The sequence below is a fragment of the Lysobacter niastensis genome (genome assembly GCF_015453285.1).
Classification (GTDB): domain Bacteria; phylum Pseudomonadota; class Gammaproteobacteria; order Xanthomonadales; family Xanthomonadaceae; genus Lysobacter_J; species Lysobacter_J niastensis.
Genome location: NZ_JADLZT010000004.1, coordinates 54,671 through 170,013, shown reverse-complemented (window position 1 = coordinate 170,013; position 115,343 = coordinate 54,671). Strand labels below are relative to the sequence as shown.

General features: G+C 65.0%; 99 protein-coding genes and 1 riboswitch (2 of these 100 running past the window's edge). Of the genes, 24 read left to right on the top strand and 75 right to left on the bottom strand.

All coding sequences use genetic code 11. The annotated features are described in order from the left end of the window. Window positions 1-378 carry the 5' portion of a M48 metallopeptidase family protein gene (locus tag IU514_RS08320; RefSeq protein WP_194930635.1) on the bottom strand. Its footprint begins 120 nt before the window's first position, so the window shows 378 of its 498 coding nt (coding positions 1-378); the start codon lies at window positions 376-378; its stop codon lies off the left edge, out of view. 75 nt (window positions 379-453) lie between these two features. On the opposite strand from IU514_RS08320, the gene IU514_RS08315 reads away from it, so the two are divergent. Then, window positions 454-1,008: a DUF2058 domain-containing protein gene (locus IU514_RS08315; protein WP_194930634.1), complete on the top strand. Its 555-nt coding sequence runs from the start codon at window positions 454-456 to the stop codon at window positions 1,006-1,008. 81 nt (window positions 1,009-1,089) lie between these two features. Here IU514_RS08315 and IU514_RS08310 read toward each other — a convergent pair whose 3' ends face one another. Together IU514_RS08310 and IU514_RS08305 are read right to left on the bottom strand one after the other, a co-directional pair. Further along, window positions 1,090-2,457 (bottom strand): DUF1214 domain-containing protein, encoded by a 1,368-nt coding sequence (locus IU514_RS08310; RefSeq protein ID WP_228760580.1) that lies wholly within the window; start codon window positions 2,455-2,457, stop codon window positions 1,090-1,092. Window positions 2,458-2,578: 121 nt separating this feature from the next. Beyond that, the gene (locus IU514_RS08305; RefSeq protein ID WP_194930633.1) at window positions 2,579-3,064 is read right to left on the bottom strand and encodes a VOC family protein; all 486 of its coding nucleotides are present in this window, start codon (window positions 3,062-3,064) and stop codon (window positions 2,579-2,581) included. Window positions 3,065-3,249: 185 nt separating this feature from the next. Between IU514_RS08305 and IU514_RS08300 the strand changes: the two genes are divergently transcribed. After that, entirely contained in the window at window positions 3,250-3,870 is a 621-nt protein-coding gene (locus tag IU514_RS08300; RefSeq protein ID WP_194930632.1) for a pentapeptide repeat-containing protein, read from the top strand. Between the two features lie 140 nt (window positions 3,871-4,010). Here IU514_RS08300 and IU514_RS08295 read toward each other — a convergent pair whose 3' ends face one another. Next, a complete protein-coding gene (locus IU514_RS08295; protein ID WP_194930631.1) occupies window positions 4,011-4,433 on the bottom strand; it encodes an MAPEG family protein in 423 nt (140 codons plus the stop codon). A gap of 181 nt (window positions 4,434-4,614) precedes the next feature. On the opposite strand from IU514_RS08295, the gene IU514_RS08290 reads away from it, so the two are divergent. From IU514_RS08290 to IU514_RS08275, 4 genes are all read left to right on the top strand, one after another. Further along, window positions 4,615-5,643 (top strand): AraC family transcriptional regulator, encoded by a 1,029-nt coding sequence (locus tag IU514_RS08290; protein WP_194930630.1) that lies wholly within the window; start codon window positions 4,615-4,617, stop codon window positions 5,641-5,643. 188 nt (window positions 5,644-5,831) lie between these two features. Beyond that, a complete protein-coding gene (locus tag IU514_RS08285) occupies window positions 5,832-6,791 on the top strand; it encodes a hypothetical protein (RefSeq protein WP_228760579.1) in 960 nt (319 codons plus the stop codon). A gap of 169 nt (window positions 6,792-6,960) precedes the next feature. Next, entirely contained in the window at window positions 6,961-7,392 is a 432-nt protein-coding gene (locus tag IU514_RS08280) for a nuclear transport factor 2 family protein (protein WP_194930824.1), read from the top strand. Between the two features lie 229 nt (window positions 7,393-7,621). Continuing rightward, window positions 7,622-8,176: a hypothetical protein gene (locus tag IU514_RS08275; RefSeq protein ID WP_194930629.1), complete on the top strand. Its 555-nt coding sequence runs from the start codon at window positions 7,622-7,624 to the stop codon at window positions 8,174-8,176. Between the two features lie 169 nt (window positions 8,177-8,345). Here the strand turns inward: IU514_RS08275 and IU514_RS08270 are convergent, their stop codons facing one another. The 5 genes from IU514_RS08270 to IU514_RS08250 all read right to left on the bottom strand — a co-directional run bounded on the left by IU514_RS08270 (window position 8,346) and on the right by IU514_RS08250 (window position 14,157). Then, entirely contained in the window at window positions 8,346-9,449 is a 1,104-nt protein-coding gene (locus tag IU514_RS08270; RefSeq protein WP_194930628.1) for a hypothetical protein, read from the bottom strand. Window positions 9,450-9,461: 12 nt separating this feature from the next. Continuing rightward, complete coding sequence (locus IU514_RS08265) at window positions 9,462-10,043, bottom strand: lipid-binding SYLF domain-containing protein (protein WP_228760578.1); 582 nt, start codon at window positions 10,041-10,043, stop codon at window positions 9,462-9,464. 293 nt (window positions 10,044-10,336) lie between these two features. After that, entirely contained in the window at window positions 10,337-11,347 is a 1,011-nt protein-coding gene (locus IU514_RS08260; RefSeq protein WP_194930627.1) for a HupE/UreJ family protein, read from the bottom strand. Then, window positions 11,344-12,222: a peptidyl-prolyl cis-trans isomerase gene (locus IU514_RS08255; protein WP_194930626.1), complete on the bottom strand. Its 879-nt coding sequence runs from the start codon at window positions 12,220-12,222 to the stop codon at window positions 11,344-11,346. Before IU514_RS08255 ends, IU514_RS08260 begins: the two co-directional genes overlap by 4 nt. A 12-nt stretch (window positions 12,223-12,234) precedes the next feature. Beyond that, the gene (locus IU514_RS08250; protein ID WP_194930625.1) at window positions 12,235-14,157 is read right to left on the bottom strand and encodes a DUF3604 domain-containing protein; all 1,923 of its coding nucleotides are present in this window, start codon (window positions 14,155-14,157) and stop codon (window positions 12,235-12,237) included. Between the two features lie 644 nt (window positions 14,158-14,801). On the opposite strand from IU514_RS08250, the gene IU514_RS08245 reads away from it, so the two are divergent. Then, complete coding sequence (locus tag IU514_RS08245; protein ID WP_194930624.1) at window positions 14,802-16,001, top strand: patatin-like phospholipase family protein; 1,200 nt, start codon at window positions 14,802-14,804, stop codon at window positions 15,999-16,001. Window positions 16,002-16,176: 175 nt separating this feature from the next. On the opposite strand, the gene IU514_RS08240 is transcribed toward IU514_RS08245, so the two are convergent. After that, window positions 16,177-16,611, bottom strand: coding sequence for a GNAT family N-acetyltransferase (locus IU514_RS08240; RefSeq protein ID WP_194930623.1), 435 nt, complete (start codon window positions 16,609-16,611; stop codon window positions 16,177-16,179). 404 nt (window positions 16,612-17,015) lie between these two features. After that, window positions 17,016-17,741, bottom strand: coding sequence for a membrane protein YczE (gene yczE / locus IU514_RS08235; RefSeq protein ID WP_228760577.1), 726 nt, complete (start codon window positions 17,739-17,741; stop codon window positions 17,016-17,018). Between yczE and yczR the strand changes: the two genes are divergently transcribed. After that, complete coding sequence (yczR, locus tag IU514_RS08230) at window positions 17,740-19,191, top strand: MocR-like transcription factor YczR (protein ID WP_194930622.1); 1,452 nt, start codon at window positions 17,740-17,742, stop codon at window positions 19,189-19,191. The two genes, yczE and yczR, sit on opposite strands and share 2 nt — an antisense overlap. 164 nt (window positions 19,192-19,355) lie before the next feature. Here yczR and IU514_RS08225 read toward each other — a convergent pair whose 3' ends face one another. The 4 genes from IU514_RS08225 to IU514_RS08210 all read right to left on the bottom strand — a co-directional run bounded on the left by IU514_RS08225 (window position 19,356) and on the right by IU514_RS08210 (window position 22,920). Then, window positions 19,356-19,853: a hypothetical protein gene (locus IU514_RS08225; RefSeq protein ID WP_194930621.1), complete on the bottom strand. Its 498-nt coding sequence runs from the start codon at window positions 19,851-19,853 to the stop codon at window positions 19,356-19,358. A 104-nt stretch (window positions 19,854-19,957) separates the two neighbouring features. Next, entirely contained in the window at window positions 19,958-21,709 is a 1,752-nt protein-coding gene (locus IU514_RS08220) for a tetratricopeptide repeat protein (RefSeq protein ID WP_194930620.1), read from the bottom strand. Between the two features lie 415 nt (window positions 21,710-22,124). Further along, on the bottom strand, window positions 22,125-22,628 hold the full coding sequence (locus tag IU514_RS08215; RefSeq protein WP_228760576.1) for a nuclear transport factor 2 family protein: 504 nt from the start codon (window positions 22,626-22,628) through the stop codon (window positions 22,125-22,127). A gap of 73 nt (window positions 22,629-22,701) precedes the next feature. Further along, entirely contained in the window at window positions 22,702-22,920 is a 219-nt protein-coding gene (locus tag IU514_RS08210; protein ID WP_194930619.1) for a hypothetical protein, read from the bottom strand. 273 nt (window positions 22,921-23,193) lie between these two features. Between IU514_RS08210 and IU514_RS08205 the strand changes: the two genes are divergently transcribed. Further along, window positions 23,194-23,775, top strand: a complete 582-nt coding sequence (locus IU514_RS08205; protein ID WP_228760575.1) for an ester cyclase — start codon at window positions 23,194-23,196, stop codon at window positions 23,773-23,775. Between the two features lie 66 nt (window positions 23,776-23,841). On the opposite strand, the gene IU514_RS08200 is transcribed toward IU514_RS08205, so the two are convergent. The 9 genes from IU514_RS08200 to IU514_RS08160 form a co-directional block, all read right to left on the bottom strand. Further along, window positions 23,842-24,141 (bottom strand): hypothetical protein, encoded by a 300-nt coding sequence (locus tag IU514_RS08200; RefSeq protein WP_194930617.1) that lies wholly within the window; start codon window positions 24,139-24,141, stop codon window positions 23,842-23,844. A gap of 323 nt (window positions 24,142-24,464) precedes the next feature. Next, window positions 24,465-24,686: a hypothetical protein gene (locus tag IU514_RS08195; RefSeq protein WP_194930616.1), complete on the bottom strand. Its 222-nt coding sequence runs from the start codon at window positions 24,684-24,686 to the stop codon at window positions 24,465-24,467. Continuing rightward, the gene (locus tag IU514_RS08190; RefSeq protein WP_194930615.1) at window positions 24,683-25,108 is read right to left on the bottom strand and encodes a VOC family protein; all 426 of its coding nucleotides are present in this window, start codon (window positions 25,106-25,108) and stop codon (window positions 24,683-24,685) included. The genes IU514_RS08195 and IU514_RS08190 overlap by 4 nt, the downstream gene beginning before the upstream one ends. A 20-nt stretch (window positions 25,109-25,128) precedes the next feature. Then, window positions 25,129-25,581: a helix-turn-helix domain-containing protein gene (locus tag IU514_RS08185; protein ID WP_194930614.1), complete on the bottom strand. Its 453-nt coding sequence runs from the start codon at window positions 25,579-25,581 to the stop codon at window positions 25,129-25,131. A 74-nt stretch (window positions 25,582-25,655) separates the two neighbouring features. Then, on the bottom strand, window positions 25,656-26,009 hold the full coding sequence (locus IU514_RS08180) for a DUF3147 family protein (protein WP_194930613.1): 354 nt from the start codon (window positions 26,007-26,009) through the stop codon (window positions 25,656-25,658). Window positions 26,010-26,080: 71 nt separating this feature from the next. Further along, window positions 26,081-26,905, bottom strand: coding sequence for a S1 family peptidase (locus IU514_RS08175; protein ID WP_194930612.1), 825 nt, complete (start codon window positions 26,903-26,905; stop codon window positions 26,081-26,083). Between the two features lie 416 nt (window positions 26,906-27,321). Further along, window positions 27,322-27,735, bottom strand: coding sequence for a hypothetical protein (locus IU514_RS08170; protein WP_194930611.1), 414 nt, complete (start codon window positions 27,733-27,735; stop codon window positions 27,322-27,324). A gap of 70 nt (window positions 27,736-27,805) precedes the next feature. Further along, window positions 27,806-28,078 (bottom strand): hypothetical protein, encoded by a 273-nt coding sequence (locus IU514_RS08165; protein WP_194930610.1) that lies wholly within the window; start codon window positions 28,076-28,078, stop codon window positions 27,806-27,808. An 89-nt stretch (window positions 28,079-28,167) separates the two neighbouring features. Beyond that, a complete protein-coding gene (locus IU514_RS08160; protein ID WP_194930609.1) occupies window positions 28,168-28,371 on the bottom strand; it encodes a hypothetical protein in 204 nt (67 codons plus the stop codon). A gap of 319 nt (window positions 28,372-28,690) precedes the next feature. Between IU514_RS08160 and IU514_RS08155 the strand changes: the two genes are divergently transcribed. Next, complete coding sequence (locus IU514_RS08155) at window positions 28,691-29,842, top strand: FAD-dependent oxidoreductase (protein WP_194930608.1); 1,152 nt, start codon at window positions 28,691-28,693, stop codon at window positions 29,840-29,842. 176 nt (window positions 29,843-30,018) lie between these two features. After that, window positions 30,019-30,174, top strand: coding sequence for a hypothetical protein (locus IU514_RS08150; protein ID WP_194930607.1), 156 nt, complete (start codon window positions 30,019-30,021; stop codon window positions 30,172-30,174). Between the two features lie 149 nt (window positions 30,175-30,323). Here IU514_RS08150 and IU514_RS08145 read toward each other — a convergent pair whose 3' ends face one another. The 12 genes from IU514_RS08145 to IU514_RS08090 form a co-directional block, all read right to left on the bottom strand. Beyond that, on the bottom strand, window positions 30,324-35,438 hold the full coding sequence (locus tag IU514_RS08145) for an OmpA family protein (RefSeq protein WP_194930606.1): 5,115 nt from the start codon (window positions 35,436-35,438) through the stop codon (window positions 30,324-30,326). A gap of 20 nt (window positions 35,439-35,458) precedes the next feature. After that, a complete protein-coding gene (locus IU514_RS08140; protein WP_194930605.1) occupies window positions 35,459-42,925 on the bottom strand; it encodes an isopeptide-forming domain-containing fimbrial protein in 7,467 nt (2,488 codons plus the stop codon). A 76-nt stretch (window positions 42,926-43,001) separates the two neighbouring features. Beyond that, window positions 43,002-43,091: riboswitch (cyclic di-GMP riboswitch) on the bottom strand. A gap of 59 nt (window positions 43,092-43,150) precedes the next feature. Further along, window positions 43,151-44,548 (bottom strand): AgmX/PglI C-terminal domain-containing protein, encoded by a 1,398-nt coding sequence (locus IU514_RS19140; protein ID WP_194930604.1) that lies wholly within the window; start codon window positions 44,546-44,548, stop codon window positions 43,151-43,153. A gap of 10 nt (window positions 44,549-44,558) precedes the next feature. After that, the gene (locus IU514_RS08130) at window positions 44,559-45,044 is read right to left on the bottom strand and encodes an ExbD/TolR family protein (RefSeq protein WP_194930603.1); all 486 of its coding nucleotides are present in this window, start codon (window positions 45,042-45,044) and stop codon (window positions 44,559-44,561) included. Further along, entirely contained in the window at window positions 45,041-45,547 is a 507-nt protein-coding gene (locus tag IU514_RS08125) for an ExbD/TolR family protein (RefSeq protein ID WP_194930602.1), read from the bottom strand. Before IU514_RS08125 ends, IU514_RS08130 begins: the two co-directional genes overlap by 4 nt. A gap of 22 nt (window positions 45,548-45,569) precedes the next feature. Then, window positions 45,570-46,196: a MotA/TolQ/ExbB proton channel family protein gene (locus IU514_RS08120; RefSeq protein ID WP_228760574.1), complete on the bottom strand. Its 627-nt coding sequence runs from the start codon at window positions 46,194-46,196 to the stop codon at window positions 45,570-45,572. A 106-nt stretch (window positions 46,197-46,302) separates the two neighbouring features. Continuing rightward, window positions 46,303-46,647 (bottom strand): hypothetical protein, encoded by a 345-nt coding sequence (locus tag IU514_RS08115; RefSeq protein WP_194930600.1) that lies wholly within the window; start codon window positions 46,645-46,647, stop codon window positions 46,303-46,305. Beyond that, complete coding sequence (locus IU514_RS08110) at window positions 46,647-47,294, bottom strand: tetratricopeptide repeat protein (protein WP_194930599.1); 648 nt, start codon at window positions 47,292-47,294, stop codon at window positions 46,647-46,649. Before IU514_RS08110 ends, IU514_RS08115 begins: the two co-directional genes overlap by 1 nt. After that, window positions 47,278-50,436, bottom strand: a complete 3,159-nt coding sequence (locus IU514_RS08105; RefSeq protein WP_194930598.1) for a tetratricopeptide repeat protein — start codon at window positions 50,434-50,436, stop codon at window positions 47,278-47,280. Before IU514_RS08105 ends, IU514_RS08110 begins: the two co-directional genes overlap by 17 nt. Next, on the bottom strand, window positions 50,433-52,361 hold the full coding sequence (locus IU514_RS08100; RefSeq protein ID WP_194930597.1) for a tetratricopeptide repeat protein: 1,929 nt from the start codon (window positions 52,359-52,361) through the stop codon (window positions 50,433-50,435). Before IU514_RS08100 ends, IU514_RS08105 begins: the two co-directional genes overlap by 4 nt. Before the next feature lie 5 nt (window positions 52,362-52,366). After that, complete coding sequence (locus IU514_RS08095; RefSeq protein ID WP_194930596.1) at window positions 52,367-52,882, bottom strand: hypothetical protein; 516 nt, start codon at window positions 52,880-52,882, stop codon at window positions 52,367-52,369. A 574-nt stretch (window positions 52,883-53,456) separates the two neighbouring features. Then, window positions 53,457-54,287, bottom strand: a complete 831-nt coding sequence (locus IU514_RS08090) for a helix-turn-helix domain-containing protein (RefSeq protein WP_194930595.1) — start codon at window positions 54,285-54,287, stop codon at window positions 53,457-53,459. A 122-nt stretch (window positions 54,288-54,409) separates the two neighbouring features. On the opposite strand from IU514_RS08090, the gene IU514_RS08085 reads away from it, so the two are divergent. After that, entirely contained in the window at window positions 54,410-55,390 is a 981-nt protein-coding gene (locus IU514_RS08085) for an alpha/beta fold hydrolase (RefSeq protein ID WP_194930594.1), read from the top strand. 169 nt (window positions 55,391-55,559) lie between these two features. Beyond that, window positions 55,560-57,086, top strand: a complete 1,527-nt coding sequence (locus IU514_RS08080) for a DUF1254 domain-containing protein (protein ID WP_194930593.1) — start codon at window positions 55,560-55,562, stop codon at window positions 57,084-57,086. 66 nt (window positions 57,087-57,152) lie between these two features. Here IU514_RS08080 and IU514_RS08075 read toward each other — a convergent pair whose 3' ends face one another. The 10 genes from IU514_RS08075 to IU514_RS08030 all read right to left on the bottom strand — a co-directional run bounded on the left by IU514_RS08075 (window position 57,153) and on the right by IU514_RS08030 (window position 69,077). Then, entirely contained in the window at window positions 57,153-57,512 is a 360-nt protein-coding gene (locus IU514_RS08075; protein WP_194930592.1) for an RcnB family protein, read from the bottom strand. Window positions 57,513-57,705: 193 nt separating this feature from the next. After that, window positions 57,706-57,927: a hypothetical protein gene (locus IU514_RS08070; RefSeq protein ID WP_194930591.1), complete on the bottom strand. Its 222-nt coding sequence runs from the start codon at window positions 57,925-57,927 to the stop codon at window positions 57,706-57,708. Window positions 57,928-58,048: 121 nt separating this feature from the next. Next, complete coding sequence (locus IU514_RS08065) at window positions 58,049-59,662, bottom strand: serine hydrolase (RefSeq protein ID WP_228760573.1); 1,614 nt, start codon at window positions 59,660-59,662, stop codon at window positions 58,049-58,051. A gap of 2 nt (window positions 59,663-59,664) precedes the next feature. Further along, window positions 59,665-60,810, bottom strand: a complete 1,146-nt coding sequence (locus IU514_RS08060; protein WP_194930590.1) for a YkvI family membrane protein — start codon at window positions 60,808-60,810, stop codon at window positions 59,665-59,667. Beyond that, window positions 60,807-61,823 (bottom strand): N-acetyltransferase DgcN family protein, encoded by a 1,017-nt coding sequence (locus IU514_RS08055; protein WP_194930589.1) that lies wholly within the window; start codon window positions 61,821-61,823, stop codon window positions 60,807-60,809. Before IU514_RS08055 ends, IU514_RS08060 begins: the two co-directional genes overlap by 4 nt. A 77-nt stretch (window positions 61,824-61,900) precedes the next feature. Further along, window positions 61,901-64,255, bottom strand: a complete 2,355-nt coding sequence (locus IU514_RS08050) for a TonB-dependent receptor (protein ID WP_194930588.1) — start codon at window positions 64,253-64,255, stop codon at window positions 61,901-61,903. 40 nt (window positions 64,256-64,295) lie between these two features. Then, the gene (locus tag IU514_RS08045; RefSeq protein WP_194930587.1) at window positions 64,296-64,580 is read right to left on the bottom strand and encodes a hypothetical protein; all 285 of its coding nucleotides are present in this window, start codon (window positions 64,578-64,580) and stop codon (window positions 64,296-64,298) included. A gap of 57 nt (window positions 64,581-64,637) precedes the next feature. After that, on the bottom strand, window positions 64,638-65,966 hold the full coding sequence (locus IU514_RS08040; protein WP_324187800.1) for a peptide MFS transporter: 1,329 nt from the start codon (window positions 65,964-65,966) through the stop codon (window positions 64,638-64,640). Beyond that, complete coding sequence (locus IU514_RS08035) at window positions 65,963-66,979, bottom strand: dipeptide epimerase (protein ID WP_324187799.1); 1,017 nt, start codon at window positions 66,977-66,979, stop codon at window positions 65,963-65,965. Before IU514_RS08035 ends, IU514_RS08040 begins: the two co-directional genes overlap by 4 nt. A 55-nt stretch (window positions 66,980-67,034) precedes the next feature. Beyond that, window positions 67,035-69,077, bottom strand: a complete 2,043-nt coding sequence (locus tag IU514_RS08030; protein ID WP_228760572.1) for a serine hydrolase domain-containing protein — start codon at window positions 69,075-69,077, stop codon at window positions 67,035-67,037. A 203-nt stretch (window positions 69,078-69,280) separates the two neighbouring features. On the opposite strand from IU514_RS08030, the gene IU514_RS08025 reads away from it, so the two are divergent. Continuing rightward, window positions 69,281-69,985, top strand: a complete 705-nt coding sequence (locus IU514_RS08025; RefSeq protein WP_194930585.1) for a helix-turn-helix domain-containing protein — start codon at window positions 69,281-69,283, stop codon at window positions 69,983-69,985. A gap of 151 nt (window positions 69,986-70,136) precedes the next feature. Here the strand turns inward: IU514_RS08025 and IU514_RS08020 are convergent, their stop codons facing one another. The 26 genes from IU514_RS08020 to IU514_RS07895 form a co-directional block, all read right to left on the bottom strand. After that, on the bottom strand, window positions 70,137-70,535 hold the full coding sequence (locus IU514_RS08020) for a nuclear transport factor 2 family protein (protein ID WP_194930817.1): 399 nt from the start codon (window positions 70,533-70,535) through the stop codon (window positions 70,137-70,139). 120 nt (window positions 70,536-70,655) lie between these two features. Beyond that, window positions 70,656-71,183, bottom strand: coding sequence for a GNAT family N-acetyltransferase (locus tag IU514_RS08015; RefSeq protein ID WP_194930584.1), 528 nt, complete (start codon window positions 71,181-71,183; stop codon window positions 70,656-70,658). 76 nt (window positions 71,184-71,259) lie between these two features. Next, on the bottom strand, window positions 71,260-71,583 hold the full coding sequence (locus IU514_RS08010) for a hypothetical protein (RefSeq protein WP_194930583.1): 324 nt from the start codon (window positions 71,581-71,583) through the stop codon (window positions 71,260-71,262). Between the two features lie 64 nt (window positions 71,584-71,647). Then, on the bottom strand, window positions 71,648-72,073 hold the full coding sequence (locus IU514_RS08005) for a hypothetical protein (RefSeq protein ID WP_194930582.1): 426 nt from the start codon (window positions 72,071-72,073) through the stop codon (window positions 71,648-71,650). A gap of 372 nt (window positions 72,074-72,445) precedes the next feature. After that, complete coding sequence (locus IU514_RS08000; protein WP_194930581.1) at window positions 72,446-72,802, bottom strand: hypothetical protein; 357 nt, start codon at window positions 72,800-72,802, stop codon at window positions 72,446-72,448. Window positions 72,803-72,906: 104 nt separating this feature from the next. After that, a complete protein-coding gene (locus tag IU514_RS07995) occupies window positions 72,907-73,248 on the bottom strand; it encodes a YciI family protein (RefSeq protein WP_194930580.1) in 342 nt (113 codons plus the stop codon). Window positions 73,249-73,664: 416 nt separating this feature from the next. Further along, window positions 73,665-74,012 (bottom strand): hypothetical protein, encoded by a 348-nt coding sequence (locus IU514_RS07990; RefSeq protein ID WP_194930579.1) that lies wholly within the window; start codon window positions 74,010-74,012, stop codon window positions 73,665-73,667. A 57-nt stretch (window positions 74,013-74,069) separates the two neighbouring features. Then, window positions 74,070-74,621 (bottom strand): hypothetical protein, encoded by a 552-nt coding sequence (locus IU514_RS07985; RefSeq protein ID WP_194930578.1) that lies wholly within the window; start codon window positions 74,619-74,621, stop codon window positions 74,070-74,072. Window positions 74,622-74,678: 57 nt separating this feature from the next. After that, on the bottom strand, window positions 74,679-74,903 hold the full coding sequence (locus IU514_RS07980) for a hypothetical protein (RefSeq protein ID WP_194930577.1): 225 nt from the start codon (window positions 74,901-74,903) through the stop codon (window positions 74,679-74,681). Between the two features lie 64 nt (window positions 74,904-74,967). Further along, the gene (locus IU514_RS07975) at window positions 74,968-75,252 is read right to left on the bottom strand and encodes a hypothetical protein (RefSeq protein WP_194930576.1); all 285 of its coding nucleotides are present in this window, start codon (window positions 75,250-75,252) and stop codon (window positions 74,968-74,970) included. Between the two features lie 837 nt (window positions 75,253-76,089). After that, a complete protein-coding gene (locus tag IU514_RS07970; RefSeq protein WP_194930575.1) occupies window positions 76,090-76,734 on the bottom strand; it encodes a hypothetical protein in 645 nt (214 codons plus the stop codon). 61 nt (window positions 76,735-76,795) lie between these two features. After that, window positions 76,796-77,194, bottom strand: a complete 399-nt coding sequence (locus IU514_RS07965) for a hypothetical protein (protein ID WP_194930574.1) — start codon at window positions 77,192-77,194, stop codon at window positions 76,796-76,798. 909 nt (window positions 77,195-78,103) lie between these two features. After that, window positions 78,104-78,469, bottom strand: coding sequence for a DUF7668 domain-containing protein (locus tag IU514_RS07960; protein WP_194930573.1), 366 nt, complete (start codon window positions 78,467-78,469; stop codon window positions 78,104-78,106). A 535-nt stretch (window positions 78,470-79,004) separates the two neighbouring features. After that, a complete protein-coding gene (locus IU514_RS07955) occupies window positions 79,005-79,391 on the bottom strand; it encodes a hypothetical protein (RefSeq protein ID WP_194930572.1) in 387 nt (128 codons plus the stop codon). 1,290 nt (window positions 79,392-80,681) lie between these two features. Beyond that, window positions 80,682-81,185, bottom strand: coding sequence for an FKBP-type peptidyl-prolyl cis-trans isomerase (locus tag IU514_RS07950; protein ID WP_194930571.1), 504 nt, complete (start codon window positions 81,183-81,185; stop codon window positions 80,682-80,684). A gap of 79 nt (window positions 81,186-81,264) precedes the next feature. After that, the gene (locus IU514_RS07945; RefSeq protein WP_194930570.1) at window positions 81,265-81,654 is read right to left on the bottom strand and encodes a hypothetical protein; all 390 of its coding nucleotides are present in this window, start codon (window positions 81,652-81,654) and stop codon (window positions 81,265-81,267) included. Window positions 81,655-82,540: 886 nt separating this feature from the next. Beyond that, window positions 82,541-84,826, bottom strand: a complete 2,286-nt coding sequence (locus tag IU514_RS07940) for an Ig-like domain-containing protein (RefSeq protein ID WP_194930569.1) — start codon at window positions 84,824-84,826, stop codon at window positions 82,541-82,543. Further along, window positions 84,817-87,339 (bottom strand): Ig-like domain-containing protein, encoded by a 2,523-nt coding sequence (locus tag IU514_RS07935; RefSeq protein WP_194930568.1) that lies wholly within the window; start codon window positions 87,337-87,339, stop codon window positions 84,817-84,819. Before IU514_RS07935 ends, IU514_RS07940 begins: the two co-directional genes overlap by 10 nt. Window positions 87,340-88,183: 844 nt before the next feature. Then, window positions 88,184-89,668 carry an NAD-dependent succinate-semialdehyde dehydrogenase gene (locus IU514_RS07930; RefSeq protein ID WP_194930567.1) on the bottom strand — a complete coding sequence of 495 codons (1,485 nt, stop codon included), beginning with the start codon at window positions 89,666-89,668 and terminating at the stop codon, window positions 88,184-88,186. A gap of 2 nt (window positions 89,669-89,670) precedes the next feature. Continuing rightward, the gene (locus IU514_RS07925; protein WP_194930566.1) at window positions 89,671-90,627 is read right to left on the bottom strand and encodes an extracellular catalytic domain type 1 short-chain-length polyhydroxyalkanoate depolymerase; all 957 of its coding nucleotides are present in this window, start codon (window positions 90,625-90,627) and stop codon (window positions 89,671-89,673) included. Between the two features lie 30 nt (window positions 90,628-90,657). Then, a complete protein-coding gene (locus tag IU514_RS07920) occupies window positions 90,658-91,623 on the bottom strand; it encodes an extracellular catalytic domain type 1 short-chain-length polyhydroxyalkanoate depolymerase (RefSeq protein ID WP_194930565.1) in 966 nt (321 codons plus the stop codon). Between the two features lie 74 nt (window positions 91,624-91,697). After that, window positions 91,698-93,092, bottom strand: coding sequence for a dihydrolipoyl dehydrogenase (lpdA, locus tag IU514_RS07915; protein ID WP_194930564.1), 1,395 nt, complete (start codon window positions 93,090-93,092; stop codon window positions 91,698-91,700). A 4-nt stretch (window positions 93,093-93,096) separates the two neighbouring features. After that, entirely contained in the window at window positions 93,097-94,320 is a 1,224-nt protein-coding gene (locus tag IU514_RS07910) for a pyruvate dehydrogenase complex dihydrolipoamide acetyltransferase (RefSeq protein ID WP_194930563.1), read from the bottom strand. 30 nt (window positions 94,321-94,350) lie between these two features. Continuing rightward, window positions 94,351-96,543 carry an alpha-ketoacid dehydrogenase subunit alpha/beta gene (locus IU514_RS07905; protein ID WP_194930562.1) on the bottom strand — a complete coding sequence of 731 codons (2,193 nt, stop codon included), beginning with the start codon at window positions 96,541-96,543 and terminating at the stop codon, window positions 94,351-94,353. 55 nt (window positions 96,544-96,598) lie between these two features. Beyond that, window positions 96,599-98,026 carry a spinster family MFS transporter gene (locus IU514_RS07900; protein ID WP_194930561.1) on the bottom strand — a complete coding sequence of 476 codons (1,428 nt, stop codon included), beginning with the start codon at window positions 98,024-98,026 and terminating at the stop codon, window positions 96,599-96,601. 34 nt (window positions 98,027-98,060) lie between these two features. Then, window positions 98,061-101,057, bottom strand: coding sequence for a TonB-dependent receptor domain-containing protein (locus tag IU514_RS07895; RefSeq protein WP_194930560.1), 2,997 nt, complete (start codon window positions 101,055-101,057; stop codon window positions 98,061-98,063). 223 nt (window positions 101,058-101,280) lie between these two features. Here IU514_RS07895 and IU514_RS07890 point away from each other — a divergent pair, with 223 nt between their 5' ends. Genes IU514_RS07890 through IU514_RS07880 form a run of 3 tightly spaced genes read left to right on the top strand, consistent with a single transcriptional unit; the run spans window position 101,281 to window position 103,749 of the window. Continuing rightward, window positions 101,281-101,841, top strand: coding sequence for a VOC family protein (locus IU514_RS07890; protein WP_194930559.1), 561 nt, complete (start codon window positions 101,281-101,283; stop codon window positions 101,839-101,841). A gap of 46 nt (window positions 101,842-101,887) precedes the next feature. Next, window positions 101,888-102,622, top strand: coding sequence for a GntR family transcriptional regulator (locus tag IU514_RS07885; protein WP_324187798.1), 735 nt, complete (start codon window positions 101,888-101,890; stop codon window positions 102,620-102,622). Continuing rightward, window positions 102,619-103,749 (top strand): serine hydrolase domain-containing protein, encoded by a 1,131-nt coding sequence (locus IU514_RS07880; protein ID WP_194930557.1) that lies wholly within the window; start codon window positions 102,619-102,621, stop codon window positions 103,747-103,749. Before IU514_RS07885 ends, IU514_RS07880 begins: the two co-directional genes overlap by 4 nt. A gap of 120 nt (window positions 103,750-103,869) precedes the next feature. Here IU514_RS07880 and glmS read toward each other — a convergent pair whose 3' ends face one another. Continuing rightward, window positions 103,870-105,702 carry a glutamine--fructose-6-phosphate transaminase (isomerizing) gene (glmS, locus tag IU514_RS07875; protein WP_194930556.1) on the bottom strand — a complete coding sequence of 611 codons (1,833 nt, stop codon included), beginning with the start codon at window positions 105,700-105,702 and terminating at the stop codon, window positions 103,870-103,872. 194 nt (window positions 105,703-105,896) lie between these two features. On the opposite strand from glmS, the gene IU514_RS07870 reads away from it, so the two are divergent. The 6 genes from IU514_RS07870 (at window position 105,897) to IU514_RS07845 (ending at window position 113,269) form a co-directional block, all read left to right on the top strand. After that, window positions 105,897-107,186: an efflux RND transporter periplasmic adaptor subunit gene (locus tag IU514_RS07870; protein WP_194930555.1), complete on the top strand. Its 1,290-nt coding sequence runs from the start codon at window positions 105,897-105,899 to the stop codon at window positions 107,184-107,186. Between the two features lie 25 nt (window positions 107,187-107,211). After that, complete coding sequence (locus IU514_RS07865) at window positions 107,212-107,937, top strand: ABC transporter ATP-binding protein (RefSeq protein ID WP_194930554.1); 726 nt, start codon at window positions 107,212-107,214, stop codon at window positions 107,935-107,937. 10 nt (window positions 107,938-107,947) lie between these two features. Further along, window positions 107,948-109,270 (top strand): ABC transporter permease, encoded by a 1,323-nt coding sequence (locus tag IU514_RS07860; protein ID WP_194930553.1) that lies wholly within the window; start codon window positions 107,948-107,950, stop codon window positions 109,268-109,270. Window positions 109,271-109,282: 12 nt separating this feature from the next. After that, window positions 109,283-110,518, top strand: coding sequence for an ABC transporter permease (locus IU514_RS07855; RefSeq protein WP_194930552.1), 1,236 nt, complete (start codon window positions 109,283-109,285; stop codon window positions 110,516-110,518). 88 nt (window positions 110,519-110,606) lie between these two features. Then, window positions 110,607-111,947 (top strand): sigma-54-dependent transcriptional regulator, encoded by a 1,341-nt coding sequence (locus IU514_RS07850; RefSeq protein WP_194930551.1) that lies wholly within the window; start codon window positions 110,607-110,609, stop codon window positions 111,945-111,947. A gap of 5 nt (window positions 111,948-111,952) precedes the next feature. Then, window positions 111,953-113,269 carry a sensor histidine kinase gene (locus IU514_RS07845; protein ID WP_194930550.1) on the top strand — a complete coding sequence of 439 codons (1,317 nt, stop codon included), beginning with the start codon at window positions 111,953-111,955 and terminating at the stop codon, window positions 113,267-113,269. A 118-nt stretch (window positions 113,270-113,387) separates the two neighbouring features. On the opposite strand, the gene glmU is transcribed toward IU514_RS07845, so the two are convergent. Further along, window positions 113,388-114,755, bottom strand: coding sequence for a bifunctional UDP-N-acetylglucosamine diphosphorylase/glucosamine-1-phosphate N-acetyltransferase GlmU (glmU, locus tag IU514_RS07840; protein ID WP_194930549.1), 1,368 nt, complete (start codon window positions 114,753-114,755; stop codon window positions 113,388-113,390). Between the two features lie 112 nt (window positions 114,756-114,867). Between glmU and IU514_RS07835 the strand changes: the two genes are divergently transcribed. Beyond that, complete coding sequence (locus IU514_RS07835) at window positions 114,868-115,254, top strand: GtrA family protein (RefSeq protein ID WP_194930548.1); 387 nt, start codon at window positions 114,868-114,870, stop codon at window positions 115,252-115,254. A gap of 84 nt (window positions 115,255-115,338) precedes the next feature. Here the strand turns inward: IU514_RS07835 and IU514_RS07830 are convergent, their stop codons facing one another. Continuing rightward, window positions 115,339-115,343, bottom strand: partial view of a F0F1 ATP synthase subunit epsilon gene (locus IU514_RS07830; RefSeq protein ID WP_194930547.1) — the final stretch only. The gene runs 421 nt beyond the window's last position; the window shows 5 of its 426 coding nt (coding positions 422-426); its start codon lies beyond the right edge, outside the window — the gene reads right to left on this strand; it ends in the stop codon at window positions 115,339-115,341.

Sequence of the window (115,343 nt, the reverse complement as noted above, 5' to 3'; positions counted from 1 at the left end):
CAGGTGCGCCAGTTCATGCACCACTATCATCCTCAGGAACTCGGCGGGCGCATCGCGGAAGACGGTGGCGATGCGAATCTCGCGACTGGCCTTGAGCCTGCCGCCGTGTACCCGCGAGATGGCGGTGTGGGTACCGAGCGCATGCTTCATCACCTGCAGCTTGCTGTCGTAGATCACCTTGCCCAGCGGCACTGCCTTCCGCATGTGCCGGTCCTTGAGCGCCTGGACGTAGTCGTACAGCTGGCCGTCGCTGCGCACCGCATGGGGCTGGCCGTACTTCTCGGCCAGCATCGCGCCCAGCCGCCCCTGCCCGATCAACTCGCGCACCCGCGCCTGCAGGTGCGGTGGGTAGCCGGCAAGGTACTTCAAAGCTTCCATCGGCGCGGGGTGTGAAGGCGGGAGACAGGGACGGCGGGTATCATGGACCTGAACTCCACAGCAAGAAACTGCAACATGGCGAAGGGGAATCCGCTTCAGGAACAGCTGCTCAAGGCGGGCCTGGTCAAGAAGTCCAAGGTGGCCGAGGTGGCGCGCGAGCAGAACAAGGCCCGGCATGCCAAGGGGCCGTCCGAGCCCACCGACATCCAGCTGGAAGCGGAACGCGCACGGGCCGAGAAGGCCGAGCGTGACCGCGCACTCGCCGCTGAGCGCAAGGCTCAGGCACGCATCACCGAGCTTCGCGCCCAGGCGCGGCAGATCATCGAGGACAGGAAGGTTCCGCGCACCGGTGAAAGCGAGTACCGCTTCACCGCAGACGGCGCCATCCGCACCCTGCTCGTCAACCAGGACCTGCGGAAGAAGTTGTCCTCCGGCGTGCTGGTGATCGTCCGTCTGGACGACCGCTACGAGCTGTTGCCGCGCGTGGCCGCCGACAAGGTGCGGGAGCGCGACGCCGGCATGATCGTGCTCGATCACGGCCAGGAAGCAGGCACCGAGCCCAGCGCCGCAAGCTCCGAGGATGATGCGTACTACGCGCAGTTCCAGGTGCCTGACGACCTGGTCTGGTGATGGCGCGGGCCAGACACGTTCCTGGCCCGACGTCGATCACGGCAACGGCATCACGACGCTCAAAGGCGCGCTGCCAGGCGACTAGCCTTGTTTGGCAATGGGCGCGGGGAACCACTTGCCCGACAGCACCGCCTCATCCGGCCCATACATGCGGAAGGTGAGGTGGTAGTTCTTGCCCTTGGGTGTCGGCAGCCAGTTGCCGTCCGGCGCGTCCTTGGGCTTGTCCGGCGCCAGGTACAACGTGAGCGAGCCGTCCGGCCCATAGGTCAGCTTCGACTGCTTGTTGAGCAGGAAGCGGTTCTTCGGATTGGGGATGACCTGGAACTTCTCGCCATCCACGGCGATCACCGACCAGAAGTACTTCACGTGGTCCGCGGGCAGGTCGCCCTTGGTGAAATGCAGCGCGTAGGTGTTGCCGCCATCCAGCGGCGTACCGGTGCCGTCGGTGTTGGTCTTGAAGTAGACCACTTCCTTCTGGTTGTTGGCCCAGATGCCGCCGTAGTCGACCAGGGTTCGGGCCATGTAGTCCTTACCGTAGTTGCCCGCCACATCCGGGCGCGCCCAACCGTCACGAATCTTGCCGAGACTCTCAAAGGCCTTCTGCATCGCCGGCTGTGACTGCTCGTGGATGACCTTGTCCACGCGCTCGCGCTCGGCAGGATCCTGGATGGCCTGCGCAACCGCGCGCACCTTGGCCTGCAGTGCATCCATACCGGGATTGATGTCCGGCTCGGCCAATGCCGCCTCCACCGTGGCCGCATCGAAGGCTTCCACGCCGGGAAGCTTGTCGTTGGAGAAGTCGGGCGTCTTGGGAATGGTGGCGATGGCGGGGGTTCCGCTGGCCCGAACCTTGATCTGGTGTTGCAGCGCAGTGGCCTGTTTCGGGTTGGCACCCAACTCGACTCGCGCCAGTACGCGCGAGGTCTTGCTGGGCAAGTCGATGCGCCGCGCGTCGGCCGGCACCTGCACATTGGCGCCCTTCAGGCACACCCAGAAGTCGCCGGCAGGACGGTCGGCGTAGCTTCGCTCATTGATGTTGGCGATGGTCTCGCCCCATCCGTTGAGGAACTGCACGGTGTAGTAGCGGCCTTCGATCTTCGGCACGCTGAAGATGGTGCAACTGTTCTCGTCGACCGCAACCCAGGCTTCGCTATAGGCCACGTCCAGGTTTGGATTGGCCCAGGCCACGCCCCCGACGTCGCGGTGACTGATTTCGTTCCACTTGAAGCCTTCCTTGCCGAAATCCAGTTGCTCCTGGCGCAACACCAGCAGGCGCCCGAGCAGGTACAGGTAGGCTTCGGTGACGTCCTGGTCGGACACGGTGGCGCTTGCGGCTGCAGCAGGAGCGGATGCGCGTGTGTCCGCGGGCGGCTCTGCGGGCTTCTGGCACCCGGCGAGGACCATTCCGACGACACCCAGCCCCATGACGATTCGAACGGTCGATTTCATGGCGCGCTCCCTACCAGGCGTCAAGAAATGGAACGTTCAGCCCGCGGGTGTAGAAGGCGCGTGAAGCATGAGGTCGACTCTTCAGCACGTAGGCGCGCCATGGGCGTTTGCGCCGGCAAGATCAGGGTTTTACACCCTCGACCGCCTTGTCGAGAGCCGCAATGTCGATCTTCCTCATTTCCATCATCGCCTTGAATGCGCGCTCCGAGGTTTCGCCTCCCTGCGTGATCAGCTCGGTGAGGCGCCTCGGAGTGATCTGCCAGGACAAGCCGAAGCGATCCTTGCACCAGCCACACATGCTCTCCTCGCCACCGCTTTCCGTGATGGCTTTCCAGTACCGATCGGTTTCCGCCTGATCGTCCGTCGCGACCTGGAAGCTCACCGCCTCGTCGAACTTGAACTCCGGTCCTCCGTTCAGCAGCAGGAACGGCATGTCGAAGATCGTCATCTCGACAGTGAGGACGTTGCCTTTCTTTCCCGAGGGGTAGTCAGCGGGTGCACGCATGACCGCACCGACACGGCTTCCCGGGAATGTTTCAGCGTAGAAGCGGGACGCCTCCTCGGCGTTTCCGTCGAACCAAAGGCAGGGCTGGAGCTTCGCGGTCATGGTCGGCCTCCCGGTGCAGCGGATGAACGTACCCCGGCCGTGTCGACGTCGGCGTGAAAGCCAGAACGTGCTAACGCTCGCGCAAACCAACCGCGTCGCGGTCCGGATTTCAAGATCGCACCACGCGGCAAGCAAAACGCGACCCTGGGACTAGAATGCCCGTTCACTTGAACGGAATGTAGCTCGTGGCAGATCGCAAGTACGGCGAACCAGCACCAAAGACGACCAACACCGTTTCCGGCGCTGACTGGTACGGGCGAAAACTTAGTCGCGAGCAGTATCAAAGCACGCTGTTCGTCGACCTGGATTTTACCGAGGGTAACAACATCGGCGCGATCTTCAACGAATGCACCTTTCGAAGGACGCGCTTCAATGCGTCGACTCATCACAGCGCTGCCTTCCTGAACTGCACGTTTGTTTCGTGCAATTTCTTCGACAGCCGCTTCACCGAATGCAAGGCTGTTGGAAGCATGTTCGATGGTTGCCAGTTCGACCATATCCAGGTCATCGATGGGGACTGGGCTTTTGTGGGCCTTCCTGGCGCTGACCTTCGCCGGGCCGCCTTTCTTCGAACGCGGCTGAGGGAGGCAGACTTGACCGGTGCGAGATGTCAAGGCAGCTCACTACGCGACGTGGATCTTTCCGGTGCATGGCTCCACAGCGCCGATCTGTCAGGCGCCGATCTTCGGGGGAGTGACCTGAGCGCTATTGAACCGGAGACGGTCAATCTCAAAGGGGCGATCATCACTATCGATCAAACAATAGTAATTGCCGAAGCTCTGGGGCTTGACGTGCGGGTTGATTGACACATGGGACGGGCATCGGCTCGGCAGGACGACATTAGGCGCGATTCGCGTACGCCCGATTGTCTTGATGACCGCTACCGGGCCATGAACAGACATCCGGGCAGTGCGCCAGTGCGGCGGCGCACTCCGAGCGGCTTCGATCACAGGGCATGCGCGATGACGACTACCGCGATACCAAGGAAGCAGACCAGCTGTGCAAGGAAAAAGGTGAATCGTATGGAAACGATCCGGTCCGTCTGCACGGTGGAGATATGCACGACGGATTGGACCATTCGTGCCGCGAGAACCGTACCCGCCATGATGTCGGTGGCATGGGTCGAGATGCCACTCGCATAAAGGGCGAAGACGACGACGGCGAACACCGGCAGGTTCTCGACGCAGTTCGCATGGGCCCGCATTGCCCGCACATACCACGCAGCGCCCTCGGGCGCATCGGCGGGGAACGACGCCATGCCGGCCCGCCCGGTAAAGACCCGGCTCAAGCGATAGACGCCGATGGTGCAGATCAACACCACTGCGGTCCAGATGGCGAACCCAAGCAGCATCCAGAGTGGAAATGACATGGAAGTTCCCGGGAGCTGATGTGTGGAAGCGCGATCATTGTCTGCAGCGCCGTCGCCTGCCGCTTGACCAAAACTCCCCGCGATTCGCCCCTGCATCCGGCAATCGACTCCAGGCATACCCCGGCGAAACACGCATCTGCCAGAATCGGGATGGCGTGATCGATCCTGGCAGGCAAACCCCATGGGCCACGACACCCTTTCCGACGTATTGCGTACGGTGCGATTGCGCAGCGCGCTCTTCTACGATCTTTCCTGCGCGGGAAAATGGCTGGCCGAAGCACCGGATTCCGGTGACATTGCCGGCGCGGTGATGTCCGACGTTGATCAGGTGATCCCGTACCACGTGGTCACCGCCGGTGAATGCTGGGTCACGCTCCAGGGCGAACAGCCGCTGCGGCTGCAGCGCGGCGACGTCGTCATCCTGCCGCAGGGCGACCCGCATGTCGTGTCGAGTGCTCCCGGGCTTCGGCCGGAGCCGAACGTCAACTGGTACGAAGAGATGAAACTGCACAAGCGGCCATTCCGGCTTGGCCGGGATGGCGGCGCGGCTGGAGCGCCGGCCTTCGAGGCATGCAGGCCCGCGTCCGGCGCCGACTATGAAACGGACACATCGCTGGTGTGCGGTTTCGTCGGCTGCGACAAGCGCCCTTTCAATCCCCTGCTCGCGACCCTGCCGCGGTTGCTGCACCTGCCGGCCGCCGCGGGCAGCGCCTGGGGCGCGCAGTTCGCGCAACTGGCAGCCACTGTCTCCGGCAGCCGACGCCCGGGCAGTGAGGTACTGCTTGAGCGCATGAGCGAAATGATGTTCGTCGACGCGGTGAGCCGTCACATCGACAGCATGCCCGAGCAGTCCACCGGCTGGCTGGCGGGATTGCGCGACCGATTCGTCGGCCGGGCTCTGGCGCTGATGCACGAGAATCCCACCGCCGCGTGGAGCATCGACGAACTCAGCAACCAGGTGGGCCTGTCGCGTTCGGCCCTGCACGAGCGTTTTGTCGAACTGATCGCCCAACCGCCGATGCAATACCTGACGAGTTGGCGCATGCAGCTGGCATCGCGAATGCTGCTCGACAGCCAGTCGAGCGTACTGTCGATCGCCCTCAGGACCGGCTACGAATCCGAGGCTGCTTTCGGCCGCGCCTTCAAACGCCTGGTTGGCATGCCACCCGCAGCGTGGCGGCGCAAGCAAGGGCAGTTGGCCGCGCCCTGAATCAGCGAGCTGGTGACGCTGCGGCGCCACCCATCCGCAATGGAGCGAGCTCCGCCGACCCGCCGCATGGGCGAGAGCGAGCGGATGCCGGATTTTCGGGCGAGCGGGGAGGACGACGGGTGGAGCGCGGGTCGCAGGCACCGTCGAACAATGGACACCCTTCCCCGCCCCCGCACAGGAATGACAACGTGAACGCCGTTTCCATTGATTTCCCGGACTACATCGCCGATTCAAGCCGCTACGCCAGGTGCATCGAAGTGTCCAAGCGAGTCCGCTGGGAGATCGATCGCGACGTCATCCGCGATCGCCAGTTCGATTTCGACAACAAGTTCCTGCCTGACGGTTTGAGCCTGCTCGACCGTTCGATGCTGAAGAGCAGCGACGAGCGCCGCTTGATGAGCCAGATCCAAGGCCGCAGCTACGCCAGTATCTTTGGCCTGGTGGAGCGCTTCATCAATGCCAAGGTACTGGAGTTGAGCCAGGACCACTGGCTGGGCGACCAGGTGGCGCTGGAGGCGCTGATTCGTTTCAGCGACGAGGAGCTCAAGCACCAGGAGCTGTTTCGCAGAATCGAAACGATGATCGCCGCCGCCATGCCCGCCGGTTACAGAAACACGGCCGATCCGAATGCCGTTGCCCAGTTCGTGCTGGGCAAGAGCACGTGGGCGGTGCTGGGCCTGACCTGCCACATCGAGCTGTTTACCCAGGCGCATTACCGTCAGAGCATCGAGCCGGACGCGTCACTGTCGGCGCTGTACAAGGACGTGTTCCTGTTCCATTGGCGCGAGGAATCGCAGCACACCATCATCGACGAGCTGGAATGGCGCCGTATCGACGCACAACTCCCGCCAGCAGAACGCGACGCGGCAGTGGACGACCTGATCACCCTGGTCGGCGCCGTCGACGGCATCCTGCAGGCACAGGCGCGCGCCGACGCCGACTACTTTTCCATGATCGTCCCGCGGTCCATGACGATCGCCGAGCGGGAGTTGCTCGCGGCCGAGACGCTGGCTGCGTATCGCTGGCAATACATCGTGTCCGGTGTGCAGGAACCACGCTTCCAGAGAATACTGGGCGATCTGGTTACACCGGCGCAGATGCAACGCATCGGCACCGCGCTCGCCCCGCTGATGGCGGTGGCGCAGTAATCGCCGCGCGCTTTCTAGCAGTGCGGCGGCGTCGCCTTCCGAGGATCGGATGGTGCCGTGGAAGCGAATGACCGCTCTGGGCCCGAAGCGGTCCTTCACCCGGAGCCGGGTTCGGCATTAGGCTGTCGCCTGCTTTCGTGTCCCCACACACAAGGAGTGGCCCGTGTCCATGATGAGTCTGGTGCTTGCCGCTGCAGCGGCCACGAGCACCGTGTCGCCTGCCGCAATTGACCCGGCCACCCGCGCCGCACTCGAAGCGACTTGCTTCGACTATGTCGACGGTCAGCTGGAGGGCGATCCCGAGCGTGTCGCCCGCTCGCTGCATCCCGATCTCGCCAAGCGACGCGTGCTGGGCGACACCCCGGACGAACGCCTGGGCCTGCGTCGCATGAGCAAGGAGGAACTGGTTGAACTGACGCGGCAGGGCGCGCTGAAGACGCCGAAGGAGCAATGGAATCGCTCATGCACCGTGTTGGACGTCGCCGGAAGTGCCGCGGTGGTGCGCGCGGAAACCCCATGGTTCGTGGATTTCTTCCATATGGGCAAGTTCGGCGATCGCTGGATCATCGTCAACGCGCTTTGGCATTCGAAGCCCAGGTGAAGGCCTGATCGCTCCTGACCGTCGAAACGGCGCGCCGACTGTCTGCTACTGGCCGAAAGCCGCTCTTGAATGCGCCGGCGTCCCTCGCCTGGGCGCCGCCTCTCCTGGGGCGGTGCCCTGCCGTGGCCGGATAGGACGGTGTAGTTACGTTCGGCTGTAGACGGGTGGCAGCCTGGAAGCACGCAGGGTTGGCGTAACCAGCCCCACGCTATCGAACGGGAGAGGAACGATGACCAAGTGGATGACACTGGGATGTGCCGCAGCCGTGGTCTGCGGCTACGTAGCAGTGGCGCATGCGCAAGCCGTGGCGGCCGCGGCGCCCACGCCGACGCCGGTGGCCGGGACCGCCACTCAAGGCGATCGCCTGGTGCTGGCGGATAACGAGTCGTTCCTGATGCCGCTGGACGACATGAAGAATGCCCACCCGAGCTACCCGTTGAACCTGCTCGGCCTGAACTTGCCGCCCCGCACCGTGTGCCTGAGGGTCGGCATCGACGCGAAGGGCGCCGTGACCGCGGTTGCCAAAGCGCCGACCTCGGAGTTCTGTCCCGCGGGCACGGAACCCGAGTTCCTGGCCGCGTCCGAAACGGCGGCCAAGACCTGGAAATTCGACCCCGCGCTGCGCTGTGTCTTTCGCAACGTGGAAGACAAGAAGCGGGCCGTCGCCAGCTGCACCGGCGGCAAAGGCATTCCGGAGGCGGTGACCCTGGTCTATCGATTCCGTTTCGAACAGATCGATGGAAAGCCCAAAGTGCATGTGATCACCGCGCAGCGCGCCTCGTGACAGCCTGCCTGGGCATGGACGCCCATCTGCTGTGACAGTGCCTGGTCCCCGAACGTAAGCGATCAGGATCTAGTCACGCGCACTTCCATGTCTGCGATCGGCCAGTAGCGGACATTCGGAGCGCCTGAGCTGTTTCTGCTCGTAAGCCGCCTCGTCAAACGTCAGCAAATCATCGCGCCGGCACCGTCACCACCGGCGCGGCCGAACTCTGGCCGGTTTCAGCCAGCGAGAACAGGATCAGCAGGAACGTGAAGACGCGCTTGCTCGCGATATCGGTGTCATCGATCCAGTACCAATAACCCTTGTATGGCACCGCGGCGTAGGCATCCGCCGGCGGCTCCGTACCCGAACGAATGCGCGCAAGCGCGGACGCCTGCGCATCGCCCGCTTGCCGTTGCCCGGACAATGCCCGCCCGTCCGCCATATGCGGGGCCGGCAACTCGACGCCGAAACCCACCTCCAGCATCAGCTCCAGCATCGAACGGCTGTGCATGGCCACCTCGCGACGGTTGCGCGGGACCAAGCCGTAAGTGACCTCTATTTCGCTGATGCCTTCCTCCAGTCCCAGCAATTCCCTTACGCGCCGTACGTCGTCGCTCGGCCCCGTGTCGGCGTTTCCCTGCCGCAGCACGATCACGACAGTGCTGCCGTCCTTGCGGGTATCGATTCGGATGCCGAGGCCGCCCGCACGCTGAATACGGGAGAACGCCTCGACCAACTGCCGAAAGCCGGCGTCCGCGCCAACTCCGGCAGAGTCATTGCGCAGTCCGTTGAGCGAGCGGACCACGGTCGGCAGCACGAGGTCCGCCGGCCAACCACCCTGCAGCAGTTGGAAGACAGCCACCGGCGGAACCGGCTGGAGCATGGACTTGGTGAAGCGGTCGCCCTGCACCGGCTGGTACGTCACCGTCGGCGTGTTGGACCACGTGCCCTCGGCGTCCAGTCCGAGAACATTCGGGTCCGTTCGGCTCGGAAGCGTCGCCTGCGCGCCCATCCTCCCCCCGACGGAGTAGCTGTTGATGACGGAAGCGACGTCCAGGAATACCGGCGCGTCGGCATAACGCAGGCGCACCACGTTCAACAACGTCTGGCGCTTCCAGGATTCCGCGATCACCTGTCCATAGTCCATCCGGTCCGTGGTGATCCGCTCGGGAGGCACGCTCGCGCAACCAGCCACCGCCAGCAGCGCAAGAACGCCCGACGGCCAGCGTTGCCGCCGCGGCGCAAGCGGGATGCCGTCGGCGGGGTATGTCACGGTGAACTCCTCCTTCAACCTGCAAAGTCTTCAGTTCAGTTCGTCATCCTTGTAGTACTTGCTGCCTTTCACTGTTATCTCGGCGGCGAGTCCGTCATCGGTGAGCTGGTAGAGCCAGACGCCGGGCTTCACTGAAGCCGCCCCGGCGAAGCCGCCACCCACACCCGCAGCGCGAGCAGTGAAACCGGCCTGGCCACCGAACTCCAAACCCTGGTTGATGAAGTTGTCCAAGGTGCCGGGGGTCTCGAATACCCAGATCAGATAGAACTTCTTGATGCCTACGCCCAGCCCTGCCTGGGCTTCGACCATCTTCATGAAAACTTCCTTCCTTGTACGGTTGGCCACAGCGATCCCATCGCCCTTTCCGCCCCCCGCCACAAGAATCTTTACGCCGCGGTTGTTGAACACCGCGTAGCCTGCCGCCTTCTCGATAACACCCTTGGCGTCAGGTTGTTCGCGATAGAGGCGCTCGAGTGCGTTCCGTGCCATGGCCCTCACGTCCGCGCGTTCCTGTTCCCTGGAGTCACTCGCGACGGCCATGGAAAAAGCCGACGCCAGCAGTATCAGAACAATCGGCTTCAGGAGTCTGGTTGCAAAACATGGCTTGTTCATGGCAGTTCTCGATTGCACGAATGATGATGGCCACGATGGGTTGTAGCCAACGCGACCGGCTTGGCCTACTTCTGGGCTAACGATCGAACAAAACCCGGGGGCCATCACACCGAAATTTCAGTTCAAGCCGAGACCCTCGAAAGACCCATTTAAAGTGGAGCTCCGGCAGGAAGTTGACTCGAAGGTATGTGGTCCCGATCGCGTTCGCATCGACGCGGACCAGCGCTTGTCTGGCGTCGTAGCGCTCCGTAACGATCCCGAAGGCAAGGGCCAGGATGAGTCCGGTCCTATGTTCAGAATCCGGAAATCCGGTCGATCGTCCAATAAGCGGCAACACTGCCGATTGCATACACCGGCACCTTCCAGCTCCAATCATTACGCGGCAATCGGATGCGCCGCGCGCCTGTCATCACCGCCAGCACGGCTGAGATGAACAACAGTTGCCCGACCTCTACGCCAACATTGAAGAACAGCAGCGCAACCGGAATCGCATTGATCGGCAGCCCGACTTCGCTCAGTGCACCGGCAAACCCCAAGCCGTGCAACAAGCCAAACAGGAACGCCACGATCCACGGCTGCCGATAAGTCAGACCCGGACGACCGGCGCGTGCATGAATGATCTCGGTGGCCAGGAACACGATACTGAGCGCGATACTGGCCTCCACCGGAGGCGGCGGCACATGCACCCATCCGAGCGTGGCGGCCGCGAGTGTCAGGCTGTGTGCCGCAGTGAACGCGGTGATGGTCCAGAACAGGCGACGCGCGCCGTTGACCAGGATGACCAACGCCAGCACGAACAGCAGATGGTCGATGCCAAGCAGGATGTGCTCGACGCCAAGCCCCAGGTAGGTCCGCGCAACGTCCCAGCGCCCGGGCGCTGCCTCGATCACGAACTCGGGCGATGCCGGCACCACGCGGATGTGCTGGGTTGTGCCGTCCAGCCTCTCCAGACGCACCAGCACGTCGGTGAGGGTCGCCTGAAGTCCGGCGATCCGAACGGAAGTGCCATCGAGCCCGCCGGCGCGGCGCACGCGCCACCTCTGGACAAAGGCGTTGCTGACGAACGACATGCGCTGCGGGTCGACCGTGGTCGTGCCAGGTGCGAACTCGACATCCAGTGCGAGTCGCTTGTCCTCGCCCAAACCCGGCACCTTCCACAGCACGTCGTAGGTTTCTGCATCGGTCTGGCGCAACTGCAGGTAGGCTGGGCGCGCTTCGTGCGCGAGCGCCGGCACAACCAACAGCACCAGCAGGATGGTCAGCAGAAGATCCTGCAGCACCCGCCCGCCGCCGCGGCCTTTCATTGCCGTATCCCCGCAACCCGACCGGACGCGCCGCCACCCCGGGCCGGACGTTCGACCGTCACTTCGTACCGCTTGCGCAGTTCCGCATAGAAGCGTTCGTTCAACTGCTTGCGCTGATCGTAGATCCATTCACGACGAACCTCGCTGCGCACGTCCCGCAGAGCCGCTGCCCTGCCGTCGTCGCGACGATCGATTCGAACCAGATGCACGCCGTAACCCGACGACACCGGCCCCTGCCACGCCTGGGTCGGCATCGTGCGCAACGCGGCTTCGAAGCGGGCGCCAAACAGGCGTACGACCTCGCTGGCCGTGACATCTCCCAAGCGATGCTCCAGCAGCATGGGGTCACCGATCCCGCTAGCATCGGCCATTGCGCCAGCCTGTTGCAGCTCGCTCAGCACGCTTGCGATATCGTCCGCGAGACGCGGGCCATGCCGCTGCGGATTGAAGTAGACCTGTTGAAGGCTGTAACGGGTTTCGGCCCGGAATCTGTCGGGATTCGCCTGCAGGTATTCCAGCAATTGCGCATCGCTCGGCTCGGGCACTTGGACCACGTCCTCGGACACGAACTCCAGCTTCTGCATCAGCCGCCGCCGGACGATGGTGTCGTCCTGGTCCAGCCCCAGCGCCTTGGCTTCGCGGTAGAAGATTTCCTCACGGATCGCTTCTTCGATCAGACCCTCGAGTTCGTGCGCCTCGGGTGGTCGCTGGTGGATCCCCTCGAAGCCGGCCACAAGATGGGCAACCCGACCTCCTGTAATCCGGACCTGGCCGTCGGCGCCGCCGCCCCGGGAGCCCACCCAGCCGTAAAGCACGAACAGGCCGGCTCCCAGCAGCAGGAAGTGCAGTAACGGCTCGCGTAACAGCTTGTGCATGCGGCCTCTGCGTCATTTCGCAGGCGTGTACCAGATGGGAGACGTGTACGCGCGCTCCTGCGTCGTCATCGGCACTTTCTTGTCCATCTTCGCGTTGAAGCGCTTGGTGTCGTACGCCGTCCAGCGAGGCGTCGGAATCTCGATCACGCGAACGTAGTAGAACGCCCTCAGCGTGGGATCGAAGTCCGGGTCCTGCCACATCCGCATGAGTTCGGGCGAGCCGATGGTGTTGGTCCATGTGGCATTGGCGAGGTCGACCGTGTTGCCCACCGGCGGCAGCTTGCCGTCGGCGCCGGGCTTGCGGTCGCCTGACCACGCCACGTCGTAGACCTTCTCCTGCAGGGCACCCTTGGCATCCATCCAGCCCTTGACGACCTGGACGCGATCGAGGTTGCCGCCTTCCGGGTCCTTCATCGCCGCGACGAGGAACGTCGGCGATTCTCCGGCTGCTGCCGCCTTGAGGTCGCCGCCCATTGGCACGCCCTTGGCGTAACCGATTGCCGCGACATCGCCCTTCGCGTCGGCCTCTGCATAGTCCCAGCCGCCGAAGAAGCGCACGGTCATGCGTGGCCCGGTGGTGGCGTAAACCTCCTTGCGTTGCATGGCGTCGAACAGCGATTCGCGGGTGTTCTCCTTCGCCCACACCGCCGCGTACCCGGAGGCGGTCTGTTCCCAGCCCAGGATCACGCCCTTGTCCGTCTTCATGAACGGATGCTTCCAGCGCTCCGGGCCGGGTTCGTTCGTGGCGGTCTTTCCCCAGAAATTGTTGTCGTCGGCGGTGGATAGGGCGGTGTGCGCATCGGTGCTGCCGACCAGCCCGAACTTGTAAGGATTGGCGCCCAGCTTGCTTTCGATCATCAGCCCGTTCTTAAGCGCCGAGCGCGCGTACTCGAACTCGAGCATCGATTTCGTCTTGGCTGCCGACATGTCGAGATTGCCCTTGTCCCAGCGTTCGAAGTTCGCGAACTCGTCGTTCGGGGAAAGGAATGGATGGGACTCGCCATCACCCTTCATCTGGGTGACCTCGTAGATTCGCTCCCTGCCGGCGCGCGTTTTCGCGTACTCGACATCGAAGGGCTTGTTGCCGTCGAAATCATCGACCAGGGCGAACATCGTTCCGTTGCTGAGGTTGCCGTTGTGCGGTATCGCCAATACCTGGCCACCGGTCTTGGCCTCATAGGCGGCCATCCATTTCCACAAGTCCCTTGGATTGGGGCTGCCCAGCGGCGGGTAGGTGGTGAACGGTTCCACCTGGCGGGCCCTGTCGCCGGCATCGCGGAAGACTACGTTGCGGTGCAGGTTGTTGCCCTTGACGATCGATGTCCATTCGTAGCCGATGAAGGCAGTGAACTTGCCCGGCTGATTGGCCTCTTCGGCTGCCTTGATTGTGGCTTCCCACGCGGAGCGATAGCCAGGCGTTCCGGGGTTGTACTGGACTTCCTTCGGGAACGTACCCTTCGAAAAACTCTGGATGATGGCAAGCGCCGCTTCCATGCCCTTTCCCGCCTGCATCATGTCGTACCAGCTCTTGGCCATGGGATTGGCCAGCAACTCGGGCTTTCCCGCCTTGAGATCTGAGATCAACCCCATCTGGTCGGAGTGGTCGGACACAACCAGAAAGTCGAGGGGGCGGGACAGCCGGGCCTTCTGCCCGCTGGCGCCGGTGACCTCCTCGCCCTTGGCGAAGCGATAGGCATCCGCTGGCAGGAGCAGTGCGCCTGCAGCACCTGCATCCAGGGACATGCCGGTGTGCAGGTGGGTATCACCGAAGAACACGCGCGTCGGATAATCCGCAGTGGCCACTGCCGCTGGCGCGGCCGCCTCTGGAGCCGCAGGCGCGGCGGCCTGTTCCGGTTGCTTGCGGCTGCATCCCGCCAGCAAGACGACAGACATCATTCCAACCAGCACGGTGGTTTCGAGTTGCGCACGTTGCATGGCTGCTCTCCGCTGGCCGCAGAAGGGATATTCCGTGAACATTTCGTTCACCGCTTCGATCGCCAGGGGGCTGGCAAGCCCCGACTTCCCGGAACGAACATGCCTCACGGCAAGGCAATTCCTTAGCCTGCAATGTTCAACGCAGGCGATCGTATTTTCGGCCATTTGCCACGCTTCCAGATCGACGTCACCCTTTTGATGGACGTCACCCTTCTGATGGACTGAGCATCACCGGCGCGACTGCTGGCGATCGTCTGTCAAACAATGTCGCGCTGCGGTGCGCCCATGCGGTGCTCTGCACCCAAATCGGCGGTGACAAGCGGCCGAGGAGCGGCACGCGCAGGACTGAATCGGAGGTCCGTGAAGTCTCCCGAGAGCGAGATCAGTTCGAGTGCGCCCGGTTAGCCGTGACAACCAAGCGCCAGGCCACCATCACTGGCGCATAACGCCTGCAAGCGTTGAGTGCGAATGGTTTTGTTCTTGAAGTAAGCCAGGGTGGCCGGTGAATAGAGTTGGTGTCCGCTGACAGCGCGGCTCGGCCCTGCTCAGCCGACGTTGGTGGCGTCGCCGCTGGGAGCGGTGGTGCGGCACATGGGTAGTGCAGTCCGGCGGGAATTTGAATTGCCCCTGTTGGAGGCCAGGCCATGAGGCGCAGCGCACTATCGATCCTCTTCGCAGTGACCGCAGCGTGCGCAGCGCTGTTCCTCCAGGGGTGCGCATCGCCTGGTCGACAGAAGGCGGTGCCTGCAGAAGCTACCTTCAAGGCCGAAATTCCGGGCATGCCTGGCGTGCGATATGTAATGCCGGAGGATATGCCCGCGGTTTTCAGGGACGCACAGGAAGCTCTCGCCGCCGAGCTGAAAGCCCGCGCTGACACCGGGGCGACGGGACCGCTGCCACCCGTCAGCTTTCTCGCCGTGTCGGGTGGCGGTGACAACGGTGCCTACGGCGCGGGACTGCTGAATGGGTGGACCGCGGCGGGCACCCGCCCGGAGTTCAAGCTGGTGACCGGGATCAGCACCGGCGCGCTGATCGCGCCGTTCGCCTTCCTGGGGCCCAGATACGACGACGTGTTGCGCAAGTTCTACACGAGCATTACGTCAGACGACATCCTCGAGGAACGCAACAAGTTGTCTGTCCTGTTCCAAGACGGACTAGCCGACAACGCGCCACTGAAGCGGCTCGTCCGCAAGGTCGTCACTGCGGAGATGCTCAAGGAGATTGCGAGCGAGCACGCCAAGGGCCGTGTCCTGTTTGTGGCAACGACCAACATAGACGCCCGCCGTCCGGTCGTCTGGAACATGACCAAGATCGCCGCGAGCGGCCACCCGGACAGCCTGGAGCTGTTCCAGGAAATCCTGGTCGCGTCGGCGGCGATTCCGGGTGCGTTCCCGCCGACCATGTTCGATGTGGAGGTTGACGGTCAGCCGTATCAGGAGATGCACGTTGACGGCGGCGCGTTCTCGCAAGTGTTTGTATATCCCGCCGCGCTCGAACTGAAGAAGGTAGGCATCGAGGCGGGCGCCGATCGCGGCCGCACGCTGTACATCATCCGCAACTCAAAGGTGATGCCGGACTGGTCGCAAGTCGAACGCAAGACGCTCCCGATCATCGGGCGCGCGATCGCATCGCTCATCCAGACGCAGGGCATCGGTGATCTTTACCGCATCTACGCCATTTCACAGCGGGACGAGGTGGACTTCAACCTTGCTTACATTCCCGAGAGCTTCAACGCGCCGCACAAGGAGGAGTTCGACACGGCGTACATGCGTGCGTTGTTCGACGTTGGCTACGAGCAGGCATCGAAGGGTTATCCGTGGGTGAAACGCCCGCCCGGAATGTGATCCACCTGGGCCCGACCAGCAGGCCCGCCTATAGCTGAGCGATGTCCGCTTAGGGTCGAAAGCGGACGGTCACTGATGTAACGGCCTCACTCGCACCGCACGCTTCGGCGCGCCGTCACGGTGCTCCCTTCTCGCCGCGGCCCGCGGCCGAACCGGAATCGGCCCGCGCGCAGATTCAACTTTCCGGAATTACCGCAGCAGCGAAGGGCGCAAGCACCGTCCAACCCAGGTTCGCATAGAGGTTGCGGCCATCTTCTGTCGCGACCAGGAGTTGCGGACTTTCCGGGGATTTCCTCGCAGATCGAAGAGCGGCCATCACCGCGACGCCCAATCCCTTCCGCCTGTGCTCCTGCGCAGTTTCGATTCGATCGTAAATGAAGACATCCGCAGTTTCTGCGGCGCATCCGCTTGCGGCCAGATCGCCATTCGATGCGATGACGAAAGCTCTGGTGACAGGCCCGTCCTGGTGAAGCTCCATCCTGTAGCCTTCCGGCACAGGCTTCGTATCGAGGGCTGCCTCTGTCGCAATCATGAAATGGTTCGCGGGCTGAACTTCCCAGCGAGCTGGCAGCGAACTTCGCAGTTCCTCGTCCGTGCCGCACAGCTTCAAGTGTGCCTTGGTGCCACGACGTCACGTGCGATTTCCCGCAAGCCGTCGCATAGCTGTGGGAATACCCAGCGTTTCACTTCCTTTTCCGAGCGGGTATCCACTCGGAATCCCCCGCGATCGTGGACAGGAGGCGGGGAGCCGCGAGCGATGGAATGCGCCGCTTGCCAGGCAAAAACGAGCTTCTGATCGACGTAGGACATGGTCATGGCGGATCGCATGGAGGGCTCGGTCGGGTCGCAGGCTGCTGCGTGCTGTGCCATGCCGACGCAGCCGCGACGTCCCGTGACTGTTGACTGGATCATTGTCCCGTCTCAGAAGCCAAGACGCGACCGCAACTGCATTCACCGGCCCACCGTCCCTGTTCCATGTCCGCTACCGGCCAGGAGCGGACATTCGAGGGTCTCTCATGCCTCGGCCGGCGCCTCCAGGCGCAGCACCAGATAACGCATGAAGAACTGCGTGATCGGCCCCACGCATAGCGCGAACACGACAGTGCCCATGCCGACGGTGCCGCCGAGCACCACTCCCATCGCGAGCACCACGATCTCGATGCAGGTGCGCACCCGCTGGATCGACCAACCCGTGCGGCGCGCGAAGCCGGTCATCAGACCATCGCGCGGCCCGGGACCGAGTTGCGCGCCCACGTAGAGCGCAGTGGCCAGCGCACAGACCACCACTCCACCTGCCAGGTAGGCGCAACGTAACGGCAATGACTCGGGCGCATCCAGCATCCGAAGATTGAAGTCAGTGAAAGGCCCCAGCAGCAGCGTGTTGGCGACGGTGCCGAGCCCGGGCATCTGCCGCAGTGGGATCCAGAGCAGCAACACCGCCACGGCGACCAGGACCATGACCACGCCGAGTGACAGCGGAAGATGCAGCGTCGCGCCTTGGTGGAACACAACCCACGGCGAGCCGCCGAGCGCGCTTTCCATCAACAGCGCGTTGGACACGCCGTAGAGCCACAGGCCAGCCAGCAGACGCACGACACGTTCGGGCAGGCGGCCGGCCCGGAGTTGGTCGAGGGGGCCGAGATTGGCCAGTCCAAGGGGGGAGGTATTGGGGTTCATGGGCGCCAGTATCTGGACGATTGGCACTTCCACGTAGATCCAATTGGGCCATAGTGGCCTCATGAACCGATCCCTGACGCCAGAACACTTGGCCACTTTGATCGTCCAGTTCCCGCGCAAGCCGGCCTACCGTGGGCTCCGCCAAGCCCTGCAGGAACTGATCGGAGACGGCCGTATTCCCCTCGGCACTCGCTTGCCCAGCGAACGGGCGGTGTCGCAGGCGCTCGCCGTCTCGCGCAATACGGTGACCCGCGCCTATGCGGACCTGGTCGCCGCGGGTTTTGCGACCGCGCGCCAGGGTGCGGGCACGTTTGCCGCCGTTCCTGAGGAGCATCGGCGCGCGCACGAACACTCGCTGCGCTCGCTCGCCAGCGGGCACGCGCCCGAAGGCGCCATCGACCTTAACTGCGCCGCTACGGCCGCCATTCCGGGCATCGCCTCGGCTTACGAACGCGCTCTCGAAAGGCTTCCCAGCTACCTGGGGAGCGACGGCCACCGTCCCACCGGCCTGCCGACCCTGCGCGCCCTGATCGCGCAGATGTACGCGCGGCGTGGATTGCCGACCGACCCCGAACAGATCATGGTCACCTCCGGCGCGCTGGCGGGCACGGCCGTCGTCGCACGCGCACTGTCGCGACCCGGCGACCGGGTGATGATCGAATCGCCGGTATACCCCAACGTCATCGAAGCACTGCGCCTGGGCGGCGCGCGCCTGGTCGCGTCGCCGATGGGCGATGCGCTGGGCGAGGAAGGCTGGGACCTGGACGGCATCGAGGCCACGCTGCGGCAGACGCGGCCGCACCTGGCCTACCTGATCCCCGACTTCCAGAATCCCACCGGCTTCCTGATGCGCGATGACCAGCGCGCACGCTACGCCGCCGCGCTGCATGCCACGCGCACGACCCCGGTCGTCGACGAATCGCTGCAGGCCATCGCACTGACGGACGTCGGCATGCCCCTCCCCTTCGCCGCACACGCACCAGGCGCCATCACGATCGGCAGCGTGTCGAAGTTGCTGTGGAGCGGATTGCGCGTCGGATGGATCCGCGCACCGCACGACCTGATCGATCGGCTCATCAAGGCCCGATTGCAGCTCGACCTGGGCACGGCGGTTTTCGACCAGTTGGTGGTCACCGAACTGCTGGACGACAGCGATGTCATCGCGATGCGTCGCGCGCAACTTCGCCAACGCCGCAATGTCCTGGCCCACGCTATCGGCGAACGACTGCCGGACTGGCGTTTCCGCCTGCCCGAAGGCGGAATGACACTGTGGCTGCAGTTGCCGGGTGGCAGCGCTACGCAACTGGCGGCGAACCTGGAGACCGTTGGCGTCCACGTCCCACCCGGCCCGATGTTCAGTGTCGAAGGCGGAAACGATCAGTGGCTGCGCATCCCCTACGTACGGCCGGAAGAGGAGTTGATCGAGGCCGTCCGGCGCATCGCGGATGTCTGGTCAAGAGCGCCGGCCCGGACTTCGCGTCGCGCGGAAAGCTCGCGGATGGTCATTCTCTAGAACGTGCTTCCTTTAGAGCCGGCTTCGCGGGGCTTCTGCCAGTGACCGCTATCGGCCATAAGCAGACATTCTGGGGGATTCGCCCGTGCGGGCGAATCACACGGAGCTGCGGAAACAAGAAGCCCGCAACAAGTGCGGGCTTCTTTGCGTAACGCATTGCCGTGTCACGGGCACTCGGGTCCATCGTACGACAGTGCCGACGGGTTGGTCGCCGACGAAATGCCGTTGGTCACATCCGTCAACCTGATGTCGGTGAAGTCGACGGAGACCACGCCCACGCGCTGGTTGCCCGGGCAACGTAGGGTGCCCGGCGGTGGAAGGATGACCAGGAAGTCGGAGATCCTTCCGTTCTTGTCGATACCGAAGGTGCCGCCCACGGAGACATTGGCCAGCACGTCTTCCTTGTTCGAGGCGGCCGGGCAATTGTTGCCGCGGTTGACGCACTGGTAGCGGGCTGCGGCCGTTGCGCTCGCGACGTAGTCGACGGTGCCGTCGGGGTTGCCGAGGCCGACTTCGATCCAGCTCACGATGACCTTGGGCGAGCCGAGCTGGGCGCTGGGGGCGCGCAGGAACCGAACGCCAAGGGTGGCGAGGGCTGCTGTCGTGGTCAGGGCCAGGGCCAAGGCCAGGCCGAGCAGCAAATGCGAACTTTTGATCTGCATGTTGCCCTCCGCAGCGCCGGATGGGGTCGGCACGCAGTCCCGAGAGAAAACGCTGAAATCTCGCCGTTGCGAATCCCCCAGCCGGGTGAGGCTGACCCGCTGCGTCAGGTCTCCGGCTTCGGCACCTCGATCCGGATGGCCGCGAGCTGCTCCGGGGCGTATCCGATCTTGCGCAGGAAGGGCAGCCAGCGCGGATCGTCGCGCAGCGGGTCGCTCAGAACGTCGAAGGCCACCGACGTAACGGCGGGGTCGCGGATGCTTGCGGCTTCTTCCAGCCACATGAATGCGGCGTCGCGATCGCCGCGATAGCTGTACACCAGCCCGACCAGCGCCGGTTGCTCTTTGCCATAGGCGCGGATCAGCTCCTGCGTTGCCGCCTCGGATTCGCGCGCGCGACCGAGCGCATGGAAGGCGAGTGCCCGCAGTTGGAGTTTCGAAGCTTCGTCCGGCTCCGCTTCGATTTCACGCAATGCGCTCCGCGCGTCCCGCTTGCCCAACAGCAGCGACGATGCGATGCCGGTGTGCGCGCCAACAAAGGCGGGGCTGAGGCGCAGCGCGGAGCGGAAGTCCTCGATTGCCGCATCCCATTGCCGCGCGTAGTAACGGGTGATGCCGCGATTGTTGTAGGCCGTCGGATTCGCGGGATCGTGCGCGACGCGATAGTCGTACAGCGGCAGGGCCTCGTCGAAGCGACCCACGTTGCTGAGCAGGATGCCGAGGGTATTGATGGCGACGAGGTTGTTCGGTTCGATCTGCAATGCGCGCCGGTTGAAATCGGCAGCCGCCTGCGCGTCGAAGTCGAAGTCCGCGGCCAGGCGAGCCAGGCCGGTGATGGCGATGACGTTTTTCGGATCGATGCGCAGCGCCTTGTTCAGCGCCTCGCGCGCCAGCTTCGCCGCTTCCGCCGGCGGCAGCTCGCTGTAGATGGACTGATTGACATAAACGCGTCCAAGGCCCGCCCACGCGCGCGCTTCGTTCGGTGCGATGGACAGTGCCTGCTTGAACACGAGCAGCGCCTGCGCGCGTCCCTCCTTGCTCTGCTGGTCGAGCAGGGCCTGCGCCTGCAGCACCAGTGCGTAAACCCTGGGATCCACGGGCGTGACAGTGGGCCCCTTCAGAAGCTTGATCTTCAGTTGGTCCACCACGGACGCGGCGATCTCGTCCTGCACCTTGAAGATGTCGTCGAGGTTGCGGTCGTAGGTCTCCACCCATAGCTGCGCGCCGTCGGTGGCGCGTACCAGTTGCACCGAGATTCGGACGCGATTGCCCGACTTGCGCACGCTGCCCTGCAGGATCGACGCCACGTGGAGGCGGCGCGCAATCTCCGGCACGGCGAGGTCCTGGCCCTTGAACGCGAAGCTCGACGTTCGCGCGATCACGCGCAACTCCGGCACTTTATTCAACACGTTGAGCAGCTCCTCGGAAATACCGTCGGAGAAGTACTGCTGTTCCTTGTCGGTGCTCATGTTCTCCAGCGGCAGCACCGCGATCGAGGGGTCCTTTTCGATCGTCGGGATGTCGGTGTCCACCGCCGTCCCGGAGGCGACCGCCGACTCGGACGTCGAGCGCATCGTCTGCCACAACCATGCGCCGCCCACGACCACGACGATCGCGATCAATGCGACCTCCAGGCGCGTGACCTTCTGTTGCCCGCGCTCGCCCTGGAACCATGCGATGACCAGCGTGAGCAAGAACCCGAGCACCGAAAGCGCCACGCCAACGCGCATTACGGTGGGTGACCAGCCGTAGGTGTCGGACAACAGGCCGACGCCCTGCAACAGGGCCCACGCGACCGCCGTGTAGCCGAGCACCCATTGTGCGACTTTGCGTTTGCGCAGCTGGCGGATGGTCAACATGGCCGTGGCGATGGCTCATTCGGGCAACGCGCCCCCGCTCCCGAAGCAGGCGCCACGGTGGGTGTCGGTCATCCCGATGCTACTTGGGGGATTAAGAACTAGAACGCAGCCAGCGGCCTGAATGGGCCGCCGCCGCTCGAGGCCACGAGCGGCCCCCTCCCGATGGTCCGAGTGAGGCGGGGCGAAGGCCCGGGAAGGCTGGCGAGGTTGAGTGGTCTTGGGTCCGGACCGTAGCCGGCCCCCGACACCACCTGTTCAGTCCGATCTGTGGGCATTCGCGAATCGGCGCAAGTCCGCTTTGGGTCGGAAGCAGTCACTTCGAAGCGATCGACTCGCGCGATGACCCGGTCATGCGACCGTTGGGCTGGTGGTGGTGGCGCGCAACCGCCATTGCGCCTTGCGCACTACGTGCAGGCTAGTCGTTTGGACGATGCCCGTAGCTCAGGACGCGGGTGATCTTCCAGCGTCCGTTCTGGTTGTGCCAGACGATGACGAAATCGGCCATTCCTTCGCACTTGCCACTGTTGAATTGGCAGAAGCGATGTGCCCCCTGCGCCACGGCGCCGTAGTCCTTGATCGGGAACACCTTCAAGGTTCCCGGAACGAGCTCGCGGCGGAACTTTCCGCACACATGCTTCGCGGTGTTCTGGAGCATTTTCGTCCGCGACCAGGTGACGCCGCCGGTGTCGTGATAGAACTCGACGTCCGATGCGAAGTAACCGGCATGCCGGTCCAGTTGCGCGGGGGTGCTGCAGAGGTTGAACGCGTCGAACACCGCGGCATCGAGTGCAGCGACGGTGTCCCGCAAGGAACCGGCCGGCTGCATGGCAGGTTGATCGTCACTGCTTCCCGCCGCGGCTGCACCCGACATGGCCATGGCCACCAGGGTGGCAGCCATCACTGACATCAACGTCTTCATGCTTACGTATCCCTGTATTCGGTCGATCTTGGGTGGTGTCCTGCCTGCGATTTGCGCACATCGGGCCCGGGGCCTACGCGGGCACCGGCTGTGGACGCCAGCCCAGAAGACGGGCCGGCAGCGTCAGCAGCGCATGCAGCAAAGCGAACATCGCGGAGAACGTGATGCCGACCAGCCGCAAAGGCAGGGAAACCAGCCACACCAGCGGCCACAGGACCAATGCCAGCAGCGCTAGCGGCCAGCACAGCACCAGCAGCAGGCACCAGGCCAGCAGGGCGATGAGGGTTTTCACGAGTGACTCGCAGGACGATGCCGGACATCCGGCAGAGGTCAGGCTGCGATCGCCCGGCGCCGGCGCGCAACCGTCATGCGACGAATCGCGGAATGGGCCGACGGAACCGGGATTGTGACGATGGCCGGGGGACGCAGGGCCGCTCGAAGCGGGCACCGGTACGGCCATCGGCCAGTGGCGCCCCCCATGCGCGACGGAGGCGCGGATGCGCTAACGCGGCTTTAACGGGTTCGCGCCAATCCTGACGCCCCACTCTCCACAGGGAGAATGAACATGAAGCGCGAACGTGTGCCGGTTCTGCTGGCGGTCGCCATCACAGCGCTCGCCGCCAGTGCGCAAGAATCGCCGCCCGTCTCCAGCAAGTGGCCCAGCACCAAGACTGGCCAACCAGCACCCAAAGTCAGTGGCATGCCGCCCGAACTAGCGAAGAATCTGGCGAACTTCGACGACCTCGACTTCCGCGTTTACACGAATCAGCAATGGCAGGACTTGCATAAGTCGCACACCAAGGACGTGATCGTGCATTGGCCGGACGGCCACACGACGAAGGGCATCGAAAAGCACATCGAGGACCTCAAGTACATGTGGACGTTCGCCCCCGACAACCGGATCCAGGAACACCCGGTCCGGTTCGGAACCCAGGACGCCGAATGGACTGCGGTAACGGGTTGGCTTGAGGGCACCTTCACCAAACCGATGGTTCTCCCTGACGGCAAAACCATCCAGCCCACCGGCAAGGCTTACCGGATTCCGATGGCAACCATCGGCCATTGGAACAAGGACGGCATCATGTTCGAGGAGTTTCTGTTCTGGGATAACGGTGAGTTCATGAAGCAGATCGGGCTTGGCGAATGAGCTCGAGGCACTGGCAGTTCACACCCTGAGTCTAGGGAGTGACGCCCTACCTGGCGAAGAGGGGCGTCAACTGGCGAGCACCTTCTCGGTGACCTGCCAATGCTCGCCGTCGCGAGCAATCAGACCCTTCTCTTCCAGGCTGCGCGCGGTTCCGTCGGTCAAGGCTTCCCTCTCCCATTTGAAAACCGGTCGACGCTTCAAAAGCGTGTATAGCGCGGCGCGTTCGATCGGGGAGAGATCGAGGTCATGCAGGCGCATCGCCCCGCGCGACACTCTCGTTTCCAGATCCGAAAGCGCTCCGACCGAACTCGTGACTGCACCAGGCCGAGGGCCTGCCAATCCGGTTCCCGCAGCAAAGCTCAGCATGTCGCCCCCTAAACAAACCTTCGCGTGTGTAGGTTCGTCCTTGACCGCCTTCCGTGGGACGTGTCGCCACTCAGGCCACAACCCCACGCCATCAGCTTAGGCACAGCCGGCTTCGACTCTTTGTGGCGGCAGTCACTAATCCGTCACATCCAGTGCAGGTATCGGATCGGCGGGGCGCAAAGACCCGCGGCCGGGAGGGTCACCGCCCCCTCACCTGCCCGTCCATGCCACCAGAGTTCGAGCTTCCGCTTCCGGCCAGAAGCGGACACTCGCCAACGTTCGCGAAATCAGCGGCGCCCGTAGGCGACCGCTGCATTGACTTGTCAGGTAGGAGGCCGGCTCCGCCGCTTGGCGGTGTACGGCAGCGCAAACAGGTAAAGACCGGTGAGCAACTGCAGGAAGAGCGGCGGTAGCGGCGAGTAAGTCAGCCACGCCGGAGGTTCGCCCGACGCCACCGCCCTGAAAACGAAGTTGGCGACTACGGCCAGCGTGAAAACGATGGACACCCAGCGATGACTCTCCCGAGTCCAAAAGCTCACGCTCATTGCGCCCCCCGCGGCTTTGTGCGCGCTTCGATCATCTTCCATCCATTTCCAGACGGATCGCGAAAGCCTGCATCCACCGCACCGTAGCGATCCACGGGCTCCTGCGTGAACTCCACACCACGTGCGCTCAGCCGTTCGTGGGCGGCACGGCAGTTGTCCACCACCAGCACCAGCGGTGGCATGGCACCCTTGGCGACGACCTCATTCAGGGCCTGTGCGGTCGCCGCGTCATGTACCGGCGGCCCCGGCTTGAACAAGCCGAGCTGGAATGAGGGTTGCTCCGGGTGCTGGACTGTCAGCCAGCGATAGTTGCCATTGCGAACGTCCGTGTGGACACGAAAACCCAGCTTCTCGACGTAGAACGCAAGCGCTTCGTCCTGGTCCCGAACGTACAGACCCACCACATCCACACCTTGAGTCATATAGCCTCCGTTGGTTGAGGCTAGATCTTCTCAACTGCCTTCGCCCGTCGCTTCTCCGAAACTGCGATCTTGAGGTCCGGACGGTGGGCGGCGCGCACCATGCACTCCGGCACATGCTCTCGCCCGTGCGGCGCGGATCGCTCGCGTGCCCGGAGATTCCCGGGACTCTCGCCAGTGATGTCGTGAAAGACGCGGCCAAAGGTGCCAAGGCTCTTCCAGCCGGTCTGGAACGCGACCTCCGTAATGGAAAGATCGGTGTCGCGGAGCAGCGCAACGGCCCGCTCGATACGGCGAGTAAGCAGGTAGCGGTGCGGAGGGGCGCCGAACGCGTCCTTGAACGAGCGCGCGAAGTGCGCCTCCGAAACCGCGCTCACCTGCGCCAGTCGGCGGATGGGCCAGTCCTCATGGGACGCTCCATCCATCCGATCTTTGGCACGCAGCAATCGTCGCAGTAGTTCGGGACTCTGGGGCATGCTCCCTCGCGTCTAACGCCTGAATTGAGCCGACCCGTGAAGCGGCTTCCCAATGAATGAGTTATCAGGCCGGTTCACGGCAGCAGTTGGATGCCGAACTGACGGACCACAAGCGCAAACAAACCAAAGCACAGGACCGTGATTCCGATGCTGGCCAGCATGGTCAGCCAGAACCCGAGGCGGGGCAGCAGCACCGGGAATGCCAGGAACATGGGCAACGTAGGCAGTACGTACCAGAACGTGTACCAGGCATGGTTGGATATTTTGGCTTGAGGCTGCTTTTCGACGTAGAGCCAGATGAGTGCCAGGAACGTGACCAACGGAAGGGCCGCGATGAATCCTCCCAGCTTGTCGCTGCGCTTCGCCGCCTCCGAAACGATCACCACCACGGCAGCGGTGAGCAGGTACTTGGTGATAAGCCAGCCCATAGCCATCTCCGAAACGGGCCTGACGCCCAGATTATGCCGAGCCGCGAAGCGGCTTCGGCTTGAACGAACTGTCAGCCCCCGGCTTGCGCTTGCGAGGACATGTTGCTTTCGATCCAGCCCATGTAGTGGCTGATCCGGACGTTGCAGCTAGTCTGACCATACAGCCCCTGGCGCAACGTCCTGACATCACCTTGGGCGACCGTCCAGGAAGGAAGACCGGCCAGCAACCATTGGCCGTTGACTTGAATGAGTGCAGCGCCGCCGCTGTCTCCGTTACCGGTCATTCCCTCAAGGGGTAATGCCGATGGCGCATTGTCGAACACATAGCAGAACCAGCGGTCATGAGCGCTGGTGATCTTGTTGAAGGCGCGACGAAGCTCGGTGCGGTGGGAGTCATGGTTTCCGTACCCAGTAGCTCCGGTACCTGTGGCGCCCTTTCCTATGATCTTTGCAATCTGACTTAGCTCGTCATCGCCTTTGTAGAGTGCCGCAGGAGAAACGTCGGTTACGGGCTGCGACAGCTTGAGAAGCGCAATGTCGTCCGACGAGGCGAGCAAAACCCTTATCAGAGTCGCGTCCCCAGTGGCTAGCGCCTGGTTGATCAGCTCTTGCGGTGGCTTCCTGTATCCAGGATGTACTACGAGGCGCTCCACATCCCGGGGGACCCCGTTGATAAGCACTTCCTCGATCTCAGTTTGCCATGTGACCGCATGGGCAGCTGTAACCACCCATTGGGGCGCGATCAGTACGCCGTGCCCCTCACCAGGCATATCGACCAGAGCAGGAAACTCCGATGTCGGAACCCGATACTTTGAATCATCAAGGTCATGCCGGATCACGATAGCGCTGGCGCTTGAAGACACTGCGAGAAGTGCCATCAGCAGAAGTCGAGTCATGTCTGATTCCTTTCAAAGGGGGGATAACGCCTGAATCAAGCCGAGCCGCGAAGCGGATTCTCTTGAATGCATGGTTACGCGTCTAGAAGATGACTGTTGGGTACAGGTCTACTAGAACTCCGTCCCGAAAGACGGCGTAACCCTGAGCAGATTTGTTGGTAAAGGCGCGCAGCTCATCGCCTGGCTTGATACGGCTCTTGAACCTTACCCAAGGTCGGTGCGTCGCATAGGCTGGTCCAGGCTCAGTTTGCGCCGCCGGCACAGGCGACTCGAACTGCCAGCCGAGCTGCTGCAATTCCTCAATCTTTTGCGGCTGGGAAAGGTAAGCAGCTCGTTCCACGCTGATGCATCCGGCGCAAGCTGAGGAAACCAGCAACAGGATTGCGAGGGAGATGGGATGCCGCATAGCGCCTGACTTAAGGGGAGCCGCGAAGCGGCTTCGGCTTGAATGAGTTGTTTGGTCCCTCTACCCGGTAGCTGGCATGCGATTCGATCCACAGGCCGCGAGTTGAGGGATCTTGCAGCGAGTTGGGCGGAGAAGAGAAAAGCTCCAGATGCACCACCTCTCGCTTGGCCCAGCGAGCACCTACGTACCGAAGACGCAGAACCAGAAAATTGCCTTGCGCCCCGTCAAACGTTATCGCCTTTTCCAGTTGGACTACAGCGGCGGGTCGGCCGGCATCGCCTGGAATGAAATCAACGCACAGGCCGAAGTAGGCGCTCTGCCCGTTGAGCCATCTTGGCTCCATGTCGTAGCCACCTTCTAGCCGCACACGATCGCCAACACGAAGGCGGCGGCCGAAAAGGTTGGCTATGAATGAAAGTGCCATGAGGCCCTAGCGCCTGAACTAAGGGGAGCCGCTAAGCGGCTTCGGCTTGAATGAATTGTTAGGCTGAAGGTTAGTCGGCTCGGAACGCATGCTTTGCCCCCCGCCTGGAAAGCCAATGCCCGAAGGCCCAGTAAGCCATCCCCACTACAATCCAGAATTTGAAATTTACCCGATCCCGTGTAAGCCAGGCGAACCCAAGGCAAAGCGGCAACGATGCCAAGGTAAAGCCGGTGAGATACCGGAGCGCTGCCAAATGTCCGCGGCGCTTGGCTTGGAGATAGACGCAGGTCATCCCCGTCACGAAGAACATTGACAGGCAGATGTTCAAGATCAGTTTGAGCATGCTCAAGTTCCTGCAGCCTAACGCATGAAGTTAAGCCGAGCCGCGAAGCGGGTTCGGCTTGAATGAATTGTTTGGCCGCAGCCAGCTACTCACAGCACATGCTCCTTGATTGCATACAAGGACATGGCAATTGCCGCTGCGCCAAGCACAACAGCCGGAGTTCCCGTGACGGTAAACGGGCGCCCAGGCTCGATGGCTGGACGAAAGGTTACGCGAATACTTCGGGTATAGATCGCGTTGGCGCCGTACAGAATGCCGATGACGCACATCGCAAAATAGATGAACTTGAACATTCTTCCCTCTGCGGCCTAACGCCTGAATTAAGGGGAGCCGCGAATTGCATCCGGCGCAACACCCGCCGAATGGGGTCTGATCCGTTGATTTGACGTGAGGCTACGGAACCCGAGTCCGGCTAACAAGCCGACGTATATCCGGACTCACCGGGTCAGGCGCCGGATGGATGTCCACTGTGGGTCGAAAGCCGCCAGTGAACAGCTTCTGCCTCCTTCCGACTCCGGAGGCACGCGGCTCACCACATGCAGGTGCCCCTGAGAGTTTGCGGTTTCGCTGCTATCGTGACCTCAGCCGTTCCTGCCGGGAGGCGTCAGCTCCATGAGCAAAACCTACGACGCCGTGGTGGTTGGCGCTGGCGTGTTCGGCGCATGGACCGCCTGGCATCTGTTGCGTGCCGGTCAGCGGGTGCTGATGGTCGACCAGTATGGGCCGGCGAGCGCACGCGCCAGTTCCGGTGGAGAAACGCGGGTGATCCGCATGGCTTACGGGCCGGACGAGATCTATACCCGTATGTCGCAGCAGTCGTTGCTCGGCTGGAAGGACTTTTTCGCACGGATCGCGGAGCCCGGGCTGTTCCGGGAAACCGGTGTGCTGTGGCTGGCCACCGCCGAAGACGTGTCAGCCGCGAAATCGGTCGAAGTGCTGGCCAGGAACGGCATCCGGCACCAGGTGCTCGATCACTACGAACTCGCGCAGCGCTATCCGCAGATCGTGGTTCCGCCGTACTACTCGGCCATCTTCGAGCCAGATAGCGGCGCACTGTTCGCGCGTCGCGCCGTGCAGGCCGTCGTGGAGGACAACCTGCGAGCCGGGGCCGAGCTTTGCATCGCCGCGGTCGATGCTCCGCTCGGCGACACGCATCTTGCGGAAATCAGGACCCATGCGGGCGAAGCGATCCGCGCCGACCGCTTCGTGTTTGCATGCGGTCCGTGGCTGGGCCGCGTTCTGCCAGACGTGCTCGGCGGGCGCATCTTTCCCACGCGCCAGGAAGTGCTCTATTTCGGTACCGCTCCGGGCGACCGCCGCTTCTCCTCGCCCACGCTGCCGACCTGGCTCGATTTCAAGTTCGACTACTACGGAATTCCCGATGTCGACGGTCGTGGCTTCAAGCTCGCCCACGATGCGCACGGCGAAGCCGTCGATCCCGACACGCTCGAGCGTCTGCCCAGCCCGGCCCGGATTGAGCACGCTCGCGAGTTCCTGGCCCGGCGCTTTCCCGCGTTGGCTGCGGCACCGCTGGTCGCTGCCGAGGTCTGCCAATACGAGAACACATGGAATGGCGACTTCGTCATCGACCGCCATCCGGCGTTCGACAACGTCTGGATCGCCGGCGGAGGCTCCGGCCACGGCTTCAAGCACGGACCAGCGGTAGGGGCGCATCTGGTCGAGCGCATGCTCGAGGATGCGCCGCCCGAGCCACGCTTCAGCCTGGCCACGAAGCAGGACGTGCAGAAGCGCGAGGTTCACTGAAGTTCGGCGCGAAAGACGCCTCGTATTTCCCCAGTTATCACCGGCGAACCCCTCCGGCCAAAGCGGCAGTGCGCCCAGGTTCGACCGGGGTGGCAGCCCTCCAGCGCCGTTGCCGCTGTCCGGGGCGTTCGGCGTTGTTCAAAGTGCGGGGGGGGGCCACCCACCGGGGTGTGGACATGAAGAAGCGCGAAGCGTCGTTGTTCGAAGATGTCGTGGAGTTCCCGCCCAAGGCCCAGGAGCCGTCCGCGTGGGAACGCTTGGCAAGATCGTTCACACTCATCTGGCTGACGGCGACCAGGCGATGGGTCAAACAGGCGAAGCCCGCCGACTGACCATCGCGTTCTGCTTCCGATGCGAGCAGATTCCGGGTTGCCTCCTGCAGGCAATCCGGCGCGATAGCGATCGGCCCCACCCGTCAGGCGCCCAAGTGCAGGCGTGAAACGGAACCGTGGTCTTCACTCGACGCCCCGGCTCGTCGGCGCTACATCGCGCCGACGACGTTCACGAACACGCCGCGATGGCGGTAGCTCAGGTCGGTCAGGTTCTCCGAGAAATCGGTGAAGTTGTAGCCCACGCCGGCCTTCACGTTGTCGCCGAAGTAGCGGTACACGCCGAGCAGCATGCCGCTGCGGGACTCATCCAGATCCGGCAGGTGCAGCCTGCGAGCCTCCAGCAGCCCTTCCCATTTCTCAAACAGGCGCAGGTCGGTACGAAGGATCACCAGCTGCGCGCGGTTGTCGAAGAACTCGGGCGTCTCGCGATCCAGGCTCACCGAACCCAGGCGGTATGCGTACTTGCCACCCACCGACCACGACGGGGTCAGTTCGTAGGTGGCATCCAGCGAGGCGATATGGCTCTTCTGGATGAACTGCGCCGCCGTACCGGTGAGCGTCACCTGGTCGGTGGTGGGCACGTTGTAGAAGTAGGTGTACTTGGCCAGTGCGTTCAGGCGATTGTCGAGGACCGGGCGGTAGCCGAAGCCCACCACGCCCTCGGTGAACTCACCGTCGTAGAACTGGCCCTGCGAACTCTCGCTCAGCGAGTGGTCGAGCTTGCCGACCAGACGCCAGTCGTCCGACATCTGGTATTTGAAGTTGTTGCGGAACAGCCAGGTCGTGCGTTCCACGAGCGTGGCGTCGGGACGCTCGGCGTCATCGGCACGGTATTCGATGCCGCTCGAGATCCGCGTCGGACCGAAGGTGTAGGCTACGCGCACGCCGCCCGCGCGACGTTCGGTCTCGGCAGCGGTCTCGCTGTCCTGCAAGGTGCCCAGTTCGGCATTCGCGCCCAGCGTCCAGCGGTCGCCAAGGTTCAGCGACATGCCCGCGGCATGAGTCAGGCCTCTGGCCTCATTGACGTCCTGGTAGCGCTCTTCGGCATAGACGCTGCTGCTGTCCGACAGGCGACGCTTCACGCCACCGACCAGGCTGCCGCGCGTGCCGCTCAGGTTGGTGCCGTCGAGGATGTCGCCGCGTTCGTTCTCCAGTGCGTAGTTCAGGTAGAGGCTCGTCTTGTCCGATACCAGGTAGCTGGTTCCCAGCCGTCCGCCCGGGCCGAGGTCGCCGGCCGAGGCCTCCGCCTCCACGCGCAGCTTCTCGCCGATGCGCATCGCCGCACCTGCGCCGAGCCTGCCGTTGTCCTGGCGATCGCCGTTCTTCGACAGGGTCTGCTGGGCGAAGCCCCACGCATTCCATTTCTTCGTGGAGTCGTAACCGACGTGCACGACCGCATCCGTGCGCTCGCCCTGCTCCTGGGTCAGCGGCACCACCGCGCGCTGGTCGTCGCGCTTGTCGCTGCGCACGCCGGTAGCCACGTTCCAGCGATCGTTCATCTGGTACTTGACGTTCACCTCCGCCGCTTCGAGCGTGAGGCCTGCACTCTGCTCCCGATGGTCCGCCTTGCCGATGACGCTGAACTTGTCGCCGATCGGCAGGTCCAGCGTGCCGCCGTAGTACGTGCGGTCGGTCAGCGTCGCCAGGCCAGGCGCCGAGTAACCGGCATCCTGTGCCTGCGTATACAGGGTGACGCGGCCCTTGCCGTTCTTGAGGAGGTCGCCGATGCCCGCGCTGAGGTCGGCGCGATAGCCGCTGGCCTCCGCGTCGTTGAATCCCGTCGGGTCGGTACCGGTGAACTCGAAACCGCCGTCGTTCGAGAACAGCGAATGCGACGCGAGACCCTTGGTGCGGCCGCTCTGCAGCTTCAGCCAGGTGTCGGCGCTCTTGCGGAGCGTGAGGTCCGCGCCGAGCATGCTGTTGTCCTCGACATCACCGCTGCTGTGGCTGCCGGTAAGACCGAGGCCGACATGGTCGTTGATCCAGACATGGGCCTGGCCGCCGGACGTCAGCGTGTCGATCTCATCGAATCCCGGCGCGTACTCGTAGCGCGCGACCAGCCAGGCCTCGTCTCCGGAGAGTCCGCCGCTGCGCACCAGCATGTTGTCGCTGCCGGTGGACGACAGCGGCTCGGAAAGCAGGATGCGGCCCTGCAGGTAGTCGACGTCGTAATCCAGGCCCGGGCGCAGGTCCACGGTACCGGTGACCAGTTGCGAGTCCTTGTCGCGCATTTCGATGCGCAGGCGCTCGGAGCCGCTGAGAATGTCCTGGTTGCGCAGGTAGAACAGCGAACCACCGGTGCCACGGAACTCGTCGCGGCCCGCGATCGTGCCGGGCTCGGCGGCGAAGGCACCGACGCTGGCGCGGCGTTCGCCGAACGCCGTGGTCGCATCGGCCTTCCACTCCGCGTTGGCACCGTAAAGCCCGCGGTCGACCTGGGCCAGTTCGTTGTCCGCATAGTCGGTGAGGAAGTTGCCCCACATCGCGTAGTCGTCGCCACGCTCGGCACGCACGTAGAACTTGCCCAGCGTCGGCGCCATCTCCTCGACGATGCCGTCATCGCCGAAGGTCGGATAGTGGTAGTCGGGGTCGATGCGGCGGAACAGCGCGTCCGGGGCCTTGTCGAGAAGGTTGCCGAAGATGTCCTCCACCGGACCCTCGCGCGTGTCGGCACTGGCGGTCAGTCGCCAGCCATTGCCGAACTTCTCGGTGCCGAAGAACGCCAGGCGGCCATAGAACGACGAGCTGCGTTCGAAGGCCGTGTTCTCGCCTTCCAGCATGTCGGCCGGGCCGGTGGTGCGATCGTCGACCGCGGTCACGTCGGCGATGCCGACGAAGAAGCGGTCACGCTGACGGAGTTCCAGGTCGCGCAGGTAAAGCTGGCCGTTGCCCTCCGCGTCGAGCACCGCCACCTCCACGGTGTGCAGGCCGTCGGGAAGGATCTCCTCGGAGATGAAGTCGCCGTTGGCGTCGACTGGCACCGGCCGGCCCGCCACCCACACGGTGTGTCCGTCCGGAATGCCGCCGCCACGCACCGCGACGGTATTGGCACCGATGCGGATGTTGCGGCGCGCGATGCTGCTCTCGCCATAGCCGGCCAGCGGCGGTGCGCCCTGGTCAGGTGCAGTCGCCGGAATTTCCGCGGCGCTGCCATCGCCGTTGGCGTTGACCAGCCACAACGGACGCAGGTTGGTCTCGTCGAACCGGCCCTGTTCGTCGTAGGCGCGCAGCACGTACTTCAGTTCGCGGCCGGCGGCCGGAATGTCGCCGATGCCAGGCTGCCACTCGCCCTCGCCCTCGCCGTTGGCGTCCAGCGCCACGATGGCCAGCGGAGTGGCCTGCGTGGACTGATCCTTCTCGTGGATGCGCACCTCGGCGCGCTGGATGAAGCCGGTGTAGTTCGAGTACATCCGGAAGCGCACCGGCTCGCCTGCCACCGCCACCTGCGGCGAGGCCGACACCGACAGGCGCGGCTCGGCGGTCAAACCGTCGAACTGGAAGCGGATACCGGCCTGGTCCAGTGCCACGTCGGTGCATCGCTGCACGTCGGCGGAGCTGCGGCCCGGATCATCGAGGGGCTGGCCGTCCACCGAGATGTGCATGGAGTTGAGGCCGAAAGCGTTGGCCGGCGCCAGCTCGCGGGTGAGCCGCGTGATGTCCACGCCCTCCAGGTCGTCGCGCACCACGGCCTCGTCGTACACCACCTGCACTTCGATGTAGGAATCCGTGCCCTGAGTGAAGCCCTCGTTCGGCAGGTCGGCGGACTGCACGAAACCGCGGCCCTCGTGCTCGACCTGCTCCGAAGCGAGCTGCATCTGGCTGCGGATGGATGCCATCGCGCGGCCGGCACGCGCCGCGGACAGTCCGATGTCGTCCTCGTACACGGCGGTGGTGCGGCGGTCGAGGCGCTCGTTGCCGGTGTAGCCGATGAAGCGCAGACGCGCGTTGTCGCGATCCTTGACTTCGTCCAGTGCACTGCGCAGGCGGTCGGTGAAGCCATCGGGGACGATGGCCTCGCCCTTCTCGAGCATCAGCATCGGAATCGGGCCTCCCGACGGCTGGTGGATGCGGGTGACGATCTCCTTGCCCTCGTCGGCCGGGCACATCTGCGGCCCTTCGGGCAGTTCCTGCAGCCGGTCGTCGTACCAGAACTGCACTTCGATGCGGCGGTTGAGCGCGCGCCCCTGCGCCGTGTCGTTAGGTGCGAGGAACGTCGTGGCGCCGCGGCCGTCGCTCTGCACGGCAGCGGCAGGCAAGCGCAGTGCCTCCTGTACCGCGAGGGCAGCGCGATGCGCGCGCGCCTTCGACAAAGCGACCGCATCACCGTAGATGCGCGCGTTGCGATCCGACAAGGCCATGTCATCGGCGTAGCCGACGAATCGGGCGGTCACGTTCTGCTTGCCTTCCAGGTTGGCGAACGCCTTGCGCACCTGCTCGACGAACGCCGGCGTGACCTCCACGCCTTCCTCGCCGTAGTGCAGTGCGGACACCAGGTTGTTCACCCGGGTGCGGCGGGCATTGCCTTCCTTGAACTGCATCAGGCAGAGCTCCTGCACGCGGCAGACCTTGATCTGCCGAAGCTCTTCCTTGACCAGTACATCCTTCTCGGTCGTGGCGGCACGGGGTTCGTCGTACCAGACTTCCACTTCCACGCGACGGTTACGTCCGCGGCCTGCATCGGTCGCATTCGTCGCCACCGGCCGGGTATCGCCCATGCCCTCGTAGGCGATCGCCTCCGGCGGCAGTGTCAGCGCCCGCTGCAGCAGTTCCGCCACTTCGCCGGCACGTTCGCGCGACAGGCCCTGGTTGTCGCCATAGCGCGCGGTCAGTTCGGGCGACAGGCGCTGGTTGTCGGCATGGCCGATCAGGTGCAGGCGCACGTTGGCCTTGCCGCGCACCGACTCCATCGCGCGCCGGATCTTCTCGATGTCCTCGTCTCGGATCCTGATCGCACCCGAATCGAAATGCAGCGGCGCGATGATGCCGCTCAGCTTGACGGTCTCCATTACCTGCCCGTCGACCTGCTGCTTCTCCACGCGGTCGCCACCCACGTTCTGCAGCACGCTCGGATCGCGCGCGAGCGGATGGAACTCCTGGTCACCGGGCAGGTGGCGCTCGACGGACGCGCCCATCGGCACGTCCTTGGTGGCGAGGTCGTTCGTACCCTGGACATTCGCGACCGGCTCGCTGGCCGTCTGTGCCAGCGCCGTCGCGGTCATCAGGCCCAGGGCCAGCAGCGGCAGTCGAATGCTTTTCGTCGACATGGTTTTCTTCGGCCTGGTCTTCACTTGCTCGCCCCCTCGTTGCCCGCAGGGCGTTGCACTGGCGCGCCGCGTCGCCAGAAGGTTTGTTGCTCCACGGTGAGCGGATAGCTGGCGCCGGCCGACGGCCAGGCCTGCGTGACCTGCTGCTTGATCGCTTCCAGGCGCGCTTCGACCAGCTGCGGATCCTCGAGGTCCGCCAGGTAGGACAGGCGCAGTACCGCCGGCTCCTTCACCAGTTCATCGAGCAGCGTCTGCATGCGCGGCTGCCAGTGGCGGCGCAGCCCGGTGCCGCCACGCTCGAACACCTCGTCGCTGAGATCGAGGCTGACCACGCGGAACACCGAAGCACCGAAGTTGATGCTCAGCGCCTTGCCGCGCGTGGCGCGCGCGATCACCGTCTGCTTGGTGGACGGACGGTAGCCGCTGGGCAGCGTCCGGTCGTCCAGCTTCAGCACGAAGTTGCTGCCGCGGTCTTCGTTCGGCACCACGGCGCACGTCAGGTGGTAGCGGCCGTTCGCGTCGGTCGTCGCCGCGAGACCACGCGCACTCACCAGGCGCACGCCGCCGATGCCGCCTTCGCCCTGGTCCTGGTGGCCGTTGCGGTTGGCGTCATCGAACACCTTGCCGATGATGTCGGTGCAGTCGAAGGTCGGATCCGGCACCACGCGCACGGTGGCAGTGGCTTCGCCAGACAGCGGGCGATCGGAGAGCCCGTTCCAGACGCGTGCGCGGTTCACGAACTCGCCCTCGCCCACGCCTGCACCGACGGCGAGCAGCAGCGTGATCACGTGCTGGTCGGTGGTGCCGAACTCGAGGCCGTTCCAAGTGAGCTGGCGGCCGTTCTGCTCTGGCTCCGCGGCCACGTTGTCGATGCGCGCCGAACCCGGCACGTAGCGGAAGCCCGCCGGGTAGGAGTCGACGGCACGCACATCGCGCAGCGGCAAGCCCGAGAGGTTGCGCACCGTGATCGTGTAGGGCACCAGCTGGCCGCGCACGACGTTCTTCATCGGCGTGGTCTTGCTGATGGCCAGCGCTTCGCCGAGATCGAGGTCGAGCGGGATGTGGTTGTTGAAAACCTGGCTGCTGCCGGGCATGGACGTGTCGTCGACGCGCAGGTGCAGGTAGTACGTGGTGCCGGTCGAGCGCGCCGGCACCGAGGTCGGCGGTGCAAGCTCCGACACCTGCACCTCGCAGCGCTCGGTCGTGCCCGGCACGGCATCGCTTGCACTGGCCGGGCAGCCAGGCACGGAGAACGCCGCGGTGTTCGTGTTCGTGGCCGGCGGAATCAGGCCCGACGCTCCGGCCAGATAGTCCGCCGACGGCGGAACCACCTCGATCACATAGCTGCCGCCGGACGGACACGCCGCGTCGGCGAAGTTGAGATCGAAGCGGTAGTAACCGCCCTGCTGCGTGACCTGGCCCTGCTGCGCCGGATCGGCGAAGCAGCTCGCAGGCAGAGCCGCAACACCGCCCGCATCGAGCAGACGCAGACGCGCACCGGTGATGACCGTGCGGTTCATCGCCTCGTAGATCAGGCCGTTCGGCTCGATCGGCAGGTTCAGGTTCAGCAGGTTGCTGCCCGGCTGCACGGCGATGGCATGGATGCGCTGCAGGTCGTTGCCGAAGACCGAGTGCGCATAGCCGAGCTTGGCCGTGCTTGCGGTCGCACCGGGCGCGGTGAAGCGCATCTCCAGCGCGTCGGACGAGGCGCTGTTCGGTGCCACGCCCGCGATCTGCCAATCGCCATTGGCGTCCGTGGTGGTGGTGCGCTCCAGCTGGCCGTTGCGATACAGCTGGACGCTCCAGCCTGCGAGCACGCGCTCGCCCGCATCTGCCGCATGGTTGAAGTTGGCGTCATGCCAGGCGCGGCCGCTGAGCACGCCGACACCGATCATGCCGCCGACATCAAAGGCGACGCTGGCGCTCGCGGTGTTCGCCGGATCGTTCCAGCTCACCACGCCGGTGTTGGTCACGCGCGTTCCGGACGCGAGGCCCGAGGCAAGCGTGGCGCGGAAGCGCAGCGTTGCCGATGCGCCCGGTGCGAGGTCGCCGTGACTGGCGGAGTAGTCGGCGACGATCGTCGCGCCCGTCACGGTGATGCCGGCGCTGCTGCCATTCAACGTGGCCGAGCCGTTGACGTAGGCCAGCTGGCCAGATGCGGACGCCGCAAGGTCGTCCACGATCCGCACGAGCGTGGCTGGCACCGTCGAGATGTTGCGCACGATGACCACGTACTCGAGTTCGGCGCCCGGGAGCGCGGCGCCACCGCCCACCGCCGCGACCTGCTTGTTGATGGTCAGCATCTGTGCCGCGCCGACGACCACCACGGTCGGTTCCGGGCCGGTGGAAGGATTGCCGTCGCCATCGGTCAGCAGCGGCGGCAGTCCGGCGCTCGTCGCCGTTGCCTGGTTCGAGATCAGCGTGCCGCCGGCGGTGCCGGCATTGACCTGCACCTCGAACTGCACCACGGCCACCTGGCCGGGATTGAGGGTGCCGACGTCGATACCGGCGATCAGCGGCGAAACGCCGCCATCGGGCTGGCCGACGGGCTGGCCGTTCAAGGTGAGCGAGTTGGCGACCCAGCTCGTGTGCTGGGGCACGTTGTCGCGCAGTACCACCTGCGTGGCGGGCGCCTTGCCTGTGTTGTGGATGAGGATCGTGTAGCGCAGCGTGTCGAGCGGATCGACCACGCCCGGCGAGCCGCCGTCGATGCGCAGCACCACCGCCTTCTCGGCATACAGCAACGGCGCATTGCCCACCACGTCGCGGGTCGGGTCGTTGACGACCGGCGTGCGCGGATCGTCGGACGGCACTTCGCTGTTGCCCGTCACGAAGCCCTGGTTGGCGATGACGGTGCCGTCCGCCACGTTCGTGCCGACAGTAACGTTGAAGGTGATCGTGGCGACGTTGGCCGCGGCGTCGGCCGGGATGTCCGCGCGCACCACGCCCGCGGTCGGCTCGGCCGGCGACTTGATCGAGATGCCGTTGATCAGCGGCGAGCCGTTGGTGCCATCGGCCACGGGCGCGCCATTGAGCGTGGTGCTGCCGGCCACGTAGGTGGTGTTGGCTGGCACCAGGTCGCGCAGCGTCACGCCGTGCGCGTGGTCGTTGCCGATGTTGCGCACCGTGATCGTGTAGCGCAGCGTGTCGCCGGCCATCAGCACGTTCGGGTCCGCGCCCAGGTACGTCGACACCTTCTCGACCACCAGTTTTGGGGCCGACTCGATCGGCAGCCGCGTCGGATCCTCATCGCCGGAGACGTCCGGGTTGGCCTGGCCGTTGACGGTCGGGTCGTCGCTGAGCGCCAGCAGCGTGCTGCCGAACTGCGCACGAGCCTGGTTCAGGACCACGGTGCCGTTGGCGATCACCGGCACCAGCTGCACGGTGTACTCGACCACCACGGTCTCGGAGCCGGAACCTGCGGCGCCGATCGTGAGGTTGCCGATGTCGATGCGGCCGGTGCCCTTCGCACCGCCGCTGGCATTGCTGTTGTTGACCGCGCCGGCAGGCAGTGCGCTGACGATCGCCAGCGTGCCCGGGACGAACTTCGCCGGATCGTTCAGCGCATCGAGTTCGTCGACCAGCGAGATCCCGGCGGCGCTGACGTCGCTGAGGCTGGTCAGCTGCAGGCGGTAACGCACCACGTCGCCCGGATGCGCGGGCGTCGCGCTGACCACGGTCTTGGAGAAGTTGAGCCTGGGCGGATCGGTGAGCACCGCGTGGCTCGCGGGACCCGCGCAGTAATCGTTCGGAGCCGTCACCGCCGGACAGCCGGCGCCGTTGCGCTCGAAGGCGCTGCTGCCGGCGAGGCTGGTCCAGTCGGCGTAGACGCTGTTGGCGAGCGTCGTCAACGCCGGGACGCCATTCCTGACGCGCACGTCGTAACTGACCTGCACCGAAGCGCCCTTCGCCACGTTGATGGTGGCGTTGCCGGCGGCGGCACCCCAGGTCAGCACGTACGGATTCCCTGCACTGCCGTCACCGGTGACCAGCGGCGCGGCGATGCTGTTGCCGGTTCCGGTCACCGTCGGGTTGCCAACGTATTCGAGGCCGGATGCAAGCCTATCGACCAGCCGCAGCTCGAACGCATCGGAAGCGGTTGCATCAGCGGCCGCGGTGAGGGTCACGGTGTATCGCACGACGTCGCCGCCGCGGACGCCGGTCCTGTCGCCGGTCTTGGCCACGGCAACATTCGGCTCGACGATCGTGAACATCGCCGGGGGACTGACCAGTGGCGTCACGGTCGTGCCGCCCGGGCTGGTCGCGTAGGCGTAAGACACCGTGTTGCTGACCTGCACGCCCTGCTGGGCGGACAGGACGTTGCGCACGCGCGCTCGCAGCTCGATGGTCGCCTGCTGTCCCGCGGGAATCTGGGGGATCGACACATTCATCTGCGAGGCCGTACTGGTTCCGGTCGTGGCACCGGCGACACCGGTCACCGTCACGCCCACCAGTTCGAGATTGGCGTCGAGCGCGTCGATCACCGCCACGTCGAAGAGCGCGATGCTGCTCGGCGCGCTGGGCACCATGATCGTGTAGGTCACGTCCTGGCCGATCGTCGCAGTGCCCGTCGTGGGGGAGGCCAGTTGCTTCGACGGGCGTGCGCCGGGCGTGGTCACCGTGGTCGAGACCGGAGCGGTCACGTAGTCGTTGAGTTGCCCGAGGCCGTCTGCGCCGGTGCGCTCTGCGGCATTGGCGCCGTCGATGCCGGTCCAGCGTGCAACCGCGGTGTTGGTCAGGTCCTGGTCGGCCAGCACCGAGCCGAGTACGCGCACGTCGTAGGACACCTGGATCGATGCGCCTTCGGCGATGTCGATGTCGGCGTTGCCGTCCGCGAGACTCCACACCAGCGTCTGCGGTGCGCCGGCGCTGCCATCGCCCGTGACGACCGGCACGCCGATCGTGTTGCCGGCACCGGTGACGACCGGATTGCCGGCGTATTGCAGGCCCGCGCCGAGCGTGTCGGTCACCGACACATCGAACACGCCGGAGGCGTCAGTGCCGCTGGCTGCGTTGAGCGTGACGGTGTAACGGATGATGTCGTTGGCCGCTGCGGTGGCGCGGTCCGCCACCTTCGCGATCGTCACCGTCGGCTCGACGATGTTGAAGAACACCTGGTTCGTCGTGAGCGCCGGTTCCCGGGCGCCACCGTCGGTTTCCGAGTAAGTGAAGGACGCCGTGTTGCCCACGTCGACACCCTGCTGGGCGCCGAGCACGTTGCGAACGCGAACGCGTACGTCGACAAATGCCTGCTGGCCGGTCGGTACCTGGTCGATCGCGACATCCAGCTGCGAGGCGGTGCTCGAGTTCACGACGCCCGGTCCGTTGACGACGCCGCCGACGGTCACCGTGGCGCTTACGTACTCGAGGTTCGCGTTCAGCACGTCCGTGACCTGCACGTCATGCATCGGCGAGCTGCGCGGCTGACCGGGTACGGCGATGCGATAGACCAGTTCCTCGCCGATCGTTGCCTCGCCCGTCGCCGGCGAGATCAGCGCCTTGGTGGGCGGGCTGGGCGGTGCGCCGATGCGTACGCGGGTGGGGTCCTCGTCGTCCACCGTGGGGTCGGGATCGGCCTGGCCGTTGACGTTCGGGTCGTCGCTGTCCGCGAGGAACTCCTCGGCGCTGCCGAGCAGCTGCGCCTGGTTGATGACCATGTGACCGTTCGTCAGCGTCGAAAGCAGCGTCACGTTGAACTCGACGCGCACCTCGCCGCCCACCGGCACGTCGAGACCGCGGATGTCGATCAGGCCGGTGGCCGGATTGCTGTTGTTGACCGCACCGCCCGGAAGCGAAGTGAACACCAGCGAGCCGGGCACGAAGTCCGGTGGCAGCTGGTCGCGGAACATGACGTCGGCAAAAGCGGCGTCCGTCGCCTGCAGCCGCAGCGTGTAATGCAGCACGTCACCGGGCGCGGCGGTGATCGCCGGGTTATCGCCGCTGGTGACGTTGCGGACGGTCTTCTCGTAGAAGTAGCCCGACAGCAGCACCGCGAGCGAATGCGCGTCCTCATGGTCGTCCGTACCGACTGTGCCGTCGGTGAGTACCCGTGTCACTTCGACGCGCGCGGGGTTGCCGCTGTCGTCGTTGAACCAGCGCGTCGCGCCGGCGACGTTGGTCATTGCCGTGCCGTTCTGGGTGTCGGCATCGAGCTTGGTGCGGTAGTCGAGCACCAGGTGCTGGCCCGGCGCCACCGGACCCGCGGCGTCGAGCAGCGTGAGGCTCAGCTCGCAGGTGGGCGCGCCCGTGTAGGACAGCGTGTAATGCACGCCCTGAGTCAATGCGGTGCCGCCGAGCTGGACGCTCGTCACCTGCGGCGTCATGTCGCACATGCCGCCGTTGGGACCGTCCGGCAGGCGGTCCAGCAGCGTGACGTTCCACGCGTCGAACTGCCCGGTGTTCACCGCGTCGACCTTGAAATCGCCCCACTCGCCGAGGTTCAGCGTCGGCCCACCGAGCACCGCCGTGCCAGTCTTGTTGACGACCAGGTTCGGGCCCGCGATCACGGTTGGATTGGAAATGCCGTTCTCGCCTGGCAGCGGGTTGTAGAAGGTGCCCTTGATCAGGCGCCCGAACTGCCAGATCGCCGTGTTGACGAAGGACTTGCCCAGCGTGTTCGACGACGAGTTGTCGTCGAGGACGACCGTGACGTCGATCGCGATCTTTCCGCCTTGGGGGAGGATGAAGTTGGGATCGAACTCGAACTTGATCAGCCCGTTCGGGCTGGCGACGATGTTCGGGTTAACCGCCGCGCCCAACGTGTTGCAGGATAGGTCGACGCACCAGCGGACGCTGGGGGTTCCTACCAGGCTGAGGTCGACGCCCGTGCCGGGAATCTCGACGGGCAGTTGTACCGGCGGCGTGCTCGGATCGTTGTCATCGAGCCCGTTGACGTACACCGTCGCCGGGTTGGCGCCGAGGTTGTCGTACAGCGTGATCCCGTGCAGGTCATTCTGCGATGCGCCATCGAGCACGACGGTGCCGGTGGACGGATCGATCAGGACCGGAATCATCAGCCTGTAGGTGAACGGCACTCCCACGGCGGCATAGCTTGGACCGCGCTTGTTGATCGACTCGACCGGCACCAGGAAGTTCTGGCAGTTCGGCCTGACCCGGTGCAGCGATCCGTTGACGAACCAGATCCTGTGTTCGTGGGTGGCATCGCACGCGATGTTGCCTTGGGTGAAGTCGACGTTGTCGAACACCACCAGCCATCGCTGGTCCGTCTGGCCGGGCTGGGTGAAGAAACTGATGTTGGTGTCGAGCGGATTCGGCTGCTGGAAGTTCCTGATGATGCAGTTGCCATCGATGGTCAGCTGGCTGGGCGCGGGGTTGACGACGTTGCCATCGACCACGCCGCCGAAGTCCGCAACGCAGTCCTCGGCATAGGCGCCGAACGCCATGCCGAACAGCACCAGGAAGGCGCACAGCTGGATGCGTATCCAGCTCTTTCCTGCCCCGGTTTTGCGTGCGAAGCCCAGACCCATACACCTCACTCCATTCGTGGTACGACGAAAGCCACGCATGGACCGAGGAGACGCCCCGCTCACGCGGGGCGTTGATTCCGGCGGTCCCGCTACCATGGGGCGCGATGCGCCCGACAGGCCGGTGACTTTGCGTCGCCACCTTTCGGTGGTTTTGCCTTTGTCGTTTTGTTTCTTGCTGCGTTGAGCGTGTTGCCTTGAAGCGCTGTACTGCGCCGCTGCCGGACGTCAGCCAGCCGGCAGGAAGTTCATCGGATACACGATCGTCACCGCCGGTACGTCCTTCGCGCCGAAGTTGAAGCCCTTCACGCGCGCCACGATGTCCGACGTCAGGCCAGGCGCATCCATCTCCGAGGACTTCACCTGCACCATCGACACGCTGCCGTCCGGCTCGATGGTCAGGCGCAGGATGACCTTGCCCTGCAACGTCGCGTCATTGCGCAACTCGCGCTGATAGAGGCGGTACAGCGCGGACTTGTGGCGATCGAAGACGATCTGGATCTCTTCATCGGAACGTCCGCCGCGACGCGCACTTCCGCTGGAAGCCGAGTCCTTGGCGGCGATCGCATCGATTCCGCTGGTCGCCTTGGTGAGTGCAACACCCTTGAGCGCGCCGCGCTCACCGGGGCCATTGCCGAAGCCGCGACTCTGCGGGGCGAGGTTGATGCCACTGCTGCTTCCCGGCGCGTTGCTGGCCAGCATGGCGCGTTCCGGACGCGACGCGCCCGTATCGGTACTGAGCCTGGCTGACTTGCCGAGCTCGGCCACGGCGGGCAGGTCATCCACGGCTGCAAGGGCGTCCTTGAACGCCAGCACGCCCTGCGGCTTGCTCGCCGGTTGCGGCGTCGGCACGGGCCGCGGCTCGACCTTGGCGGTGGGCCGGGCCGGCGTCGGCTTGCGTTCGACCTTCTTTTCCACCGGCCGCGTGAGTTCCGGCGGCGGCGGCGGTGCCTTTTCCAGCTTCTTCGCCTCCGGGATCACGGTGACCACGCGCTCCGGCAATGTCTCGGACACGAGCGCCGGCCGCTCCGGAATCCTGATGAACGGGAACACGATCGCGATGACCAGCCAGACGCACAGCGCGATGGCCAGCGCCTTGCGCGAGCGCCGGTCTTCTTCGCCGCGCATCCACAACATGAGGTGCGGGCGGACGCGGCCCGCTTCGAGCTCGCGATCGACGATCCATTCGTTGCGCTGGCGCTCCAGTGCCTCCTGGTGCTCGAAGGCCTCGTCCTCGAGCAGGAACAGTTCCTCGTTCTGCTCGCCGATTCTTCCGATCAGGTCGCTGCGGCGCGTCTCGATGGCTTCGACGCGTGCGTGCATGGATTCGATGCGGCCGCGCGCACGCGCGAGGTGTCCGGCCCCATCGTCCTTCTCTGCAAGACCATTCCAGAACAGGCCCGAGCCGCCCGCCCGGTTCAACTCCTCCAGCGTGTGGCACGCCTGCTCGAGCAACCGGTGGCGTACGCGTTCCCCGGCGAGGGCTTCGAGCTCTTCATCGACGGCCGCGAGATCGCGCGCAAGCTCGTCGAGCCGCGCGCGTGCCTGCGCGGTCCGCTCGTCGAGCGCCGCCTGGTCATGGGCGGCCGGGGTGGTTTCGGGTTCCATGGCGTTGTTATCAGTCACGTGTTCTGCCTCAGCCCTGCTCGAGCACGGCGAGTGACAACTTGTCGTAGGCGGCCGCCGTGCACGTCGTCATGACCTTGCGGATCACCTCGTAGGGCAATCCGCGGTCGGCCAGCACGGTGATCTCGCGATGGGCGAGCGCGGCCTGCTGCGCAGCGCCGCTCCTGGCGGTCAACGGACGCGACAGGTATTCGCGCAATGGCTCGATCAACGCCGTATTCGGATCGCGGATCTGGTCCATCGTCGCGATCACATCGCCCTGCACCAGCAGCATGTCCTTGGTGATCGTCACCACCACGGTCTCCGCAGGCTTGGCCTCGGCCGTGGAAATCGGGATCTGCACGTTCTTGGCGTTCTGCACCACCTCGACTTCGGTCGAGTAGATCAGCAGGAACGCCACCATCACCGACATGATGTCGATCATCGGGATCAGGTTGAGCTCCGCATCCTCGTGCTTCTTGCGCGCGCCGCGGAACGGGTTCAGTGACATCCTCATGGTGCGTCTCCCACGGCGATCTTCGGGAACATCGAGATGCGGCCATGCGCATCGGGGGTACCGGTGAAGCCGTTGCTTTCGGCCGTCGGCAGGTCCGTGCTGCGGATGGCATCCATCACCTGCACCAGGTGGTCGTACTGCACGTCAGGAGCCATCAGCACCGAGGCCGTGTCGACCTCGACGTGCTGGCCCTTGAGGTAGGCGGCCAGCTGCGTCAGTTGCTTGAGCGGATAGGCCCCGTTCTCCACGGGCAACACGGCAATCGAGTCGCGCCCGTTGGTCAGCTCCAGGCCTTCCTTGCGCACCATCACTTCGAGGCGGAAGGTCGGCTCGACGGCCTCACCGGCGGCCGCGCTGGGCAGGTCGAGCTGGATGATCGAGATGCGCGAGAACACTGCCGTCATCAGCAGGAACGTGATCATCACGCTGAAGATGTCGATCATCGGTACGAGCATCAGCTCGACCGGTTTGGCCGGCGGCTTGCGACGTGGCATCAGGGCCATGGCGTATCTCCTGTGCCCTGACTCAGGCGGCCCGGATGTTCTGCACGGCACCCTGCGCCATGCGGCTCGTACGCAGCGACAGGACGTTGAGGTACTTGATCGCAGCCATTTCCAGGCTTTCGACCAGGTGCTGCGTGCGCGACGTCAGGAACGCGTGCATGAACAGCAGCGGCACCGCGGTGCCGAGGCCGAACGCCGTACAGTTCATCGCCTCGGAGATGCTGGCCGACAGCAAGTTGGCCTTCTCCGCCGGGTTGGCCGTCGCCACCGCGCTGAACGCGCCGATGAGGCCGGACACGGTGCCGAGCAGGCCGACCAGGGTCGCCAGGTTCGCGAAGGTGCCCAGGTAGTGCGTGCGCTTCTCGAGGCGCGGCACGACTTCCATGATGCCCTCCTGCATCGCCTTCTCGACATCGTCGCGGCGACGCACCGCACCCTGCATCGCCAGGCCCGCGCCCAGGAGTCGTCCGAGCGGATTGTTGTCGTCGCCGACGATCTTGCGCGCCTTGTCGAAGTCGCCTTCGCTCAGCGACGGCTCGACCTTTGCCCACATGGCCTTGGTGTGGGCCTGCGCCCGGGCGATGGTCACCCAGCGCTCGATCGCGATCGCAAGGCCGACCAGGCCGACCAGCAGGATCGGAAACATCATGGCGCCGCCGGCCTTGAAGAACTCCGCTATTGAATGAAGAAAACCCATGGCATTGCCCTCACTGATTTGGCTGAAAGAGTCCGCGGATGAAGCTGTTGGAAGCGCCTCAGTTGCCGTCCGGGTCGGCAGTCTGGAGTCCGTAGAACGCGAGCTCACGCATGAAGACGTCCTTGTCGACCGGCTGCGTGCTGTCGTCGAGCAGGCGTGAGATGCCCGGCGCATCGGCCAACTGCGAGCTCTTCCAGGGCACGATGACCAGTTCCTTGGGCGACTCGTCGTTGCCGACGATGGACAAGCCGGACAACACCATGTCGGCGGCCGGCCCGGCCTTCTTGGTTGCGCCCGGCGCGGTGGCCTGGGCTTCGCTCTTGTCTTTTTGCGGTGCGGGCTCGGCGGCGAACGCCGCGGCCGCTACCAGCGACAGGCACATGCAGACGGTTGCGCGCAGCATCACTTCACTCCGTTCCCGGCCCGGGCGCGGGCACTGGCGATCCAACCGGCCACCTGCTTGTCGTCAGGAACGGCCTGCTGGTAGATGACGTAGTTGTCGAGCGCACAGGCGGCATCGGCGAGGTAGATGTCGCACAGCACCGCGAGGTTGAGTCGTGCGAAGTGGAAGCCCGGCGCGGCGGCCAGCGACTTCTCGTAGGAGGCGCGCGCATCGCTCAACTTGCCCAGCTGGCGTTGCACCAGGCCCAGCTCGTTCCAGGCGATCGGATGCCGTGGCTGCAGTTCCAGCGCGCGCCTCAGGCTTGCTTCGGCCTTGTCGAGCTCGTTGGTCTTGGCGTAAGCGATGCCCAGGTCGACGTGAGCGGCAGTCAGCGTGGGCTGCTTCGCCGTGATGGCCTGCAACAGGGCGATGCCGTCGGCGTAGCGCTCCTGGGCGAGCAGATTCGCTGCACGCGCATAGTCCGAGCGCGTCGCGCCATCGATCTTTGCCGGCTCCACGATGGTGAAGCCGGTGCCGGTCGCCTGCACGCCCGGAGGTTCCTTGCGTGCAGCCACGGCCGTGGCGGCGACATAGACCAGCAAAATCGCGCCGAGGCGCGCCGCATGACGCAAGGCGCGTCGATACTGGGGGTTATTGCTCGCTGACATCGGCGTCTCCTTGCTGGTCGGTGGCGGCAGGCGCGGCGCTTTCGACGGCGCTTCCCGCCTCGGCAGGCGCGGCGCCGGCAGGCATGGCTGCGGCAGCCTTCGCCGCCGGCTGGACGTACTCGTATCGATCCGCCTGGCCGATGAAGCCGCTGCTCGCCACGGGGCGCGCATACCGGGCCGGCATCAGCGTGGCCAGCCGTTCCAGGCTCTTCTCGATCCAGGGGCCGTGAACGCCGGCTTCCATCAGCTCGATATTCTTCTCGTGCAGGCCGATGGCCTTCTCCTCGAAGGGGAACGCCATTTCGTCGAGCTGGTCGTTGTAGTCCTGCAGGTCGGTGCCGTTGAGGCCAGCCGGCCGCTCGGACTCGTTGAGCGATTTGCTGAGGCTGGAGTACACCTCGGCCATGTAGAAAGTGGCCGCGGCGGTGACATCGGCCACCTCGTAGGGCACCAGCGCGTTGAAGCCCTTGATGGCCTCCGACATCGCCTTCTGCTTCGCGGCCATGCTCTTCTCGAACGGCTGCTTGAGCTCGATCGAGGCGAAGCGGTTGTACAGCGGCTCGGTCAGCACCAGCGCGGCACGTCCGGCCAGCGTGCGCGTGCGGCTGGTGCGTTCGGTGCCGGCCCTGGCGTCGGCCTGCACCACGCTCTCCAGTTCGGCGCGGTAGCGCGCATCGTTGCCACGCGCCTTGTGGATCTCCGCCATCCGCTGATGCGCTTCCAGCGCATCCGCGAGTGGCTTGGGGAACTCGTTGACGTATCGGGTGTACACGGCCAGCGCGCGATCCGCATCCTTCGCGTCCTCATGCAGCTTGCCTGCCAGCAGCAGTGCCTCCGCGCGTAGCGCCGGGTAGGTGGCCTCGTTGGCGACACGCTCGTACTCGCCTGCCGCGCTGCCGAGATCGCCGGCCTGCTGGAACGCATTGGCGATCTGCCTGGTCGCGTCCTTGACCAGCTCATGGGTCGGGTTGTCGCGGCGGAACTCGTCCAGCACCCGGGCGGCTGCTTTCCAGTCCTGCAGCTTCATCAGTGCCACGCCCGCGTCGTACTGGGCGCCGGCACGGATCTTCGAGGTCGGCGCTGCTTCCTTGATACGCAGGAAGTGGTTCGCCGCAGTGCGGTAGTCGCCGGCCGCATTGGCGGCTTCGCCCTGCTTGTAGATCGACGCGGCGAGGTTCTCGACCAGTTCGGCCCTGGACGCGTCGCCTGCGGGCGTCGCCGCCAGCACCTGCACGTAGGCCTGCTCGGCCACCGGGAACTCCGCCAGCTCGAACGACGAGTGCGCGACCACCGTCCATGCCGTGCGCTGCAGCTCCCGCGTCGCCGACGGGAATTTCTCCAGCAGTTTGCGTCCCGCGTTGCGCGCAGCGGCGTAATCCTTCAGGTCGTACAGATCCTGGGCTGCGGCGACGAGCACGGTCGGTGCCTGCTCGTGCTGCGGGAAGGTATCGGCGAACCGCAACGAGCTGTCCACGGTGGCGCGTCGGGCTTCCTGCTCCTGCGAGGCGGCCACCACCTTGAGGTTCTCACGGTGCGCGAAGATCGCTGCATAGCCAGCTGCCGCGGCCTTCTCATGGGCCGGATAAGCGTAGGCCGTGCGCTCGTACTGCGCCGCCGCCAGCCTGAAGTCGCCGTCCTCGCGCAGCAGGTCCGCGAACTGGTAGTTCGCGCCCGGTGCCGTCGGGTCGTCGTGGAACGAATCGAGGAAATCGCCGTACCAGCGCGTGGCCTCGGCGAAACTCTGCTGTTTGTCCTTGGCGAGCGCCTTGTCCTGGTAGCGCGCGTGGTAGTAGTTCGCCAGGTCCATGAGGTTGGACTTGAGCGCCGCCACCACTTCCGGCCGCTCACCGATGGCCTGGTGCTGCCAGTACTCGGCTTTCAGCGCATAGCGGGTCGCGAACTCGCGCTTGGCCTCCACCACCAGCTGCGGGAAGCCGCCCGTCTCGTAGATGCCGATTACGCGCAGGCTGAAGTCCGGCGACGCGGCATGGAACGGGTAGAGCCCGACGAAGTCGTTGAAGACCGTGGCGGCGTCCTGGTATCGCTGCTTGGACAGGTAGAACTCGCCGAGATAGCGGTAGGCGTGGTCTTCGTAGGGGCGATGGCCGAACTCGGCAAAGTACCCGCCGATGACTTCAGGACCGCCGAGGTTGGAGAAGGACAGCGCGATGACCTGGAAGGTGTCCTCGACGCGGCGGTCCTCGGCGGCCGTGTGCTTCGCGCCGAGGACGTAGCCCTTCGACACCTTGTGGTCGACCAGCGCGAAGTAGCGGTGCAGCGCTTCTTCGAATGCACCCTGCTTGTAGAACGACCAGCCCAGCTTGAAGAGCGCGGGCTCGAAGAACTCGGACGAGCCGCCCTTGGCCACGACACTCTGGTAGGCGCTCTCGGCGTCGCGATACTTGCGCTGTGCGAAGAAGCTCTCGCCGCGGCGGAACTGCACTTCGTCAACGAGCTTGGAATCCGGGTTGCCGGTGACAAGCTGCTCCATCACCGCCATCGCGTCATCGGGCCGGCCAAGCTCGTCGAAGGCACGTGCCTTCTGGTAAAGCACCTGGTCGCGGTAGGCGTAGTTCGGAAACTCGGCCAGCAGCTTGTCGTACAACTGGATCGATTCCAGCGGGCCCGACTCGGCCGATGCGACACTGTCGGTGGCAGCGGTGGCGATGGCCTGCCCTTCCGTTGCGCGCTGCTCGATCTGCCGTTCGATATCGGCAGGTGCGCCCGCTGCTGCGGTCTTGTTCGTGGATTTCGCGGCGGCGGAGACCCTGCCGACCGCTTCGGGCGCGGCCAGCTGCACCGGCTTCGAAGCGGCCGCAGGCGTCGACGGCGCCACTGCCGGCGCCGCAGGCGCGCGGTCCACGACGATCGCAGTCGTGCCGCGGACGCCGTACTCCTTTTCCAGCTGCAGGTCGGCGAGGCGACGCATCGCTTCCGGCGTGAGCTCGCTCGCCGGGGTTTCCTGCAGGAACTGGCGGTAGCCGTCCACTGCCTTTTGCAGACCGTTGTCGACGCGAACATCGGCGGTGTCGGGTCGCACTTTGCGCAGCGAGGCCAAGGTGTTGGCACGTTCAGTGTGGGCGCAGGCGGTCAGCAGCGCGAGTTGCACTGCCACCACGCCATGGCGAAGACGCAGCTTCATTTGCCCTCCCCGGCCGGCGCTTCCGCCGGCACGGCTGCGCCCTGCGCCTGGCTGGCGCGGTCATAGCTGTCCGCAACGGCGTAGCGTGCCTGCGTCTGATAGGCCTTCAGGCGTTCGCTGCGCGTGGTGAGCTCGGCGATGGCGACCTCTTCAATCAGGGAGCCCTGCTGCTTCTGCAGCTGACCCACGCGCTCCAGCGCGTCGCGCACGCGATTGCGCAGGTCGCGGATGCCGTCGTCGTAACCCGTGTAGCTGTGCACGCTGGCCTGGCGCGCACGCACGAAGGCCTGGTAGCGGCCGTGCAGCGTGACCAGCTCCGCATCCAGCTCCTCCAGATGCTCATGGGCCACGGTCAGGCGATCCGCATATTCAGTGCGCAAGTCCCAGTCAATCACGCCGCGAAGGCGTGCGATCCGCTCGGCGTGCTCGCCGGCCGTCGCCTGCGGAAGGCGCGCGACAGCCGCAGCCGTTGCGTTGATTCGATCCAGCAGCATGCGCTCGTCGGACGTCGCCAAGAGCTCTGGCCGCGGCGCGGTCAGCTGGTCGTTGAGGCGCCTGGCGAGGAGGTTGCGTTGCTCGCGGCGCAACTTGTACTGCGCATCCAGTTCACGGAACTTCGAGTCGATCCCGGGCAGCAGCGGCTCGTAATAGCTCTTGCGCTTGCCGATCAGGTCGTCGTAGGCATCGAAGCCCGCCTGCCAGGACTCCATCTTGCGGCGCAGATCCTCGAGATCCAGGTAGTTCTGCAAGGCCGTCTGGAAGTCGTGCGAGGCCATCAGCTTGGTCAGGTAGAACGTTTCGGGGGCGTCCGGCAGTTCGCGGAGCTTCACCACCCACAACTGGTCCTGATGGATCTCCTCGCGCACCAGCGCCTTGAGGAAATGGCCATCGCGCACGCTGCGCGTCGAGGCATCCAGCCGCGCCAGTTCGGTGCCGAAGGAGTTCAGCGCATCGTCGTACAGGACCGCGGCACGGCCATGCAAGTTCAACTTGCCGTAGGCATGCGGCAACGCCAGCTTCGCTTCCTGCACCGCACTGTCGGTGGAGTCGCGCGCGGCCAGCATGTTCCAGGGCACCAGCGCCCGCTCGTAGTTCCCGGCCATGGCGTCGGCCCAGCCGGCACTGAGCAGCGCCTGGTTCGAGTACGGCCCATCGAGGCTGACCCGGTCGAAGTAGCGCTGCGCGTCTCCGTAGTCGTTGGCCTCGAGCATCAGCCGGCCGAGCACCATGTTGGTCTTGTCGCGTATGCCGATCACCGGCGTCGAATCGCTGCGAGCCGGCTCGCCCGCCTTCGCCAGCTGTTGCTGGCCTTCTGCGGTTTTTCCGTCCTGCAGCAGCGCGATGCCGTAGTTGTAGCCGGCGAAGCCCTGCAGCCCTTCCGCGCCCAGCAGCTTCTTCAGCACGGCCGCCGCTTCGGCAGGCTGGCCCATGGCCAGGTACGCGTTGGCGCGCAGGAACTCGATCTCGTCGCGGATCTCCTCGGGAACGTCCCCGCGGATCCGCTCCAGCGCGTGCATCGCGTCCTGCGGCTGGCCTTTCTGGAAATGGATGCGCGCCAGACGAAACGCGGCCTCGTTGCGCACGAGGTCTGGGACATCTGCTTCCAGCACCGCCTTGATCGCACGGCCGGCGCGATGGTGCATGCGGTAGTTCAGCTCGAAGTCGCCCACCGAGAACTCGGCGTGGCCGATCAGCGGATACAGCGAGTCCAGCGCCTGCTCGTCGACGCGGTAGTGCTGTGCGAGTTCGGAATCGAGCCGCTGCAACGCCTCGAACCAATGCCCCTGATAGGCGTTGAACAGCGCTTCGCCGAAGAAGGGATCCTGCGCACCGGCGGCCGTCGCCGCATCGGCCGCCACGCAGGGGCGAACCCCCGGCAGCGCGACCAGTGCGAATCCCAGCACGATGGAGGACACACGCCGCATCGCCGTTACCAGTCCGCGACGCTGACGGATTCGCCGGACACGATCAGGCCGACCAGCTTGGGCTTGATCTCCTTGGCGAACGTGGCCGTTTCGGTGCGGGTGTACTCCGAACCGTTGGCGAGCTTGCCGCTCACCGTGACTTCGAGCTGGTGCTGCCCGCTGGCGACGTTGCCGGTGTAGAGGCGCTGCACGCCGCCCTTCTGCAGGGCTTCGAGCTCCTTGAAGCTGTAGATGTAGTGCGCCGTGGGCTGGCCGTCGACCTTCACGTCCACCGAGTCCAGGCGCAACGTGTCGCCCTTGGTGAGCTGCACGAAGACCGCGAACTGCGTATCGGACGGGTACAGCAGCTTTTCTTCGAGCTGGCTGAGTTCCGCGGCAATGGACAGCGCGTCGGATTTGACCTCCTGCACCTGCTCGTCCAAACCCTTCATCTGTTCGCGATAGCCGTCGCTCGCCCACGCCTGCATGCAGGCAGAGGCCAGCAGAAACGGGACCACCGTCCACAAGAAGATCTTCTTCATGCCATCCGCCTCACTGTTCCCTGGCCACGAACGCGCATCACCGATGCAGCCGCGCAAAGCAGGCGTCATGCGGTGGTCCGCTACGGTGGATTCGTTGTCCCCATTGACCGGCGACGTTGCGCGGCAATCGTTCGATTGCCTTGCCCCTTTGTCCTGCCGGTGAAAGCGGCGCGATTAGAACAGGGCTCAACTCGCGAGCAGTGAGATGCCCATTGCAGAACTTGTTACGCAGTGGGTCGGAAAGTGCTGATTCTTGTCAGAAGCCAACGCAATCTCTCAAGAGAACTGTGATGCACTGCTGCTCATCGATGCGAAGTGCGGTCTGCGCACGCGAGCCGAAAGGTGATCGGCAACTCGGTTATGCGCGAAGTGATGCTTCGTTCCGTTCGGTTGCAATCGAAGAATCGCAACAAGCGACACGCCGACCCGGCGACAGTGTTGTTGCGACGGCGTGCAGACTTTCGTCGAGACGTCGATCAAGTCGCGGGACGAAGGCGAGCGCTGGCGTGGCTGCGCTCGTCGCGCCACCCGTCGGATCCGCTCAGCATCCTGCTTCGTGCGATAGACCGGGTTTTCAGCGCTGGCTTTCCGAAGCCAGGCTCCGGCAAAGAGTCTCCGTTTCCTGGTCAACCGGAAAGCACGACTCGATATGCAGATCGTCGACCGTCACGTCCCACGGGGTTCCGAAGGTCGTGATGGTGGAGAAGAACCGGAACGTCCCCGCGCGGCCACGCAGCACCGTGGTCATCATCGAAGCCGGTGCGGCATTGGCGACCCTTCGTCGCCATGCCGCGGGCACGCCGGGATACTGGAGAACTTCTGCCAGCAGCTGCCTGGCCACCTCATCCGCCGGATTGGACGCCACCAGCACCTGCAGGTGACGCAGCAGGTCCTGCGCGATCTCGTTCCAGTTCTCCACGGCGGGGCGCAGTCCGTCGGGATCGAAGAACTGCCGGATCATGTTGGCGTGCTTCGGCGAACGTCCCTGCATCACGTCAGCATTGACGCGGGCGGCGGCTTCGTTCGCCCACAGGATGTCCCAGTGCCGGTTCATGACAAAGGCCGGGTAAGGCTCCTGCTGCGCCAGGATGCAGTCGATCGCGCGCTTGACCTGCGCCAGTTCGGGCCCGTCGATCCGCGACTCGCGGTACGCAGGCGCGTACCCCGCCGCCTTGAGCAGCAGGTTGTGATCGCGCAACGGCATGTTCAGCGCAGCGGCCAGGCGATCGACGACTTCGCGACTGGCCTGCGACTTGCCGGTCTCGATGAAGCTGAGATGGCGGGGTGAGATGTCCGCATCGACCGCGAGCGCGATCTGGCTCAGGCGCTGGGCATCGCGCCACTCACGCAGCAATGTACCGACGTCGCCGGCAGACGGTGTCTCCGCGGGCCTGAGCTGATTCATTGGTCACTCTCCAGTGAACTCGCATCCATTACGTCCGAGGTAATCATGTCATGACGCGCGAGGTCATTCGCAAGGCAGGCGGCCGGGGAAACAATGGGCTCATCGAATGATCGGAGCAGCCCATGAACCGCCGTACTTTCCTGAGCATGAGCGTCGCGGGCGGAGCCGCCCTGCTGGCCGGCAGCGCCTTTGCCGCCGCCACTGACAAGGCCACCGCTGGCGCCGTGTCGGTTGCCTCGGCCGCCGCCTTCGCCCAGGCACGCAAGTATCTGGCCACACCGTTGGGCGACATCGCCTACGTCGACGTCGGCCGCGGTCCAGCGGCGCTGTTCCTGCACGGCTTTCCTCTCAACTCCTTCCAGTGGCGCGATGCGATCCAGGGACTGGCACCGCACCGTCGTTGCCTGGCGCCGGACTTCCTGGGTTTGGGCTACACCCGGGTCGGTGAAGGCGTCAGCATGGAGCCCGCGAATCAGGTCGCCATGCTCGTGGCCTTCCTCGACAAGCTGGGCATCGACCAGGTGGATCTCGTCGGCAACGACAGTGGCGGTGCGGTGGCGCAGCTGCTTTACGTGCACCACCCGGAGCGGGTCCGCAGCGTGCTGCTGACCAACTGCGATACCGAGATCGAATGCCCGCCCAAGGCCATGGCGCCCGTGATCGAGCTGGCCGGCCAGGACAGGTTCGCGCAGGAGTGGCTGTTGCCCTGGTGGAAGGATCCGAACCTTGCGCGCACTCCCGACGGCTTCGGCGGCATGTGCTACCGCGACCTGTCCAATCCCACCAACGATGCCGTCGCGATGTACTTCACGCCACTGGTGGAAACCGAAGTGCTGCGTCAGCGGACAAACCGGTTCGCCCTGTCCCTGGCCAACAACTCGCTGGAAGGCATCGCCCCCGCGCTCAAGGCCAGCAAGACTCCGGTCAGCATCGTCTGGGGTACCGCCGACGACATCTTCAGTCTCGATGGGCTGAAGTACCTGATCGATCATGTCGGCAACCTCCAGCACGTCGAGCGCCTGGACGGCTACAAGTTGTTCTGGCCGGAAGAGCGCCCCGACGTGATCCGGGACCAGGCGCTCAAGCTGTGGAAGTCCATCTGACGACGGTGGGTTGCTGCTGACAATCAAACGACGGGCTGCGTTACAGGCTTGTTCGCATGCATGGAGGCCGGCCTTTTACCGGACTTTCACTCCGTCGCGGTGAGAGTTCGGAGCACTGAGCCGAGCGTACGCTCGCGGCTCCACACAAGCAGTTGGCGAAGGAATCCCCATGCCCAAGCGCCTTGTTCGCGACGTGCTTTCAAGCGTGATCGTCCTGCTCCTGGCGGGCGCATGCACGCGTACGACACCCTCACAAGCACCGGTCCAGCCCGATGCATCGGTGCCGGCTGCCAATCAACCGGCGCCGGCGCCCGTCACTGCGGCGCCCCAGGTTCCGGGTCCCGTCGCAGGCACGCGGATCACCGAAGCCTATGCACGCGCCGCCGCGAGGGATGTGTATTTCTGGGCGTGGACGCTGGTCAACGTCTACAACCGGCGCATCAATTTCCAGTCCCTGCCCGGGCCCGGCAGGCTCGGCGGCGTGCTGCCCGCGTCCCCGCTCAACAGCCTGAGCATGCTCACCGACTACGTCGCGCCGAGCCAGCGCGAGGTGGCATGCCCCAACCAGGATGTCGTGTATGGCGGTGGACCACTGGGACTGGATGTCGAACCGGTCGTCATCCAGGTGCCCGATTTCGGCGACCGCTTCTGGGTCTACCAGGTCGTCGATACGCGCACCGACAGCTTCGTCGACCTCGGCAAGATGTACGGCACTACGCCGGGTTTCTACCTGCTGGCCGGCCCGGGATGGAAGGGCGAAACCCCCAAGGGCATCACACGCGTCTTCCGCAGCAGCACCAACAGCGGCTACGTCATTCCGCGTGTCTTCCTCGATGCGACTGCCGAGGATCGCAAGGCAGTGCAGCCGTTGATCAGCCAGATCGACATGTATCCGCTGTCGAAGTTCGATGGGAAGATGAAGACGCGGGATTGGAGCAAGACGCCCGATTTCCCGGCCCCTCCCCCGCAGCCCGACGGAAGCGAGGCTCCCAAGGTCGACCCGAAGAAGTTCTGGGACGAATTGCCCGCAGCGCTCGCGGACACGACGCCACTGCCGGGTGAGGAGGCCCAATACGCGAAGGCGTTGTCTCTCGTGGAGGCAGCGAAGCGCGACCCGACGATCAAGGCTGCGATAACCGATGAAGCCGTGCGCACCGAGAAGGAACTCATCGCCCCATTGCTCGAGTTCCGCAACTTCGGCATTCCAGTCGCCGCGAACTGGAGCACCGTACGCAACGGCGCGAAGTTCGGCACCGACTACTTCACGCGCACGGCGGTGGCCAAGTCCAACATCTTCGTCAACAAGCCCAACGAAGCCACGTATTTCTACCAGGACCTGGATGCGAACGGCGCACGCCTCGACGGCGGCAAGCGCTACACGGTGACCTTCGCGAAGGGAGGGCCACCCGTGAAGGGCTTCTGGTCCCTGACGCTGTACGACGCGCAGCACTTCTTCGTGCCGAACACGATCGATCGCTATTCGCTCGGCACCAAGAACAAGGACCTGGTGGCGAACGCGGACGGCACGACGACCATCTACGTGCAGGCCGACGCCCCGGCCGACCCGTCGCAACGCACCAACTGGCTGCCATCACCGAAAGGCAAGCCGTTCTCGCTGTACATGCGTACGTACTGGCCGGATGCCGCAATCCTCGATGGCACGTGGTCGCCGCCGAAGGTCGAGCCGGTGCAATGACGGGCTCCATGGCCGGCGCCCTTGCGGCGCCGGCCATGCCAGGGTTTGCCCTGGCCTATCCGCGGCTCAGTGGTGCAGCAGGATGTCGGCGATGATGCCGGAGGCGACGGCGATCAGGACGTACCTGCCGTCCGGGCTGCGCACCCAGCGGTGTCCATGGGGCGGCGGAGCCAGGTCGTAGCGGCGGTAATCGTCGACATAGACGCGCTCTTCGACGTAGACCACGCCACGACGGTAATCGTGCCGGTGGTAGTCCCTGTACCTGCGGTCGTCATAGTCATCATCGTAATAGCGATGGTGATCGTGATGGCGGTCGTAATCGTGATCGTGGTGGTGATGGCGGTCGTGGTGCTTGTTCTTGGCGGTGACCGCCATCGGCGCCAGGCAAACGAGGCACATCAATGCGGCGGACAACAGGCGTTTCATGGATTCCCCAGGGTTTTCGGTTTGGCGCTGCGATCCTATGACGCCGCCGACGTTTGTCTCGCTCGCAATCAAGAAAAGTTGACGGCCGTCGCCGTTCTTCGATGGCGTCCTTTAACCGGCCTTTAGGAAAGCGCCATGGGAGCGCGGAAACGGGCATGCGCCCGGGGCCGCATAGGTCACGCCATTGCGGGGACTAATCCTCACCATCATCGGCGAGGTTCAGGTCTCGCACGATCGCCCCCAGCTCGGCCCGGACCGATTCGGTCAGGTCCGATGGTGCGCGCTCAAGGATGAGGCCCGCCCTGCTCGCGAACTTGCCAAAGAAGTCGGCGGAGTCGGGACTCTCCCGCAGCAGTCCTGGGACGTCATCGCGCAATGCCTGCAGTTGCGACTGAAGCGCGGGCCATGTCGACATCGGCGTGCTCCTGTAAGGCGCCCTCGGTCATGGACCATGGTAACCCTCGACCGGAGCGGAGCCGCGTCGGCTTACGGCAACCGCCGACGGCTGTTCCCCTCCTTCGCTCACGCACCCTCGTTCACTGCTTCACTGGCGTGAAAAGCAGGTCCTGGTAGTCGTAACTGAAATCCGCGATGGGCGAGACGGCCTTGAGCGTGATGCGATCGACTTTGCCCTCGGCGCCGAGCGCGAAGGTGAGGTACGCCGGTTCGATCGTCGGGTCGTCCCACACCGTGCGGAACGTGTCGTGCTGCGAATGCTCCAGACGGCCGGTCATGCCGGGCGTCCGGGTGAAGTCGACCCGCAGCCCGCCCCTGTCCTGCTTGATGTCCATCGGGCCGTACCACGGATCGCTGTAACGTCCGGCGTATTGCGGGATCGGCAGCGATGCCTTGCCGGACGACGCCACGCGTGTCTTCGCGCTCGCGTCGAGGGCCTTGAGCCCGCCATCGATGCGCGCATCGATGAACTCGTCGAATGCCGCAACCCAGTCCGACTTCGGCCGGCCGAGCTCGTGATCGATGATCTCGAGCGCCACACCGCGCATGACCTGCACGTCTTCCGCATTCATGAGCAGCGCGATGCCGAAGTTTCGCTCGGGAATCATCGCGACATACGCCTGCACGCCGAAGATGGCGCCGCCGTGATCCAGCATCTTCTCGCCGCGGTAGTCGCGCACGTTCCAGCCGAGCGCGTAGGCCGAGAACTTGGGCGCCGCCTCGGCGAGCTTGCCCGGCCACGTGGGCGTGGGCGTGAGCACCGCGGGCGTCCACATCTGCTTCGACTGGGCCTCGCTGAACACACGCACCGGCTTGCCGTCCGCACCTGCCCACGTGCCCTTGCCGAGCTGCACCTCCAGCCAGTGCGCCAGGTCGTTTGCGCTGGACGACAGGCCGCCGGCGGGCGCGCCGTTGTCGCCGAGCGTCTTGCGTTCGTCCAGCACGGCCTGCTCGCCCATGCCGCGCACGGCGCCGGACGTCCGGGCATGCGGCCAGGCGCGATTGGGATTGGCGAAGCGCGCGGCCTGCTCGGTGACGGAACTATCCATTCCGGCGGGCTTGAGCACGCGCTCGCGAACGAAGACTTCCCACGTTTTTCCGCTGACCTCTTCGATCAGCTGCCCGGCGACCGCGTACAGCAGATTGTCGTAGGCATAACCGCTGCGGAAGCTGGTGGCCGGCTTGATATGGCGCAGCGCGCGCACGGTATCGGCGCGGCTGCGCGAGGAGGTCGGGACGAACATCAGGTCGCCCGCGCCCAGGCCCAGTCCGCTGCGGTGCACGAGCAGGTCGCGCACCGTCATTTCGTTGGTCACCCACGGGTCGTACATCCGGAACCAGGGAATGTGGTCGATGACCTTGTCGTCCCAGGCCAGCTTGCCGTCGTCGACAAGCACGGCGAGCGCGGCAGCCGTGATCGCCTTTCCGGTGGATCCCGTCGGGAAGATGGTGTCGGCGTCCACGCGCTCGGGCGCACCGAGGCGACGCACGCCATAGCCCTTGGCGAGCACGGGCTTGCCGTCCTCGACGATCGCGATCGCCAGGCCCGGCACGCCGTGTGCCTTCATCGCCGCATCGACGCGCGCATCCAGGTCCGCAGGGGGCGCCGCGAATGCGGCACCCGACAACAGCGCCGCTCCCGACAGCATCGATCCCAGCAGCGACAAGCGCAGCGGAAAGCCATGTCCGGCCATGTTCATTCTCCTTGCAAGGAATGGGGTTGCCGGGCGAGCGGCACGCGCGGCGAGTTCCGCGACAGCCACCACACGCCGATCGTCAGCAGCGGCAGTACATAGACCGCCAGGAACAACCACGCCAGCCCGCGGTAGCCACTCGCGATCAGCGCCACCAGGCCGAAGTGGTCGGCAATGAAGATCGAACCCACGAGCAGCGCAGAGGCGATCGCGAAGCGGCCCACGACAGGCAACTCGTTTCCGCGCTGCACGCGCCAGCTCGCGGCGATGCGTTCGTTGGCGGCGTGCACCGCTGCCGCACCGCTTTCGAGCAGCGCGCTGAAGATCATGGCCTGGAACAGCAGGTGGAACACCGGCATGTTCAGCTGGCGCAGGATGTAATCCGACGGCAGTGCCTCGCTTCCGATCTGCGGGTACCACGCGATCATGCAGACGAAGAACAACAGCCCCGGCAGCATCGCCAGCGGTCCGGCCAGCACGCCGGCGACGACCGCGTCGCGCCGCGATTGGAAGTGGCGGACCAGCGGCAGGATCATCACCGCGCCGACGATGTTGTAACCGGCGTAGGTCAGTCCGCCCGGCAGCCAGCCGCCAATGGGGGCCGGCGCCGAGAAGTTCTGCATGGCCTGGCTGCCGAACTTCGTCAGCACGAACACCACGAACAGCGCATAGATGCCGTACAGGAAGAACGACACCCACTTGAACAGGCGTTCGACCGAATGGTTGCCGAAGGCAGTGAACAAGCCGATGCCGGAGACCAGCAGCAGCGTGCCGACGAGCTTGGGCCAGCCGAACATCGCTTCGCCGATCGCACCTGCAGCTGCGCCGAACACGGCAAGGATCAGCACCATGAACACCAGGTAGGCAATCTCGAACACGAAGCCGAATGGCCCGAGAAGCGTGTTGAAGAAGCTGCGGTAGTCGTAGCTGCGCGTCGCGTGCGCCAGCACGAAGGTCAGCGCGCACAGTGCGCTCCAGCAGACCATCGCGACCAGGATCGCCAGCACGCCGCCCTGCGGACCGCTGGGAATGAAGTACTCCGCCAGTTCACGGCCGGTGGCGTAACCGCCGCCGATCACCGCGGCCTTGAACGCCAGTCCCGGCAGCAGCAGGCGCTGGAACCAGCTCGATGAGGGTGTCCCGCTCATGCGAGGCACGACTCGACCAGCCGGTCGAACGAAGCACCGCCGCGCATCGGATCGGCGACCGGAAGCCCCAGCCGCTCGCTTTCCCACGCGATCAGGCGCCGCGCCGATTCCTCATCGAGCTTGGCGGTGTTGAGGCTGACGCCGGCGCAGCGGATGCTCGGCCGCGTGCGCGATCCGAGGCGCAGCGCGAGGTCGATGGTCTCGGCGATGCCGGGCACCTCGTAGCCGGGATGACCCAGCACGTGTTTGCGGCCGGGCTCGTGGCAGACCACGATCACGTCCGGCTGGCTGCCGTGCAGCAACGCGAGCGACACACCGGCGTAGGCCGGATGGAACAGCGAGCCCTGCCCTTCGATCACGTCCCAGTGGTTGGCATCCGCCTCCGGTGACAGCATCTCGGCCGCACCCGCGGCGAAATCGGCGACCACGGCATCCATCGGTATGCCACCGCCTGCAATCAGGATGCCGGTCTGCCCGGTGGCGCGGAACGTCGCGTCGATGCCACGGTTCGAGAATGCGCGGGCCAGTGCCAGCGCCGTGTATTTCTTGCCCAAGGCGCAATCGGTGCCGAGCGTCAGCAGCCGCTTGCCCTTGCGCGGTGCGCCGGACGCGATCGGGATGCCGGCCGGCGGCTGCCGCACATCGATCAGCTTGCGTCCCAATTGATCTGCAGCCTCGCGCAGCACGTCGAAGTCGCGCAGCCTGGCATGCATGCCGCTGATGATGTCCAGTCCGGCCTCCATCGCCCGCAGCAGCGCCGCGTGCCAGGTGAACGGGATGTACCCACCCGAGTTGGCCACACCGATCACCATCGACCTCGCGCCTGCCGCGTACGCCTGCTCCGGCGTGAGGAATGGAAGTCCGGTGGATACCGTTGCGCCCTGGCAGGCGTATTCGCCTATGCAGCGCTCGCCGGCCCAGTCGCGCAGGCCGAACGCGGTCTTTGCATAGCCGGGCTCCGTCGTGTCGCCGAGAAACAGCAGATAGGGTTGCGGCAGCAGGACTTCTGACATCAGGGTAATTCACCGGAAAGTGGGTGGCGGCCCGTGTTGCACGGGCGGCCCGGAGGCCGCCCGTCCGTGGCTTGCGGTTAGAAGCGGTAGTCGACTTCGACGCCGAACATGCGCGGCTGAATCGGCACGGCGCGGATGTGGTGCGTGCCGCCGTCGCCGACCTGGTCGGTGATGTCGTTCATCGACGAATAGCCACGCTCGTCGGTGACGTTCTTCATGTACGCGCGCACGCTCCAGTGTTCGTTGGAGAACGAGGCGTACAGGTCGAGCGCACCGTAGCTGTCGATCACCAGCGGTTCGGTGACCGTGCGCTGCACCTCGCCGAGCGGCGGATCGATGATGCTGATGACCTCGCGGTTGGTCGTGGCGTTGGTGCGGTCGTCGACCCAGCGCCAGCCGCCACCGAAGTTCGCGCCCCAGCCGCCGGAGAGCGGCATGTAGTAATCGGCCGTGAGCGACCAGGTCAGGTCCGGCACGTAGGGCATGCGGTCGCCCTTCAGGCCGGTGTTGACGTCGGCGCGGAGCGTGCCCAGGCCCGGGACCGGCTGGGTCACGGTGATGGTCGGGAAGTCCTCGTCGATCTCGGCGTCGTTGTAGGCACCGTTGAGGCCCAGGGTCAGGCCGTCGAGGGGACGCCACTGCAGCGATGCCTCGATGCCGCGGCTGGTGGCTTCACCACCGTTGACCAGGCCGCTGACGCCATTGACCTGCGACGCCACCTGGATGTCTTCCCAGTCGATCTGGTAGGCGGCGACGTCGAGCAGCACGCGGTTTTCGGCGAAGGAGGTCTTCATGCCGAGTTCGTAGCTGGTAAGCATCGAGGAGTCGACCGCCGGCGGCAGGCCCGGTGCGACGACGTTGGGACCGCCCGGCTGGTAGCCGGTGCCGGCCTTCGCGTAGACCATCATGTCCGGGTTGATCTGGAACTGCGGCGTGACGCTCCAGGTGAAGACGTCTTCGCTGGACGAGTTCGGGAACGTGCCGGTGCGGATCAGCGGGCCGCTCGATTCCTGCACGAAGTCCTGGTCGTTGCGCGAGAAGCGCACGCCGGCGCCGAGCTTGAACCAGTCATTGAACTTGTACGACGCGTTGCCGAAGACCGCGGTTTCCTCGTACGTGCTCGGGATGGACACCTGGCCCAGCACGCCGAACAGGTTGCCGAAAGGCGGCGGCAGCGGCGAGCCGTCCATCTGGGTCAGCGGAATGAACTGGTGGTTGTCGCCGTCCTCCTTGTCGTAGAAAGCGCCGACCAGCCACTCGAAGCTGTTGCCCGACTTGGACTGCAGGCGGAACTCCTGGGTGAACTGGTCCATGTCCAGCGTCTGCCGCAGGAATGACTTGCCCGGCAGCCCGAAGTCTGCGAGCAGCCCGCCGTACAGCAGCGTCAGGTCCTGGGTGAACAGCGTGCTCGTGTCTGAGTAACTGGTCGCGGAGACGAAGTCGGCGAAACCAAAGTCCCAGTCCACCGTCAGCGAGTAGTAATCCAGGTCCTTCTTGAACGGCTCGTCGACGAACACGAAGTTGCCCAGGCCGTTGTTCGCCTTGAGCGTCACCGGATCCAGAGCGATGGCGGCGTTGTTGTCGCTGTCGATCTCCTGGCGCATGGCGGACAGCTGCACGCTCGAGCCGTCCCCCTGCCAGCGCAGCGCGACGCGGCCGATGGTCTGGTCGCCGTCGTTGATGTCCTTGCTGCCGTCGACCAGGTTGTCGATGGAGCCGGCGATGTCGTTGCGCGCATAGCTCGCACGCAGCGCGAGGCTGTCGTCGATGAGCGGCACGTTCATGCCGAAGCGGTAGTTCAGGCCCGTATCGTCGGCGCCCTTGCTCTGCGAAATGCCCGCGCCCACCCGGAACTCGGTCTTCCCGGCGTCGGGCTTGACCATCGTGTACTTGATCAGGCCGCCCATCGAGCCGGCGCCGTACAGCGTGCCCTGCGGGCCACGCAGCACTTCGATGCGCTCCACGTCGAAGGGCAGCAGGTCCAGGGTGTACAGCGTCGCCTGCTGGTACAGGTTGTTGGAGCCGACCGGAGTTTCGTCCAGGTAGGTGCCGACGGTCGATCCCGGCGACAGCGCCGCGATGCCGCGCATCGAGACCTGCGTCTGGCCGGGCGTGCCGGAAGACTGCAGCTGCAGGCCCGGCACGTAGCTGGCGTAGTCGGACATCTGCGTCGAACTGAAGTTCTCAAGCTGCTGCGAGTCCAGCACGCTGACTGCGGTGGCGACCTCGCGGATGTTCTCCGCGCGCTTGTTGGCGGTGACCACGACGTTGTCGAGCGTCACGGGATCCGCAGCCGCCGCGGCTCCCGACGACTCGGCCGGGGCCTGCTGCGCAAGCGCCGGTCCGGCCATGCACAGCGCCAGGGTCAGCGAGATCGCGGTGGTCAACGAACGGCGCATCGGTGCCCGTTCGCGCGTGTGGTGCTTGTGCATGCCCATCTCCCCAAAAGGTTCGCCGTCGGATCGGCGTGTGTCAGCCAAGAACATCACCGCGCAGGCGCCGGGAGTTGCCTCCCGGTACGAGCCCGATGTCGGTGTCGGAATAGCCGCGACGAGTCAGCGCCGCGGTCAGTTCACAGTCGGAGCGCGGATGCCTCTCGACGAGATCGCGCGCCCGCTGCGAACAGGTTCGGAGTGCGGCATGGCTCCGGGATTCGATGGCCCCCGCCCAGACACCGGGAACCGACGCGGCGAACGCCGAGCCGTCCTGTGCCTTGAGCCAGTGGCGCCGTCCCTCCCCAGGGATCCCAAAAGCCATGCCGCACCCTCGAATGTCCTGATCAGGATATAAACATCCGGATCGGAAAATTGTCAATCAAGCGCTCCGGGCAGCCGCCGGCCCAGCCGGCACGCCCGATCCATTGGCCGCCTCGACGCGGACGACCGCACCGTCGAGCAGGCGCAGCAGGCAACCTGCGGTCGCTGCCACCAGCGCCATCACGCCGAAGAAGGCCGCGTGTCCCATCGCGCTCCACAAGGTGCCAAGCGCGCCGGCCAGCAGGTTTCCGCCGAACGAGGCGAAGTACCAGGCGGCGATCGTGGTCGCGGCATGCCCCGCCGGGGCAAGACGCGCGAACAAGCCGAGGCCGATCGGCAGGATGAACAGCTCGCCGACGGTGAAAAGGAGGAAGAACCCGGCGAGCCAGGTCCAATGCGCATGCCCGCCCGCGCTCGCATCGACGCACGCGAGCATCGCGAACGCGGACGCGACCACGAACGCGCCCATCGCCATCTTCTTCGCCGGCGACGGTTCGCGGCCGCTGCTTGCCTGCTTCGTCCACCGCATGACGAGCAGTGGCGTGAGGAAGATCACCAGCAGCGGATTGAGCGCCTGGAACCACGTCATCGGAATCGTGAAGGCCCCGGCCGCGCGATCCAGGCCGACGTCGGCCCACAATGCGATCGTGTTGCCCGACTGTTCGTACGCACCGCGGAACACCATCACGCACAGCCCGATGGCGAGCAGCGCGAGGACGCGCTTGCGCATCGCATCGCGCGGCATGCGTGCCGCCGGCGCCACGTCGCGCGGCTTCGGCCGCTCCGGCGGCAACCAGCGCGCCCCGAGTGTGTAGATCAGGAGCCCCAGCAACATGCCGATGCCCGCCGCGCCAAAGCCCCAATGCCAGCCGTACAACTCGCCGAGCGTGCCGCACACCAGCGGCGCCAGCAGGCCACCGACGTTGATGCCCACGTAATAGAAGTTGTATGCCGAGCCGCGGCGCGGATCGTCCTTCGCGTACAGGTCGTCGATCTGGCTCGGCAGGCTGGGCAGGAACAGGCCGTTGCCCAGCGCGATCGCCGCGAGTGCGAAATAGAGCAGCGATTCCGACGCCATCAGGAAGTGCCCGACGGACATGATCGCAGCACCGATGATGACCGCGCGCTTGCGGCCCAGCCAGCGGTCGGAGATGACGCCGCCGACGATCGGCGTGAAGTAGAACGTCGCCACGTAAACGCCGTAGACCAGCGACGCATGCTGCTGGCCGAACAGCAACTGCTTCGTCATGTAGTAGACGAGCAGCGTGCGCATCCCGTAGTAGGAGAAGATCTCCCACATCTGCGTGAGGAACAGGATCGCCAGGCCCGGCGGCTGGTTGAACCAGTGCGAACGGACGCTGGCGCGCGGCGCGGCGAGCACGTTCACACCACCGCGTCCGGCGTGCCCCAGACCGTCGCGGGGCAATCGACGTGGCCGTCGGCGTAGACGACTCCAGGCACGCGGTCCTGCACGAGGAACACCGGGCCGTCCAGGTCCACCACATCGCAGTACTGGCCGAGCAGGAATGCGGGCGCCATGGCGAGGCTGGTGCCGACCATGTTGCCGACCATGACCTTGAGGCCCATTTCCCGCGCACGCCGGGCCATCAGCAGGCCTTCGGTGAGGCCGCCGCACTTGTCCAGCTTGATGTTGACGACATCGAAATGCCGGCCCAGGGCTTCGAGTTCGCCCAGGTGCAGGATGCTTTCGTCGGCGGCAATCGGCACGACGCGATCGATACCGTCCAGCTCGGCCTCGTGGCCGCGCCGCACCGGCTGCTCGAGCAGCGACACGCCTTCGTCGACGAGCACCGGCAGTAACCGCGACAGCGTGGCGGCCTCGTAGCCCTGATTGGCGTCGACGCCGATCCACATCTGCGGACGGGCCTTGCGCACCGCGCGCACGCGTTCGATGTCGAGGTCGACCTCACCGGTCAACTTGAGCTTGATCGCACGCGCGTGGGTGTAGGCCAGCGCGCGTTCCGCCATCACCGCGGGTTCGTCGGCGCCCACGGTGAACGTGGTCAGCAGCGGCCTCGGCCGCTCCATGCCCGCCAGTTGCCAGGCGGGAACGCCGGCGAGCCTGGCTTCGAGTTCCCACAGCGCGCAGTCGACCGCGTTGCGCGCGCCGCCGGGAGGCAGCAGCTTGCGCAGCTCCTCGCGCGTGATGCCCGATTCGAGGCGATCGCGCATGGACTCCAGCGTGCGCAGCATGTCGGCCGGCTCGTCGTGCAGGTAGTACACGCCGGAGGCTTCGCCGCGGCCGACGCAGCCATCCTTGCGCAGGGTGACGATCGTGACGGGCGACGCCTCGAAGACGTGGCCGGAGATGCGGAAGGGGGCGGACAGGCGCAGCAGCTCATTCCGCAGCGCAAGCTCGACGCGGTCGACTTTGATCACAGGGGTTTCTTCCCGGGAAACGCGCGGCGGTCACGCCGCCGCGCGGGGATGACGGTCAGTAGTTCGCGGAGAAGCCGACCAGGTGGCAGGCGATGCCGATGAACAGCAGCGACAGGGACGCTGCGGCGAGGACGATGCCCCACAGCTTGGCCCACCACGAACGCTTGCTGCGCAGCACGGTCCATGCGTTCCACAGCGCGATGGCGGCGCCGATCGGCAGGATGATCGTCGTCAGCGCGCGCACGGCGACGACCATGCCGTCCTTGCTCGGCGACATCATCGCCAGGTCCGACATCATCGTGAAGATCATCGCGATCATGCCGCCCATCGACACGAGCACGGCCAGCGAGGCGATGCGGCTCCAGCGGTGCGCGCGCGCATCCTGGCCCGCCAGCGGATAGCGCACGCCGTAGTGGCGGCGCACCAGCGCAGACACCGGCCAGGCGAGCACGGTCAGCAGCAGCGCGGCGAGACTGCCGAACAGCAGCGTCATGAACACGGCCGGGGTCTGCCACCATGCGGCGCGCTGGAACACCATGATCGAGGCGATCGGCTCCGCGCTGAAGCGGGTCACGTGGCCGTTGACGACGTCGGCGGCGAGGCGGTCACCGCTGTTGGTGTCCTGCCACACGAACGGTGCGATCTCGCGCCACCGCTTCGGCGCGCCGCTGTAACCGGCGAGCATCGGCACGCTGACGGTGCCGTCCTCGTTCGCGGTGACCTTGGTCTGGCCGAGCGTGTACACGAGGTTCATGAAGTTCGAATCGGCGCGGCGGCTGCTGTTGTAGCTGCCGGCGAGCAGCTGGGCGTGCTGCTTCGCGGTGGCGGCGTCTACGCCCTTCGCCTCGTTCGGTGGGCCCGGCAGGTAGCGGTTCACGAAGCCGGTGACCAGGCCGTCGCGGATCAGGCGGGCACTGCCCTCCTTGCCGCTGCTGTTGGTCGAGACGTAGATGCCGATGTTGTCGTCGAGGAACAGCTGCAGGTCGCTGTGGAACCACTGCGTGTCGCCGCCGTGCGCGATCGCACGATGGCCGTTCGCGGTCGTCTCGTAGAAACCGAGCATCATCTTGTTGAGCGGACCGACCGAGGCCTGCCCGGTCCCGTGCATCTGGCGCGCGGTTTCGTCGCGCAGGATGCGCTGGTCACCGAACGCGCCATCCTGCAGGTGCGCGATCATGAAGTTGCCCATGTCGGCGCCGGTCGACGCCAGGCTGCCCGCGGGCGCGAGGTTGATGTACTCGTACGGCTGTTCCTTGCCATCCGACGCCGTCTTGTAGCCCTTCGACGTCATCGCCAGCAGGTTCTTCTGGATCGGCTGGCTGAAGGAGGAGTGCTGCATGCCCAGCGGCGCGAAGATGTGCTGCGCGATGTACTGGTCGAACGGCTGGCCCGAGATGCGCTCGACGATGTAGCCCGCGACCGCCGTGGCGTAGTTGGAGTACGCGGGCGTGGAGCCCGGCTCGTAGACGCGCTTGGGGACCCAGTGCTTGAGGGTCGCGTCGAGCGGCGCGATTTCCTTCTCATCGTTCGCGATGAGGCCGCGGATCACCTCTTCCATGCCCGCGGTGTGGGTCATGATGTTGCGGAGCGTGACCGGCTTGCCGTCGTAGGCCGGAATCGTGAAGTCGATGTACTTGTTGACGTCCTCGTCGAGGTTCAACTTGCCCTGCTCGACCAGCTGCATCACGGCCGTCCAGGTGAACAGCTTGGACACCGAGCCCGGACGGAACAGCGTGCGGGACGGGTCGACCGGCGTGCGCTTGGCCAGGTCGGCGTAGCCGTAGCCCTTCTGCAGCAGCACCTTGCCGTCCTTCACCACGACGACGACCGAGCCGGCAACGTCGGTCTGCTCCAGCGCGTACGGCATGAAGCCGTCCAGCCAGGCCTCCAGGTCGGGGGCGGTCAGGCGGTCGGTCGGCGCGACCGACGCGAGAGCCTCGGGCGACTCCGGCACGACGGCGCCAGCCGCGTTAGCGGCAGGAACCTGGTTGGGCGCGGGCCCCTGGCCGACCGGCTCCGCGGCCGCGGCCGGCAGCGCCAACGCCAGCGCCATCAGCGCCGAAAAGATCGGGCGACGGCGGATCGAATGCTTCTTCAACGTGCTTCTCCCCAAGCAGGTGGACACACGTGCCCATTGGGCACTACGGCCTGACATTTCTGACCTTGATCGAAATAATGATCCTGATTAGAGAATTGTCAACCCAGTCCGGTCGTTTAGACCTAGAATTGCCCCTGGCGGCCCAGCAAGGCCGTCCGGAAGCCGGGCCACCCCACCCCCGGCCCCTGCAGGAGCATCCAGGCATGACATCGCAGCACCCCACCATTGGCAGCCTCCTGCGCGCGCTGCGCGCCCGCAACGACTGGACGCTCAAGGAGATGAGCCAGCGCTGTGGCATCCCGCTGTCGACCTTGTCCAAGGTCGAGCACGACCGCCTCACCCTGACCTACGACAAGCTGCTGCAGATCAGCCAGCGCCTGAACATCCGCATGTCGGAGCTGTTCGCCGAGGATGCCGGCACGCCCGAACAGCCCGTCACCGCGCGCCGAAGCATCGGGCGGATCGAGGATGCGGTGCGGGTCACCACGCCCAATTACGACTACTACTACCTGTGCCCGGAACTCCGGCGTAAGCGGATGATCCCGGTGGTCACTCGGGTGCGCGCCAAGAGCATCGAGGAGTTCGGCGAACTGGTGCACCACTCGGGCGAGGAATACATCCACGTGCTCGAAGGCCGCGCCGAAGTGCACACCGAGTTCTACGACCCGATCGTCCTGGAAGCCGGCCAGGCGGTGTACATCGACTCCAACATGGGCCACGCCTACATCGCCGCCGACGGCTGCGAAGAGGTCGTGCTGCTCGGCGTGTGTTCCAGCGCCGACGAACAACTGATGGAATCGCTGATGCACCTGCATGAGACCGAGGCGGCGGCGCAGCAGAAGGCTGAGCAGGTGGAATCTTCGTCAGTAAAGGTTTTGAAGCGCCGCGCATCGACCACCGAAGCCTAGTTGCAGCCGCGCACATTCCTTGTGGTCAAACGAAAAAGGCTCCCGATTGGGAGCCTTTTTCGTTCCGTGGTTAGCAGCACGCCGAAGAGTTCAGAACGCAGCGGAGCCGTGAGCAGCCGAGCCGCGAAGCGGCTTCGGCTTGAATGAATTGTCAGGCACCACCCTGCTGTCCTTCATGTACGGGCGTGAGGTGCGTCAGCATGCAGCGCCACTCTCCATCTACCCTGCGGTAGATGTCGGTTATGTACTCATCGGCTTCGATAGGCTGCCCGTTGAAGGTGCCGGTGTTTTGTCCGCGTCCAGTCACCCAGGCAATGTCTCCAGCTACCCATGCATGAGTTGGAACTTTTGTCATCGTGGCATGGCTCAGAAGGCCAGAACCGATAACGCCGAGGATGCGCGAGCGAGAAACTGGGCCTGCCTCGGGCGTTACCAGAATCCAGTCGTCCGTGACGCAACGCGAAATCTGCCCTATGTCATTGGAGATCATTGCCCTATTGAAGGCATCCTCGAGCTCAACCAGGAACGTTGGGATCTCTGTTTGCGTCATCGTTTTCACGTCTGACTCTCCGTGATGCGTGTCGTGGCGCGTGAACCAAGGGGGGCCGCGAAGCGGCTTCGTCCTGAAGGAATCGTCAGGCCGCGGATACACACTGCCACAACCTGCGGCCTATATCGTCATTCTCATGCGAGAGACAGGAACATGGATGTCCCCAGGCAGATCCAGGTCAAAACGCTCCAGGACGACAAATCCAGATGCCAGATAGAGCGGCTCGCCTGGCAGAGTAGAAACCAGCTCGAGCGCGCCAAAGCCAGCCTGTCTTGACGCGTCTATGCATGCGGCCATGAGCTGACGCCCCAAGCCACGCCGCGCCATCGACGGGTGGACAAAGAACGCGCGAATGCGGGCTGGATCCTTGGCCGGGTCAAGCAACGGATCCGATCCGGTCTTGGCTTGATCCCCACCGAAGAGCGTACGCCGTTTGCTCCACCCGCCACAGGCAACGATGCGGCTGTCGTGCTCAATAACGAAGTAGGTGTGATCATCAATCAGTTGGGTGTCGACGCCGAAAACGTGGCGAGTGATGGCGTCAGCCTGCTCCGCCGAGTAGTGCCCGATACTCAGAGCGCGGCCGGAGGTTTCAATGAGCTCGCCAAGAGCGTGAATGTCGGACTGCTCGGCCACACGAAGTTCCATTGCGGGAACACCTAAGCAAGCGGCCTAATGCCTGAGTTAAGGGGAACCGCGAAGCGGCTTCGGGTTGAATGAATTGTTAGGTGCCAGCCCTGCGCTCGGGGTAATCGAGCGACGTGCAGAGCACCCACCCCTCTACTGAACCTTCAGTGCGGACACGGCAAGCCCAGTAGTCCTTGCCATATTCATCCGATAGTACGGTTACAGCGGCGCCGCGCTCCAGCTTGGCCAACGGGGCTTGATGGTCTTGATTGAAAGAGCGCTCGTTCGCCGCGTCCGACTGCGAGGCAAAGACGCTTACCGGCTCTGTGGCGTGAGCCGTAATAGGACGGTCGGAGCAAGCTGCGAGCAGTGCCGCAAGAAAAGCTGATATGGCGGTCCCTTTGCGAATCTTGCGGCGCATTTTCCCTGGCACCTAATGCCTGAATTAAGCCGAGCCGCGAAGCGGCTTCGGCTTGATTGAATTGTTAGCCATGTCCGGCGTTGCACGCGATAGGCGCAAGGTCGGAGACCTTCGATGCCCTGACCAATTCGGCAGTGTCATTACCGTCTCCCTCCTGCCGGTCAGCAACATACCCCACCACCTCAACTGCTGCAGCCCCCTGAAAGCCACAGCCATCCTTTGTCGCGCGAGGAATCTTTAGCGCGGCGAATGCTGCATCGGTGTTCTTGAAGCAGAACCAGACCATTCTCCTGTCGTCAGCGCCTCGGGGAGCGATCCGCGCGGTATTTTGATCTGGGAAGAAGCACACCTGCCGCCCGACGACATCCAAGCTCTCGGCGTCAGTGCGGAATTCAAACCGCCCTTCGAAGTGGAGCGGATCGGCCGCACTCGTCGCAAGCGACAGAAAGAGTGCGGCGACAGGAATCAAAGAGAATGCGCGCTTTCGCATGTGGCTAACGCCTGCATCAAGCCGAGCCGCGAAGCGGCTTCGGCTTGAATGAATTGATAGAGTGCAGCCCCGTAGTGCTCACAGCACATGTTCCTTGAACATGTACAAGCATAGGACGATTGTCGCGGCACCAAGGGCGATCGCCGGCAGCCCAGTAACGGTAACCGCATCGTCGTCATATCCTCGATCACCTGGCTCCCGCATGGTCCATAAGATCACTCTGATGCGGCACATGTAGATGCCGCGTGCTCCGTAGACGATGCCGATTGTGCAGACAACGAAGTAGATGGTCTTAAGAAACAAGCTGCGCCCTAACGCCAGGGGAGCCGCGAAGCGGCTTCGGATTGAATGAGTCGCTTGGCCTGCAGCGATTCAACGCAGCACCTCTAGCACTTCGGAGTCTGTGTGCGGCCGATCCTGAGTTGAGAGAAAAGCAAAGTTGACGCCGGCCATCTCCCCGGCCTCCTTGAAAGCTCTTGTTTCAACGTTGGTGTAGCCGCCTTCGTAGGCAGGCACCAGATGCACGAGGCCCTTAGGCTTGAGCAGATTGACCGGAGGCAAGAGTTCCTTCAGCACAGCCGCAAAGCTATCCTGAACCTTCTGGAAGTCGCCCATGAGTGTGCGCGGATGATCTAGTCCAGCGCACTCCCTACGGATCGTCTTTCCGTTGCCGAGGTGCTTGGCAATGAAGTGGCCTCGATAGACCTGGATGTAGATCAAAGGGCGCATAGTTCTGTTTCCTGCAGGCCTAACGCCTGAATAAAGCGCCGCGAAGCGGCGTCGGCTTGAATGAATTGTTAGACCGCACCTTCTGCACCATGCCTGCACGTCTCTCAAGACTGCGGGTCGTACCCGAAGACTCGCAACTCCTGGTCACAACGGCAGGCCTTAGCGATGCGCGCGGCCCACACGATAGCCTCGTCCCGAGAGGGCAGCTCTAACACGGTGAAGCCCCCGTTGAGAGCGGTTGCCCAAGGATAGCCGCCTAGGGCAACCGCACCTGTAGCCGAAACGAGCATGGGGGGCACGCCTTCGTCGATTCCGCCGCCGAAGATGTAGACGCCTGCGGCCTTCGCCTCTTCAATCACGGCATGAGAGTCACGAACTACCTCCTCCCACTCCTCGTCAGGCACGACCATCGCGGCACTGGGGAAGGAAATCAGGTACTTGGCCATAGTGCCGACTCCACTAGATCTGACGGCCACCGCGATGCGCGTAGCGGCCTAACGCCTGAATCAGGCCGAGCCGCGAAGCGCGGTGGCAAGGTAAGCCTGCACGCCCGTGCCAACTCCTGCGCGCTCTCCAACGCCCGCCAGTAGCCCAGGCCCTCCAGTCGCTCTCGAGAACCGCCGAGCAGATACTGCCCTCGGTCTCGCCTGATCTCTAGTAGATCCGTGAGGCCGCCGAAGCGAACGGTGTAATTGCCAAAGACGTCCGGAGAATACTGGCAGTCAAATAGCTCCAATCCCGCGTGGGCCAGGAGCGGCAAAACTTCCGCTAAGTCTGCCCTTACGGGTTGGGGTAGATCCATAGCCGCCTAACGCCTGAATTAGTGGGAGAGCCGCTAAGCGGCTTCCCCTTGAATGAACTGTTAGACGCTTTGCCGGGATACGGCCACGCGCCTCACGACCAACACAACTCCCCTCACGGTTTCGGTCACGAGCACCACCACCAGCGCATAAGCCCACCCGAGAACTACCGAGACGGCGAGCGGGCCTGTGTCGTGTGCTGCGACCCACTCCGCTTCTTGGGGCGTTTGGGCGCTGGCCGCCAGGATGCTCCAATGCAGCGCAACAGCACCAGCGAAGATTGGCCAGCCGATGAGCGTGCTCAAGGGAATACGGAAAAACCAGCGTACCTGGCCCAAATGCCATGCAATCAGAGCAATAGTGGCAAGTGTCAGTAGATCAAGTGCGACGGCTAACGGCGGATTGTCCATAGCGCCTAACGCCTGAAACAAGCCGCGCCGCGAAGCGGCGTCGGCTTGAATGAATTGTTAGGCCCGCGCCAGGAACACATAGAGCACATCCTCTCGCATTTTCCGGAGTATCTCACCGGTGTCGTCGCCGGTGGCTATCTGCTCGGTACCTTTGAGTTTGATGTCCTCGTCCAGAGGCCCTCTATATGAATGTAGCAGCAAGCCGAACTCGCGCGTGCCCGAACCCAGAATCTCCGCAATGAGCTTTGTCCAAGATGCCAGGTCCGCAGCACTTGCCTCCAACACTGCCACATCTGATCTCGCGGAACTTTCCTGCTTCTGAGCTAAAGCCCGAGCAACCTTGGCCTTGCTCCAACCCTTCTTTAGAAGGCGCTGCTCGTCAGCCGCCCAGTCCTTGGCTTGACGGGCCCGTTGGTAATGAGACCCCAAGACGGTTCCGCAGTCGCAATGGCCCGGCGTGGTCAGAAAGTACCTTTGGTCACGCCCAAGTTGTCGCTCCATGCTCGGACTAGCTAGTGGGCGGAGCTGTCTACCGTACTTGCGCGCAATCGCATCAAGCGCCGCATGCGGGGAGGTGTCAGGAAGAACGGCGGTGACGAAGTGACACATGGGGCCTAACGCCTGAATTAGGGGGATCCTCGAAGCGGCTTCCCCTTAAATGAATTGTTAGGCGCCACTGCCAGCGCCGAACCGGTCGTATAGACCAATCACAAGGAGCGCAACGACGAGGACGATGAATCCGATGTGCTCTATGTCGTAGTTGGAACGGAAGAACCGCTTGCGGAAAGACCGACTTGCTAGGAACGGAGAGATCGCAATAGCGCCAGCAACCAGGCAGGCCACGCTGAGCCAGAAGTTGTATTGGAACCAGCTCCAGAGTTCGTTGAGCATGCCTGTGGCGCCTAACGCCTGAACTAAGGAGAGCCTCGAAGCGGCTTCCCCCTTGAATGAATTGTTAGACGCTGCCGTGAGCCAGCGCCCATTGAGACACAACCAGCAGAACGCTAACGGCGACCGAAACGTAGGCCAGCGCCACAACCCCTTTGTTACACCCCCGGGCAATGCCTGCAACTAGTACACAGATGCCGAGCCAGGTCAGTGGTAGCGCCAGCAGTGGTTCAACCATGCCGCAAGAGGCGCGATTGAATAAGCAAAGGCGCGAGTTGGAGAACAGGATGCCTGCGCCCGCGAGGAATAGCAGGCCGGCGAAGATCTCTAGGTTCCTGAGCCGAATCGCCATGGAGAGCGCCTAACGCCTGAATTAAGGGGAGCCGTGAAGCGGCTTCCCCTTGAATGAATTGTTAGATGGTGAGCCAGTGAGGTCGACGATGCCAACTGGCCGCAGTGGGAACCCCTCCGGCTGCACTCCAGGCGCATCTAGCCGGATGGTTCCGTCCGGCTGAGCCTCTACCCGCACCGGAGCAGTCGCGCCTGCTGGGCAAAGAGCATTCTGTACAGGTCCGACCTCGTACTCGTGCGCTATGGCACCGAAATTCACCCAAAGCGGCCTCTTGACCACGAAGCTCCCGGTTTGACCCGGTCCAACCGAAACTGCTGTGTCTTCTCCAGTGGGAATGAAGAGGTCAACGTCCGTGTTATTACGGATCTCCACTTCACAAGCATTGGCAAAGGGCGACAACAGCAGGCAGCACACGAGGGGAATGAGGCGTGACATTCGTTACCTCACCATCTAACGCCTGAATGAAAGGGAGCCGCGAAGCGGCTTCCACTTGAATGAATTGTTAGGCGTGCTGCCCCTCACGCCAAGCGCGCAACGCTAAGCGAAAGAGACAGATGCCGAGACAAGACCAGCCCAGAAGCATTACGAGAAACCAGAACGGATCGCTGGAAAGGCTAATCGGACCTAGGCGACGGCTCAAGGCCGTAATCCTCCCGTCCAGCAGGCCGGAAACAATCACGTAGAGGCAGCCCAAGCTGGCAAGGGCAACCAGGATCGCCACCATGCGAGAGAGCAACCTATTCGGGGCTTTCTTACTGCCGGTTCGATGACGCATCGGAGCACGCCTAACGCCTGAACTAAGCCGAGCCGCGAAGCGGCTTCGGCTTGAATGAATTGTTAGGGGGCACGCCTGACGAACCCCGGGTACTCGCGCGCCACCAAGTCCATGATGGCATCGCGGGCTGATATGTCGCTTGCTGAGGCCGCGGCAGCGCTCGGATCGTACCCTAGCGCCTCACGCTGGGCAGAAGAGAACTGGCCGAAGACAAAGCCGGTTCGATTAGCCGCGAAATCAAGGGTTAGTACAGCACCATCTTCCATCAGGCGGACAGGAAACAGGTAAAGACCATCCCAGCGATTGGGACCGAGCACTTCCGTGACACTGGGACTTTGCGCGGGCAGATCGATGGCGGAGTGGATCTGCTCAAGGGTATGTTCTTCGCCTCGCCAGGTCACATAAAGACGCTTCGGAGGGAGCTCGCTTTTGTCCTGAGATAGCGCAGTTAGCAACAACACTCCATTACCGCCGGTACTTTTCAACTCCGATTCTGACGATGGGAAGGCAATGTCGAATAGCGCAAGTCTTGGCACAGGTGCGTGTGGCGCATACTCAGCCGCCGCATCTTCTATGCGTTGATTCATCGCTTCCGGTGCGACAGGGTTCTGGGCCCATGAGGGAGTTCCAAGGACATGAACCGTGTGATCGGCAGAAGCGCAAGCGCCGAGAAGCGCAGCGATCACGAGTAGGCCGATGAACCGCATTAGTGCCCTCTAACGCCTGAGTTAAGCCGAGCCGCGAAGCGGCTTCGGCTTGAATGAGCTGTTAGAGCGCATCACGGCAACCCTCCATGATGGGCTCGGGGTGCGTTTCTAGGAAATACTCGACCTTGCCTAAGGCAGTTGCTGCTGCAGCGTTCCCGTTCTGGCCGGCTTGACGGAACCAGTAGATGGTACGAATGCAGTCGTATCGTGACTTGCTGTTCTCCACCAATGACAGGCCATACTCCCATTGACCCGCAGCATTCCCATTTTCAGCCGAAATCTGAAGCCAGTGGGCAACAATTTCTGGCGTCTGAGTGACTCGAGACTCTTGCGCCACTTCAAATGCAGCAGCCCCATCTCCTTTCAGCGCCTTCTCGATCTTGCAAGAGATATCGCACGCACTTGCGGAAACCAAGGGGGCGATCAAGAGCATTGCTGTGAGAGTCAGGATGGTTCTCATGCGCTCTAACGCTTGAATTAAGCCGTCCCGCGAAGCGGGTTCGGCTTGAATGAATTGTTAGGCACCATGCAAGCCACAGTGCAGTAGTTATGGAAGAGGTGGAAGATCACGGCGCGCACGTTGAATCAACTCCTCAATTACCTCAAGGGGAACATCGAGCTCAAAACACGATACTGAGAAGGTCTTGGTTACATCCGAGAAGAAGACCTCGGCGAGTTGTTGGAGTGGGTCGGTACCAGCGATGGATACCTCCAAGTACATTCCGTCTCGCTGAATGTCGCTGCCCCGTATGAACTCGTACTCGATGCCGTTCAATTCCACGATTGCCATCCAATGGTGCCTAACGCCTGAATTAAGGGGAGCCGCGAAGCGGCTTCCCCTTGAATGAATTGTTAGACATGCACCCTAGATGGGGCACGTCAACGGCTCTACATAAGTCTCCGCAGCCTCACCGGAGGACGATAGCCAAATGTATACATTTTGGTTGCATGGGCCATGCAAGGTACTTGTTGCCTCGTCCCCGTAAGAGAACCAGACCCGCCTGTAGGGAACCCCGCCCGAAAGGATCAGTTGCTCTTGAACCAGCGTCAGGGAAGCGCGGCCAGCAGCAAGAGTTGGAAATTGTTGCTTGAGCTGAGCGAGAAGCTCCGGCGTGCTCCAGCGGACAATCATCTTGGTGCCGCCGGGAAGCGCTGCGTACTCAGTTGCCTGGAAGGGTGGCTCTACCCTTGTGGGTAACTCGATAGGCTCGGGCAAGGTGTTACGCGGAACTGCGGCGCAAGAAGCCAGCGTGGCGACACCAAGAACCAGTGTTAGGAGTGCAAGCAGCTTTCCGTGCATGTCTAACGCCTGAATTAAGCCGTGCCGCGAAGCGGCATCGGCTTGAATGAATTGTTAGGTGCCGCCCAGCTACGGCACATAGACCAGATGAACCTTAACCGAGAAGCTGGGGATATCAGTTACCCGAGCCTGGAGCACCAGATCGCTCCGGCCCTCCTCTTGGGCCCACAGGTCAATGAGAGTGTCCCAGTGACTGCCCATCCAGATACAAACGGAAGACTCCCAAGCCTCCTCAGGCAGTGCTACCAGCGTGGCGCCATAGTCGCTGATGTAGGTGTGGATCTGAGTGGCCGTCTCAGTTGAGACCGGCTCAACTCCTGGAACTCCTGTCACTAGACGGTAGTCCGCAGCGACAAAGGCGGCCACGATCTCCCGGAACGTCTGCCGCCACGCAACTGGAATTGGCCGCTCTTCGCTTGCGCTCTCATCGCTCATGCAGCAATCACTCTAGTGCGGCACCTAACGCCTGAACTAAGGGGAGCCGCGAAGCGGCTTCCCCTTGAATGAATTGTTAGGCGCCAGCATGACTGACGGCGACTACCAAAGGAATGGACTCAGGCGAATGGAATGGGTCGCCGGGCAACGGCTCAAAGTGCGAGTGGTGACCCGGCTGTGCGCCTGGCGGTAGGTTGAACCAAGCTGAAAACCTAGCCAGAGACTCGTCCGAACCCGCGACCACAAGTCCGGATTGACTGGCAGTTACCAAGGTAGGGCCCGACGCGCGTTGGATGATGAGCTCGGACAGCGACCGGGAATACGGGGCTGGGTTACGCAGCGCCGCCGCGCATGACACAGAGTCTCCAGGGGAGCTCAGGAGCCCGATAATCGCGACCCGAACACGACGGAGATCGTCGGCGGAGCCGCTGATCTCAGCCTCGCGGTCGTCGGTGCAGATAGCAAGCATTCTTGGTCTGGCGCCTAACGCCTGAATTAAGGGGAGCCGCGAAGCGGCTTCCCCTTGAATGAATTGTTAGGCGGCAACGCAGTCCACCATGCCGACAAGCTCTGTCACGCCAAACTCCACGTCAAACTTTGGGAGTGCGGGAAGGCCAAGGATAGCTTGGCGAAAACCAGGGGATAACGCCTGCAGCGGGCTTTGGATGAGCCCGTAGGGTCCGACCGGCATGGCCCAGTCATAGACGTATAACCCCACGTTCCCGTAGTCCTCCCATACATGGCCGGTGCCCACGTGCGGGGTGCTGATTGTTGATGAGAGTGTGGAAATGGCATCTGCTGCGGCAGCCACAGACGCAGGAACGAAACCATCACCGGCAGTCACGAACAAGGCAAGCCGACCGTTGCGATCAACGGCGAACCACTCAAAGTCCACGCCTTTTAGATCGCAGGAAACTTCCATTGCCACCTAACGCCTGAATTAAGGGGAGCCGCGAAGCGGCTTCCCCTTGAATGAATTGTTAGGCGCGAGGGTAACCCAGGACAGCTCGGCGCCGGCAAGCCCTACCCCACAGCCAAAGACCAGACGGCCGGGAGCGCCCGACGAACGTTCCGTAGCCAACCCGCCGGAGCCCGTGCTTTTCCAATGTGTCCGAAGACAGTGCCGGCGCGCACCGTCCGAAGTTGCGAACTGCCCGAAGTGACTGACGCAACGTTGGGATGCGTGAGCGCCGCGCCACGCACCCACCGAAGCTAATGAAGCGACCGGCACCTGGCCGAAGAGCGGCGACCACCGAAGTCGAGACGCAACCGCTTGCGAGGAGTTGCTACAGCCAGCTCTTACGGCGCCTAACGCCTGAATTAAGCCGAGCCGCGAAGCGGCTTCGGCTTGAATGAATTGTTAGGCCCCGAACCGCCGAGCCACCGACTGGATGGCTGGCATGGCAAGTGGCGTGGCCCACTCCGTGACGGACTCTAGCTGAGGCGCAAGGCGAGCTAAAGCCTCAGGTGCCCAATGGGCGCGAAACTCACCAAGTGGTAGGCCGTCTAGCTCCGAGCAGACCGAACCAATGGCACCTGCGTCCGGATCGCCTGGATCTAGCTCGGCCTGGGCAAGCAACGGCCCTAACGCCCAACAGCCGTCCAGAACGCTCATTCTCCCCGAGGAAACCGCAGCAGCAATCTGCCCGGCCTCGCGCCGAAGACTTTCGACGTACTCGGCGTGCGTCATCTTTTCCATCGGGGCCTAACGCCTGAATTAAGGGGAGCCGCGAAGCGGCTTCCCCTTGAATGAATTGTTAGGCCACTCTACCGGGGGCATGGCTCAGGTGCGAGCGAGCAGACCTGAAGAACAGCGGCAACCGGATTGCCCTGTTTGGGCGGGGTGCAACCCTTGAACCAGATCAGGGTGTGCTGCCCAGGACGAAGCTCCGTGATCTCGAAGCCGCCACCATAGACGGTGAAAAGCTCGGTAGCCGAAGTAACAGCGACACGCTGTGGCTTGGCGGTGCCGCCGGCGCCACCGACTACGACATGATCCGGCGCCACGCTAAGGATCGTGCCGATGAGTGAGGCTGGAGAAGGTTCGTTCTCCCCGCCATCGGGAACTGGAAGGACACACTCCGACGCACTCACTTGGCCGGAAAGAGCCAGGAGGGCCAAAGCATGTGCATTCAGAAGACCGTATCGCATGCGAGTGGCCTAACGCCTGAATTAAGCCGAGCCGCGAAGCGGCTTCGGCTTGAATGAATTGTTAGGCGCCGCACACTGCATTGCATCCACCAAGTCGATTCGGAAGACCATCACAGTGTTCGGCGGAATGTAAGGGGGGGGAACCCGCCGCTCCGTACCCGAGCGACGGTGGGACGTATAGTTCCCAAGTATCGCCCTCGCGCATCAAGGGTATTGCCTGCTCCCAGGCGGGAATCATCTGCTTGAGGTCAAAAGATGCGGGCTCTTCGCCCGCATTGCGGCTGTCATCCACGACAGCATTGCTGCCAATGAGCGACATTTGATAGTGAAGCCGGACGGTGGAATCGGGGGCGGGTCGGCACCCAGAACCGTGCGCAATCACTCTGTATTGCAGCCCAGTCGAGGTTTCGGTAACGCCCTCGTTGCCGCGGTTTTCGGCCAGGAACAAATTGGAGCGATTGAGGTTGGCAATCGCCTCCTCTTGATCGTCTGCGGCTTTAGCAGGTGACGAAAGCGCCAGAAGCATGCATATGCCAAGGAAGTAGTTGTTCATCGTGGTCGTCATGAAGGCGGCGCCTAACGTTTGAATTAAGGGGAGCCGCGAAGCGGCTTCCCCTTGAATGAATTGTTAGCTGCCAGTGAGGTCACAGGGCATCCGTGGTCTTTCTGACAGCAATCTCGACCAAACGTTGATCTACGCCAAAGATGTAGAAGGCCTCAACACTTGTGGTGAAGATAAGCGAATACTCGCCAACGACGGTATGGGTAAAGCTGCCGCCAGCAACGGTGCTTGGTGGATAAGCGGTATTGGGCGCAACTGCGCCTCGCCACAGCGGAGCCGGCTTGAGGCCTTGGGCCTGCAAGTGAGCCAAGACCTGATCCTCCGAGGAGCCGATCGGAGTCGCCTCTAGCAGCCGCGATTCAATCTTCTCCGGGCTGAGGTGCCAGCGCCAATCTGGAAGGACGGCAACGGCTAGAGCGCCTGCAACGGCGAGAGCGATCAGCGCTGCGGTAGATCTACGCCAAGCTTTCATGGCAGCTAACGCCTGAATTAAGCCGAGCCGCGAAGCGGCTTCGGCTTGAATGAATTGTTAGGCACCATGCTGCCGAATGGAGTCTGCGGCAGGCAATGGAACCGCCCCTGTCCCAACTAGCTCTAGACCGACAATTGCTCCTTGGCTGGCCCAAACGATTACATCAATGTCTTGGCCGTCAGCGGTGGCGCGGGCGTCAGCAACTATCTTGCCCGTGGAAGCGTCCCCGTAAGGGCCGAACCAGACAGTGGCACAACCGCACGTGCAGCCCGCTGTGACCTGCAGCACCCTAATAGATTCCGCCAACATTGGCGTAGCGTTGCCCGTCGGAGCGACCTCAAGGGCACGCTCCACGATCGATGCTTCTAAGGGGCTTATCGGACGCGTCATTGATTGGAATGGTGCCTAACTACTAATAGACCCCAACCCGGGGTGTTGGCCGGAGTGTGTCGGTAGCGCCCGAGGCCGTCAAACGGGAGAAAGCCTAACGCCGCACGGACTTGGCTCGCAGCCTGAGCGACACTGCTTGCGGATAATCGTCGCGAATGACGGCGCCAGGACCCTGATAAGACGTATGACGGCGAGGAAACCCCGATAACGGACGCGTGGCTTGCCGCCGCGGCTTGCGCGAGGTGTGCACGGGGATGCGGCTCAAACGCTACAGCCTGCGGACCGAGAGGGGGCCATCTGCGCGGGTCGCCGGATATTCGTGAGTGCGCCGCAAGCGCCCGCGCGCACTTGACGGGGTGACAGCCGGAGCCTTCCTGACGCCGAATCACGCCAAGCAGCTACACCGGGATCGCACGCACCACCGGCGACGGGCCTTCGCGCTGCGGGCACACCCGGCGCATTGTGCGCCGGGTGGCCTGGTCGCCTGCGATGGCCCCTACCGGTTGTAGGCTCCGTACAGATAGAGCCCTGCACTGTCCGGCCGTGGCGTCCCGTCGAAATCATCCGCGGGAGGCTGCAAAGCCATGGGCAGCGTGATGGCGGGAACAAACGACTGGTGCATCTGATACGGATGCAGAGAGCTGCTTTCGGCTCCCAGTCGATAATCCTGGTTCTGCAGTGAGCGCAGCAGGTTCGCCACTCCCTCGCCGCTGGCCGAATCGTTGAGCAGCGGGAAGTCGGCGGCGCGGACATCGATGATGTTGTAGGCGCCGCGCACCCGGTTGTCGGCACCCGGAGAACCGTTGAGCGAGGCGATATCTCCATCCACCGCGTTGTCGCGATTCCGCCAGAAGACGTTGAAGTACAGATGCGCGGTGCTGTCCTGGACGGCCAGGCCGGCGCCTTCGTTGTCCACGACCGTGTTGTTGAGGATCGTGACGAAGTTGCGGCCGTGGTTTCCGTTCGGGCCCGCACAGGTGTCGCCGCAGTTGCCGTCGACCAGGATCGCGCCGGTTCCGAAGTTCCTGGCGACCACGTTGTTGTAGACATAGCCCACGTTGAACTGGTCGAGGAAGATCGCCGACCCTGCCCTGCCGGCTCGGTTGGCCTCGAACCAGTTGTTGCGCACGACCAGCAATGCCACCGATGCGCTTCCGCCGCGGTCGTGCTGTCCGATCAGGCCGCCGCCGACGCCGTAATGATCGCCATCCGACAGCGTGTCGTTGCCGAAGAACTCGTTGTGGTGGACATCGCCATGCATCCCGATCGACAGCCCCGCGCCATGCGGAAGCGATGGCTCGTACAGACGGTTGCTGCGGATGATGTTGTGGTGCACGTTGGCGACGAGGCCCGTCATCGATACGACGTCGCCGAACCCGTCGTTGGCGCTGGTGGTCTGCAGCAGCGCGCCCAGGTTCGTGGTCCCGCCGCCGATGTTGACGCCACCGCCGTGGTGGCCGCCGCCGTTGTCCTCGATGACGTTGTTGGCGATCTCCACCGCCACCGTGCGCCCGCCGCCGACATCGACGCCGCCGCAATCCGTGCGCGTGGCCGGCGTTGTGCAGCCGTTGTGGTGGACGTGGTTGTTGCGCAGCGCGACGCGCTCGTTCGCATCCCAGGCAGTCACGGCGATGCCGCGGTCATTGCTTCCGGTCACTACGAATCCGTCGATCACCAGATCGACCGGTGCTTCGGCGCGAAGGACGTGCTGGCCGGCGTCGGCCGGGCGCACAGCCGTGGGGAAGGCAATCGCATCGCGTGCGCTGAAGGCGCCGTTCAAGCCGCCCACGAGGATGCGCCGGCGCTGCATGCCGAGGTCGACGTTCTCGACATAGGCGCCGGTGGCAACGCAGAGGACGACGGGGCTGCTGCCGGCCGCCGCGATGCCCTGGGTGATCGTCCCGACAGGATTCGCCCGGGTGCCGGTGCCAGCGGAGCCGGCGCGAACGAACACGCTGCTCCAGCCCGAAGGCCGTTGCGCGTCGTTGGTGCATCCATAGTCGATGTAGCCGTTGCCACCGATGCCAGCTCCGGCCACCTTGTCGGAACGCAGCGGACCGCCCTGCGTAGTGCCGCTGGAGTATGTCCAGGACCAGGCGACATTGGCCGCGGCATTGCCGGCAAGGTCGCGGACACCGCCGACGGACAGCGTCGCCACGCCCGCCGGTACTGCATTGCTTGGCGTGATCTGCACGGTGTCGTTGCCGGCCAGCGCGACGGTGGCGGGCACGACCGTGGTTCCCACGCGCAGGTCCACCGTGACGGACTGGATCGCGACCGGCTCGTTGAACTGCACCGAGATCTGCGCCGACAACGGCACGCCCGCGGCCTGGGCCTCCGGCGCGAGCCGGACGACAGCGGGCGGCGTGGTTTCCGCGGGACTGCGATAGCGCCATCTCAGCTGGCTGTCCGCCATGACGTTACCGGCGCCGTCGGCGATACCCGCGATGGACAGCGTCGCATCGCCGAACAGCCCGGCGTTGGCGGCCTGCACGCTGAGCGTGCTGCCGTTGCTGCCGACCGTGGCCGCGACCGGCGCATTGTTCACGCGCAACACGACCGACGCGCTGCGGATGACGATCGGCTCGTTGAAGTTGACGGTGATGCCGGTGGCCGGATCGACGTTGACCGCGTTGTCGGCAGGCACGCTGCTGACGATGCGCGGTGCCGCGGTGTCGGCCGCGGGTTGTCCGCCGCCTTTCTTGCCCCCGCCGCCGCAGGCGACGAGGCTGCCCACTGCAACGACCCACAGCACATGACGCAGGACGGGGATCAGTTGCATTGGCTGGCCCCCAGCGTGGTGTGCCCGTTGCGGCCGCTGACCAGCAGGACACCGGGCGTCCATCCGCCATTGCCGTTGTCCTGCAACCGGATCTGGTAGCTCGGACGGACGGCGTTCGGGATGTCGTCTGTCCACGCGACGGCCTGATTGCAGACCGGGCTGCCCGCGAGTGGCGCGGTGGTGTTCGGACTGAGCGCCAGTCCTCCGGTCATCAGGTTGGCCACGCCGGTTACGTGATGGACGTCGTTGGCGCCGGGATACGTGAAGTCGTCGATCTCGACCTCGTTGTCGCCATAGCCCGGTGTCGGGTAGCCGTTCCACAGCGGCTGGTTCCAGTTGCTGGTGACGTAATTGCGGCGCAACTCGATCTGCTCGCCCTTGTAGGTGTTCCAGTGGAACGGCTGCGCGTTGGTGAGGCCGTTGCCGGTGCTCATGACCTGCACGGCATTGTTGACGGCGACATAACGGCCCCAGAACTCGGTCGGCGTCCTGCGCCGGATCACGCCGTAATCCTTGCCGTTGGCGATCATGTGGAAATCGACGTGGTTGGCGTCCAGCACCAGGCTGCCGGTGTAAAAGTCGTAGGAGTCGGCGTTGTCGAGGCAGCAACTGAACAACGTGGCCGCGCCGGCGCTGCTGTTCTTGTTGAGGCTGGTGAGGATGGAGTTGAAGTAGAACCAGAGCTTGCCGCGACGGCCGTCGATCGGGCTGTTGTCCGAGCCGAAGTGCACCATCGATGCGCCCATGGTCTGGACGTGCACGTTGTGGTTCCGGCGGAAGATGTTTCCGTACATGTAGCTGCCGTGGTCGTACTTGAGCCAGTCGCGCTCCATCTGGGTGCGCAGCGCCGGTGTCACCGCGCCCGGACTCTGGTCCGCCAGGCGCTGGAAGAACCACGGGAACACCGACGGGCGGAAGTCTTCGATGTCGATCAGGTCGATCGAATGGGCGCCGTTCTCGAAGTAGTTGTAGCGGACCAGTTCGCCGACGGTCCGCATCTTCAGGTCGTTGCCGTTGGACGCCTCGTCGTTGTCGATGGTGCCGTTGTTGTCGATGTCGTAGCGGATGGGGTCGCCGAAGTAGTTGTACTGGACGACGAAGTTGACGCCCTGGATGTACGCCTGGTGCACGTTGTAGTCGTCGACCAGGCCGTTGTCGTGGAAGTAGTTGGCTTCCAGCAGGAAGTTGCGGGTCAGGTAGTGGTCACCGCCGTAGTCCAGGCCGCGACTGATCACGTAGACGCCCACCGGGCAGAACGACATTTCGTTGTCGCGGATGGTGACGTTCTGCGCGCGGGATACGTACACGCAGCCGGTGTGGCTGTTATAGGGGTGGGACAGGTTGTCCATGCCGATGTAGCTGGCGCTGTGGTTCGCACCGGAGTACGGCGGCGACATGGTGCCGGCCAGGTTCAGGCCCTCGACGGCGATGTTCCGGATGCCGCTGTCCCGGGCGATCGCGACGATGCCGCGGTTGACCGTCGAATACTCCTGCGACGGTGTGCCGATCTGGCTCTGCAGGGCGCTGCTGTTGCGCACCCGGGCATTCAATCCGAGCAGCTTCGGCCGTGCGCCGTTGGCATCCTTGATGCCGCAGACCTTGATGTCGCTGCTGACGATGAAGATGCGCTCGTTGTACGGGTCCGCCTTAGGGTGGATGCGCACCATCGTGTGCGGCGGCAGCGTCTCCCACGCCACCTGGTTCAGGCTGGTGACCGGCTGGTTCGGACCGACGTTGATGACGTTGGCGGCGAAGTTGGCGTTGTCCGGGTGGGTCGGGTCGCAGTTGGCGAGCGTCAGCGATTCGCGCAGGCCCGGGAAGTCCTGACCGGTGAAGCCGTTGTTCGCGAGGTCGTCGCCGGAAGGCGGGCGCAGCGTCCACGACCACGTCGTGGTGGCCATGACGTTACCGGCGGCATCGCGGGCACCGGCGATGGACAGCGTCATCGCACCGGTCAGTTGCGAGGCCGGTGTCGGCACCAGGGTCAGCACGCTGCCCTGGATGACCTGGGTGAACGGCACCGCCTGGCTGCCGTTGCTCAGACTCAACACCATCCCCGTGCCGACGACAGGTTCGCTGAAGGTGACGGTGATCGGCTGCATCGGGTCGACGGAGCCTGCGTTCGCATCAGGCACCCGCGACGTGATGGCCGGCGCAACGGTATCGGCCTGGAGGACGGTGACGGCAACCGAGGCGGAGCGGGTGGGACTGGCGACGCTGGTCGCCGTCACGGTCGCACTGCCTGGGTTGCTGCCCGCCATGAAGAGACCGGTCGTCGAGATCGTGCCGGCGCCGGCGGCGGACCAGGTCACCGCGGCGTTCGTCGTGCCGGACACCGTCGCGGTGAACTGTTGAACGCCACCCGTCGCGACCGAGGCGGACGACGGGCTGATCTGGATGGTGATGTTCGATGCGCCGGGCTTGCCCGACTTGCCCTTCCCCCCGCCACAGGCGGAGAGCAGTACGGTTCCGACCAGCACCAGTATCAGTGCCAGTTGCTTGGTGTTTAGCACTTGAAGAGCCCCCTCTCTAAGTGGATGTCTGTTGTTGAACACGTGTTGCGCCGCCCGCGTACGCGGAGCGGACAAGCGGTGCCTCTTGCCGCCGTGGTGTTGTCCGAGGCGAACATGCACGCGCGACCCGGCAGCGCCAGCGAAAACGCGCCGCTGCACTGGAACGTCGTGCCGGTCGCCCACGAACGTTCGCTGCACTGTCCGTGCACAGAAAAGGAAAGTGGCCCGGGCATCACGACGGCCGGGAAAGCGCTGGCTCCCAAGCCGTCGGACTGGAGTGCTGCCGCGTCGTCCGGGTGCGCAGACTACAAATGCGCCGGCGCACGAAGATGCGACGCGATGCTCAGAAAAAATACGCAGCGACGTTGAATTAATTATTGAAAGACGGACGCGCCGAAGGATGCTGAAACGGCCCTTCGATGATTAATTTCGGCACATGAGCGCGCCGCCGCATCCGCACCCGGCGTCCGCGAGACACGTTTTGCTGCAACGCTGATGCTGTTTTCTCCGGCGACGAGGATCGCCAGCCCCGGAGGCGGAGCTCGCTGCTCCGCCGATGTGACTTTCTGCTCCGGTGACGAGGCTCCCACGCCCGGCGTACGCGGCAAGTTCCCTCATGCGTGATGCTTTTTTCACCATCGACGGGGATCGGGAGCCCGGCGTGAGTAGCTCCCAGCTTCGGAACTTGAGCATTCCGGCCGGCGCCTGGAGCTTTCAGCTTCAACGGCTTCGCGTCCGGAGAGGCACCGGTTAGGCGATGGCGTCACGACGCCGAAGACACGATCTTCAGAGCCACATTTCTTCCAGGTGCGATGAGGCGACACGTGCCAGTTGCGGCGGGGCGCTAGTCCAGGATGCCGCCCAGGCAGAGGTACTTGACCTCGACGTAGTCCTCGATGCCCTGGCGCGCGCCTTCCCGCCCCAGGCCGGATTGCTTGACGCCGCCGAAGGGCACTTCGGCCGTCGATATCAGCCCGGTATTGACGCCCACCATGCCGCATTCCAGCGCCTCGCCGACACGGAAGATGCGGCCGATGTCGCGGCTGTAGAAGTAGCTGGCAAGGCCGAACTCGGTGCCGTTGGCGAGCGCGATTGCTTCCTGCTCCGTATCGAAGCGGAACACCGGCGCAATGGGGCCGAAGGATTCTTCGCGCGAGCAGAGCATCGACGGATTCGCATCCGCCAGCACCGTGGGTTCGAAGAAGCGTGGGCCCAGCCCTTCGGCACGCCTGCCGCCGGCCATCAACCGCGCGCCCTTCGCCAGCGCGTCGGCCACATGCAACTCGACCTTGGCCACCGCCGCATCATCGATCAAGGGACCCTGGTCGACGCCGACTTCCAATCCATTTCCCAGTTGGATGGCCGCGACCCGGGCCGCCAGCTTTTCCACGAAGGCCTCGTAGATCCCGGCCTGCGCATAGAGGCGGTTCGCACACACGCAGGTCTGGCCCGCATTGCGGTACTTGCTGGCCATGGCTCCTTCGACGGCCGCGTCCAGGTCGGCGTCGTCGAAAACGATGAAGGGAGCATTGCCGCCCAGCTCGAGCGACAGCTTCTTGATCGTCGGTGCGCACTGGCGCATCAGGATGCGCCCGACTTCGGTCGAGCCGGTGAAGGACAGGTGTCGCACCACCGGGCTTTCGCACAGGACCTTGCCGATGGCGATCGAATGCTCCGCATCGGCGGTGAGCACGTTGAGTACGCCGGCCGGCACACCGGCGCGCTCCGCGAGTTCGGTCACGGCCAGGGCGGACAGCGGCGTTGCCTCCGCCGGCTTGATCACCACGGTGCAGCCCGCCGCCAACGCCGGCGCGACCTTGCGGGTGATCATCGCGATCGGGAAGTTCCAGGGCGTGATCGCGGCACAGACGCCAACCGGCTGCTTGATCGCCAGGTAGCGCTTGTCGGCGTCGGTCGTCGGGATGGTTTCGCCGTAGATCCGCCTGCCTTCCTCGGCGAACCATTCGATGAAGCTTGCACCGTAGAGCACCTCGCCGCGCGCCTCGGCCAGGGGCTTGCCCTGCTCGGCGGTCAGGATGCGGGCCAGGTCGTCGGCATGCTGGAGCAGCAGCCGGTGCCAGCGCAGCAGGATGGCTGCGCGCTCCCTGGCGGGCATCACCCGCCACGCGGGCCACGCCGCGTTGGCCGCCTGGATGGCGGCCTCGGCATCGGCGGGTCCGAGGTTGGGCACCACGGCCAGGCGCGCGCCTGTGGCGGGATCGTTCACGGCAAAGCCTTCATCGGCTCCGTCGATCCACGCGCCGCCCACCAGGGCATTGCGCTTCAACAGGCCAGGGTCGGCCAGGGCGTCCAGTGGATGGGTTTGCATCGTTACTCCACAACGCCGAAGAAGCGGCCGATCCAGTAAGCCGCGCAGATATCGACATCGGCTGCATAGGGACCGGTGGTACCGCACTGCTGCGCACCGGTGCCCGGATCGATGGCGACGGCGTGGCCCATGCCCTGCACCGTGATGGTCTGCACCACCGTTCCACCGGACGTCGCGTCGTAGGAGCTGCGTGCACGACCGAGAAGCTCGTCGTCCTTGTCGGCCACCGCGTCGATGCCATGGACGTCGGTCCACTGCAGGACCTGCTGGCGCTGGCCGGGGAACTGGATGACCGGGTCGGCGCTGCCGTGCCAGATCTGCACCTTCGGCCACGGTCCGCGGTAGCCCGGATGACCGCTGCGCGCCAGGTCGCCCCACTGCCGCGCGGTGTAGTCACGCTCGCCCTTGGCGCACGGCGCGAGTTGATCGAAGGCCATCGCACACTTGTAGGGGAAGCTGGATTGCGGCGCGCCCGCGGCGAAGACATCCGGATAGGTCGCCAGCATCACGTTGGTCAGGTGCCCGCCCGACGACATGCCGGTGATGTAGGTCCGCGAAGCGGACACCTTGAACCGCTTGCGCATGCGCTCGACCATCTGCCTGACCGACAGCGGTTCGCCGGCTTCGCGTGCCTGGTGCTCGGGCAGCCACGTGCGGAAGCAGCCGGCGAACGGCTCGTTCTCCTTCGACGTCTGCGGGAAGACCAGGGCGACCTTGTGGCGATCGGCCAGCGTGGTCCAGCCCGAGGTGTCGGCGATGCCCTGCGCCGTCTGCATGCAGCCGTGGGCGACGACCACCAGCGGTGCGCCCGCCGGCAGGTCGGCGGGGACGTAGTGGAACATGCGCAGTTGGCCGGGATTCGTGCCGAAGCCGGTGTCCTCGGTCAGCGTGGCCTGTGCACAGGCGGAAGCGCTGAAGGCCGCGCAGGCCAGCGCCATGAACACGGAGCGGAGTTTCATGCCTTCAATCCTCCAGAAGCAACGAGCATTTCAGTCCACGACATCGAAGAAGCGGCCGATCCAGTAGGCGGAACAGATGTTGAAGTCTGCCGAATAAGCGCTGATGGCGCCGCATTGCTGCGGACCCAGGCCGGGATCGACCGCGATGTAATGCCCCATGTTCTGCACGGTGATGGTCTGCACCTTGGTAGTGCCGGCGATCGTCTTGTAGGAATTGCGCACATGGAAGAGCAGGTAGTCGCTCCAGTCGACCACGGCATCGATGCCGTGGACATTCGTCCACTGCATGACCTGCTGGTACTGGTTGGGCAGGTAGATCAACGGGTCGAGGCTGCCATGCCAGATCTGCACTTGTGGACGCGGCCCGCTGTAGCCCGGATAGCCGCTGCGCGCGAGGTTGCCCCACTGCAGCGCGGTGTAGTTCCGACCGGCCTGGGCGCAGATCGACAATTCACTGAACGCCATCGCGCACTTGTACGGGAAACTGGACTGCGGCGCGCCCGCGGCGAAGACATCCGGGTAGGTCGCCAGCATCACGTTGGTCAGGTGTCCGCCCGACGACATGCCGGTGATGTAGGTGCGCGTGGTGGACAGCGGGTACAGCGCGCGCATGCGTTCGATCATCTGCCGGACCGACAGCGGCTCGCCGGCATCGCGCGCCTGATGCTCGGGCATCCACGTGCGGAAGCATCCGCCGGTCGGTTCGTTGGCGGTCGACGTCTGCGGGAACACCAGGGCGAACTTGTCGCGCCAGGCCAGCGTGGTCCAGCCCGTGGCGTCGGCCATTTCCTGCGCCGTCTGCCCGCAGCCGGGGGCGACCACCACCAGCGGCGCATCCGCCGGCAGGCCGGACGGAACGTAATAGAACATGCGCAGGTTGCCGGGATTCGTACCGAAGCCGGTGTCCTCGGTCAGCGCGGCCTGCGCGCTGACCGAAGCACTGGACAGCATGAAGGCGAGTGCCGCAAACATCTTGAAGAAGCAACGATTTCTCATGCCTTTATCCTCCAGTTGCAGCGGATGTCCGGGAATCGGCAACGACGATCGACTGTCCTCGCGACTCCCACCGGTTACAGATGCAAGGTGCGTCCCCAGGCGCCCAGCACGGCTTCGTGCATGGCCTCGGACATCGTCGGATGCGGCAGCACCGCGGCCATCAGTTCCGCTTCGGTGGTTTCCAGCGTCTGAGCGATGACGAAGCCCTGGATCATCTCGGTCACTTCCTCGCCAACCATGTGCGCGCCGAGCAGTTCGCCGCTGACTTCGTCGAACACCACCTTGGCGAAGCCGCCGGTGGCGCCCATGGCGATGGCCTTGCCATTGGCCGCGAAGGGAAACTTGCCGACCTTGATGCGGTGGCCCGCTGCCCTCGCCCTGGCTTCGGTCAGGCCGACGCTGGCCACCTGCGGGTGGCCGTAGGTGCAGGCAGGAATCTTCAGCGGATCCAGCGCATGGGTCGCGAGTCCGGCGATGTGTTCGACGCAGAGCAGGCCCTCGTGGCTGGCCTTGTGCGCCAACCAGGGCGCACCGGCCACGTCGCCGATGGCGTAAACGCCGGGTTCGGCGGTCTGGCAGTGGGCGTCGGTGACGATGTGGGTCTTCTCGACCCGTACCGCCGTATTCTCCAGGCCCAGATCCTCGACGTTGCCGACGATGCCGGCCGCGACCAGCACGACCTCGGCCTGGATCGTCTGGTCCTGCAGTTCGACGTGCCAGCGTTCGTCGCGCCGAACGGCGGAGCGGATGGTCGCGCCCGCATGCAATCTGATGCCGTCGCGCTGCAGGGAGGCGGCCACATGGGCCGAGACTTCTTCGTCCTCCATTGGAAGGATGCGCTCGGCCATCTCCACGACCGCGACCTCCACGCCCACGGCGCGGTAGAAGCAGGCGAACTCGATGCCGATGGCACCCGCACCGACGATGAGCATGCTCGACGGAAGCCGCGGCGGCACCAACGCCTCGCGGTAGGTCCACACGCTCTCGCCGCCATCGGCCGGGAACACCGGAAGCTCGCGTGCCCGCGCGCCCGTCGCAAGGATGATGTGATTGGCGCTCACGTTGGTCGCCGAAGCATCGTTCGACTCAATCTGCACGCGACCCTTGCCGGTCAGCCGTGCATGCCCGGCGATCACGCTCACGCCGTTCTTCTTCATCAGCTGCGCGACGCCCTTGTTGAGCTGCATGGCCACGGCGCGCGAGCGCTCGACCATCGCCGGCACGTCGGCCTGGGGCGCCGCCACCCGCACGCCGAACTGCGCCGCGTGCTTCACCGTGCGCAGCACGTCCGCCGAGCGCAGCAGCGCCTTGGTCGGAATGCAGCCCCAGTTGAGGCAGATGCCGCCCAGCTTGTCCTTCTCGACCAGCGCGGTGCGCAACCCGAGCTGCGCGGCGCGGATCGCGGCCACGTAGCCGCCGGGGCCGCCACCGACGATCAGCACGTCGAAATCCGTCCCGCTATCGGTCATCGGTTCAACCCACCAGCGCCAGCGGCGACTCGATCGCGCGCCTGAACGCAGCCAGCCAGTGCGCGGCCAGCGCGCCGTCGATGGCGCGGTGATCGACCGAGAGCGTGCAGCGCATCACCTCGCCCACGACCAGCGCGCCGTTCTCGACCACCGGCATCTGCCGGGTCGCGCCCACGGCGAGGATGGCGGCCTGTGGTGGATTGATGATGGCGCTGAACTCGTCGACGCCATGCATGCCAAGGTTGCTGATGCTGAACGAGCCGCCCTGGTATTCGTCCGGTTGCAGTTGCCCGGCGCGGGCACGCGCAGCCAGATCTGCAATCTCGGTGCTGATCGTCCGCAGCGATTTCGCTTCGGCATTGCGCACGATCGGCGTGATCAGTCCGTTGTCGGTGGACACCGCCACCGCGATGTCCGCGCTGGCGTACTGGCGCATCGCCGACTCGGTCCAGCCGACGTTCGCCTCGGGCACTTCGAGCAGGGCCAGCGCCGCGGCGCGCACGATGAAGTCGTTCACCGAGATCTTTCGCGTCGCGCCGGCCGCGGATGCTGCATTCATTCCGGCCCGCAGCGCCAGCAATGCATCCATGCGGCAATCGACCGTCAGGTAGAAGTGCGGAATGCTGGACTTGCTCTCCGTCAGGCGCTTGGCGATCGTCCGCCGCATCGCGCTGTGCGGGATCTCCCGGTACGCGGCGGCAGCGGCGACCGCCACAACAGCGGGCGCTGCCGGTGCGGCGGCCGGACGTGCGGCTTCAACATCGCGTTTGACGATCCGGCCATTCGGCCCGCTGCCCACGCAGGTAGCCAGGTCGATTCCGCGCTCGCGCGCCAAGCGCCTGGCCAACGGGCTGGCGAACAGACGACCGGCCGGTGCAGTCGGCGTTGCTGCAGGACGCTCCACCATCGCTGCCGCGTCCTGGACGGGCTCGGGTGCGATCGCACTTGCGGATGCGGCCAACAGGGCCGAGACGTCCGCCGCGGTCTCGCCCGACGCCAGCAACACCGCGATCGGAGCACCGACCTCGACTTCCTGCCCGGCGGCCACGAACAGATGGCCGATCGTTCCGGCCTCGTCGGCAGCGAGTTCGACCACCGCCTTCTCCGATTCGATGTCGGCCAGCACCTCGCCCACCTCCACGGCGTCGCCGACCTGCTTGTTCCAGCCGGCGAGCACCGCGTGGGTCGCATTCGCCGCCACTTCGGGCATGCGCAACAGAGTCGCCATGTCAGGCAGTTCCTTCGTCGATCGATGCGTTCATCGCCGCGCGCCCTTGTCGCGCACCAGCGACTGCAGGCTGGCCACCACTTCCTCGGTGCGCGCCGTGGCCGCACGCTCCAGCACCTTGGAGATGCTGGGCGAGGCTTCGGCGCCGGTTACGCGCTGCACCGGCTGGTCCAGCCAGTCGAAGCAGCGGCGCTGGATCTCGTCGGCCAGCCAACCGCCGTAAGACGTACCGCGCACGCCCTGCTCGACGATCAGCACGTTGTTGGTCTTGCGGATGCTGGCCTCGATCGCGTCCCAGTCCAGGCTCGCCCGATCGAGCCAACGCAGGTCGATCACCTCGGCGTCGATCCCGGTCTGCTCCACGGCTTCAAGCGCGTGCGCCACCATCGACAGATAAGTCAGCACCGTCGCTTCGGAACCGCTGCGGCGCACGGCCGCCTTGCCCAAGGCGATCTGGTAATCGAAATCCTCGACCGGCGCCGGACCCTGGGTGCCGTAGAGATCCACGTGTTCGATCACCAGCACCGGGTCCTTGCACGCCAGCGCGGCGTTCATCAGGCCGACGTAGTCGAACGCCGTCGACGGCGCGACGATGCGCCAACCCGGGCTGGTGGCGAAGATGCCGGCCGGGTCCATCGAATGCTGCGAGCCGTAGCCCGTTCCCATCGCGACCTTGGTGCGCAGCACCAGCGGCATTTCGAAGCCGCCGCCGAACATGTGGCGGGCCTTGGCGATCTGGTTGAACACCTGATCGGCGGCCACCCACATGAAGTCGGGGTACATGAACTCGATCACCGGCCGGTAGCGTCCGTCCATCGCGAGGCCGCCGCCGAGTCCCGCAAACGCGTTCTCGCTGATCGGCGTGCCGAGCACGCGATCGGGGAAGCGATCGCGCAGGCCGCGCGTCGCACCGTTGGTGCCGCCCTTGAGCCGGTGCACGTCCTCGCCCATGACGACAACGCCGGGATCGGTCTCCATGCGCCGGCCCATCACGTCGGCCACCACGTCCACGAAGCGGCGCTGCTCGAGCTTGCCGGCATAGCGCTCAAGTTCCTCGGTGCGCGCGCCGTCCAGCTCGCGCAGATCGCTGCGCAGGGCCACGTCCCGGAAGTCGGGGCTGGGCCAGAGTTCGGGGCGGATGCGGCGCTTGCCGGACTTGCCGTCCGGGTCGGCCTCCAGCAGGGCCGCACACGCGTCGCGCATGGCGTTCTTCACCCGCTCACGCAATGCGGCCACGCCGGCTTCGTCGATCAGCCCGCGGGCGATCATCTTCGCTGCCAGCAGATCCAGCGGATCACGCGCACGCCACTGCTGCTCTTCGCTCTTGTCGCGGTAGCCGAATGCGCTGCCCGGGAACGGGCCGTTCTGGTGGAAGAAGCGGTAGACGTCGGCTTCGATGATCGTCGGCCCGTGGCCGGCGCGCATGTGGGCCAGCGCCTCCTGCGTCGCCAGGTGCACCGCCAGCGGATCCATGCCATCGACTTTCCAGCTCGGGATCGCGAAGGCGCTGCCGCGGGCGGACAGGCGCGGCTCGGCGGTCACTTCTTCCACCTTGGTCGAAACCGCGTAGCCGTTGTTCTCGATGAAGAAGCACAGCGGCAACTTCCAGGCCGCGGCCAGGTTCATCGTTTCCAGGACCGAACCGATGTTGACCGCGCCGTCGCCGAAATAGGTGAACACCACCGCGTCGGTGCCGGCATGCCGGTGCGCCCAGGCCGCGCCCGCCGCGAGCGGCACGCCGCCGCCGACGATGGCATTGGTGCCGAGCGCGCCGGCCTCGGTCCACTGCAGGTGCATCGAGCCGCCGCGTCCGCCGCAGAAGCCCTGGGCCAGGCCCAGAATCTCGGCCAGCGTGCGCTGCAGCAGCTGCTGGATCTGCGGCGACAACGCTTCGCCCGGACCGATGCCCTGTGGCGCCAGGTGACCCAGCGCCTTGGACAGGAACTGGTGATGTCCGCGGTGCGAACCGTTGACCTGGTCGGCGCTGGTCAGGCCGACGATGGAGCCGGCCGCACCGCCCTCCTGGCCGATGCTGGAATGCGCCGGGCCATGCACCAGTCCTTCCGCGGCGAGTTCCAGCACGCACTCCTCGAAGCCGCGGATCAGGTGCATGTGGCTCAGCAGATTGCCCAGCAGGGCCGGGTCGGCCTGCGACCAGTCCTGGTCGGTGCTGCGCAATTCCAGCCATGCGGCGGCCGGAGCCAGTGTCGAGTGCTCGGTCATTTCGTCAGTTCCGGAGAATCGGGGTCGGCGCCAGGTCGGCGCGTCGCGGCTGTTTTCAGCCCGGTTGCCTGGCAGGCGCGGGCGAGGCCACGGCCTCGCGCTTCAGCCAGCCCATGTGGCGTGCGGCGATCAGGTAGTGGAGCGCAGCCCACAGGAAGACCAGCAGCATGATCACGATGCCGTCCTGGGTGCCCTGCGCCATGGCGCCGGTGCACGCGCTTTGCAGCGAGTCGGCGGCGCCGGGTGCGGCCACGCCGCCCGGGCACTGCGTGGCGAAGTCGCCCAGGCCGGATGCGGAGAAGCGTCGGTTCGCGGCGTAGTCGATCAACGCGCCGGTGGCGTAAGGGCCGATGCCCAGTCCCACCAGGTTGACGACCACGAAGAACAGCGCCGTCGCGGTGGCCCGCATCCGCGGCAAGGCGAGGTTGTGCATCACGCCAAGCGTCGGACCGATGTAGGCGTAGTGGAACAGGCCCGGCAGCAGCATCCACCACATGGCCGTGATCCACTCGCCGCGGGTGAAGGCGACGATGTAGGTCGGCGCAGCGATCAGCAGGCCGATGGCCGGCAGCAGTGCGTACCAGCTGCGGCGGCGCTTACCGGCCCAGTCGCTCATCCAGCCGCCAAGCAGCGTGCCCAGTCCCGCCGACAGTCCGCCGACCAGGCCGTACACGAGCCCGAGTTCGGCATAGCCCATGTGGAACATGCGGATGAAATAGGCGTAGGCGAAGGTGCCCGTGCCGTAACCGACGAAGCCGACCAGCGTGGCGCCGATGGTGATGTGCAGGAACGCCCGATTGCCGAACAGATGCGCGATCGTTTCGCGGATCGACGGAGGCGCTTCCGTCGCCACGGTGGTGGCGGCGGCGTCCATCGCGCCGCGCACCGGCTCACGTGCGAGCAACCGGAAGACAAGCGCGAGCGCGATACCCGGCAAGCCCACCACGACCAGGGCCACGCGCCAGTTGAAGTGCTCCACCAGCCAGCCGCCCGACACCGCACCGACCATCGTGCCCAACGGGATGCCGAAGGAGTAGATCGCCAGTGCGGTGGCGCGCTTGCGCGGCGCGTACATGTCGCTGATCAGCGAGTGCGCAGGCGGCGAACAACCGGCTTCGCCGATACCCACGCCGATGCGGCACAGGAACAGCTGCACGAAGTTCTGTGCAGCGCCGCACAGCGCGGTCATGCCCGACCACACCGCCAGGCAGATCGCGATCAGCGACACCCGGTTGACGCGCTCCGACAGCCGCGCCAGCGGAATGCCCAGCGTGGTGTAGAAGGCCGCGAACGCCAGACCCTGCAGCAGGCCCAACTGGGCGTCGGTGATCAGCAAATCCAGCTTGATCGCCTGGCCCAGCGTGGCAAGGATGGTGCGATCCACGAAGTTGACGGTGTAGATCATCATCAACACGGCCAGCATCGTCGTGCGACGCGCTGGCGTGATGCCGGTATCTGCTGAAGGGTTCGATGCGTTCAACATGACGGATGCTCCTCGATCGGATGCGGGAGCGCGATCAGAACTGCGCCCGCACGCCGATCGTGAAGCTGCGACCGTAGGGGCTTGAGATGGCCGGGTCGTAGCTCAGCGACGTACGCGTCTGCGGCGGATCGGTATCGAACACGTTCCACACGCCAGCATGGAAGGACAGGTTCTCCGAGTACGTGTACAGATAGTTCAGGTCGAAGGTCGTGAACGAATCGATATCCACGTCCGCCGTGCTCAGCTGGCAACCCGGCACCACGCCGGCATTGGCCAGCGAACAGGCCACCGAGCCGCCCGTCTGCACCGCCACCCGGCCGCGGTCATCGACGACACCGTCGATGTAGTTCACCGCCGCGCGCAGGACGTGCGCACCCTTGGCGTACTCGGCCGCCAGGTTGCCGCGCCACTTGGACACGGTGCCCGGCAGGCGCTCGTAGTTCAGATAGCCCCTGGCGTCGTACGCATTCGAGACCAGCACGTCGCGGTAGTAGAACGCTTCCTGGTCGTATTCCAGGATGAAGCTCGTGTTGGCATTGAGCCGCAGGTTGCCGCCCATCACGTCGTCGAACACGTAGTCCATCACGACGTCGATGCCGGACGTGTTCACCGTCGGGCCGTTGGTCGTGTCGGAGCGGATGCGGGCGATGTTGGCGCCGCGGGTCGTGCCCTGGGTGCAGGTGTTGCTGTTGTCGAACGTAACCAGATCGCGCAGTGCGCTGGAGCAGTCGACGAAGCCGGTGGGAAGCACCATCGACCCGGCGATCGTGGCCGCCGGGACGGAAACGATCTGGTCTTCCAGCTCGTAGTTCCAGTAATCGATGCTGGCGTTGAAGTTGCCGGCGTGGAACATCGCACCGACGTTATAGGAGAACGCCTCCTCCGGACCGACCGCGGGGTTGCCGAAGTTGTCGACCGCGCGGAAGCCGCCGGCCGGGCCGATGAAGGCGACCACGGTGGAGCCGCCCGGCGCGCGGTTGGCCGGAGTCGGACCACGGAACGTCGTGCCGACCGAGCCGCGCAGGCTCATCCAGTCCGTGGCCTGCCAGTTGGCGGCCAGCTTGGGATTGGTGGTCGAGCCGGTCTGGCCGCCGTAGTCCTCATAGCGGAGAGCCGCCTGCATGTTCAACTTGTCGGTGAAGGGCAGGTTCAATTCTCCGTACAGCGCCTCCACGTCCTCGCTGAGGCGTGCTGGCACCGTGGTGCCCTGGAAGATGAAGGCACCGGTCGGGAAGGCGCAGTTGGTCTGTCCCGGCGTCGGGCACGGCTGGATCAGGTAGTTGGATGCATCGTTTAGCGGATTGCTTTCGAAGTCCAGGCGACGCACCTGCGCGCCCACGGCGAAGTCGACGCTGCCGCCGGAGAGATCCCAGCCGGTCTTGCCGGTGACAGCCGCATCGCCGACCCAGTATTCGGACTCCGACTTGATCGCGACGGTGCCGAACATCCAGTTGATCACGTCGAGGCTGTTGGCGTTCGCCTGTACGAATCCCGGATTGGTCAGTCCCAGCGCCGGGTTGTAGGCAATCGCATTCGAGAACGGATTGAAGTACTGGCAGCCGTTCGCGCCCGCGACCGTGCCGGAGCAGTTGGGGCCGCCGAAGCCGTTGAGCGCCCGCTGCAGCCTGGAGGTCAGGATGTCCGGCGTGTTGGCCCATGCCTTATCGCGCACGTAGGTGACCGAGGCCTGCCATTGCACGTCGTCGGTGAAGCTGCCTTCCAGGCCGGCTGAGGTGCGAAACAGTTTGTATTTGCGCTCGGTCGCCGTGCCGCCCATGCCGCCGGCCAGCGGGTTGCCGCCCATGGCGATCGGACGCCAGTAGGTCAGGAAGATGGGCGACATGAAGGGGATCTGGGCCAGGTTGTAGCCGGCCTGCTGCAGCGCGGTCACGGCGCCCGGGTTGGTGATCGGCGTGGTGAACTGGGTGAACGGACCGGTCGGGCCGTTGAACGGCGGGAAGCCCGGCGAGGTGCGCAGCTCCGGCGTGTCGTTGACCGCGTACATCATCTCGCCGTGGAAGCTGGTGTCTTCCGAGAAGTACGCATTGAACTCGCCGTAGATCTGGTGGCGCTTTTCCTTCTCGATCAGGTTGAGGTTGGGCGCGAACGGGAACTGGCAGGTCGGGATGTTGCCGGTGTTGACCACCTCGCCGCCGAGCGCCGCGCAGTTGGCGTCCACCGTGGCCACGCCGAACAGCGGGAAGTAAGCGCCGGGATTGGAGTAGGCCGAGTAGCTGGTCGGGTTGACGGTGCGCGGGAGGTAGGACCAGTCGCGATCCATCACCGATAGTTCGGAGCGTTCCTGCGCGCCGGCGGAGATCAGCAGGTTGCTGTTCTCGCCCTGCCAGCCGTAGGCGAGCGAAAGGTCGCTGTCGCCATCGGAACCGTCCACGAAACGATGGTTGAGGGCGGCGTCGAAGCCCAGCAGGTCGGTGCGGGTGAAGAAGTTCGCGACGCCGGCGATGGCGTCCGAGCCGTAGGTGGCCGCGGCGCCGTCCTTGAGGATTTCCACCCGGTTGATGGCGGCCTGCGGAAGCAGGTTTGTATCCACTTGTCCGTACTGGAAGCGCTTGCCGTTCAACAGCACCAGGGTGCGCTGCGGGCCCAGGCCTCGCAGGTTGATGGTGCCGGCGCCGCTGCGGGCCTGGGCGCCGAGATTGGTGTTGGTCTGGTTGGACTCGCCCAGCACCGAGCCGGTGACGGGCAGCGACTTGATCAGTTCCAGCATCGTCGGGGAACCGCGACGGCGCAGGTCCTCGGCGGTGATCACGTCCACGGGCAGGGCCGCCTCCTTGGCGGTGCCGCGGATGTGCGAGCCGGTAACCACCACCGCGTCGAGGTTCTTGGCCTCCTTGGCGGCGGCGTCCGTAGCTTCGGCGGCCTCGGTGGTCGTGGCCGCCGCGGTGACGTCCTGCGCCTGCGCGCCGGTGGCCAGGGCCGCCAGCGCCAGCGCTACCGCCCCCGGCAGGACCAGCCTCCGGCACGAAATCGTATACAGAAGCGGTGCACGGAGCTTGTGCGCATTGCCCATCGAACTGTTCCCCTCAATGTTGTCAGCGATATCCATCACGGGTGTCGCCGCCCCCCCGGGCAGCCGGTCCGGCATCGGAACCGATGGCTGGAATGTTTCATGTTTTGCACAGCCGGTCAACCAATTGTATACATTCGATCCAATAGACCGAGTGCATACGGGCAAAAACAAGGGTTTACAGGCGAGATTTATCTTGTACTGTATACAGACAAGGGGGAAACGCATGCAGCCCAAGGGCAAGACACCGCCACCGAACCGCCTGCCCGGCCTGCGCGGGGTGGAGCATGTAGGGTTCACCGTGCCGGACCTGGAGGCCGCCACGCGCTTCCTGGTGGACGTGCTCGGCTGCGAGCGGGTGTATTCAATCGGCCCGATCCAGGACCAGCGGGGCGATTGGATGCAGGAGCATCTGAACGTGCCGTCCCGCGCCGTGATCAAGGAGCTGCGCTTCTTCCGTTGCGGCCACGGGCCGAACTTCGAGGTGTTCGAGTACCAGGTGGACGGCCAGTCCCCCGCCCCGCCACGCAACTGCGATGTGGGCGGACACCACCTGGCCTTCTACGTGGACGACTTCGATGCCGCCCTGCAGTACCTGCGCGAGAACGGCGTGCGGGTGCTGGGCGAACCGACCGTCCGCGACAGCGGCCCCAGCGCCGGACAGACCTGGGTCTACTTCCTGGCCCCATGGGGCATGCAGTTCGAACTGGTCAGCTTCCCCGATGGCAAGGGCTATGAACGGGACGCCCCGGTCAAGCTCTGGCACCCGGCTTGCCCGGCCGACTGAAGGACGGCACATTAGATTGCATACAATCCGCAGGGAGCGCCCACCCGTGAACCCGACCGCGACCAACGGGGACTCCGTCGATACCAAGGCAGCCGGCAAGGCCCGTCCCTCCGCCGAGCTGATCGGCACCCGGGTCACCGAAGCCATCCGCGAGCTCATCCTCAGCGGCGAACTCGCCCCCGGCAGCAAGATCTCGCAGGACGCGCTGGCGGCCCGCTTCGGCGCCAGCCGCATTCCCATCCGCGAGGCGCTCAGCCGCCTGGAAAACGACGGCCTGGTGGTGATGGAGCCGAACCGCGGCGCGTGGGTGGCCAAGCTGGATCTCCACGAATGCCTGGAGATCTACAAGATCCGCGAACGTCTGGAGCCGCTGGCACTCAGCGAGGCCGTCGCCAACATCACCGACGCCGAAATCGACTTCCTGGAAGCACTGGTCATCGAGATGACGCAGACCGAGGACACGGACACCTTCCTGCGCCTGGACCGCGAGTTCCACCTGGCCAGTTACCGGGCCGCCGGCATGCAGCAACTGGGGAGCATGGTCGAGCGCTTCTGGAACTCCACGCAGCATTACCGTCGTGCGTTCACCAAGCTGCTCGGCAACGAGGGCAACTGGATCATCCACGCCGAGCACAAGCTGATGATCGACGCGCTGCGGCGCCGGGATGCCGAAGGCGCGGCGCAACTGCTGCACGAGCACATCCGCCGCACCCGTTTCGAGCTGCAGAAGCATCAGGAACTGTTCCTGTCCGACGGGCCCGACACAGCCGCCGGCCGATGATCGTCGAGCGCTTGCTGCGGCCGGGATTCGAGGCCCTGCGGGACCAGTTCGCGGCGCACTTCGAGCGCAGTGACGAGTTCCGCGAGCTGGGCGCCGGCCTGGTCGTCTTCGAAGCCGGCGAAAAAGTGGTCGACCTGTATGGCGGTTACCAGGATCCTTCGCAGCTGCATCCGTGGACCGGGAGGACGCTGACCCATATCTGGTCCGCCAGCAAAGGCGTCATGGCCGTGGCCATCGCGCAGCTCGTGGATGCCGGTGCGCTGGACTACGACGCGCCCGTGGCGACGTGGTGGCCGGAGTTCGCGCAGAACGGCAAGGCCGACATCACGCTGGACCAGGTGATGTCGCATCGCGCCGGGCTCAACGGCTTCGTCGAGCCGACCACGACCGACGACCTCTACGACTGGGAGCGCATCACCACCCGGCTGGCGAAGCAGGCGCCGCTGTGGCCGCCTGGCTCCACGGCCTCCTATCACGGCATGACGTATGGCTGGCTCACGGGCGAACTGATCCGCCGGGTCACCGGGTTGATGCCCCGCGAATACATCAGCCTCCACATCGCGCAGCCCTTGGGCAGCGACCTGTGGCTGGGTGTACCGCCCGGCCGCGAGGACGACATCGCGGACATCGTGCCTCCACAGGCGGACCTGCATCCGGTCAAGCCGAACGGCATTGCCGCCGGGCCCACCATCAACCCGCGCCCCGACGCCAACACCGCCAATCTCGCCGGGTGGCGCACCGCGCAATTGCCGGCCGTCAACCTGCACGCGAGCGCCGAGGGACTGGCCCGCATGTACGGCGCGCTGGCCAACGGCGGCCAGCTCGATGGCGTACGGCTGTTGTCCGGACCCGCCATCGCCGGACTGGTTCTGGCCCGCGGGGAGCCTCGCGACGAGATGCTCGGCGAGCGGCAATGGGCGAGAGGCGTCGCGCTCAACCGTGGCGGTCTGTATGGCGACCATCCCAACGCCTTCGGACACAGCGGCTGGGGAGGAAGCTTCGGCTTCGCCGATCCGGCTTCCGCGCGCGGCGTGGCCTATGTCGTCAACCGGATGGGTTCGGCCCTCAACGGCGACCCGCGCGCCAGGGCACTCGCACGCCTCGCGACCGCTCAAAGGAAACCTTGAAGGTTGGCGCCGAATGTTGGCGCGCGAGCAGAACAGATCTGTTCCACGAGATGAAACTCTGTTTCCACGCGGCATAAAAAAGCCCGGCACCAGGCCGGGCTTTTGCTTGCGATCGTGCGATTACTCCACCGTCACCGACTTCGCGAGGTTGCGCGGCTTGTCGACGTCGGTGCCGCGGGCCAGTGCGGCGTGGTAGGCGAGCAGTTGCACCGGGATCGCGTGCACCACCGGCGACAGCACGCCGACGTGGCGCGGGGCGCGGATCACGTGCACGCCATCGGACGAGCCGAACTGGCTGTCGTCGTCGGCGAACACGAACAACTCGCCGCCACGGGCACGCACTTCCTGCATGTTGGACTTCACCTTCTCCAGCAGGCTGTCGTTCGGTGCGATCACCACCACCGGCATGGCCGAGTCGACCAGCGCCAACGGACCGTGCTTGAGCTCGCCAGCCGGATAGGCCTCGGCGTGGATGTAGGAGATTTCCTTGAGCTTGAGCGCGCCTTCCAGCGCGATCGGGTAATGCACGCCTCGGCCGAGGAACAGCGCGTGCTGCTTCGGCGCGAAACGCTCGGCCCAGCCGATGATCTGCGGTTCCAGGTTGAGCGCGTGCTGCACGCTGCCCGGCAGGCGGCGCAGCGCATCGAGATGCTCAGCCTCGTGCTCGGGCGACAGGCGGCCCTGCAGCTTGGCCAGCGTCACGGCCAGCGTGAACAGCGCGACCAGCTGCGTGGTGAAGGCCTTGGTCGAGGCGACGCCGATCTCGGCGCCGGCGCGGGTGTAATAGACCAGGCGGCTGGCGCGGGGGATCGCGCTCTCGGGCACGTTGCAGATCGACAGCGTCTTGTCGTGGCCCAGCGACTTGGCGTACTTCAACGCCTCCATCGTGTCGAGCGTTTCGCCCGACTGCGAAATCGTGACCACCAACTGCTTCGGATTGGCGACGACCTTGCGGTAGCGGTATTCGCTGGCGATCTCGACCGAGCACGGCAGGCCGGAGATGGCTTCGATCCAGTAGCGCGCGGTCAGGCCGGCGTAGTAACTGGTGCCGCAGGCGATGATCTGCACGCCTTCGACCTCGCGCAGGACTTCGCCGGCGCTGGCACCGAACAGTTCCGGCACGAACGCGTTGGCGCCCATCACCGCTTCGATGGTGTCGGCGATCGCACGCGGCTGCTCGTGGATCTCCTTCTGCATGAAGTGGCGGTACGGGCCCAGCTCCAGCGATGCCAGCGACACGTCCGAGACGTGGATGTCGCGCTGAACCAGGCCGTTGTGTGCGTCGAACACGCGCACCTGCTCGCGGGTGACCTCGGCAGTGTCGCCCTCTTCGAGGAAGATCACCTTGCGCGTGGCCTGGATGATTGCCGAGACGTCGCTGGCGATGAAGTTCTCGCCCTCGCCCAGGCCGACCAGCAGCGGGCAGCCGACGCGCGCGGCGATCAGGCGGCCGGGCTCGCGCTTGCTGACGACCGCAATCGCGTACGCGCCGATCAGTTCGCGCACCGCCTGTTGCACTGCCATCAGCAGGTCCGCTCCCTGCGACTGGTAGTGGTGGATCAGGTGGGCGATGACCTCGGTGTCGGTCTGCGACTCGAACGTGTAGCCGGCCGCCTTCAGGCGTTCGCGCTGCTCGTCGTGGTTCTCGATGATGCCGTTGTGTACCACCGCCAGTTCGCCGTAGCTGATGTGCGGGTGCGCGTTGGCCTCGGTGACGCCGCCGTGCGTGGCCCAGCGCGTGTGGCCGATGCCGATGACGGCGCTGATGCCTTCGGCCTGTGCCGCGGCCTCCATTTCCGAGACGCGGCCGGTGCGCCGCACACGGCGCACGTCCTGGCCGTCGAGCACGGCGATGCCGGCAGAGTCATAACCGCGGTATTCGAGGCGCTTGAGGCCTTCGATCAGAACCGGTACCACATCGCGACCGGCGATCGCGCCAACGATTCCGCACATGCGGCAGGACTCCTACAGGGGAACAAGTAGTTTACCGGGAGCTACGGAACGGTCGCCATGCGGCGGACACGCCAGTGTCCGCAGCGGACACCGCGGACACTCACGCGGACACCCAAGCTGTTGAATTACAACGTTTAAACGCTTGGCATGCGTTGTGCATCGTTAAGGGAAGTTTCCAAACTTCCTCCGAGCGAATGATCCGCGACACCTCAGGACAGGACCGAGTCCTCGCCCCGCCCCCGGCCAGCCCGCGCCGCAAGCAGTTGATGATCGGCGGAGGCATCGCCGCGGTGCTGCTGCTGGCGCTTTCCGTTCCCACGCTCGGGCGCTGGCTGAGTGCCGGCCAGTCGGTCAGTGCCGAACGCGTCCGCGTCGCCGAGGTCCGTCGCGGCACGCTGGTGCGCGACGTGCTCGTTCAGGGACGGATGGTCGCCGCCGTCAGCCCGACCCTGTATGCGCCGGCCGGCGGCACCGTGAAGCTGAAGGTGCAGGCGGGCGACGAGATCAAGCAGGGCCAGCCGCTGGCCGAGATCGACAGCCCCGAACTGCGCAGCCGGCTGGTGCAGGAACAGTCAACGCTCGCCAGCCTCGAGGCCGAAGCGAGCCGCGCCGCACTCGACGCCCAGCTGACGCGCTCGACCGCGCGCAAGCTGCTGGACCAGGCCGAGATCGACCGCACTGCCGCCATACGCGACCTGGAACGCCAGCAGCGCGGCTTCGACGGCGGCGCGGTGTCGCAGATCGAGGTCGCACGCGCCCAGGACTCGCTGAAGAAGGCCGACATCGGCCTGTCGCACGCGAAGGGCGAATACGGCCTGCAGGACCGCGGCGCGGGCCTGGATACGCGCAACAAGCACCTGCTGGCACAGCGCCAGCGCGCGATCGTCGCCGAGCTGCAGCGCCAGGTCGATGAACTGAACATCCGCTCGCCCGTCGACGGCGTCGTCGGCACGGTGGCCATCACCGATCGCACCGTGGTCGCGGCGAACTCGCCGCTGCTAGTCGTCGTGGACCTGCGCGAACTGGAAGTCGAGCTTCCGGTGCCGGAGAGCTACGCCGACGACATGCGCCTGGGCATGGCCGCCGAGATCAGCTTCGGTTCGCAGAAGTACGCCGGCAAGCTGCGCGCGGTCTCGCCGGAAGTGATCAACGGCCAGGTCATGGCGCGTGTGCGCTTCGACGACACGCAATCCGGGGCCCGCCGCCCGGCCGGCCTGCGCCAGAACCAGCGCGTCAGCACGCGCGTGCTGATCGAAGAGAAGCCGAATGTGCTGATGGTGCAGCGCGGCCCGTTCCTCGACACCGGTGGCGGCCGCATCGCCTACGTCGTCGATGGCGACACCGCGACGAAGCGCCCGATCACGGTCGGTGCCAGCAGCCTCTCCGATGTCGAGATCCTCTCCGGGCTGGAACCCGGCGAGCAGGTCGTCATCTCCGACATCACCTCCTTCAACAGCGCCGACCAGGTGCTGATCAACGACTGACAACAAGAACACCAGGAGCACCGCCATGCTGAAGATGAGCCACCTGAGCAAGGTCTACCGCACCCACATGATCGAGACCCACGCCCTGCGCGGGTTCGACATCCACGTGCGCGAAGGCGAGTTCGTCGCCGTCACCGGACCGTCCGGCTCCGGCAAGACCACGTTCCTCAACATCGCCGGCCTGCTGGAGGATTTCAGCGACGGCGACTACCTGCTCGACGGCGTATCGGTGAAGGGCCTGAACGACAACGCCCGCTCGCGCCTGCGCAACGAGAAGATCGGCTTCATCTTCCAGGGCTTCAACCTGATCCCGGACCTCAACCTGTTCGACAACGTCGACGTGCCGCTGCGCTACCGCGGCTTCTCCGCGGCCGAGCGCAAGCAGCGCATCGAGCACGCGCTGGGCCGCGTCGGCCTGATGTCGCGCATGAAGCACTACCCGTCGGAGCTGTCCGGCGGCCAGCAGCAGCGCGTTGCGATCGCGCGCGCACTGGCGGGTTCGCCGCGCCTGCTGCTCGCCGACGAGCCGACTGGCAACCTCGATTCGCTGATGGCACGCGGCGTGATGGAACTGCTGGAGGAGATCCACGCCCAAGGCACCACCATCGTGATGGTGACCCACGACCCGGAACTTGCCGCGCGCGCGCAGCGCAACGTGCACATCATCGACGGCCAGGTGACCGACCTCGACGATGCGCCGCGCTTGGGCAGCGACACCATGCCGGCCTCCGCCGCCGTGACGGCCAACTGAGGACACTGCCATGTTCGCCTATTACCTGAGGCTGGCAGTCATATCGCTGAAGCGGAACCGCATCCTCACCGCGCTGATGGTCGCCGCGATCGCACTGGGCATCGGCATGTCGATGACGTCGATGACGGTGCTGCACATGATGGCGGCCAACCCGCTGTCGCATAAGGACGACATCGTGCGTCGCGTCCAGCTCGACAACTGGGACGCCAACGAGCCCTGGGACGACGAGAACCCGGCTGAACCGCCGGACCTGATGAGCTACCAGGACGTGCGCAACCTGGTCGCCGCGCACAAGGCCGAGCACGAGGCCGGCTTCTTCCCAAACGTGCTGGCGCTCGAACCGCCGCAGCGCGAGATCAAGCCGTACCAGGTCGAGGCGCTGTTCACGACGAATGGCTTCTTCCCGATCTTCGAACCGCCGTTCAAGTATGGCGGCGGCTGGGGTGACGCGGAGGACCGCAACTCGGCACGCGTGGTGGTGATCAACCAGGAAACCAACGAGAAGATCTTCGGTGGCGAGAACAGCGTCGGCCGCAAGCTGCGCCTCGACGGCGAGGATTACACCGTGGTCGGCGTGCTCGACAAGTGGCACCCCTCGCCGCTGGTCTACCACCTGTCCGGCGGCGCGTTCAACGACCCGCACCAGGTGTTCGTGCCGATGAACATCGGCATCGAGAAGGAGATGACCAGCACGTCCAACAACAGCTGCTACGAGGACCGGTCCGATCCGGGTTACCAGGGCCTGCTGGGCTCGGACTGCATCTGGGTGGACCTATGGGTACAGGTCAAGGATGAAGCCGACGCGCAGCGCTACCTGAGCTTCCTCAACAACTACGTGTCCGAGCAGAAGAAGAGCGGCCGCTTCCCGCGTCCGGTCAACAACAAGCTGCGCAACGTGTCCGAGTGGTTGCAGGCGCAGCGCGTGGTCAGCCGAGATGCACGCACGCAGGTGTGGCTGGCGTTCGCGTTCTTCGCGGTCTGCCTGATCAACACGGTCGGCCTGCTGCTGGCGAAGTTCATGGGCAAGGCGCCCGAGATCGGCCTGCGCCGCGCTGTGGGTGCGAGCAAGCCGGCGCTGTTCGCGCAGTACCTGATCGAATCCGGTCTGGTCGGCGTCGCCGGCGGCGTGATCGGCCTGGCCTTCACCGGCATCGGCCTGCTCGCCCTGCGCAAGCTTTACGCCGGCACCTCGATCGAGAAGCTGGCACAGCTCGACTGGACGATGGTCGCACTGTCGCTGCTGATCGCGCTGGTGGCCAGCCTGGTCGCGGGCCTGTATCCGACCTGGCGCGCCTGCCAGGTGCAGCCGGCCACGCAGTTGAAGACGCAATAACAGGAGCCTGTCATGGAATTCCGACCCATATTCAATGCGCTGATGCGCAACAAGACCGGCCTGCTGCTGATCGTGCTGCAGGTGGCCATCACCCTGGCGATCGTCTGCAACAGCGTCTTCATCATCCTGCAGCGCATCGAGAAGGTGAATCGTCCGAGCGGCATGGACGAGGCCAATCTCTTCACCGTGACCAGCCAGGGTTTCGCCCCGGCGTTCGACCTGCCCGGCACGCTGCGCCAGGATCTGGAAGCGCTGCGTTCGATTCCGGGCGTGGTCGACGCGACCACGATCAACTCGGTTCCGCTGTCGCAGGGCGGCTGGAGCGAGGGCCTGTCCGACCAGCCGGAGAGCGTGCCGCAGGACAAGCGCATCCGCGAAGGCTCGGCGATCTACATGGTCGACGAGCACGGCGTGAACACGCTCGGCGTCAAGGTCGTCGCCGGACGCAACTTCACCGTCGATGACGTCAGTGCGCGCACCAAGGACGACAAGGGATCGCTGCACTCGGTGATCATCACCCAGGCGCTCGCGGACAAGCTTTTCCCAGGTGGGGCGGTCGGCAAGACGCTGTACAGCAGCCTGCCCGGACGTAACGGTCCGGTGACGGTGGTCGGCGTGATCGAACGCCTGCAGGCACCGTGGGTCGGCTGGGACAAGGTCGAACAGGCGATGCTGGTGCCGCAGTACGACCACGGCGAGTTTTCCGCCAACAGCTCGCGCTATCTGATCCGCACCCAGCCCGGCCGTCGCGACGAGGTGATGAAGGAGGCCGAACGCAAGCTGGGCGAGGTCAACACCGGCCGCATCGTGCGCGGTCTGCGCTCGGTCGAGGAAGTTCGCGGCAACAGCTATCGCCAGGACCGCGCGATGACGGTGGTGCTGACGACGGTGATCTTCTCGCTGCTGGCCGTCACCGGCCTGGGCATCGTCGGCATGGTCAGCTTCTGGGTCACGCGCCGAGTCAAGCAGATCGGCACGCGCCGCGCGTTGGGCGCCCGCCGCTTCGACATCCGCCGCTACTTCATGATCGAGAACCTGATCGTGGTGGGCATCGGCATCGCGGTCGGCCTGCTGCTGACATACGGCTTCAACCTGTGGCTGATGAAGCACTACGAACTGCCGCGCCTGGCGTGGTACTACGCGCCGCTGGGCGCGCTGACCGTGCTGCTGCTGGGGCAGCTGGCGGTGTTCGGCCCGGCAACTCGAGCCACCCGCGTGTCGCCGGCCGTCGCCACCCGCACGGTGTAGTGGTCTCTCTCCCGCCCGGTTGCCGCATTGCGGTGGCCGGGCGGTATTTTTTTGGGGTCCTCGACAGGGCGACTGTTAGGCTAGGCCGATGCGCACCATCCTCGTGATCGACGACAATCAGGCCGTGCACGTCGCACTGGACGTGCTGTTCTCGCTCGCCGACCTGCGCGTGCTGAGCGCGGAGTCGCCAGAAGACGGACTACGCCTGCTGGAGAGCGAGACAATCGACCTCGTCATCCAGGACATGAACTTCACCGCCGACACCACGTCCGGCGAGGAAGGCATCGCCCTGTTCCGCACGATCCGCGACCGCTTCCCGGATCTCCCGATCATCCTGCTGACCGCGTGGACGCGGCTCGAGTCGGCCGTCGCATTGGTCAAGGCCGGTGCGGCCGACTACCTCGGCAAGCCGTGGGACGACCGCAAGCTGATGACGACGGTCACCAACCTGCTCGAACTCGGCGAAGCCAACCGCGCCCTGGCCGAGCGTCGCACCGACGAGCGCCGCCGGCGCCAGCAACTGGAACGCGATTACGACCTGCGCGGCCTCGTCTTCGCCGACCCGGCCAGCGAGCGCCTCGTCAGCCTGGCCTGCCATGTCGCGCGCGCCGATGTGCCGGTGCTGATCAGCGGCCCGAACGGTTCCGGCAAGGAGCGCATCGCCGAGATCATCCAGGCCAACTCATCGGTGCGCGAAGGACCGTACGTGACGCTCAACTGCGGCGCGCTGCCTTCGGAGCTGGTCGAGGCCGAACTGTTCGGCGCCGAAGCCGGCGCTTACACCGGCGCGAACAAGTCGCGCGAAGGCAAGTTCGAGGCTGCCGACGGCGGCACGCTGCTGCTGGACGAAATCGGCAACCTGCCGCCGGCCGGGCAGATGAAGCTGCTACGTGTGCTGGAAACCGGCCGCTTCCAGCGGCTGGGTTCCAACCGCGAGCGCCAGGTGAAGGTGCGTGTGATCGCCGCGACCAATGCCGACCTGCCGGCGATGATCCGCGACGGCCTGTTCCGCGAGGACCTGTATTACCGCCTCAACGTCATCGAGCTGCGCGTGCCGCCGCTGGCGGAACGTCGCGGCGACATCCTGCCGCTGGCCGAACATTTCCTGCAGGGCCAGCGCGCGCTCGGCGATGCGTCGCGCGTGGCGCTGCAGCGTCATGCCTGGCCGGGCAACGTTCGCGAGATGAAGAACGCCATCCAGCGCGCATTGCTGCTGGGCCAGGGCAGCCGCATCGAGCCGGAAGAGTTGGGCCTGCCGGCAACCGCGGCCGCTTCGCACCGCCACAACGGCGACGACGAGCTCGATCGCGAGACGATCGAAGCGGCCATGCGCCGCGCCGGGGGCGTGCTGAGCCAGGCGGCTGCGGACCTCGGACTCAGTCGCCAGGCGTTGTACCGCCGCCTGGACAAGCTCGGTATTCCACGCTGACGGCCATGAAAGCGTCGAAGCACCGTTTCTCGCTGGCCGGCAAGCTCGCCTTGCTGTTGTTCGCGTCGATGCTGGTCGCCGTCGGCGCCGCGTGCCTGCTGGCGTGGTGGCTGGACAGCCTGATGCTCGGTGCATGCGTGGCGCTTGCGTTGTGCGCGGTGCTCGCGCCAACGCTCGCCAGCCGCTACCTGGCCCCGCAACTGAGCCTCTTCCGCGCGCTGTCGGGGTCGGTCGCGAGCTTCCGCGACGGCGATTTCAGTTTCAGCCTCGCGCGCCGTTCGAACGACGAACTCGACGACCTGGTCGACGCGCACAACGAACTCGGCAGCGTGCTGCGCGAGGAACGGCAATCGCTGTTCCAGCGTGAGCTCCTGCTCGATACCGTCGTGCAGAACACGCCAACCTCGCTGTTGTTGACTGAGCCGCGTGGCGCGATCGTCTACGGCAACCTCGCCGCACGGCAGTTGTTCAATGATGGCCGCAAGGTGGAAGGGCTGCGCTTCGCCCAGCTCATGGAGCGCACTCCTGCACCGCTGCGCGAGGCGCTCGGCGAAGGCCGCGACCGGTTGTTCACGTTCGAGTACGCGGGACTGGAAGAGACCTACCACCTCGCCCGCCGCGAGTTCCACCTCAACGGCCGCGTGCACACGCTGTTCCTGTTCAAGCGGCTGACCGCGGAACTCAACCGGCAGGAAGTGGCGACCTGGAAGAAGGTGATCCGGGTGATCAGCCACGAACTCAACAACTCGCTGGCGCCGATCACGTCGCTGGCGCACTCCGGAGCCGAGCTGTTGCGGCGCGAGGACCATGGCAAGCTCGGCCGCATCTTCGACACGATCGAGGAGCGCGCGCGCCACCTGCACGGCTTCCTGCGCGGCTATTCCAGCGTCGCCAAGCTACCGGTGCCGGAACCGGAAACGGTCGACTGGGACAGGTTCCTGACACGGCTGCAGCAGCACTACGCGTTCCGGCAGGAATTCGATCCGCCGTCGGCACCGGCGCGTTTCGACCCGGCGCAGATCGAGCAGGCGCTGATCAACGTGTTGAAGAACGCGCATGAGTCCGGCTCCGCACCGGAGCAGGTGACCCTGTCGGTGCGCCAGATCGGACAGCTGGTGCGCGTCGATGTGAACGATCGCGGACCCGGCATGTCCGATACGGTGCTGGCCAACGCGCTGGTGCCGTTCTATTCGACCAAGCGCACCGGCAGCGGCCTGGGCCTGGCGTTGGCGCGGGAGATCGCGGAGGCACATGGGGGCCGCATTTCGCTCGCGAATCGCGAAGGCGGCGGGCTGTGTGTGTCGCTGGTGCTGCCGGCGTGAGGCGTTGAGTACCCGCACTGCCAGCACTCGCTACTCGGCTTCCGCACCACTCAGCGTCATACCTGCTCACTCGTCATCCCACGAAAGCGGAATGACGAGCAAGCAGCGGTAGGCGACCTTACTTCGGCTTCTTCTCCGGCCGTTGCCAGCCCTCGATGCTGACCTGCCGTCCGCGCGCGACGGTCAGTTGCTCTACCGGCGCATCCTTGGTGATGACCGAACCGGCGCCGATCGTCGCGCCCTTGCCGATGGTGACCGGAGCCACGAGTGACGAGTTGGAGCCGATGAAGGCGCCATCCTCTATCGTCGTGGTCGACTTGTTCACGCCGTCGTAGTTGCAGGTGATGGTGCCCGCGCCGACGTTGACGCCGGCGCCGATCACGGCGTCGCCGAGATACGTCAGGTGGTTGGCCTTGCTCGACACGCCCACTCGCGTGTTCTTGGTTTCGACGAAGTTGCCGATATGCGCGCCGTCGGCCAGCACCGTGCCCGGACGCAGGCGTGCGTAAGGTCCGATCAGCGCGGCACCTTCGACGACGACGCCGTCCAGGTCGCAATGCGCGCGCACGTCGGTTCCCGGCCCCAGTCGGGTGTCCCTGATCCGGCAGAACGGGCCGATGCGCACGCCATCCGCCAGTTCGACCTTGCCTTCGAACACGACACCCACGTCGATCTCGACATCGCGGCCGACGGTGACCTCGCCTCGCTGGTCGAAGCGCGACGGATCGGCGATCCGGGCACCCGCCATGCACAGCGCACGTGCGGCACGGCGCTGGAACGCCCGCTCCAGTTGCGCCAGCTGCCAGGGGTCGTTCGCGCCTTCCACTTCCAGCGGGTCCTGCACGTGGACCATTTCGGCGGCGCTGAACTCGTGCGCGGCGGAAGCGAACACGTCGGTCAGGTAGTACTCGCCCTGTGCGTTGCCGTTGTCGAGCTGGCGCAGCCAGCGCCGCAGCGGCTCAGCGTCAGCGGCGAGGATGCCGGTGTTGACCGTGTGGATCAGGCGCTGTTCCTCGTCGGCATCCTTGTGTTCGACGATGCGGCCGACGCGACCCTCGGGATCGCGCAGGATGCGGCCGTACCCGGTCGGATCGGGCAGGTCCGTGACCAGCACCGCGATGCGGCCGGTCGCGGCGAGGAGGTGCTTCAGCGTCTCGGCCGTGATCAGCGGCACGTCGCCGTACAGCACCAGCACGCGCGCGTCCTGCGGCACGTTCGGCATCGCCTGCTGGACGGCATGGCCGGTGCCGAGGCGCTCGCTCTGTTCCGCCCAGTGCAGGTCCGTCTGCTCGGCGAACGCGTCGCGCACCTGCTCGCCGCCGTGGCCGTAGACCACATGGATGCCCGCGGGCTGCAGCGCACGTGCGGTGTCGATGACGTGCGCCAGCATCGGCTTCCCGGCAATCTTCTGCAGCACCTTGGCGGTGCTCGACTTCATGCGCTTGCCCTCGCCGGCGGCGAGGATGACCACGTGCAACTGGCTCATCCGCTGTTTCCTGATCGTGTCGATCGCGCCTGTCCGGCGCCATTGCGGAATCTTATCAACCCGGCAGTGGACTGCCGCACCTGCCCGGAGGCGCCTTGTTTAGAATCTCGCGATGCGCAGACTCCTCCACCAGGGCAGCCGTTACTTCGCCGTAGGCGTCCTGCAGTTCCTGCTGGACTGGCTGATGTTCGTGGTGCTCAGTGCCGCCGGGATGCCGGTCGAGCCGGCCAACGTGCTGGGCCGCATCAGCGGCGCCGCGCTCGGCTTCTGGCTCAACGGCCGCTTCACGTTCACGGGCGACGACAACGCGCTCGGCCGGCGACAGTTCGCGCGGTTCGCGGTGATGTGGGTGGGCACCACGTTTTTCGGCACGTGGGCAGTGGCCCACGTCGAGCAGGTGCTCGGCCTGCGCTGGACCTGGCTGGCCAAGCCGGTCATCGACCTGGCACTGAGCGCGGTCGGCTTCGTCCTGTCGCGGCACTGGATCTACCGGCGCTAGGTTCGCCCCCCGGAGACGCCGCCTTTCGCGCAAAGAAAACGCCGGCGCGAGGCCGGCGTTTTCGGTACAGCATGTTGAGCAGGATCAGT

What these genes read in the sequence shown, in the direction of transcription:
- IU514_RS08315 (WP_194930634.1), top strand. Translation starts at nt 454, where the DNA reads ATGGCGAAGGGGAATCCGCTTCAGGAACAGCTGCTCAAGGCGGGCCTG.
- IU514_RS08310 (WP_228760580.1), bottom strand. Translation starts at nt 2,457, where the DNA reads ATGAAATCGACCGTTCGAATCGTCATGGGGCTGGGTGTCGTCGGAATG.
- IU514_RS08305 (WP_194930633.1), bottom strand. Translation starts at nt 3,064, where the DNA reads ATGACCGCGAAGCTCCAGCCCTGCCTTTGGTTCGACGGAAACGCCGAG.
- IU514_RS08295 (WP_194930631.1), bottom strand. Translation starts at nt 4,433, where the DNA reads ATGTCATTTCCACTCTGGATGCTGCTTGGGTTCGCCATCTGGACCGCA.
- IU514_RS08290 (WP_194930630.1), top strand. Translation starts at nt 4,615, where the DNA reads ATGGGCCACGACACCCTTTCCGACGTATTGCGTACGGTGCGATTGCGC.
- IU514_RS08280 (WP_194930824.1), top strand. Translation starts at nt 6,961, where the DNA reads ATGATGAGTCTGGTGCTTGCCGCTGCAGCGGCCACGAGCACCGTGTCG.
- IU514_RS08275 (WP_194930629.1), top strand. Translation starts at nt 7,622, where the DNA reads ATGACCAAGTGGATGACACTGGGATGTGCCGCAGCCGTGGTCTGCGGC.
- IU514_RS08265 (WP_228760578.1), bottom strand. Translation starts at nt 10,043, where the DNA reads ATGAACAAGCCATGTTTTGCAACCAGACTCCTGAAGCCGATTGTTCTG.
- IU514_RS08260 (WP_194930627.1), bottom strand. Translation starts at nt 11,347, where the DNA reads ATGAAAGGCCGCGGCGGCGGGCGGGTGCTGCAGGATCTTCTGCTGACC.
- IU514_RS08255 (WP_194930626.1), bottom strand. Translation starts at nt 12,222, where the DNA reads ATGCACAAGCTGTTACGCGAGCCGTTACTGCACTTCCTGCTGCTGGGA.
- IU514_RS08250 (WP_194930625.1), bottom strand. Translation starts at nt 14,157, where the DNA reads ATGCAACGTGCGCAACTCGAAACCACCGTGCTGGTTGGAATGATGTCT.
- IU514_RS08245 (WP_194930624.1), top strand. Translation starts at nt 14,802, where the DNA reads ATGAGGCGCAGCGCACTATCGATCCTCTTCGCAGTGACCGCAGCGTGC.
- yczR (WP_194930622.1), top strand. Translation starts at nt 17,740, where the DNA reads ATGAACCGATCCCTGACGCCAGAACACTTGGCCACTTTGATCGTCCAG.
- yczE (WP_228760577.1), bottom strand. Translation starts at nt 17,741, where the DNA reads ATGAGGCCACTATGGCCCAATTGGATCTACGTGGAAGTGCCAATCGTC.
- IU514_RS08225 (WP_194930621.1), bottom strand. Translation starts at nt 19,853, where the DNA reads ATGCAGATCAAAAGTTCGCATTTGCTGCTCGGCCTGGCCTTGGCCCTG.
- IU514_RS08220 (WP_194930620.1), bottom strand. Translation starts at nt 21,709, where the DNA reads ATGTTGACCATCCGCCAGCTGCGCAAACGCAAAGTCGCACAATGGGTG.
- IU514_RS08215 (WP_228760576.1), bottom strand. Translation starts at nt 22,628, where the DNA reads ATGAAGACGTTGATGTCAGTGATGGCTGCCACCCTGGTGGCCATGGCC.
- IU514_RS08205 (WP_228760575.1), top strand. Translation starts at nt 23,194, where the DNA reads ATGAAGCGCGAACGTGTGCCGGTTCTGCTGGCGGTCGCCATCACAGCG.
- IU514_RS08200 (WP_194930617.1), bottom strand. Translation starts at nt 24,141, where the DNA reads ATGCTGAGCTTTGCTGCGGGAACCGGATTGGCAGGCCCTCGGCCTGGT.
- IU514_RS08195 (WP_194930616.1), bottom strand. Translation starts at nt 24,686, where the DNA reads ATGAGCGTGAGCTTTTGGACTCGGGAGAGTCATCGCTGGGTGTCCATC.
- IU514_RS08190 (WP_194930615.1), bottom strand. Translation starts at nt 25,108, where the DNA reads ATGACTCAAGGTGTGGATGTGGTGGGTCTGTACGTTCGGGACCAGGAC.
- IU514_RS08185 (WP_194930614.1), bottom strand. Translation starts at nt 25,581, where the DNA reads ATGCCCCAGAGTCCCGAACTACTGCGACGATTGCTGCGTGCCAAAGAT.
- IU514_RS08180 (WP_194930613.1), bottom strand. Translation starts at nt 26,009, where the DNA reads ATGGGCTGGCTTATCACCAAGTACCTGCTCACCGCTGCCGTGGTGGTG.
- IU514_RS08175 (WP_194930612.1), bottom strand. Translation starts at nt 26,905, where the DNA reads ATGACTCGACTTCTGCTGATGGCACTTCTCGCAGTGTCTTCAAGCGCC.
- IU514_RS08170 (WP_194930611.1), bottom strand. Translation starts at nt 27,735, where the DNA reads ATGGCACTTTCATTCATAGCCAACCTTTTCGGCCGCCGCCTTCGTGTT.
- IU514_RS08165 (WP_194930610.1), bottom strand. Translation starts at nt 28,078, where the DNA reads ATGCTCAAACTGATCTTGAACATCTGCCTGTCAATGTTCTTCGTGACG.
- IU514_RS08160 (WP_194930609.1), bottom strand. Translation starts at nt 28,371, where the DNA reads ATGTTCAAGTTCATCTATTTTGCGATGTGCGTCATCGGCATTCTGTAC.
- IU514_RS08155 (WP_194930608.1), top strand. Translation starts at nt 28,691, where the DNA reads ATGAGCAAAACCTACGACGCCGTGGTGGTTGGCGCTGGCGTGTTCGGC.
- IU514_RS08150 (WP_194930607.1), top strand. Translation starts at nt 30,019, where the DNA reads ATGAAGAAGCGCGAAGCGTCGTTGTTCGAAGATGTCGTGGAGTTCCCG.
- IU514_RS08145 (WP_194930606.1), bottom strand. Translation starts at nt 35,438, where the DNA reads ATGTCGACGAAAAGCATTCGACTGCCGCTGCTGGCCCTGGGCCTGATG.
- IU514_RS08140 (WP_194930605.1), bottom strand. Translation starts at nt 42,925, where the DNA reads ATGGGTCTGGGCTTCGCACGCAAAACCGGGGCAGGAAAGAGCTGGATA.
- IU514_RS08130 (WP_194930603.1), bottom strand. Translation starts at nt 45,044, where the DNA reads ATGAGGATGTCACTGAACCCGTTCCGCGGCGCGCGCAAGAAGCACGAG.
- IU514_RS08125 (WP_194930602.1), bottom strand. Translation starts at nt 45,547, where the DNA reads ATGGCCCTGATGCCACGTCGCAAGCCGCCGGCCAAACCGGTCGAGCTG.
- IU514_RS08120 (WP_228760574.1), bottom strand. Translation starts at nt 46,196, where the DNA reads ATGATGTTTCCGATCCTGCTGGTCGGCCTGGTCGGCCTTGCGATCGCG.
- IU514_RS08115 (WP_194930600.1), bottom strand. Translation starts at nt 46,647, where the DNA reads ATGCTGCGCGCAACCGTCTGCATGTGCCTGTCGCTGGTAGCGGCCGCG.
- IU514_RS08110 (WP_194930599.1), bottom strand. Translation starts at nt 47,294, where the DNA reads ATGTCAGCGAGCAATAACCCCCAGTATCGACGCGCCTTGCGTCATGCG.
- IU514_RS08105 (WP_194930598.1), bottom strand. Translation starts at nt 50,436, where the DNA reads ATGAAGCTGCGTCTTCGCCATGGCGTGGTGGCAGTGCAACTCGCGCTG.
- IU514_RS08100 (WP_194930597.1), bottom strand. Translation starts at nt 52,361, where the DNA reads ATGCGGCGTGTGTCCTCCATCGTGCTGGGATTCGCACTGGTCGCGCTG.
- IU514_RS08095 (WP_194930596.1), bottom strand. Translation starts at nt 52,882, where the DNA reads ATGAAGAAGATCTTCTTGTGGACGGTGGTCCCGTTTCTGCTGGCCTCT.
- IU514_RS08090 (WP_194930595.1), bottom strand. Translation starts at nt 54,287, where the DNA reads ATGAATCAGCTCAGGCCCGCGGAGACACCGTCTGCCGGCGACGTCGGT.
- IU514_RS08085 (WP_194930594.1), top strand. Translation starts at nt 54,410, where the DNA reads ATGAACCGCCGTACTTTCCTGAGCATGAGCGTCGCGGGCGGAGCCGCC.
- IU514_RS08080 (WP_194930593.1), top strand. Translation starts at nt 55,560, where the DNA reads ATGCCCAAGCGCCTTGTTCGCGACGTGCTTTCAAGCGTGATCGTCCTG.
- IU514_RS08075 (WP_194930592.1), bottom strand. Translation starts at nt 57,512, where the DNA reads ATGAAACGCCTGTTGTCCGCCGCATTGATGTGCCTCGTTTGCCTGGCG.
- IU514_RS08070 (WP_194930591.1), bottom strand. Translation starts at nt 57,927, where the DNA reads ATGTCGACATGGCCCGCGCTTCAGTCGCAACTGCAGGCATTGCGCGAT.
- IU514_RS08065 (WP_228760573.1), bottom strand. Translation starts at nt 59,662, where the DNA reads ATGGCCGGACATGGCTTTCCGCTGCGCTTGTCGCTGCTGGGATCGATG.
- IU514_RS08060 (WP_194930590.1), bottom strand. Translation starts at nt 60,810, where the DNA reads ATGAGCGGGACACCCTCATCGAGCTGGTTCCAGCGCCTGCTGCTGCCG.
- IU514_RS08055 (WP_194930589.1), bottom strand. Translation starts at nt 61,823, where the DNA reads ATGTCAGAAGTCCTGCTGCCGCAACCCTATCTGCTGTTTCTCGGCGAC.
- IU514_RS08050 (WP_194930588.1), bottom strand. Translation starts at nt 64,255, where the DNA reads ATGCACAAGCACCACACGCGCGAACGGGCACCGATGCGCCGTTCGTTG.
- IU514_RS08045 (WP_194930587.1), bottom strand. Translation starts at nt 64,580, where the DNA reads ATGGCTTTTGGGATCCCTGGGGAGGGACGGCGCCACTGGCTCAAGGCA.
- IU514_RS08025 (WP_194930585.1), top strand. Translation starts at nt 69,281, where the DNA reads ATGACATCGCAGCACCCCACCATTGGCAGCCTCCTGCGCGCGCTGCGC.
- IU514_RS08020 (WP_194930817.1), bottom strand. Translation starts at nt 70,535, where the DNA reads ATGACGCAAACAGAGATCCCAACGTTCCTGGTTGAGCTCGAGGATGCC.
- IU514_RS08015 (WP_194930584.1), bottom strand. Translation starts at nt 71,183, where the DNA reads ATGGAACTTCGTGTGGCCGAGCAGTCCGACATTCACGCTCTTGGCGAG.
- IU514_RS08010 (WP_194930583.1), bottom strand. Translation starts at nt 71,583, where the DNA reads ATGCGCCGCAAGATTCGCAAAGGGACCGCCATATCAGCTTTTCTTGCG.
- IU514_RS08005 (WP_194930582.1), bottom strand. Translation starts at nt 72,073, where the DNA reads ATGCGAAAGCGCGCATTCTCTTTGATTCCTGTCGCCGCACTCTTTCTG.
- IU514_RS08000 (WP_194930581.1), bottom strand. Translation starts at nt 72,802, where the DNA reads ATGCGCCCTTTGATCTACATCCAGGTCTATCGAGGCCACTTCATTGCC.
- IU514_RS07995 (WP_194930580.1), bottom strand. Translation starts at nt 73,248, where the DNA reads ATGGCCAAGTACCTGATTTCCTTCCCCAGTGCCGCGATGGTCGTGCCT.
- IU514_RS07990 (WP_194930579.1), bottom strand. Translation starts at nt 74,012, where the DNA reads ATGGACAATCCGCCGTTAGCCGTCGCACTTGATCTACTGACACTTGCC.
- IU514_RS07985 (WP_194930578.1), bottom strand. Translation starts at nt 74,621, where the DNA reads ATGTGTCACTTCGTCACCGCCGTTCTTCCTGACACCTCCCCGCATGCG.
- IU514_RS07980 (WP_194930577.1), bottom strand. Translation starts at nt 74,903, where the DNA reads ATGCTCAACGAACTCTGGAGCTGGTTCCAATACAACTTCTGGCTCAGC.
- IU514_RS07975 (WP_194930576.1), bottom strand. Translation starts at nt 75,252, where the DNA reads ATGGCGATTCGGCTCAGGAACCTAGAGATCTTCGCCGGCCTGCTATTC.
- IU514_RS07970 (WP_194930575.1), bottom strand. Translation starts at nt 76,734, where the DNA reads ATGCGGTTCATCGGCCTACTCGTGATCGCTGCGCTTCTCGGCGCTTGC.
- IU514_RS07965 (WP_194930574.1), bottom strand. Translation starts at nt 77,194, where the DNA reads ATGAGAACCATCCTGACTCTCACAGCAATGCTCTTGATCGCCCCCTTG.
- IU514_RS07960 (WP_194930573.1), bottom strand. Translation starts at nt 78,469, where the DNA reads ATGAGCGATGAGAGCGCAAGCGAAGAGCGGCCAATTCCAGTTGCGTGG.
- IU514_RS07955 (WP_194930572.1), bottom strand. Translation starts at nt 79,391, where the DNA reads ATGGAAGTTTCCTGCGATCTAAAAGGCGTGGACTTTGAGTGGTTCGCC.
- IU514_RS07950 (WP_194930571.1), bottom strand. Translation starts at nt 81,185, where the DNA reads ATGACGACCACGATGAACAACTACTTCCTTGGCATATGCATGCTTCTG.
- IU514_RS07945 (WP_194930570.1), bottom strand. Translation starts at nt 81,654, where the DNA reads ATGAAAGCTTGGCGTAGATCTACCGCAGCGCTGATCGCTCTCGCCGTT.
- IU514_RS07940 (WP_194930569.1), bottom strand. Translation starts at nt 84,826, where the DNA reads ATGCAACTGATCCCCGTCCTGCGTCATGTGCTGTGGGTCGTTGCAGTG.
- IU514_RS07930 (WP_194930567.1), bottom strand. Translation starts at nt 89,668, where the DNA reads ATGCAAACCCATCCACTGGACGCCCTGGCCGACCCTGGCCTGTTGAAG.
- IU514_RS07925 (WP_194930566.1), bottom strand. Translation starts at nt 90,627, where the DNA reads ATGAAACTCCGCTCCGTGTTCATGGCGCTGGCCTGCGCGGCCTTCAGC.
- IU514_RS07920 (WP_194930565.1), bottom strand. Translation starts at nt 91,623, where the DNA reads ATGAGAAATCGTTGCTTCTTCAAGATGTTTGCGGCACTCGCCTTCATG.
- lpdA (WP_194930564.1), bottom strand. Translation starts at nt 93,092, where the DNA reads ATGACCGATAGCGGGACGGATTTCGACGTGCTGATCGTCGGTGGCGGC.
- IU514_RS07910 (WP_194930563.1), bottom strand. Translation starts at nt 94,320, where the DNA reads ATGGCGACTCTGTTGCGCATGCCCGAAGTGGCGGCGAATGCGACCCAC.
- IU514_RS07905 (WP_194930562.1), bottom strand. Translation starts at nt 96,543, where the DNA reads ATGACCGAGCACTCGACACTGGCTCCGGCCGCCGCATGGCTGGAATTG.
- IU514_RS07900 (WP_194930561.1), bottom strand. Translation starts at nt 98,026, where the DNA reads ATGTTGAACGCATCGAACCCTTCAGCAGATACCGGCATCACGCCAGCG.
- IU514_RS07895 (WP_194930560.1), bottom strand. Translation starts at nt 101,057, where the DNA reads ATGGGCAATGCGCACAAGCTCCGTGCACCGCTTCTGTATACGATTTCG.
- IU514_RS07890 (WP_194930559.1), top strand. Translation starts at nt 101,281, where the DNA reads ATGCAGCCCAAGGGCAAGACACCGCCACCGAACCGCCTGCCCGGCCTG.
- IU514_RS07880 (WP_194930557.1), top strand. Translation starts at nt 102,619, where the DNA reads ATGATCGTCGAGCGCTTGCTGCGGCCGGGATTCGAGGCCCTGCGGGAC.
- glmS (WP_194930556.1), bottom strand. Translation starts at nt 105,702, where the DNA reads ATGTGCGGAATCGTTGGCGCGATCGCCGGTCGCGATGTGGTACCGGTT.
- IU514_RS07870 (WP_194930555.1), top strand. Translation starts at nt 105,897, where the DNA reads ATGATCCGCGACACCTCAGGACAGGACCGAGTCCTCGCCCCGCCCCCG.
- IU514_RS07865 (WP_194930554.1), top strand. Translation starts at nt 107,212, where the DNA reads ATGCTGAAGATGAGCCACCTGAGCAAGGTCTACCGCACCCACATGATC.
- IU514_RS07860 (WP_194930553.1), top strand. Translation starts at nt 107,948, where the DNA reads ATGTTCGCCTATTACCTGAGGCTGGCAGTCATATCGCTGAAGCGGAAC.
- IU514_RS07855 (WP_194930552.1), top strand. Translation starts at nt 109,283, where the DNA reads ATGGAATTCCGACCCATATTCAATGCGCTGATGCGCAACAAGACCGGC.
- IU514_RS07850 (WP_194930551.1), top strand. Translation starts at nt 110,607, where the DNA reads ATGCGCACCATCCTCGTGATCGACGACAATCAGGCCGTGCACGTCGCA.
- IU514_RS07845 (WP_194930550.1), top strand. Translation starts at nt 111,953, where the DNA reads ATGAAAGCGTCGAAGCACCGTTTCTCGCTGGCCGGCAAGCTCGCCTTG.
- glmU (WP_194930549.1), bottom strand. Translation starts at nt 114,755, where the DNA reads ATGAGCCAGTTGCACGTGGTCATCCTCGCCGCCGGCGAGGGCAAGCGC.
- IU514_RS07835 (WP_194930548.1), top strand. Translation starts at nt 114,868, where the DNA reads ATGCGCAGACTCCTCCACCAGGGCAGCCGTTACTTCGCCGTAGGCGTC.